This window comes from Collinsella sp. Sow4_E3 (genome assembly GCF_052116285.1).
Classification (GTDB): Bacteria; Actinomycetota; Coriobacteriia; order Coriobacteriales; family Coriobacteriaceae; genus Collinsella.
Genome location: NZ_JBQKLJ010000002.1, coordinates 1 through 115,343, shown reverse-complemented (window position 1 = coordinate 115,343; position 115,343 = coordinate 1). Strand labels below are relative to the sequence as shown.

General features: G+C 60.7%; 94 protein-coding genes, 2 tRNA genes and 1 pseudogene (1 of these 97 running past the window's edge). 67 read left to right on the top strand and 30 right to left on the bottom strand.

The genetic code is table 11. The features are described from left to right. The 4 genes from ACTQ48_RS02440 to ACTQ48_RS02425 form a co-directional block, all read left to right on the top strand. On the top strand, positions 1-853 hold the 3' portion of the coding sequence (locus ACTQ48_RS02440) for a 6-phospho-beta-glucosidase (RefSeq protein WP_441570043.1). It extends 578 nt beyond the left edge of the window; 853 of the gene's 1,431 nt are visible here — the last part of the coding sequence; the start codon falls outside the window, past its left edge; it ends in the stop codon at positions 851-853. Positions 854-995: 142 nt separating this feature from the next. Next, complete coding sequence (locus ACTQ48_RS02435; protein ID WP_441570042.1) at positions 996-2,879, top strand: histidine kinase N-terminal 7TM domain-containing protein; 1,884 nt, start codon at positions 996-998, stop codon at positions 2,877-2,879. Then, complete coding sequence (locus tag ACTQ48_RS02430; RefSeq protein WP_441570041.1) at positions 2,876-4,375, top strand: sensor histidine kinase; 1,500 nt, start codon at positions 2,876-2,878, stop codon at positions 4,373-4,375. Before ACTQ48_RS02435 ends, ACTQ48_RS02430 begins: the two co-directional genes overlap by 4 nt. After that, the gene (locus ACTQ48_RS02425) at positions 4,372-4,995 is read left to right on the top strand and encodes a response regulator transcription factor (RefSeq protein ID WP_427795575.1); all 624 of its coding nucleotides are present in this window, start codon (positions 4,372-4,374) and stop codon (positions 4,993-4,995) included. The genes ACTQ48_RS02430 and ACTQ48_RS02425 overlap by 4 nt, the downstream gene beginning before the upstream one ends. A gap of 192 nt (positions 4,996-5,187) precedes the next feature. On the opposite strand, the gene ACTQ48_RS02420 is transcribed toward ACTQ48_RS02425, so the two are convergent. The 4 genes from ACTQ48_RS02420 to ACTQ48_RS02405 form a co-directional block, all read right to left on the bottom strand. Then, positions 5,188-6,030 carry a hypothetical protein gene (locus ACTQ48_RS02420; RefSeq protein ID WP_441015338.1) on the bottom strand — a complete coding sequence of 281 codons (843 nt, stop codon included), beginning with the start codon at positions 6,028-6,030 and terminating at the stop codon, positions 5,188-5,190. 80 nt (positions 6,031-6,110) lie between these two features. Continuing rightward, positions 6,111-7,352 carry an SPFH domain-containing protein gene (locus tag ACTQ48_RS02415; protein WP_441570040.1) on the bottom strand — a complete coding sequence of 414 codons (1,242 nt, stop codon included), beginning with the start codon at positions 7,350-7,352 and terminating at the stop codon, positions 6,111-6,113. A gap of 48 nt (positions 7,353-7,400) precedes the next feature. After that, complete coding sequence (locus ACTQ48_RS02410; protein WP_441048954.1) at positions 7,401-8,723, bottom strand: hypothetical protein; 1,323 nt, start codon at positions 8,721-8,723, stop codon at positions 7,401-7,403. A gap of 24 nt (positions 8,724-8,747) precedes the next feature. Beyond that, on the bottom strand, positions 8,748-9,485 hold the full coding sequence (locus ACTQ48_RS02405) for a DUF4428 domain-containing protein (protein ID WP_441032084.1): 738 nt from the start codon (positions 9,483-9,485) through the stop codon (positions 8,748-8,750). Between the two features lie 153 nt (positions 9,486-9,638). Here ACTQ48_RS02405 and ACTQ48_RS02400 point away from each other — a divergent pair, with 153 nt between their 5' ends. From ACTQ48_RS02400 to ACTQ48_RS02380, 5 genes and pseudogenes are all read left to right on the top strand, one after another. Further along, positions 9,639-9,782: a LuxR C-terminal-related transcriptional regulator gene (locus ACTQ48_RS02400; protein ID WP_154518191.1), complete on the top strand. Its 144-nt coding sequence runs from the start codon at positions 9,639-9,641 to the stop codon at positions 9,780-9,782. Between the two features lie 121 nt (positions 9,783-9,903). Beyond that, a complete protein-coding gene (gene pyrE / locus ACTQ48_RS02395) occupies positions 9,904-10,587 on the top strand; it encodes an orotate phosphoribosyltransferase (protein WP_154518188.1) in 684 nt (227 codons plus the stop codon). 313 nt (positions 10,588-10,900) lie between these two features. Continuing rightward, positions 10,901-11,305 (top strand): annotated as a pseudogene (locus ACTQ48_RS02390) (family 1 glycosylhydrolase); the annotation flags it as partial. 263 nt (positions 11,306-11,568) lie between these two features. Beyond that, entirely contained in the window at positions 11,569-12,105 is a 537-nt protein-coding gene (locus tag ACTQ48_RS02385; RefSeq protein WP_427719835.1) for a PTS sugar transporter subunit IIA, read from the top strand. Between the two features lie 233 nt (positions 12,106-12,338). Beyond that, positions 12,339-12,896: a hypothetical protein gene (locus ACTQ48_RS02380; RefSeq protein WP_427727307.1), complete on the top strand. Its 558-nt coding sequence runs from the start codon at positions 12,339-12,341 to the stop codon at positions 12,894-12,896. Between the two features lie 147 nt (positions 12,897-13,043). Here the strand turns inward: ACTQ48_RS02380 and ACTQ48_RS02375 are convergent, their stop codons facing one another. The 8 genes from ACTQ48_RS02375 to trxA all read right to left on the bottom strand — a co-directional run bounded on the left by ACTQ48_RS02375 (position 13,044) and on the right by trxA (position 20,666). Then, positions 13,044-13,712: an HAD family hydrolase gene (locus ACTQ48_RS02375; protein ID WP_441570039.1), complete on the bottom strand. Its 669-nt coding sequence runs from the start codon at positions 13,710-13,712 to the stop codon at positions 13,044-13,046. Between the two features lie 124 nt (positions 13,713-13,836). Beyond that, positions 13,837-14,871: a hydrogenase expression/formation protein HypE gene (hypE, locus tag ACTQ48_RS02370; RefSeq protein WP_441570038.1), complete on the bottom strand. Its 1,035-nt coding sequence runs from the start codon at positions 14,869-14,871 to the stop codon at positions 13,837-13,839. 213 nt (positions 14,872-15,084) lie between these two features. Beyond that, positions 15,085-16,200 carry a hydrogenase formation protein HypD gene (gene hypD / locus ACTQ48_RS02365; protein ID WP_441570037.1) on the bottom strand — a complete coding sequence of 372 codons (1,116 nt, stop codon included), beginning with the start codon at positions 16,198-16,200 and terminating at the stop codon, positions 15,085-15,087. Then, positions 16,200-16,460, bottom strand: coding sequence for a HypC/HybG/HupF family hydrogenase formation chaperone (locus ACTQ48_RS02360; protein WP_154518167.1), 261 nt, complete (start codon positions 16,458-16,460; stop codon positions 16,200-16,202). The genes hypD and ACTQ48_RS02360 overlap by 1 nt, the downstream gene beginning before the upstream one ends. A gap of 134 nt (positions 16,461-16,594) precedes the next feature. Next, on the bottom strand, positions 16,595-19,252 hold the full coding sequence (hypF, locus tag ACTQ48_RS02355) for a carbamoyltransferase HypF (RefSeq protein ID WP_441570036.1): 2,658 nt from the start codon (positions 19,250-19,252) through the stop codon (positions 16,595-16,597). A 117-nt stretch (positions 19,253-19,369) separates the two neighbouring features. Next, positions 19,370-19,876 carry a nickel-responsive transcriptional regulator NikR gene (gene nikR, locus ACTQ48_RS02350; protein WP_441570035.1) on the bottom strand — a complete coding sequence of 169 codons (507 nt, stop codon included), beginning with the start codon at positions 19,874-19,876 and terminating at the stop codon, positions 19,370-19,372. Between the two features lies 1 nt (position 19,877). Further along, positions 19,878-20,126: a hypothetical protein gene (locus ACTQ48_RS02345; RefSeq protein WP_118098164.1), complete on the bottom strand. Its 249-nt coding sequence runs from the start codon at positions 20,124-20,126 to the stop codon at positions 19,878-19,880. Positions 20,127-20,345: 219 nt separating this feature from the next. Then, positions 20,346-20,666, bottom strand: a complete 321-nt coding sequence (gene trxA, locus ACTQ48_RS02340; RefSeq protein WP_441570034.1) for a thioredoxin — start codon at positions 20,664-20,666, stop codon at positions 20,346-20,348. A 136-nt stretch (positions 20,667-20,802) separates the two neighbouring features. Between trxA and ACTQ48_RS02335 the strand changes: the two genes are divergently transcribed. Next, a complete protein-coding gene (locus ACTQ48_RS02335; protein ID WP_441570033.1) occupies positions 20,803-21,378 on the top strand; it encodes a hypothetical protein in 576 nt (191 codons plus the stop codon). A 60-nt stretch (positions 21,379-21,438) separates the two neighbouring features. On the opposite strand, the gene ACTQ48_RS02330 is transcribed toward ACTQ48_RS02335, so the two are convergent. Together ACTQ48_RS02330 and ACTQ48_RS02325 are read right to left on the bottom strand one after the other, a co-directional pair. Continuing rightward, positions 21,439-22,716 (bottom strand): sensor histidine kinase, encoded by a 1,278-nt coding sequence (locus tag ACTQ48_RS02330; protein WP_441570032.1) that lies wholly within the window; start codon positions 22,714-22,716, stop codon positions 21,439-21,441. Continuing rightward, positions 22,716-23,438, bottom strand: a complete 723-nt coding sequence (locus ACTQ48_RS02325) for a LytR/AlgR family response regulator transcription factor (protein ID WP_441063863.1) — start codon at positions 23,436-23,438, stop codon at positions 22,716-22,718. The genes ACTQ48_RS02330 and ACTQ48_RS02325 overlap by 1 nt, the downstream gene beginning before the upstream one ends. Before the next feature lie 242 nt (positions 23,439-23,680). On the opposite strand from ACTQ48_RS02325, the gene ACTQ48_RS02320 reads away from it, so the two are divergent. The 5 genes from ACTQ48_RS02320 to ACTQ48_RS02300 all read left to right on the top strand — a co-directional run bounded on the left by ACTQ48_RS02320 (position 23,681) and on the right by ACTQ48_RS02300 (position 34,046). Beyond that, on the top strand, positions 23,681-29,914 hold the full coding sequence (locus tag ACTQ48_RS02320; protein ID WP_441570031.1) for an MBG domain-containing protein: 6,234 nt from the start codon (positions 23,681-23,683) through the stop codon (positions 29,912-29,914). 264 nt (positions 29,915-30,178) lie between these two features. Further along, a complete protein-coding gene (gene nadA / locus ACTQ48_RS02315) occupies positions 30,179-31,204 on the top strand; it encodes a quinolinate synthase NadA (protein ID WP_427747652.1) in 1,026 nt (341 codons plus the stop codon). A gap of 56 nt (positions 31,205-31,260) precedes the next feature. After that, positions 31,261-32,637 carry an L-aspartate oxidase gene (locus tag ACTQ48_RS02310; protein WP_441570030.1) on the top strand — a complete coding sequence of 459 codons (1,377 nt, stop codon included), beginning with the start codon at positions 31,261-31,263 and terminating at the stop codon, positions 32,635-32,637. A gap of 3 nt (positions 32,638-32,640) precedes the next feature. Continuing rightward, entirely contained in the window at positions 32,641-33,501 is an 861-nt protein-coding gene (gene nadC, locus ACTQ48_RS02305) for a carboxylating nicotinate-nucleotide diphosphorylase (RefSeq protein WP_427794080.1), read from the top strand. After that, on the top strand, positions 33,501-34,046 hold the full coding sequence (locus ACTQ48_RS02300) for a transcription repressor NadR (RefSeq protein WP_441570029.1): 546 nt from the start codon (positions 33,501-33,503) through the stop codon (positions 34,044-34,046). The genes nadC and ACTQ48_RS02300 overlap by 1 nt, the downstream gene beginning before the upstream one ends. A gap of 237 nt (positions 34,047-34,283) precedes the next feature. Here the strand turns inward: ACTQ48_RS02300 and ACTQ48_RS02295 are convergent, their stop codons facing one another. After that, positions 34,284-34,535 (bottom strand): indolepyruvate ferredoxin oxidoreductase subunit alpha, encoded by a 252-nt coding sequence (locus ACTQ48_RS02295; RefSeq protein WP_158564522.1) that lies wholly within the window; start codon positions 34,533-34,535, stop codon positions 34,284-34,286. A 590-nt stretch (positions 34,536-35,125) separates the two neighbouring features. Between ACTQ48_RS02295 and dnaK the strand changes: the two genes are divergently transcribed. From dnaK to ACTQ48_RS02260, 7 genes are all read left to right on the top strand, one after another. Continuing rightward, on the top strand, positions 35,126-37,018 hold the full coding sequence (gene dnaK, locus ACTQ48_RS02290) for a molecular chaperone DnaK (RefSeq protein ID WP_154518137.1): 1,893 nt from the start codon (positions 35,126-35,128) through the stop codon (positions 37,016-37,018). A gap of 2 nt (positions 37,019-37,020) precedes the next feature. Continuing rightward, on the top strand, positions 37,021-37,863 hold the full coding sequence (locus tag ACTQ48_RS02285; protein ID WP_441570028.1) for a nucleotide exchange factor GrpE: 843 nt from the start codon (positions 37,021-37,023) through the stop codon (positions 37,861-37,863). A 107-nt stretch (positions 37,864-37,970) separates the two neighbouring features. Then, the gene (locus ACTQ48_RS02280) at positions 37,971-38,936 is read left to right on the top strand and encodes a DnaJ C-terminal domain-containing protein (RefSeq protein WP_441560231.1); all 966 of its coding nucleotides are present in this window, start codon (positions 37,971-37,973) and stop codon (positions 38,934-38,936) included. 72 nt (positions 38,937-39,008) lie between these two features. After that, a complete protein-coding gene (locus tag ACTQ48_RS02275; RefSeq protein WP_427719306.1) occupies positions 39,009-39,425 on the top strand; it encodes a heat shock protein transcriptional repressor HspR in 417 nt (138 codons plus the stop codon). Positions 39,426-39,875: 450 nt separating this feature from the next. After that, positions 39,876-42,176 carry a hydratase gene (locus ACTQ48_RS02270; protein ID WP_441570027.1) on the top strand — a complete coding sequence of 767 codons (2,301 nt, stop codon included), beginning with the start codon at positions 39,876-39,878 and terminating at the stop codon, positions 42,174-42,176. Between the two features lie 624 nt (positions 42,177-42,800). After that, positions 42,801-45,428, top strand: a complete 2,628-nt coding sequence (gene clpB / locus ACTQ48_RS02265; protein ID WP_441570026.1) for an ATP-dependent chaperone ClpB — start codon at positions 42,801-42,803, stop codon at positions 45,426-45,428. A 143-nt stretch (positions 45,429-45,571) separates the two neighbouring features. Continuing rightward, entirely contained in the window at positions 45,572-45,766 is a 195-nt protein-coding gene (locus ACTQ48_RS02260; RefSeq protein ID WP_441570025.1) for a hypothetical protein, read from the top strand. Positions 45,767-45,898: 132 nt separating this feature from the next. Here the strand turns inward: ACTQ48_RS02260 and ACTQ48_RS02255 are convergent, their stop codons facing one another. The 3 genes from ACTQ48_RS02255 to ACTQ48_RS02245 form a co-directional block, all read right to left on the bottom strand. Beyond that, positions 45,899-47,386 (bottom strand): hypothetical protein, encoded by a 1,488-nt coding sequence (locus ACTQ48_RS02255; RefSeq protein ID WP_441569026.1) that lies wholly within the window; start codon positions 47,384-47,386, stop codon positions 45,899-45,901. A gap of 232 nt (positions 47,387-47,618) precedes the next feature. Next, entirely contained in the window at positions 47,619-48,626 is a 1,008-nt protein-coding gene (locus ACTQ48_RS02250) for a DUF5692 family protein (protein WP_154518417.1), read from the bottom strand. Between the two features lie 62 nt (positions 48,627-48,688). Further along, on the bottom strand, positions 48,689-49,351 hold the full coding sequence (locus ACTQ48_RS02245) for a TetR/AcrR family transcriptional regulator (RefSeq protein ID WP_427727359.1): 663 nt from the start codon (positions 49,349-49,351) through the stop codon (positions 48,689-48,691). A gap of 189 nt (positions 49,352-49,540) precedes the next feature. Between ACTQ48_RS02245 and ACTQ48_RS02240 the strand changes: the two genes are divergently transcribed. From ACTQ48_RS02240 to ACTQ48_RS02165, 16 genes are all read left to right on the top strand, one after another. Beyond that, positions 49,541-52,318, top strand: a complete 2,778-nt coding sequence (locus ACTQ48_RS02240; protein WP_441570024.1) for an FAD-dependent oxidoreductase — start codon at positions 49,541-49,543, stop codon at positions 52,316-52,318. A 197-nt stretch (positions 52,319-52,515) separates the two neighbouring features. Beyond that, positions 52,516-52,944 carry a hydrogenase maturation nickel metallochaperone HypA/HybF gene (locus ACTQ48_RS02235; protein WP_441570023.1) on the top strand — a complete coding sequence of 143 codons (429 nt, stop codon included), beginning with the start codon at positions 52,516-52,518 and terminating at the stop codon, positions 52,942-52,944. Between the two features lie 378 nt (positions 52,945-53,322). Next, positions 53,323-54,312 (top strand): PTS sugar transporter subunit IIB, encoded by a 990-nt coding sequence (locus ACTQ48_RS02230; protein ID WP_154518426.1) that lies wholly within the window; start codon positions 53,323-53,325, stop codon positions 54,310-54,312. 18 nt (positions 54,313-54,330) lie between these two features. After that, a complete protein-coding gene (locus tag ACTQ48_RS02225) occupies positions 54,331-55,149 on the top strand; it encodes a PTS mannose/fructose/sorbose transporter subunit IIC (RefSeq protein WP_055285302.1) in 819 nt (272 codons plus the stop codon). Between the two features lie 16 nt (positions 55,150-55,165). Beyond that, positions 55,166-56,086 carry a PTS system mannose/fructose/sorbose family transporter subunit IID gene (locus tag ACTQ48_RS02220; RefSeq protein WP_154518429.1) on the top strand — a complete coding sequence of 307 codons (921 nt, stop codon included), beginning with the start codon at positions 55,166-55,168 and terminating at the stop codon, positions 56,084-56,086. Positions 56,087-56,206: 120 nt separating this feature from the next. Beyond that, a complete protein-coding gene (locus ACTQ48_RS02215) occupies positions 56,207-56,605 on the top strand; it encodes a DUF956 family protein (protein WP_427719318.1) in 399 nt (132 codons plus the stop codon). A 331-nt stretch (positions 56,606-56,936) separates the two neighbouring features. Further along, positions 56,937-57,012, top strand: a tRNA-Arg gene (locus ACTQ48_RS02210). 310 nt (positions 57,013-57,322) lie between these two features. After that, complete coding sequence (locus ACTQ48_RS02205; RefSeq protein WP_441570022.1) at positions 57,323-58,189, top strand: GntR family transcriptional regulator; 867 nt, start codon at positions 57,323-57,325, stop codon at positions 58,187-58,189. Between the two features lie 216 nt (positions 58,190-58,405). Next, the gene (locus ACTQ48_RS02200) at positions 58,406-59,110 is read left to right on the top strand and encodes a triose-phosphate isomerase (RefSeq protein WP_427727367.1); all 705 of its coding nucleotides are present in this window, start codon (positions 58,406-58,408) and stop codon (positions 59,108-59,110) included. Positions 59,111-59,113: 3 nt separating this feature from the next. Beyond that, the gene (locus tag ACTQ48_RS02195) at positions 59,114-59,635 is read left to right on the top strand and encodes a YjbQ family protein (RefSeq protein ID WP_427727369.1); all 522 of its coding nucleotides are present in this window, start codon (positions 59,114-59,116) and stop codon (positions 59,633-59,635) included. A gap of 135 nt (positions 59,636-59,770) precedes the next feature. After that, complete coding sequence (locus ACTQ48_RS02190; RefSeq protein WP_427727371.1) at positions 59,771-60,055, top strand: PTS sugar transporter subunit IIB; 285 nt, start codon at positions 59,771-59,773, stop codon at positions 60,053-60,055. A 102-nt stretch (positions 60,056-60,157) separates the two neighbouring features. Next, positions 60,158-61,561 carry a PTS galactitol transporter subunit IIC gene (locus tag ACTQ48_RS02185; RefSeq protein WP_427727373.1) on the top strand — a complete coding sequence of 468 codons (1,404 nt, stop codon included), beginning with the start codon at positions 60,158-60,160 and terminating at the stop codon, positions 61,559-61,561. 98 nt (positions 61,562-61,659) lie between these two features. Further along, positions 61,660-62,208 carry a hypothetical protein gene (locus tag ACTQ48_RS02180; protein ID WP_427727375.1) on the top strand — a complete coding sequence of 183 codons (549 nt, stop codon included), beginning with the start codon at positions 61,660-61,662 and terminating at the stop codon, positions 62,206-62,208. 75 nt (positions 62,209-62,283) lie between these two features. Beyond that, entirely contained in the window at positions 62,284-62,943 is a 660-nt protein-coding gene (locus tag ACTQ48_RS02175) for a class II aldolase/adducin family protein (RefSeq protein ID WP_441570021.1), read from the top strand. A 54-nt stretch (positions 62,944-62,997) separates the two neighbouring features. Next, a complete protein-coding gene (locus tag ACTQ48_RS02170) occupies positions 62,998-63,891 on the top strand; it encodes a class II fructose-bisphosphate aldolase (protein WP_427727380.1) in 894 nt (297 codons plus the stop codon). A gap of 117 nt (positions 63,892-64,008) precedes the next feature. Further along, positions 64,009-64,482, top strand: coding sequence for a PTS sugar transporter subunit IIA (locus ACTQ48_RS02165; RefSeq protein ID WP_441570020.1), 474 nt, complete (start codon positions 64,009-64,011; stop codon positions 64,480-64,482). A 178-nt stretch (positions 64,483-64,660) separates the two neighbouring features. Here ACTQ48_RS02165 and pknB read toward each other — a convergent pair whose 3' ends face one another. The 7 genes from pknB to ACTQ48_RS02130 form a co-directional block, all read right to left on the bottom strand. After that, a complete protein-coding gene (pknB, locus tag ACTQ48_RS02160; protein WP_441570019.1) occupies positions 64,661-66,610 on the bottom strand; it encodes a Stk1 family PASTA domain-containing Ser/Thr kinase in 1,950 nt (649 codons plus the stop codon). 133 nt (positions 66,611-66,743) lie between these two features. Beyond that, a complete protein-coding gene (locus ACTQ48_RS02155) occupies positions 66,744-69,614 on the bottom strand; it encodes an FtsW/RodA/SpoVE family cell cycle protein (protein ID WP_441570018.1) in 2,871 nt (956 codons plus the stop codon). Positions 69,615-69,630: 16 nt separating this feature from the next. Next, on the bottom strand, positions 69,631-71,568 hold the full coding sequence (locus ACTQ48_RS02150) for a Stp1/IreP family PP2C-type Ser/Thr phosphatase (protein ID WP_441570017.1): 1,938 nt from the start codon (positions 71,566-71,568) through the stop codon (positions 69,631-69,633). Next, entirely contained in the window at positions 71,565-71,981 is a 417-nt protein-coding gene (locus ACTQ48_RS02145) for an FHA domain-containing protein (protein WP_055250779.1), read from the bottom strand. Before ACTQ48_RS02145 ends, ACTQ48_RS02150 begins: the two co-directional genes overlap by 4 nt. 6 nt (positions 71,982-71,987) lie before the next feature. Next, positions 71,988-72,995 (bottom strand): FhaA domain-containing protein, encoded by a 1,008-nt coding sequence (locus ACTQ48_RS02140; RefSeq protein ID WP_441570016.1) that lies wholly within the window; start codon positions 72,993-72,995, stop codon positions 71,988-71,990. Then, a complete protein-coding gene (locus ACTQ48_RS02135; RefSeq protein WP_441570015.1) occupies positions 72,992-74,845 on the bottom strand; it encodes a serine/threonine-protein kinase in 1,854 nt (617 codons plus the stop codon). The genes ACTQ48_RS02140 and ACTQ48_RS02135 overlap by 4 nt, the downstream gene beginning before the upstream one ends. Before the next feature lie 144 nt (positions 74,846-74,989). After that, the gene (locus ACTQ48_RS02130) at positions 74,990-75,715 is read right to left on the bottom strand and encodes a hypothetical protein (RefSeq protein WP_427719328.1); all 726 of its coding nucleotides are present in this window, start codon (positions 75,713-75,715) and stop codon (positions 74,990-74,992) included. A gap of 115 nt (positions 75,716-75,830) precedes the next feature. Here ACTQ48_RS02130 and dnaX point away from each other — a divergent pair, with 115 nt between their 5' ends. From dnaX to nifJ, 7 genes are all read left to right on the top strand, one after another. Continuing rightward, on the top strand, positions 75,831-78,320 hold the full coding sequence (gene dnaX, locus ACTQ48_RS02125) for a DNA polymerase III subunit gamma/tau (RefSeq protein WP_441570014.1): 2,490 nt from the start codon (positions 75,831-75,833) through the stop codon (positions 78,318-78,320). Positions 78,321-78,541: 221 nt separating this feature from the next. Beyond that, on the top strand, positions 78,542-78,862 hold the full coding sequence (locus ACTQ48_RS02120) for a YbaB/EbfC family nucleoid-associated protein (RefSeq protein WP_441570013.1): 321 nt from the start codon (positions 78,542-78,544) through the stop codon (positions 78,860-78,862). Between the two features lie 13 nt (positions 78,863-78,875). After that, positions 78,876-79,472 carry a recombination mediator RecR gene (gene recR, locus ACTQ48_RS02115; RefSeq protein WP_099432550.1) on the top strand — a complete coding sequence of 199 codons (597 nt, stop codon included), beginning with the start codon at positions 78,876-78,878 and terminating at the stop codon, positions 79,470-79,472. 243 nt (positions 79,473-79,715) lie between these two features. Beyond that, a complete protein-coding gene (locus ACTQ48_RS02110; RefSeq protein ID WP_441570012.1) occupies positions 79,716-80,618 on the top strand; it encodes a hypothetical protein in 903 nt (300 codons plus the stop codon). Continuing rightward, entirely contained in the window at positions 80,615-82,456 is a 1,842-nt protein-coding gene (locus ACTQ48_RS02105) for a serine/threonine protein kinase (protein WP_441570011.1), read from the top strand. Before ACTQ48_RS02110 ends, ACTQ48_RS02105 begins: the two co-directional genes overlap by 4 nt. A gap of 3 nt (positions 82,457-82,459) precedes the next feature. Beyond that, complete coding sequence (locus ACTQ48_RS02100; protein ID WP_154518466.1) at positions 82,460-83,398, top strand: FHA domain-containing protein; 939 nt, start codon at positions 82,460-82,462, stop codon at positions 83,396-83,398. A gap of 477 nt (positions 83,399-83,875) precedes the next feature. Beyond that, complete coding sequence (nifJ, locus tag ACTQ48_RS02095; protein WP_441570010.1) at positions 83,876-87,415, top strand: pyruvate:ferredoxin (flavodoxin) oxidoreductase; 3,540 nt, start codon at positions 83,876-83,878, stop codon at positions 87,413-87,415. A gap of 371 nt (positions 87,416-87,786) precedes the next feature. On the opposite strand, the gene ACTQ48_RS02090 is transcribed toward nifJ, so the two are convergent. From ACTQ48_RS02090 to ACTQ48_RS02080, 3 genes are all read right to left on the bottom strand, one after another. Next, a complete protein-coding gene (locus ACTQ48_RS02090; protein ID WP_441064199.1) occupies positions 87,787-89,148 on the bottom strand; it encodes an ATP-binding protein in 1,362 nt (453 codons plus the stop codon). A 242-nt stretch (positions 89,149-89,390) separates the two neighbouring features. Then, the gene (locus tag ACTQ48_RS02085) at positions 89,391-89,915 is read right to left on the bottom strand and encodes a hypothetical protein (RefSeq protein ID WP_368138240.1); all 525 of its coding nucleotides are present in this window, start codon (positions 89,913-89,915) and stop codon (positions 89,391-89,393) included. A 2-nt stretch (positions 89,916-89,917) separates the two neighbouring features. Then, positions 89,918-90,334: a DUF3830 family protein gene (locus ACTQ48_RS02080; RefSeq protein ID WP_154518619.1), complete on the bottom strand. Its 417-nt coding sequence runs from the start codon at positions 90,332-90,334 to the stop codon at positions 89,918-89,920. A 602-nt stretch (positions 90,335-90,936) separates the two neighbouring features. Between ACTQ48_RS02080 and arcC the strand changes: the two genes are divergently transcribed. Then, the gene (gene arcC / locus ACTQ48_RS02075; protein ID WP_006235166.1) at positions 90,937-91,899 is read left to right on the top strand and encodes a carbamate kinase; all 963 of its coding nucleotides are present in this window, start codon (positions 90,937-90,939) and stop codon (positions 91,897-91,899) included. Between the two features lie 311 nt (positions 91,900-92,210). On the opposite strand, the gene ACTQ48_RS02070 is transcribed toward arcC, so the two are convergent. Continuing rightward, complete coding sequence (locus ACTQ48_RS02070) at positions 92,211-92,843, bottom strand: C39 family peptidase (RefSeq protein WP_441548422.1); 633 nt, start codon at positions 92,841-92,843, stop codon at positions 92,211-92,213. A 723-nt stretch (positions 92,844-93,566) separates the two neighbouring features. Between ACTQ48_RS02070 and ACTQ48_RS02065 the strand changes: the two genes are divergently transcribed. From ACTQ48_RS02065 to rbr, 14 genes are all read left to right on the top strand, one after another. Continuing rightward, on the top strand, positions 93,567-95,018 hold the full coding sequence (locus ACTQ48_RS02065) for an APC family permease (protein WP_441570009.1): 1,452 nt from the start codon (positions 93,567-93,569) through the stop codon (positions 95,016-95,018). A gap of 131 nt (positions 95,019-95,149) precedes the next feature. Next, on the top strand, positions 95,150-96,427 hold the full coding sequence (locus tag ACTQ48_RS02060; RefSeq protein WP_154518625.1) for a metal-dependent hydrolase family protein: 1,278 nt from the start codon (positions 95,150-95,152) through the stop codon (positions 96,425-96,427). A gap of 117 nt (positions 96,428-96,544) precedes the next feature. Then, on the top strand, positions 96,545-97,930 hold the full coding sequence (locus ACTQ48_RS02055) for a sensor histidine kinase (protein WP_427728891.1): 1,386 nt from the start codon (positions 96,545-96,547) through the stop codon (positions 97,928-97,930). 39 nt (positions 97,931-97,969) lie between these two features. Further along, positions 97,970-98,704: a LytR/AlgR family response regulator transcription factor gene (locus tag ACTQ48_RS02050; protein ID WP_154518631.1), complete on the top strand. Its 735-nt coding sequence runs from the start codon at positions 97,970-97,972 to the stop codon at positions 98,702-98,704. Between the two features lie 92 nt (positions 98,705-98,796). Beyond that, positions 98,797-99,741, top strand: a complete 945-nt coding sequence (locus ACTQ48_RS02045) for a zinc dependent phospholipase C family protein (RefSeq protein ID WP_154518634.1) — start codon at positions 98,797-98,799, stop codon at positions 99,739-99,741. Positions 99,742-99,842: 101 nt separating this feature from the next. Then, complete coding sequence (locus tag ACTQ48_RS02040; RefSeq protein ID WP_441015550.1) at positions 99,843-101,102, top strand: MFS transporter; 1,260 nt, start codon at positions 99,843-99,845, stop codon at positions 101,100-101,102. A gap of 170 nt (positions 101,103-101,272) precedes the next feature. Next, a complete protein-coding gene (locus ACTQ48_RS02035; protein WP_441570008.1) occupies positions 101,273-102,460 on the top strand; it encodes a glycosyltransferase in 1,188 nt (395 codons plus the stop codon). Next, the gene (locus ACTQ48_RS02030) at positions 102,457-103,800 is read left to right on the top strand and encodes a histidine kinase (RefSeq protein ID WP_441570007.1); all 1,344 of its coding nucleotides are present in this window, start codon (positions 102,457-102,459) and stop codon (positions 103,798-103,800) included. Before ACTQ48_RS02035 ends, ACTQ48_RS02030 begins: the two co-directional genes overlap by 4 nt. A gap of 72 nt (positions 103,801-103,872) precedes the next feature. Next, positions 103,873-104,589, top strand: coding sequence for a LytR/AlgR family response regulator transcription factor (locus ACTQ48_RS02025; RefSeq protein WP_154518646.1), 717 nt, complete (start codon positions 103,873-103,875; stop codon positions 104,587-104,589). 94 nt (positions 104,590-104,683) lie between these two features. Continuing rightward, on the top strand, positions 104,684-105,151 hold the full coding sequence (locus ACTQ48_RS02020; RefSeq protein WP_154518649.1) for a YfcE family phosphodiesterase: 468 nt from the start codon (positions 104,684-104,686) through the stop codon (positions 105,149-105,151). 268 nt (positions 105,152-105,419) lie between these two features. Continuing rightward, positions 105,420-105,497, top strand: a tRNA-Asp gene (locus ACTQ48_RS02015). A 339-nt stretch (positions 105,498-105,836) separates the two neighbouring features. Further along, on the top strand, positions 105,837-106,322 hold the full coding sequence (locus ACTQ48_RS02010) for an RrF2 family transcriptional regulator (protein ID WP_154518481.1): 486 nt from the start codon (positions 105,837-105,839) through the stop codon (positions 106,320-106,322). A 21-nt stretch (positions 106,323-106,343) separates the two neighbouring features. Then, positions 106,344-107,249 (top strand): adenine glycosylase, encoded by a 906-nt coding sequence (locus ACTQ48_RS02005; RefSeq protein WP_441540418.1) that lies wholly within the window; start codon positions 106,344-106,346, stop codon positions 107,247-107,249. 113 nt (positions 107,250-107,362) lie between these two features. Beyond that, positions 107,363-107,902: a rubrerythrin gene (gene rbr / locus ACTQ48_RS02000; RefSeq protein WP_154518486.1), complete on the top strand. Its 540-nt coding sequence runs from the start codon at positions 107,363-107,365 to the stop codon at positions 107,900-107,902. Between the two features lie 239 nt (positions 107,903-108,141). Here rbr and ACTQ48_RS01995 read toward each other — a convergent pair whose 3' ends face one another. Further along, a complete protein-coding gene (locus ACTQ48_RS01995; protein ID WP_154518490.1) occupies positions 108,142-108,327 on the bottom strand; it encodes a hypothetical protein in 186 nt (61 codons plus the stop codon). A gap of 26 nt (positions 108,328-108,353) precedes the next feature. On the opposite strand from ACTQ48_RS01995, the gene ACTQ48_RS01990 reads away from it, so the two are divergent. The 7 genes from ACTQ48_RS01990 to ACTQ48_RS01960 form a co-directional block, all read left to right on the top strand. Then, positions 108,354-108,776 (top strand): hypothetical protein, encoded by a 423-nt coding sequence (locus ACTQ48_RS01990; protein ID WP_441570006.1) that lies wholly within the window; start codon positions 108,354-108,356, stop codon positions 108,774-108,776. 123 nt (positions 108,777-108,899) lie between these two features. Further along, positions 108,900-109,430, top strand: coding sequence for a DUF6036 family nucleotidyltransferase (locus tag ACTQ48_RS01985; protein ID WP_441540419.1), 531 nt, complete (start codon positions 108,900-108,902; stop codon positions 109,428-109,430). Then, a complete protein-coding gene (locus ACTQ48_RS01980) occupies positions 109,427-109,990 on the top strand; it encodes a transcriptional regulator (RefSeq protein WP_154518499.1) in 564 nt (187 codons plus the stop codon). The genes ACTQ48_RS01985 and ACTQ48_RS01980 overlap by 4 nt, the downstream gene beginning before the upstream one ends. Before the next feature lie 51 nt (positions 109,991-110,041). After that, positions 110,042-111,397: a DNA recombination protein RmuC gene (locus ACTQ48_RS01975; protein WP_441041721.1), complete on the top strand. Its 1,356-nt coding sequence runs from the start codon at positions 110,042-110,044 to the stop codon at positions 111,395-111,397. Positions 111,398-111,524: 127 nt separating this feature from the next. Continuing rightward, on the top strand, positions 111,525-113,327 hold the full coding sequence (locus tag ACTQ48_RS01970) for an ABC transporter ATP-binding protein (protein WP_441570005.1): 1,803 nt from the start codon (positions 111,525-111,527) through the stop codon (positions 113,325-113,327). A gap of 62 nt (positions 113,328-113,389) precedes the next feature. Further along, positions 113,390-114,052 (top strand): endonuclease III, encoded by a 663-nt coding sequence (nth, locus tag ACTQ48_RS01965; RefSeq protein WP_427796176.1) that lies wholly within the window; start codon positions 113,390-113,392, stop codon positions 114,050-114,052. Between the two features lie 159 nt (positions 114,053-114,211). Continuing rightward, positions 114,212-115,343: InlB B-repeat-containing protein (locus tag ACTQ48_RS01960; RefSeq protein WP_441570004.1), on the top strand; the 1,132-nt coding region annotated here is incomplete at its 3' end.

Below are 115,343 nucleotides of genomic sequence, written 5' to 3'. Positions count from 1 at the left end.
GGTCTTTGAGGAGGGCGAGAACAAGGAGGCCGTCGAGTACCTGGCCGCCCACAACGAGCTCGTCGCCAGCGCTTGGGCAACCAAGATCGCCCACGAGATCGACCCCGAGATCAAGATCGGCTGCATGCTCGCCGCGGGTAGCTACTACCCCTACAGCTGCCGTCCGGGCGACGTGCGCCAGGCGCAGCTCGATAACCAGGACAACTACTTCTTCGTCGACGTCCAGAGCCGCGGCTACTACCCGGCATATGCCGTCAAGAAGCTCGAGCGTCTAGGCATCGATGTGGGCATGACGGACGAGGACCGCGAGATCCTGGCCGCTAACACCGTCGACTTCATCAGCTTTAGCTATTACAGCACCCGCTGCTCTGCCGGTGCCGATAACCCCGATGTCGAGCGCACCCAGGGTAACGCCTTCGCCGGCGCCAAGAACCCCTACCTGCAGGAGAGCCAGTGGGGCTGGGCCATCGATCCACTGGGCTTCCGCATCACCCTCAACGACCTGTACGACCGTTATCAGAAGCCGCTGTTTGTGGTCGAGAACGGTCTGGGCGCCAAGGATGTTGTCGAGGAGGATGGCTCCATCAACGACGACTACCGTATCGACTACCTGCGCCAGCATATCGCCGCGATGCGCGATGCGGTGACCGAGGACGGCGTTGACCTGCTGGGCTACACCACCTGGGGCCCGATCGACCTGGTGTCTGCCGGCACGGGTGAGATGTCCAAGCGCTACGGCTTTATCTATGTGGACCGCGACGACGCCGGCAACGGTACCCTCAAGCGTTCCAAAAAGAAGAGCTTCGACTGGTACAAGAAGGTTATTGCTTCTAATGGTGAGGACCTGTCCTAAGGAAGCTGAGACACTCAACTTCATAGCCTTCTAACCAAGGCGCCCGGCGAGTAGTTATTGCTCGCCGGGCGTCTTGCCGTCTGCGGATTTTGGGACATGCGGCCCGCTTTTTGGGCCCGCCTGTCGGTACACTAAAGGGACTATGAGTACCCGCGAGCGACATATCGGCCACGCGGCCGCCCGGACCGCTCCGGTTGCGGATCCCAGGGGCGGCAGGCTCTTCGCCATGCCGCGATTCCTTGTTGGCATAACGCATCAGGTGTACCGTCACCGCGTCTTTGCTATCGCCGGCGCCATCACCGCGCTGTTCCTCATGCTTTTGGCGATCTTGCCGGTGCTGTTCGCCTTCGACCCCAAACTTTCTAACGCCGTGCCCGCCTATAGCGAGGTGTCCGAAGAGGTCGTGGATGCGCTCACCCATTCGAGCCCTCTCCCGCTGCTTGTCGCCGCAATTGTATTTTCAATTTGGGGCGTGTTGGTCTATCTGCGTTGTTTGGACTATGTGTTGCGCCGCCGCCTTGTTGCCATCGCCACCATCTGTGCCCTGTGGATGATCGAGGTCATTCTCAAGTACAAGTCGTACACGCCGTTCTATGCCACCTTGCTGTGGTACCTGTACTACGTGCCCATGACGCTCATTCCGCTGCTCTACCAGCTCTGCGGCCTGCGCCTTGCGGGCCTGGAGCAACGCCGCCTGGGTCGCCGCTACCGTGCTGCGCTGTGGATTGTGGCCATCCTGCTTATCGGATTTGTGCTCACCAACGATTTTCACCAGCAGGTCTTCCGCTTTGACCGTACAAGCGACACCTGGAGCAACGATTACACGTACGGCCGGGGTTATTTCGCCTTCCTCGTGTGGACGGCCTTTAACTTCGTGGCCTTTTTTGTCCTGGTTGGTCGGTCCTCGTCCTTTCGCATCCAACGTTTCTCGGGCACGGCGGCGCTCGTGCTGCTGGGCGGCGCATTCTTTGGCATCTCATATGCTCTGCGCGTGCCCTGGGCATGGAGGCTCAACTTTTCGCTCGTCTATTGCATCCTGTGCGTGGTGGCGATGGAAATCTGTCTCGATTGCGGTGTCATTCCGTCGTACCACGATATCGCCGGCATCTTCGACACCTTGCCGCTTGACCTCAAAGTTCTAACGCGCGACCTGCAGGAGGTCTATGCCACGCCGGTGTCAAAGCCAATGCCGGTAGGCGTGCGCGAGGAGTTGCGGACCCAGGAGCACGGCCGCGCCCATGCCTTTACCGTGGCGTCCGATCCCGATGTGATGTATCGTGCTTTTCCGCTGCTGGGGGGATCGGCCCTGCTGGCCCAAGATGTATCGGAGCTCAACGAGCTCAATCGCGAACTGGCACATCGTCGCATGGAGCTGCAACGCCAAAACGAGCTGCTTGCCGCCGACTACGACCTTAAGACACATTTGGCAGATCAAGAGGCCGAGACCTTGCTAGTCCAAGACGTGGACCAGGCGCTTGCCCGCGCGCTCGAAGAGATGTACGACTTGTTGAGCTCGCTGCCGCCGTTGACTGACGAGGAATCTTCGCGCGAGCGTTACCGCATGCTGCAGCGCGCCAAGATGCTCGTTGCCTATTGCAAACGGAAGGGGTCGCTCACGTTGGCACAGCACGGGGAGAGCGGTTTTGACCGCGACCGCATTCAGCTCATTGCCAACGAGCTCGCAAGCGACCTGCGCACGATCGATGTCGATTGCGCCTCGATTATTGCCATACGGCGCCCGATGCACGCCAGTACGGTAAGCGCGCTGTACGACTGCGTGTATGACTTTGCGTTTTTTGCCTACACCACCGATCATCCGGCACTTATGTATCACTTGGGCGACCATGACCGATGCAGCGTCGAGCTGCGCGCCACACTTTTTTCCAACGATGATGAAGATCTTTCGCAGACGCCCGCTGCGCAAGAGCTCGAAAGCGCTTTGCAAGGGCGCAACGTGGCATACCGCCTTGAGGGCGAGTCCGGTCAGCTGCGCATGATCGTCTTGATGCCGAGGGCGGGTGAGTGACGATGCAGATTTCGCTCATACTTCCCCAAATCGTTGCGCTCGATGTTGTCTTTGCCCTGGCTGCGTGTCTGCAGACGATCCACGTCCCGCTCATCGCATCGCGCCGCTCGTCCTATAACCGTAAGGTGATTTGCGCCTACGAGGCGAGTCTTGTGCTTCACCTGATGATTTCGGCGCTCATCTTGTTCACGTCGTCTGGCTCGTATCTGGTGGCGCCGCTTGACGTTTGCGCCAGGGCAATGGGCGGAGCGTTGTGGCTCAATGCCGCAATCTTTGCCTATGGCGTGGTACTTATGGTGCACTATCGTCGTCCCGTCATGCTGGTCGAGCTGCTGCTTGTTGTCGCCGTTACACCACCGGTGGTTTTTGCCATGGGCTCGGCGTGGACCGTTGTCCTTATCGCAGAGGGAGCGTTCTTCCTGTTCCGTTCCATCGCGGCGCTCTTGATGGACGTCCGTAACCGCCAAGAGGATATCACCATGTTCTCGACGATCGAGACCATCAACGTGATTCCCGTGGGCATCCTGTATCTAGACCCGAGGGGCCGTCCGCTGCTCATGAACCGCTGCATGCGCAAAAACCTCGTAGAGCTCCATATGCCCACTGACCTGGGCGACATGAGCAGCACATGGAACGACCTGCGCAAACTGAGCATGCAAATGCCCGAAAGCAGCGCCAATCGCGCCCATATCGACCTTGATCGCTTTGGTAGGGATCGCGCCGTGGTCGAGATCTCTCCTTCCGAGATTCGTCTGTTCGTGCGTGACTCCGTTACGGTCTCGAGCCGTCCGTTCGAGCGCGTCGTCGGCCTGGACGTGACGGAATACGCACACGCCTACGACCGTCTGGCGCAAGCCAACCACCTGCTTGAGCGTGCTGGCCAAGAGCTCCAGGCCCAGATCGAAGAAGCCAAAAAGGTTGCCGACAATGCGGCCTACCTACGTATGCGTGCCCGCGTTCACGATGTGATCGGCCAGCGCCTGTCCATTCTTCATCGCTATTTGGAGGAGGGACGTCTGGATGATGAGTCGCTCGAGCAGATTGACCCGTTGCTGCGCTCAATCGCCGCCGATTTGCGCAGTGGCGGTGCCAGCGAGCCTGCAGAGCAGCTGAGCGATATCGTCCACGCCTTTGGCTTGGTGAGTGTGCAGATCGATGTTGAGGGTGCGCTGCCTGAGGACGCGCGTGTCGCCGCCGCATTTTTGCAGATTATCCGCGAGGCCTCGACCAATGCCACCAGGCATGCGCAGGCGCATCGGGTCCACGTGCGCCTGTGGCAGGAGGGGACGAATGCTAGCGCCGTCGCGCGCATGACGATTTCTAACGACGGGTCCCCGGCCCCCGTATCGTATCGCGAGGGAACGGGTATCCCAGGTATGAGACGTGTCGCGCAAGATTTGGGCGGCGGTCTGGAAGTCCACGCCGCCCAGCCCTTTACGCTTGCGGTGTCCATCCCGCTGAGCTCCAACGCCACGGTCCAAAGGAGAAGTTCATGATCCGCGTGTTAATTGTCGAAGATCAGGCCATTCTGCGCGAAAGCCTGGCGCGCTCCGTTGGCGACCAGCCCGATATGACCGTCGTCGCCGCGATCGCCGATGCCTCCGAGGCCTTGGGTGTCGCGCTCAAGGAGCACCCGGACATGATACTGATGGACGTGTGCACCGAACACGATTCAAACGGCATCGTGGCGGCGGCGCGCATCAAGGAGCAGCTGCCCGAGTGCCGCGTCATCATCATGACAGGCATGCCCGAGATCACCTTTGTCGATCAGGCTCGCGAGGCGGGCGTCGATAGCTTTGTGTACAAGAACGTTGGTATCGACGAGCTGTTCGCCGTGATGCGCTCCACGCTGGCGGGCTATTGCACGTTTCCCAAGCCGCCCGAAAGCATTTTTTCGGGCACGGCGGCACTCGACGATGTCGAGCTGTCGATTTTGCGCCTTGCCTGCGAGGGCAAAAGCCGCCGCGAGATCGCGGCCGAGCTGTTTATGAGTGAGGGTACCATCAAGCGTCGCATCTCGGAGATCCTAAGCAAGACCGGCTACGACAACATCATGCGCCTGGCCGTGCGCGCGGTAACGGAGGGCAGCATCGTTCCCAACATGGAGCGCCCGTAATCGACGCGCTCGCCGTGTTCCGGCGCCGTAAAGATAGGCCGTCCGCCGTTTTGCATCAGAAAACGACGGGCGGCCTGCTTGTGCGGCTGTGCTGTCGGCATAAAAACGACGGGGCCGCAGGATCAACTCCTGCGGCCCCGCCTGGCAAGTGCGCGGATGCGTCCGCCAATCCGCGGCTGATGTTACGTGCCGCTACGCGATGGTTGCGGTGTAGGAGGCGACGTCCTCGTAGGAATCGGTCAGGTAGGCGTCGATGCCGATGGTCGTGTTGACCAGGTCGTCAAGGCTGTCAAGCTCGCCGCTCGAGAACGTGAATTCCTCGGTGGCGTTGGTGCCGGGCATCAGGTTAGCCGAGAACCAGGGTTCCTTCATGGTGCCGTTGACGTTGGTCTTGCCGGAGGGAGCGTAGAAGGTCAGGTCCTTGTCGCTCTTGTTGGTGATGTTGACGACAAAGCCGATGTCGCCCCATTCGTCCTTGAACTTCTCGGTGATGGTGATGGTGCACAGATCGTCATCGGCGACGGTGACGGCGGGGGAGATTTCGACGCTCTGGACGTCGTCGTCTTCGACGGCCTCATCGATCTCCTCTTCCTTCTCGGCCGCCTCGCGATCCTTTTTTACCGTACCGGACAGATCCTTGTCGGACTTCGTAAAGATAAGCTTGTCGCCTTCCACCTCGAGGACGAGCTTGCCGTCCTTGAGTTTCATGTCCTGCGAATCGCCGTCGGCGGTGATGGTTGCAGTGGTGGCGTCCTTGGCCTCCCATTTCAGGTCGGCGACCTCAAGGAACATGTCGAGGACGCCCGTGCCGTCTTCGTCGAGGATCAGGATACAGTTGAGGCCCCACTCCTTGAGCATATCCATGTACTCATCGGTGAGCTCTTCGCCCTCCAGGGTTCCACCCGAGAGTTCCCAGCTGCCGACGAAGTTGGCCTTGGGGTCCTTGCCGCCGCCGCTGCAGCCCGTCAGGGCAAAGGCGAGCGCCAGGACGCATGTCAGAAATGCGAGTACGGACTTTTTGAACGTTGTCTTCATGGTGTCCTCCTTTATCGAACGAAACCCATAGAAGCAAATGCGGGGGTGGCGGACCCCCCGCCAATTACCAGATAGAGGGGTTAGGGCCTAGGCGTTCCGCAGTTGCTGCAGAACTTGCCGCCGTTTTCGCTGCCGCAGTTGGGGCAGAACCACTTGGCCGGTGCCGGGGCGGGTGCGGGACTGCCGCATTCGGGGCAGAACTTGCCGGTGTTGGTGGCACCGCAGCTGCAGGTCCATGCGCCGGCCGCGGGGGCAGCGGCAGGAGCCGGTGCGGGGGCGGGTGCCGGAGCCGGCTGTGGGGCGGCCTGCTGCTGTGCCTGGCCGGCGGCGAACAGCTGGCTGGCGTTCATGCCGCCCATGCCGCCCGCCATGCCCATGCCCATAAAGCCGGCCATCGCGCCGTTGGGGTTGGCGGCTGCCGCGCGCATCGCATCGCTCTGGGCGCTGGCGATGTTGGCGGCTGCCATGGTGGGATCGCGCATGACTGCGGCCTTCTGCAGGTCCTTGATCATTTGCTCGTCTTCTTGCGAGGCGGCGATGGAGTTGACGCCAAAGCTCACGATCTCGACGCCGCGCAGATCGCGCCAGTCGGCGGAGAGAACCTCGTTGAGCGCGCGGGCGAGCTCGGTGGTGTGGCCGGGGATAGCGCTGTAGCGGATGCCCATCTCCGAGATCTTGGCAAAGGCGGGTTGCAGAGCGGTGAGCAGCTCGGACTTAAGCTGGCTGTCGATCTTATCGCGCGTGTAGCTATCGGTCACGTTGCCGCACACGTTGGTATAGAACAGCAGCGGGTTGGTGATGCGGTACGAATACTCGCCGTTGCAGCGAACGGAGATGTCGACATCCAGGCCAATGTTGTTATCGACCACGCGGAAGGGCACAGGCGAGGCGGTGCCGTACTTGTTGCCGACGATCTCCTTGGTGTTGATGAAGTAGACGCGCTGGTCTTTGCCCGCGTCGCCGCCAAAGGTAAAACGGCTGCCGATATTGGCGAACGTCTCCTTGATGGAGTCGCCCAGGTTGCCGCTAAAGACGCTCGGCTCGCTGCCGGTGTCAAAGACAAACTCGCCGGGCTCCAGCGCGACCTCGATGATCTTGCCGTTTTGCACCACGAGCATGCCCTGGCCGTCGTTGACGGCGATGACGGAGCCGTTGGAGATGACGTTGTCCTCGCCGCGCGTGTTGGAGCTGCGGCCGCCGGTGCGCTTGCTGCCCTTGCAGGCCAAGACGTCAGCGGGCATCGATTCGCAATAGATATATTCCTTCCACTGGTCGGCCATGACGCCGCCGGCAGCACCCAATCCAGCTTTCAAGAGTCCCATGGTGATCTTCCTTTCTCGTCAAAGGCCGGGTGGTATTGGCCAGAATGGCTAATCGTCCTTGTTGTCCTTCATGACAACGGTGGTCTCGGTGTGGCTGAAGGTGTCGTGCTTCTCGGTCAAGTCGAGCTCGCCGCAGTAGCAATCGGCGTGGGTGGCCTCGTTGGCCGTCTTGAGCTGGCCTACCAACAGCACGTCTCCGATGATTACGATGATCAGCGGTGCGACGATGTTGATGAGGATGCCCTCGATATCAAAGGTGAGGTAGTCCGGATCGAAGGCGTTCTCGCCCATAAAGAGAATCTGGGAGAGGACAAACCCGATCACAAAGAACAGCACCGAGGCGATGGCGAGCTTGGGCTTGGAGCAGGGAAGCTCGCCGACCATGCGGCCGGTTTGGCCGTTCATGGCAAACAGGTAGCTCTTGCCGTTCCACGAGGTGGAAAGCATCCACACGGGGAACAGGGCATAATCGTTTTCTTCCCAGGTGTAGTCGAGCTGCTTGCTTTCGACCGTGGCGTCGTCATATTCGTCGACGACGGTCTCGCGCAGGGCCGAAATCGTACTTTCTTCCATACGACGCTCGGCGCGCGCCTTGCAGGTCTCGCAATCCTCATCGTAGCGGTTGGCGATGTAGCCGGGCATATACGCGACCGAGAACGGGCGCAGCGCGTCGTAGTCAAACGGCTCGATGGCATCCATATGGCCGTCGGGCATCTTGGACGATCCGTCGACGGGCACGCGCTCAAACGAGATTTTGCCCTTACGGTAGGCGTCGTAGTGGTCGGTGGTCGTGACGGTGCGGTCGGATTCCTCGGTCACGGTCTCGTTGGTCGCATCGAAGTACACTTCGCCATCCACGCGGGCGCCGTAGAGCCAAAACGGCACGTAAACGCCTTGGACCTCGTCGATGTGGTTGCCGGTGACAAAGCTCTTGGGCAGCAGGATTTTGCCCTTGTAGTGCTCTTTGAGTGCTGCCATAACATCATCGCGCCCGAGCTTAAACGGAATCACCAGGTCGGGTGAGAAGTCGCCCGAGAGCTGGCCGGGCGCCACGGCGGAGTTGCCGCAGTATGGGCAGGTAGTAACGGCGACGGTGCCGTCCGAGACCAGCTCGGCGCCGCACGACGAGCAGATGTAGCCGGCGTTTTGGGCCAGATCCTGCACGGCATCGTCGACAGCAGGTTTGGGGGCCGCGGCTGCGGCATCGGCTTTGGCATCTGCCTTGTCCTGGCGCTCGCGATAGAGGGCCTCGACTTCCTCGACTTCAAAACGCGAATCGCAGTAGTCGCAGACAAGCTTTTGTTCGGCACTGGCAAAGTGAAGGGGGCCGCCACACGCGGGGCACTGATAGTTGACACTCTCGAAGGCCATGATCGGTCCTTTCCGTGCCGGAGGCTATGCGCCGATGGCGCCGCCGCAGTATTCGCAGCGTCCACTGGCATCGGGAATGGTGGTTGCACCGCAGAAGGGGCAGGTGACCGCGGTCTTGGGGGCCTTTGCGGCCACGACGCTGTCGCGCGTTTCCTGACGCAGCTGCACCAGCGCATCGCGGACCTCGGTTGCCTGGCGCTTGGCCTCGCGGTACTCGATGGACCCGCGCTGATCGATGGTGGAGTCGTTCACGCGCAGGTTGATCTCGGTAAAGTACGGCGTGTTGACGTGGATGGTCAGGTTAAAGTCGTAATCCAGGTCGTAGCGCGGCGGGTTGTAGCTCTCGCGCTCGCCGTCCTTGGTCTCGCGATAGATCTCGGTGCGATGCTCGTCGATATCCATATCGCAGCCGAGTACCTGTGAGAACTCGATGATGTCGGGATTGGCGTCGCGCCAGCGGCTCTGCGAAGTGATGATCAGCAGACCCGCGTCTTCGTCGAGCATGATGTTGGTGCGCCCGGCAGAGAGCGTTCGCGTGGGGTTGAACGAGGCCAGGCGCTCGGCGTTGGCCTCGCGGTAGGCGAGTTGCTCGCGGATATCGTCCGCGGTGCTGGAGCGCCAACCACTAAAGAAGGGGGAGAGCTTGCCTGCGCACTCTTTGCACAGGTAGCCTTCGTTGATTTTGGTCTTTCCCAAAAGCCCCAGTTCGGTACCGCAAATCGCGCACTCTTTCTTCTCGAACATCTTGTCAAAGAAGCCCATGGCTGCCTCCCATCAACAGGTAGCGTGTGTCACTTTTGATGATGGGTGAGCGCGCGATCTTTCACGATACCCAGACGGCTCAAGGAGTCTCCACAACTGGGACACATGGCCCATTTTCGGCCACTCATTGGGGACGTACTTAAATGAGTACAGTTGAGCGTTCAGGACATTGCCGCAACGCTTTTCCTTTCGCGCTCTACGCTCTACCGCCACATTTCCTCGATCAACAGAAAGACCGGTACCGCCTCGCGTGTGGCCCTTATCAACTTCTTCTGGTCCTGGGCACCCAAGGACTAGCGTATGAGGCGCCGTCCAGTTCCTTACTCTAACGGGGGGATGTGGCTCCAAAGCGCACCCGCATCGACGCTTCGCCTGCGCTAAACTGGAGGGCACGTACGCGATTACGAGAGGAGCCCGCATGGAGGCTTACAAGCAAGAGTTCATCAAGTTTATGGTTGAGTCCGACGTTCTTAAGTTCGGCAGCTTTACGCTCAAGAGTGGTCGTCAGTCCCCGTTTTTTATGAACGCCGGCGCTTACGTGACAGGCTATCAGCTCAAGAAGCTGGGTGAGTATTACGCCCAGGCCATCCACGATAACTTTGGCGATGACTTTGATGTGCTGTTTGGACCGGCCTACAAGGGTATTCCGCTGGCCGTCGTGACCGCAATTGCCTACCACGAGCTGTACGGCAAGGAGGTCAAGTACTGCTGCGACCGTAAGGAGGCCAAGGACCACGGTGCCGATAAGGGCAATCTGCTGGGTTATGAGCCCCAGGACGGCGACCGCGTGGTCATGGTCGAGGACGTTACCACCAGCGGCAAGTCCATCGACGAGACCTATCCCAAGGTTAAGGCTGCTGCCGACGTCGAAATCAAGGGCCTGATCGTGTCTCTCAACCGCATGGAGGTCGGCAAGGGTGGCGTGACCACCGCTCAGAAGGAGATCGAGGCAAAGTACGGTTTCCCCGTCGCGAGCATCGTCTCCATGGCCGAGGTCGTCGAGACCCTCTACAACCACGAGATCGATGGCAAGGTCGTCATCGATGACGAACTTAAGACCGCCATCGACGCCTACTACGAGCAGTACGGAGCACAGGAGTAGGTAGTTACGTGGGTTTACCAACCCTATCGGTTCCGCCGTTCTGCCGAACGACGGAACCGCCGACGCTGCGCGCTGCCAAGGGCGACAATTTGTCATTCAAAAGGCGAGGCATGACCAGAAGGTCAATGCCTCGCCTTTTTCATGCCAACTTGTTCGCCCTGGACGTCGCTCGCTGTCCGTCCTCTACTTGCGGCGTTGTCTTGCTCCGAATGCGGCCCGCTCGCTGCCGTTGCCAGATTAGTCATTGGGGACGTTCTTAAACGACTAGTCGTTGGGGACATTCTTGTTTGACTAGTCGTTTAAGAACGTCCCCACCGACTGGGGCTGGCAGATCGATCCGCTGGGCCTGCGCATCGCCCTCAACGAGATTTACGCCCGCTACGAGATTCCGCTGATGGTGGTCGAGAACGGCATGGGCGCCTACGACGAGGTCGAGGAGGACGGCTCCATCCATGACCCGTATCGCATCGCCTACCTGCAGAGCCACATCAAGGCCATGGGCGAGGCCATTGCCGATGGCGTTGACCTGATTGCCTACACCTGGTGGGGTCCCATCGACCTGGTTTCCGCCGGCACCGGCGAGATGCGCAAGCGCTACGGCTTCATCCACGTCGATAAGTACGACGACGGCACGGGCACCTATGAGCGCCGTCGCAAGGACAGCTTCTTCGCCTATCAGAAGATCATCAAGTCCAACGGCACCGAGGGCTTGGATTAATTGAGCTCCGGCGTTCCGCCGAACGCCGGACCGGCCGCCGACTACGTGACCACCGACGTCGATGACGACGGCATCTGGAACGCTTTTGTTCACCTGGGGCTTATCGAGGCTTAATCGACAATATGAGTCCCCATGGGAAAAGGTTTTGGAAGGGCTTGGAAGGGCTTGTGATTCGGGCCCTCGCCTTAGCATTTTGGCCATTTGGCACTATAATCACCATAGGTATGCGCATAACGTTGCGCTTAATCAAGAGGAGAAAACGTATGGGTCTGTTTGATATGTTCAAGAAGAAGGCTGAGCCCGTGGCTGCCGCTGCTCCGGCCTCCATTTCTGCTTCTGCCGGCGCCGACGTGCTGTGTTCGCCCGTCAAGGGCAAGGTCATCAAGATGGCCGACGTGCCCGATCCCGTCTTTGCTGGCGAGGTTTTGGGCAAGGGTTGCGCCGTGTGGCCCGAGGACGACCTGGTCTACGCTCCCTGCGACGGCAAGGTGACCGTCACCATGGGTCACGCCGTGGGCCTGCAGTCCGATAGCGGCATCGAGGTTCTGGTGCACGTTGGCGTCGATACCGTCAACATGAATGGCGACGGCTTCGAGGGCTTCGTCAAGGCCGACGACGTCGTGAAGGCCGGCCAGCCCTTGCTCAAGATCGACCGCGCCAAGATCGCTGCCGCCGGTTACAAGGACTGCGTCGTCGTGGCCGTGTCCAACACCGCCGAGTTTGCCGATGTCGAGCTCGCCGTCGAGGCCGAGTCTGCCGTCGCCGCCGGTGACGCCATCGTTAAGGTCGTCCGCAAGTAGTCTGCGGCATCCAGAAGATGCACAAGGGTGGTCGGGTTATCCGGCCACCCTTTTTTAGTAGGCCGAGTAGGCGCATTTTATTGCAGGGGGCTTGCTTTATGGGCCATTCACTCGTCAAATTGAGCCGCCTACGCTTTTGCGACGTAGGGGGTTGAACGGAGCCGCTAATATGGACCTACTGTTACGACGTGCGCTGCGCGGGAAACGCAGCGCCGCTTGTTTGGAGGAATGTCATGAAAAAGAAGCTGCTGCTTGCGCCCCTGATGGCTGCCCTGGTCGCGTGCGTGGTTTTGCTTTCCGGTTGCGGAGGGCCTTCGGTGGAGGAGCTCATCACCAACGATCTTACGAGTCAGTTTGACGAGATCAAGAACGGCGGCGATGATTTCCTCTCCGGCCTGGAAGAGGCTTCGGGCGACGAGTTTGAGCAGCTGGGCATCGATCCCAAGGAGTATGCCAAGAGCTATCTCGAGGGTTTTGATTACAAGATCGGTGATGTGACGGTCGATGAGGACAAGGGCACCGCGACCGCCGAGGTCACCATCACCTGCAAGTCCATGAACAAGATCGTCGAAGATTTCGCCACCCAGTATCAGGAGAAGATCGCCGCACTCGATACGATGCCTTCCGAGGACGAGCTGTACAAGATGGCCGGCCAGGTGATGGTCGACGTGACCAAGGCCGCTGAGACCAAGGACACCAAGGTCACCTTTAAGTATTCCGCCAACGAGGATAACGAGTGGTCTGCCGACGATTCCGCAACCACCGAGATGATGAATGCGATGATGAACTAGTTCGTTGCGGCGTTTTACCAAACGCCGCAACTGCTCGACGCTGCGTGGGCGCCAGAGCGACAACTTGTCATTCAAAGAGGACGGCATGACCAGAAGGTCTATGCCGTCCTCTTTTCATGCCAATTTGTTCGCTCTGGTGCCCGCTCGCTACTCGCCCAGCACCAGCGCCGCGAGCTCTGCCTGGCTGTCCACCACGTAGTCGGCGCCGGCGGCTTCCAGCTCTGCGCGGCCGCGGAAGCCCCAGCTGACGCCTGCGCTCTTAAGACCGGCGTTGTGGCCGGTCAGGATATCGACATTGGAATCGCCTACGTAGAGCGTGGTCGCCGGGTCGGCGCCCAGCTCTTCCATCACATGCAGCGTGACGGGTGCTTCGGGCTTGGGCGGAAACGCATCGACACGGCCCTGTACCAGCGCAAAGCGCTCGGAACCAAAATACTTCTCGATAAGCGGGGCCGCCGAGACGTGGTCCTTGTTAGTGAGCACGGCAAGCTGCACACCCGCGGCACGCAAGCGGTCGAGCATCTCGATCGTGCCGGCATAGGGGGCGGTGTGGTCCTCCTTGTGCTCGTCGTAATAAGCCCTAAACTCGGCAAGCGTCTGCTCAAACATACGGCCGTCGCCCGCGTACTCGGCGGGCATAAAGCGCTCAACCAGCTTGAGCATGCCGTTTCCCACCTTGTAGCGATACTCGTCAACGGCAAATGTGGGCCAGCCGTGCGCCTCGCAGGTATGGTTGCCGGCGGCTGCCAGGTCCTCGAGCGTGTTGAGGATGGTGCCGTCCAGATCAAAGATCACATGGGAAAAAGCTGCTGCCATGAAAGCTCCCGTCGTTGGGTTTCAAAACGCACCCCATAATACTGGGCTTCCGCGTTGGGCGTGCTTGGAATCTGAACATCTCCAGGGATATCAGGTGACATCGCGCCACTCATGAGATTCCGCCCTAGCAAATCCTTGGCAGCTGCTCTCCCACGAGCATGTCGAGGATGCGGGTCGAGCCCCAGCCGGTGCGAACGCGCACGGCGGGACGGGCGTCCGATCCAAGCGGCAGCACGCGGCCGATGATGGCGGCATTCTCGCCGTAGCGGGCGGCGCGCATGGCGCTCAGCGCGGCATCGGCTTGCTCGGCCGGCACCACGGCGACCATCTTGCCCTCGTTTGCCACCTGCAGCACATCGTAGCCGAGCATCTCACATGCGGCCTGCACGTCGGGGCGCACGGGCACGGCATCCTCGTCGATCTCCATGGCAACACCGCTGGCCTGGGCAAACTCGTTGAGTGTGGATGCCAGGCCGCCGCGCGTGGGGTCGCGAAAGCAACGCGTGCCGGGCGCTGCGGCCAAAACGTCGGCAATCAGGTGGTTGAGCGGCGCGGCATCGCTTTCGATCGTGCTCGAAAACGCCAGGCCCTCGCGCTGGCTCATGATGGCGATGCCGTGGTCGCCGAGTGTGCCCGACACCAGGATGACATCGCCAGGCTGGCAGTTTGCACCGCTGAGCGCCACATCCGCAGGCACTTCGCCCACGCCGGCGGTATTGATGTAGACGCCGTCGGCCCCGCCGCGCTCAACAACTTTGGTGTCGCCGGTGATGATCGCTACGCCCGCCTCGCGCGCCGTCTCGGCCATGGTCTGCACAATCTGGCGGAGCTTATCCATGGGATAGCCCTCTTCGAGGATAAAACCGCACGATAGGTAGCGCACGTTGGCGCCCGAGGTCGCGACATCGTTGACGGTTCCGCACACGGCGAGACGGCCGATGTTGCCACCGGGGAAGAACTGCGGCGAGACTACAAAGCTGTCGGTCGACATGGCGATGCGCCCGCTCGCGGGCAGCGCGGCGACGCCGGCGTCGTTGCCTTCGAGCAACTCGGGCGTCCCAAAGGCATCCAAAAAGACCTCATCGATGATGCGTTTCATCATCTGACCGCCGGAGCCATGGCCCAAAAGGACGGTGCTATCGGTGATGCTATGGGACATATCCAAAACTCCAATCGTGGGTGGAATTGATAAAAATCGGACATGGCAGAATCGATGTTAAGTAAAAGCCAGCGAGCGCCATTCAGACGAAGTGAGTTGCCTTGAAAGAGGAGGCTGCTGGGCTTTTGCCCGCAGCCGACGATTGAAAGGCAAATCGCTCGCCTGAATGGCACGCAGCGTCGACCAGTCCGCCGCTCGTTAGAACGGCGGAACCTAATAGTCGCGGTAGCGGTAGTACGCCGCGCAGCTGCCTTCGGAGCTCACCATGCACGGGCCGACGGGGTGTTCGGGCGTGCAGGTGCGGCCGAACAGAGAGCAGCTGCTCGGCGTAATGGCCCCGCGAAGTACGTCGCCGCAGCGGCACCCACGCGGCTCGACCGTCGCCTCAACGGGCACGTTAAAGCGGGTACGGGCATCAAAGCGCGAGAACTCGGGGCGGATGGAAAGGCCCGAGTTGGCAATTGGCCCCAGCCCGCGCCACGTGGTGTCGCATGGCTCAAACACCTGCTCGACCAGCTGTCGCGCCACGGGGTTGCCGCCTGCGTTGACGCCACGGCGGTAGGCGTTGTCGATCGTGGGCCTGTCCTCGGCAACCATCTGGACCAGCATGCAGATGCCTTGCAGGATATCGACCGGTTCAAATCCCGTGACTACGCCCGGGGTATCGAACTCGTCGACCAAAAAGCTAAAGGGCGCCAAGCCCGTGATGGTGGCGACGTGGCCCGGCAGGATAAAGCCGTCGATGGCGGTCTCGGGATCGTTGGCGATAGCGCGCAACGCCGGCGGCGTGGTCTTGTGGGCGCAATAGACCGAAAAGTTCAAAAGCCCGCGCGCCTCGGCCTCCAAGATGGCAGCGGCGATGGTGGGCGTCGTAGTCTCAAAGCCCACGCCCAAAAAAATGACCGGACGATCGGGGTTTTGCTCGGCAATGTCGAGTGCGTCGAGCGGAGAGTAGACGATGCGGATATCGCGCCCTGCCGCCTTTTGCGCTGCGAGCGAGGTGGACGATCCGGGCACGCGCATCATGTCGCCAAAGGTGGTGATGATGGCGCCGTCTATGTTGGCGAGCGCGATCGCGTGGTCGATGTCACGGTTGGCGGTAACGCAGACGGGGCAGCCCGGGCCGCTCAGCAGCTTGAGCCCGGCCGGCATAATGGAGCGAAAGCCATAGCGGCCGATGCTCACGGTGTGCGTGCCGCAGACTTCCATAAGGTTGATGGTACGGTCGCCGACAAGACCGCGAATGCGTTCGATGAGCTCGCGAGCCAGCTTGGGGTCGCGAAATGCCGAAAAGTCGATACCGGAGCGAGCCGGCTGTCCGGCCGCCACTAGTATGCCTCGGCCGGGTTGCTGGCCAGTTGGTCTTCTTCGGCCAGTTCGGTCATGGCATTAACGAGCTCGAGCGTTTCTTGCGCTTCCTGCTCGTCGACGATCTGGATGCCAAAGCCGGCGTGCACGAGAATATAGTCGCCAACCTGCGCCGTCGGCACGAGTCGCAGCGACACCGGACGCTCGATGCCCATCATGTCGACGGTGGCCTTGAGGCCATCGTCGCGTTTGACTACTTTACCGGGGACGGCAAGGCACATATTGTTCCCCTTTTATACGTTTTGCGCTGGATAGGCGCTCGATAATCCATCAGTTGATGGTAGCGCTCGCGGGGTTCGCGGGCAAACGCGTTACGCCTGTGAGACGGCTGGGCACAGCGGTGTGCGAGAGCGAGCTACTGCGATGCGATCTGCGCAAGACGAGCGCTTGCGACCGCCGCCTGACCGTAGGCGATGCAGCCGTCATTGACGGGCACGGTATGGGGGATAAGGACAGTAAGACCTGCGCTTTTGAGCTCGCGGGTGAGGAGCTGGAGCAGAAGTCGGTTCATGAACACGCCGCCCGAGAGCGCGACGGTGTCGATGCCCTCGCACGCGCAGATCTCGCTGGCGATGCGTGCCGAGGAGCGCGCGACGGCGACATGGAAGTCGAGTGCGAGCCTGTCGGCGGGCACACTGGCTCTGGTTCCCTCCAAAAGCGCCGCAAAAAGTGAGCTGGGGCTCAGGACGAGAGACGTGCTCGAGGTAGCTTGGACAGTTAGTTCAGATTTGTACTTTTTAGAGTGGTAATGGGTGGTATAGATCGTCTGCGAGGGCCCCGAATGGGTTGATTTGGGGTATCCGGCGGGTGAATTAACCGCAAATGAGGTGCCTGGAGAGCCCTCTTCGGGGTAATCTGAGCCAAAACCGTTGGTTAGAGGGTCCGTTTTTAATACAAATCTGAACAAACTGTCCAGTCGCAATGGGTCAGATGCGGAACAGCCGTCTTTATCGCCGGGAACATGGGTAATTTTGCTGCCGAGCGCGCGCCAGGCGGCGGCTTCGAGTTCGATGGCGGGCTCGCCTTCGTAGGTTGCCTGCCCGCAAATGCCCAAAACTGCAGCGGCGGCGTCAAAGAGACGCCCCATACTGCTCGTGCGTGGGCTGTTGATGTTCCGCTCGATCATCGTTGCCGTCACGCTGCGTGTTTGCTCGTCTAGGCCGTCCAAGAGCCGCTCGGCCCCCGGATGTTCAAGCAGGCCGAGCTCACTGAGCAGGGCAAAGGCGTTGCGGCGGGCGTCGCGCACGGAGGCCGCCCCGCCGGGGAGCGTCCAGGTGCGCAAATGCGCGGCGCGCTCAAAGCCGCCAAGGCTGGCAACAAGAAACTCGCCGCCCCAAATGGTCCCATCGGTGCCGGCGCCGGTGCCGTCAAAGGCGATGCCAAGGACGCGCGCGTCGGTTGTAAGCTGGCCCGCGGCAATCGCCTCTGCCATTACGCTCGCGATGTGCGCATGATGGTGCTGGACTTCGATAAGCGGCAGATTGTGCTCCCGTGCCTGCTCGCGCGCCCATTGGCTCGACAGATAGCTGGGGTGTAGATCGCAGGCCAAGGCGGCGGGCGCCAAGTCAAAGAGATCTTCCAAGCGTGCGCGCGCGGCGTTCCAGGCATCGAAGGTCCCGCCGTTTTCAACATCGCCGATATGCTGCGACACAAAACAGGTTGCCTCGCCGTTCGTCCCTTCACGCGTGAGCGCAATCGTGGCCTTGTGTTGTGGCCCGCAGGCGAGTACGCAGGACGGAGCGCCGTCGAGCGCCGGCAACGGCAGCGGCTGGGGTGCATATCCGCGAGCGCGGCGAACGGGCATGGCGACCCCACCGACCACGCGCACCACGGAATCATCGTAGCGCGAGAGAATCGCACGATCGTTGCCAAGTAGCGCGTCAGCGATGCCGGCGGCAACAAGGTGCTCCCATGCAAGGGTATCATCGGTCTCGATAGGTTCCTCGCTCAGGTTTCCGCTGGTCATGACGAGCGCGTGCATGCCGCGGGCTTCTGCCGCGGCAAGCAACAGATGCTGAAGCGGTGTATAGGGGAGCATAACGCCAAGCTCAGGAAGGTTGTGCGCGACGGACGGTGCGAGCGCGTTGGGGGAGCCGCCGCTCTCGCAAACGGCACGTCGGCGCAGCAGCACAATGGGGCGAATGCTGCCGGCCAGCAGGCCGCGCTCAACGTCGTTGACATGGCACAGGCGTTCAGTATCGGCAAGGCCGCGCACCATAACGGCAAGCGGTTTGTTGCTGCGGCGTTTGCGGCGGCGAAGCTCGGCTACCGTCTTCTCGTTGGAGGCGTCGCATACCAAGTGAAATCCGCCCAGACCCTTGATGGCGACGATACCGCCGTTGGCCAACAGCTCAACACAGCGGTCGATAATGGCGTCGCTGGTCTTGCGCGTGGTGCCGACGGTCAGCGACGCGGCGGCTTCGCCGGCCTCGCGCCACGTAATGTGCGGCCCGCAATCAAAGCAGGCATCGGGCTGCGCGTGAAACCGCCGGTCAAGCGGGTCGCCATACTCTGCGGCACAGGTGGGGCACATGGGAAAGCAATCCATCGAGGTGGCCGCTCGGTCATAGGGCAGCGACCGGATGATGGTAAAGCGCGGTCCGCAGTTGGTGCAGTTGATAAAGGGATAGTGAAAGCGTCGGTCGGCGGGGTCGAACAGCTCGTGCAGGCAGTCGTCGCACGTGGCGATGTCGGGCGAGACGAGCGTCGTGTGGGCGGTTTGATCCTGCGATGCCACAATGCGAAAGCCCCGCTCGTTGGCGGCGTCCCAGTCGCCGGGCGCTAGGTCCATAACCTCGACATGCTCCACACGAGCCGCCGCAGGCGTATGCTCGGAAAGCGCGGCGACAAATTCGTCGAGCGCCTCGCTTAGAGCGTGCGCCTCGATATGCACGCCATCGCCCGCGTTAAGCACCCAGCCGCAAATGCCATGCGCCATGGCCTCGCGATACACAAATGGCCGCATGCCAACGCCCTGCACAATGCCCGTTACATGGATATGCGCATGTCGCATGCGACCCTCCTTCATCGAGACCTGCCAAAAAGGGACAGGTTTATTTTGGTAGGTAAAACGTTAAACCTGCCAAAACAAACCTGTCCCTTTTTGGCAGGTGCGCCGCGCAAAGACCCGCTACAGCCCCAGGCTCTGCTCGGTGGCGGCGCAGGTGAGCTCGCCGTGTTTAACGCCGCGCAGGCCCAGCAGACGGTCAGCCAGCTCGTAGACACGCTCGCCGCGACCCTTAAGAGCCAGAATCTCCAAGCAGTTGTGGTGGTCCAGATGCACGTGCATGGTCGAGACAATCTCGTCGGTGTAGTCGTGCTGCACCTCGTCCAGACGGCGCGTCAGATCGCCGGTATGGTGGTCATAGATCATGGTGAGCGACCCGATGACCTGCTCGTCGGGCGTTCGCATCTGCTCCTTGGCAATGGAGGCGCGAATCAGATCGCGCACGGCCTCGGAGCGGTTGGCAACGTCGCCGCGGCGCGCGATTTGCTCGTCAAAGCGGCGCAACAGGTCGTCGGGAGCGGTGACAGAAAAACGGACCAGCTCGGAGGCGGAGCCGCTGAGGCGGCAGCCCACGACGCCGGTCGGCCCGTGCGGATGCTCGTGCTCGCAGGCGTGCTCGTGCTCGGCCACGCTACACCAGCTTTACGGAGCCAACGGAGTTATGGTCGGCCTCGATGGCCTCCTCGTAGCCCTCGAGTGCGTCGTGCGCCTCGTGGAGCGCCGCCATGGCGGCCTCGAGCTTGGTGCCAATGCGCTCCATGTCAAAGTTCTCGGTCGCATGCAGCAGCTGATGGCTCCACTCGTGGGCGAGCTCAATGGTGTCGTCGACCTGCTTGACGCTCATGGCAAGCTGGCTCATGTTCATTCCGACGTCATGCATGGGAATCTCCTTATGTTCGGGACAATCCAGTGGTTCAGATTCTACTACGCCCGCTTTACGCATCGCCGCATAAGAAAACGGGTGCGAGTCCGTCTGACCCGCACCCGTTCACTGGGGGCTGTTTGTGATTACCATACTATCCGTGGTCGCGGGTGCAACACCCGGCTCTCCGGCGAGCGGCACAAAACCACTCATGGACGGCAACACATGACCGGCGTATTACAGGTGCTTCTCAAGCAGCGCCTGCAGCCTGGCCTTGGGCAGCGCACCGACGGAGCGGTCGATTTCCTCGCCGTTCTTAAAGACAACCAGCGTGGGGATGCTCATAACGCCAAACTTCATGGCCAGGTCCTGATTGTCGTCGACGTTGCATTTGGCGACGGTAATCTTGCCGGCCAGCTCGTCGGCCATTTCGTCAACAATGGGCGAGAGCGAACGGCAGGGACCGCACCACGGTGCCCAAAAATCAACCAGCACGGGAAGGCTGCCGTTAACGACGGAATCGAAACTCTCGGGGGTAATCTGCTTAATGTCAGCCATGGTGACCTCCATAATGCGACGCGGCTCTGCCGCGTAAAACTCAGTACGACTGTGCTTATACCCAACGGCCCGCAATGCAACCACTCGCGGGCGGCTCTTTTATATAATGGTGGGCATGCAAACGATTGGAGAGCGCATGCCCACGTCACAAAGCCAGAAAAAAGAAGCCATCGCCCAGGCGACCGAGCAGGAGCTCGCATCGCTCGCGGGCCGCGGCGTGCGTATCGCGGGCAACGCGTGCTCGCCAATTGTGCTGGTAAAAGGTGATTTAGACGATGCCGAGCGCGCAGGTGGCGAGTTGGCTGCCGGTCCAGACGGCGCCGCGTTGCGTAAGGCGCTCGGCGCCATCGGTTACGCGCCCGAGGATTTCTGCGTGCTGGCAAGTGTTGCCGGCGCGGGCGACGGGGCGGTTGCGTCAGGCGAGGACCTGCCGTGCGAGCTGTTCCGCGAGGCGCTCGAGGCCTTGGACCCCGAGGCGGTCCTGCTGCTGGACGATCGCGCGGCCGATACCATGCGCGAGACCTACGCAGACATGCTCGTGGCGATCGACGACTTTGATACCGCCATGCTCAAGCCCGGCTTGGTCGCCCACGTGCAGGGTCGTCGCGTACTCGCGCTCGACGGCTTTGAGGCCGCGCTGACCGACAAGGCCGCCAAGCAGCGCATGTGGGCCTACATCAAGCAGCTGACCCCGGCCGCCGCGCCGCTGTAGCGGACTGGCGCCGGCAAGGCGGTCCTGATGGGTCGAGCGCGGCGCCGACTTGTCGCGCCCTTACATCACTGCGCGAAACTCAAACCGATCGCCGTGAATGCGAAACTGGCAGTTGCCGTTCATGCGCTCGACGGCAAGCTTAATGCTCCTGGTTCCAAAGCCGTGTCCGGTGTGCTCGGCCACGGGCATGCCGTCGACCATGCGCGGCGGGCGCCCAAACGTGTTGGAAACCAAAAGTAGCAGTTGTCCGTCCTCGCAACGCAGGTCCAGATCGACAAATCGCTTGCCCTGGGGAGCGGCGCTTGCGGCGACGATGGCGTTGTCCAGGGCGTTTGAGAGCACGCTAAACAGATCGACGTCGGCTACACGGACGCTCTCGGGCACGGCGGCGCGCAAATCGGCGCTGATGCCGTTTCGGTTGATATCGGAGCTAAATGACGAAAGCACGATATTGACCGTGTCGTTGGCGCAGTAGCGGCGCACAGCGGTGCGGTCGTTTGTCTCGCAGAGCTCGTCGATGCGCTCGAGCGCCTCGTCGATGTGGCCCTCCTCGATCAAAGCCGCAAGGCCGCGCAGGAAGTGCCGCATGTCGTGGCGGAGAACCGAAAGCTCACGTCCAGATTGGCGCCAGGCCTCGAGCTCCTTGATGGCTGCGCTGTCGCGGGTCGCGAGCATCCAGCGCTCGCGCTCGGCGATTTCCTTTGCCTCGTATTCGCGCAGATACACAGTAAGAAACATGAGGTAGAACGCGCAAAGCGCAAACGCCAAAAACTCAACCGTCACCACGGAGCCCGAGTGGAAGAGCGTGGTGTAGACGTTGGTGGCGTAGTCAAAGATGTAATAGACGAGCGGCAGGATGAGCAGAATCTCGAGCTCGGTGGGGGTTTTAACCGCCAGGCGCGGACCGATGTCGCTGGCCCAATGCAGCAGGATTGCAAAGACGACGGCCGTGGTGATAATGCGTGCCGCGTAGTACGCGATTTGCGAGTCGGTGGCGGCGAGCGCGGCGATGCCCATCCAGTTGCTGAACTGGCAGCTCAGATAAGCACTGGTGACGCCCAGCATAACGAGCAGCGGGTTCAGGCGATAGCGCGCGCACAGGTAGATGACGAGCGGCAGATGCACGACGAGCGGATATACCTGACGGGCGAAAAGCTCGCCGCCGACGGCATTGGCGAGGCCGAATGCGCATCCGGTTACGGCGCCGACCATCACCAGCTCAAGCGCATGACGCCGGTTGATCTCGATACCGCAGAGCGCCGCCGAGGCAAAAACGCCAAAAAGCAGGGTCGTTGCGTGGTGGATTGCCCAAAGTACCATCTCGGCCGCGGGGAGCATTAGCGCCTCCCGCTCTCGAACCGTGCCGCAAAGTAGGCATCCTGGAAACCCTGCTTGCAGCTGCGCGCCAGCGGGATGCAAGCGCCCGAGCGCATGACGATATCCGTACGGTTAAAGTGGTCGATATTGCGCAGGTTGACCTGGTAGCTACGGTGACATTTAAAGAAGTTCGCGTTTTTGGCCAGCTGGTCCTCGATGTTGCGGAACGGCTCGAGCGCCTCGATATCGCGCCCGTCGCGCAGGTGGAATACCACGTGCTTGTTGCGGGCCTCGGCGTATTCGATATCGGACAGGCGCAGGGCATGGTATCCAAAGGACGTTTTGGTCACGAGTTCATCGGTCGCGTCAGGTCGCATGCTCGAAAGCTCGTCGAGCAGTTGCGCCAGGCGTTCGTACGCTACAGGCTTGAGTAGGTAGTCGAAGGCACGGACCTCATAGGACTCCAGCGCGAACTCGGGCGATGAGGTGAGGAACACCAGACGCACGGCTGTATCGGATTGGCGCAACTCCCGCGCGGTGTCCATGCCGTTGACGAGCGGCATGATCATGTCGAGCAGAATGATGTCGGCGCGCGATGCGGCATGGCGGGCCAGCAGGTCCTCGCCGCGCGTGACGAGTGCAACGTCGACCGCCGTGCCCGTCTCGGTCGACCAGCGGTCGATCATCCGGTGCAGTCTATCTAGAAAAGCGACGTCGTCGTCGCAGGCGATGATCTTGAGCATTCGGGCCCCCTTAGTAATTCGATTTTGCCACATTGGGTGCGTGCCGCCCGCGGAGGAACACCCCGTTTGCGCCCCACGGTGCGCAACTCGCGCTGAGCGGCAGGGCGTCAGTTTTGACGGCCGCACAATACTCCATGGATACACATGTCAATCGATGCCGGCGGTCGGACGGGGAGTCAGGCCGCCCGCCGGCGCCAAGCGATAGCGAACATTGCGAAAGCATAGAGGTAAGGGGAGCTGTGATGAGGGGGAAGAAGATGGGGATGCGCAGACTTGCTGCTTGCGTGCTGGCTGCAGCGCTGGCGCTTGGGGGCGTGGCGACGACGCTCGCCACGCCTACGGTAGCCGAGGCGTATCCGTCCGCCGCGATCAAACCGAAACACCTGAAAAGCGAGCTTTCGTATGGCGAAAGTGATGTAATCCAACTTTCCGGCGGCAAAGACTATCGGTTTGCCGGCACGGTTGATATCGACCACTATGAGGTCGAGGGTGGCACCAAGGAGAACCCGACCCGCCTATATTTCACTGACAGCTCGTCTCTGGGCGGTCCGCTGACCGTCGAGCGTGACCTTACATATTCGCAACACCCGCTCTTTGTGCTCAAGGGCGGTTATGTCGAGTTTATCGGTGATTCGGGTGTCCCGACCGAGGTACGCTGCGATGGAAAAACGTTTTTGAGCGATAGCAATGATTACGAAGCGCGTGGAGGTGTCGATAAACCGAATACGGGCAAGAGCCTCAACCTTTCCGTGGAAAACCTCAAGCTTGTTTCAAGGACCGAGAACAAAGATACCGATCGGGCAATCACGCTCTATGGAACCATGGGTGCGGGGGAGACGGCCAGCTTCACGAACGTGAGTGTCAGCGGTTGGAAATGCTGCAAGAACAGCGCATTCAAGGTTGACAAGGGTAATGAAATTTACGAAGCCTCGCCGGCGCCTGTAACTATCAGAGGCAGCCAGGTCGCGGTGGATGCAACGTTTGTCAACTGTACGTTTAAGAATAATAGTGATGACTGCGTCGGCGCCTTGAGCGTGGTCGGGCGGTCGAAGACTCCAAAAGTTACGTTGAACGGCTGCACGTTCGAAAACAACAGTCAGGGAATGATTGCGTGCGACGAGATGAAGGTTGAGAGCGGTCATGTGCATGCGGGCAATATTGGCGTCAAAAATGCCATAGTCGCCCTGAATAACTGCAGTATCCGTTCAACAAATAACACGTCATGGAATGGACCCTGCTCTTATATGTTCAATGTGTGGGGTATTCAATATCAGATGCACATGACGAGTGCCATTGCGGTGGCAAAGGATGCGTCGTGCACCATAAACGGTACGGTTATCGACGATTCGTTCGTGTTCCCCTCTGATAGATTCAACGGTCGCGACATAAGCGGTCAGGACGAGAAGCGCTGCGCGGTTTACGCCCTTGGTTCTGTGACGCTCGCCGGCAACACGAAGGTCACTACGGCCAAGGCGAAGGGCGTCGATGCGTCCGATGTCGCGTCCGATGTCGGTAGCTACGGTAAGGTTCACGTCGATGAGTCTTTTACGGGCACAGCCGTCCTGTCTATCGACGATACCAAGTTCGATCCCGAGTCCAATAAGCAGTATTACTACTATGAGTATGTGGACCTTGTCACGAGCGATCTTTCGCAGGAGGATCTCGCGAGCAGGCTCAAGCTCGCCAACGAAAACCTTGCATACGACGTTACCGATGGCAAGGTCAAGGTTATCCATCGCAAGCACGAGCACGAGTGGACCTATTCCACCAACAAGGATGGGTACAGCATCGCGGCTACGTGCAACGGACAGTATGAGGCCTCGCACTGTGTCTACTCCAGGGACGGCGAGACGATCTCGCTGATGTCGTCCAAGAGCGGCGACCTGAGCTTTACCTACAACGGCAAGCAGCGCGACGCCGTGCTTGCTACGACCAAGCCGTCTCAAAAGGACAACGCTGTAGCCCAGGGCAAGGTAACGATTGTGAGCGCACGCTTTTACCGTTGCGCTGATGAGAATGACACCGTGGGCATCGAGATGGAAGGGTCGCAGCCGTGCGATGCGGGCACCTATCGCGTGGTGGCGACGGTTGCCATCGAGGGGCAGAGCGATGTTACGCTCGAGCGCGTGTTCAAGATTAACCCCGCCTCGCTTGCGGAGAAGGACTCCAACCGCAAGGATCTTTGTAAGGTCGAAATCATTGGCTACGACAAGTTGAAGGATAACGTCAGGTTCAGCAACGGTGACGTGCTCAACGACGTTCCGTCTTATGAGTGGACGGGTGAGGAGATAACGCCTCGCATTAAGGTGACGTATAAGCTTGGCGACGAATGGATTGTGCTTAAAGAGGGCGTCGATTTCGAACGCCTCGCTTGGGGCGAATCGGTTTCGGAGAAAGACCCCGGTGCGTACCGGAGCCAGCTCTGGGGCCTGGGAAACTTCGCATCCTACGAGCAAATTTACTCCTACAAGTTTTTCTACTGGAGCATCTACGGCACGCAGTTCGAGAATGTTCAGGCCAAGGGCTACTCGGGCACCTATGATGGCATGGCTCACTCGCCGTCGGTGACGGTCGACAATGCCCCCGAGGGCATGCAGATCAAATATAGCGTCGATGGTGGCTCGCTGTACGAAGACCAAATCCCCTCCTATACCAATGTCACGCGCGATATCTATTACAACGTGTGTGCTGAGACAATTAAGTACCGTATTACCGCACCCGACTACGTGCCGGTGGAGGGCGAGCTTGAGATCAAGATCGCTCCCGCCGATCAGGCCGCTCCCAAGGACGTCAAGACGACGGCCGCGACCGGGCATGCTTTGGCGGATGGCAGCATCGACGGGGTTGATAACACCTACGAGTGGAAAGCCGAGGCCGCCAGCGACTATCAGTGGATTGCCGAAGGCGAGACGTCGGTTAAGGGCCTCGCCGCCGGCAAATACAGCGTTCGCCTTAAGGCCGACCGTAACCATAACGCCTCCAAGGCCCTGACGGTTGAGGTCAAGGACGGCCCTAAGAAGGCCGACGGTAGCGGTTGGAAGCACGACGATACCGAGCACTGGAACACCTGCACCTGTCGCAAGGAGGACGTTGACCGCGCAAAGCATGACTTTGAGTGGGTTATCGACCAGGCCGCTACGGCTGATAAGCCCGGTTCCAAGCATGAGCACTGCAAGACGTGCGGCTACGAGTGCAAGTTTATCGAGATTCCGGCTTTCGGTATTACCGGCTACTCGGGTATCTACGATGGCGAAAAGCACGGCGTGACGGTTAACGCCGAGACCGTCGCATCTATCCAGTATCGCGAGAAGGGCGAGAAGAAGTGGAGCGACGAGTCTCCGCTCATCTGCGATACTGGCTCCAAGACCGTCGAGTTTAAGGCGGCGCTCACGTCTGGCGACACCTGCGAGGGCGAGGTCGAGCTTAAGGTCGATCCCCGTCCGGTAACGGTGAAGCCCAAGGATGCTTCGAAGGTGTACGGTTATGACGATCCGGACTTTGAGCTCGAGGCCGTCGAGGGCTCGATCATCAAGGGCCACCCGCTCTCTTGGTTCAAGATTCGCCGTGAGGCCGGCGAGAACGTGGGCACCTATACGCTGACGATCGAGGAGAGCGAGGTCGGCGACAAGTGGGACAAGATCCAGAGGGCGAACTATGCTCCGACGCTCCAGACCGGCACGTTCGAGATCACCAAGCGCAAACTTGGTGTTGGCTGGAAGATCGGAACGTATGTCTATGACGGCAAGCCTCAGGGCCCCGAGATTGTAATCAGCCATGTTGTCAAGGGTGACGAAGGCAAGGTTTATTATGCGACCGAGGGCGCAACGGCTGTCGATGCCGGTAACTATAAGGCGAAGGTGACGGGCCTCGCCGGCGACCCTGAGGTCATCAAGAATTATGTCCTTCCTGACAAATTCCTGGAGACGGGCTATACGATCTACAAGGCAGAGCAGGAGAAGCCCCAGGGGTTGAAGGCCACCGCCGAGACCATCCGTGGCAAGTGCGACGGCAAGATTGAGGGCGCGCGCGGTCACGTTGCCTATCGCCTGTTCCGCACCCAAGCTGGGGACGCCAATGGCGAGACCATGGTTTCCGAGGACGGCAAGATCGAGAATCTTGCCGCCGGCGACTACCAGGTCTGGTATGCCGAGACCGATAACTACAAGCCGTCCACGCCTGTGGAAGTGCACGTCGGTCAGGGTAAGTACTTGTCTGTTACCCCTTCTGATAAGAATGACACCTACTCGATAGCGTGGCATAGCCCGAACGAATATCTGCAGTGGCACGCAAGTGTGGAGTTCTCGGTAAAGATCTCCGATGGCTACTACGCGGGCGATGACTTTGCCGTCAAGGCAAACGGCGTGGTTCTTGAGAAGGGTGAGGATGGAAAGTACGTCTTGAGCAATGTCGAGGAGAAGACAATCATCACCGTCGAGGGCGTGCGCAAGCACGAGGCTGTGAGCGATACGTGGATCTCTAACGACAATACGCACTGGCACGAGTGCACTTGCGGCGGCAAGATCGACGAGGCTGCGCATACCTTTAAGTGGTTTGTCGACAAGAATCCCACGGCGACCGAGGCCGGCTCTAAGCATCAGCAGTGCACGGTCTGTGGACACGCGTTGCCCGCAGTCGAGATTCCGGCTGCCGCCATCGTTGGCTACTCCGGCGAGTACAACGGCGCGTATCACACGGTCGATGCGAAGAGTCTGCCCGAGGGCGCGACGGCCCAGTACAGCACCGATGGCAAGAACTGGTCCCCCGAGGCCCCCAAGATCCGCGACGCCGGCAAGTTGACCGTTTTCTACCAGGTGACGATTGATGGTGCGAAGGCCGAGGGCGAGGTTACGCTCGAGGTCAAACCACGCGCAATTACGATCGCGGCCGACGACTCCTCCAAGACGTATGGCGATGTCGACCCCGTGTTTACGTGGGCGATCACATCTGGCAAGCTCGTCGAGGGCGAGTCTCTCGAGGGCATCACTGTTAAGCGCGATGCCGGCGAGGACGTGCGCGAGGGCGGCTATGCCCTGAACGTGACGCAGGCCAAGGATGCCAACCCCAACTACGACGTTGCCTGCGAGGCCGGCGTGTTCACCATTAACCGGCGCCCGCTCACCGTGACGTGGGGCACCAGCGAGTTCGTCTACGACGGCGAGGAGCACTGCCCCGAGGCGAAACTCGGCAACGTGATCGGCAAAGACGAGCTTGGCGCGACCGTCGAGGGCTCCCAGACCGAGGCCGGCGCCTCGTACACGGCGACCCTCACCGTGCTGACGGGCAAGGCCGCTGGCAACTATGTGCTGCCGCCCGAGGGCCTGACGTGCGACTTCTCCATCAAGAACGCCGCCCAGGACGCGCCGAAGGTCCAGGCCGAGGCCGAGACCGTGAGCGGCAGGCGTGACGGTAAGATCGCGGGCGTCAACGCGACGATGGAGTGGCGCGCCAAGGGTGCCGCCGAGTACCAGGCCGTGGGCGAGGGCGTGACCGAGCTCAAGGATCTCGCCGCCGGTGTGTACGAGGTTCGCTACCAGGCTAAGGCTAACTACGATGTTTCCTCTGTTACCGAGATCACCGTGGCTGCCGGCCGCAAGCTGGTCGTGGCGCTGCCGACTAACCAGCAGGGCTACACGCTTACCGCGACGGCAACCGAGCTCGACTGGCACGGCTCCGCAACGCTTACCGTGAGCATCGACAGCGCGTACTTTGCGGGCAAGGGCTACGCCGTCAAGGTCGACGGTAAGGCCATCGAGCTCTCCGACAAGGGCACCTATGAGCTCAAGGATGTCGAGGGCGACGTGAATGTGACGGTCGAGGGTGTCCTCAAGCACGAGCCCGACGGCACGGGCTGGGCGCACGATGCCAAGAATCATTGGCATGTCTGCCGCTGCGGCGACATCATCGACAAGGCGGAGCACACCTTTGAGTGGGTCGTCGACTGGCCGGCGACTGTCGAGGCCAAGGGTGAGAAGCATCAGGAGTGCACCGTCTGCCACGAGAAGGGCAAGACTGAGGAGATCGCGATTCTGGTACCCGAGATCATCGACGGTAAGGGCCAGACGATGGTGGTTGACGCCGCCAAGGACCTGAGCTTCCGTTCGAGCGCACCGCTCGCGTTCTTCCAGAAGGTACTGGTCGACGATAAGGAGGTCGCGGCCGAGAACTACGTGCTCACCGAGGGCTCTACGATCGTGACGCTCAAGGCGAGCTTCCTGAATACGCTCGGCGTGGGCGAACACAGGCTGAGCGTGGTCTCGACCACGGGCACGGCCGAGACGACCTTTACCGTTGCCGAAGCCGCCAAGCCCGCTCCTGGCCAGACCACCACGACTACGACTTCCAAGCCTAAGAAGAGGGCTAGCAAGGAGGCGTTGCCTGAGTCTGGCGACAGCACTTATGTCGTCGCGGGCGCCGTACTCGCTGCCGGTGTGGCAGTCCTGCTCCTGGCGTGGGCCATCATGAAGCGCCGCGCTTAACCGCGCACCAGCTCCCAGCGGGTCCGGATCGAGCGATCCGGACCCGCTTTTATGCCCACCGCCTTCGGACCAAGATAAAACGGGCCGCTCGAACCGTGTGGCAGATCCATTTTCGACTGTCCTCAGCTTGCCAGTTCGAAAATGGACCCGCCCCAAGATTGAATCCTTATTCCAACTTTACACCTGGCTTTACAGCTGTCTTGTCAGCTGTAAAGCCAGGTGTCATACTAAAGCCCCAAGATTCGCCAAAAGAGAGGGGCCTTGATGGCACAGAGCGCGAACATGGATGCATCGGAGCTTGCACGCGATATCGCGGCCGGCCTGGCATCGGCAACGACGGCAACGGAGCGCGCGGCACTGGTGCCCGCAGAGCTCGTCGAGGCCATTCATCAGCTAAAAACCCAACGTGACGCAGTGATCCTGGCGCACTATTATGTGGCGCCCGAGGTTCAGGCTGTGGCCGATTACGTCGGCGACAGCTTCTACCTGGCAAAGCTTGCCAAGAGCCTGCCGCAGCAGACTATCGTGCTGTGCGGCGTGGAGTTTATGGGCGAGAGCGCCAAGCTGCTCAACCCCACCAAGACCGTGCTGCTGCCCGAGCCGGGCGCGGACTGTCCCATGGCGCACATGGTCAAGCACGAGACGGTCGACGCGGCGCGCGCCGAATATGGCGACGACCTGGCCGTGGTGTGTTACGTCAACTCGACGGTCGAGATCAAGAGCTGGAGTGACGTGTGCGTTACCAGCTCTAACGCCGTCAAGATCGTCTCCGAGCTGCCGCAGCAGCACATCTTGTTCATTCCCGACCAGAACCTGGGCCGCTTTGTGGCCGAGCAGGTGCCCCAAAAGCACGTCATCCTCAACAACGGCTACTGCCCGCGCCATCACATCATCACCGTCGAGCAGATCGTCGACGCACAGGAGGCGCACCCCGACGCGCTCGTGCTGGCGCACCCCGAGTGCAAGGCCGACGTCCTGGCCGAGGCCGACTACATCGGCTCCACTGCCGGCATCATCAAGTATGCCGAGGAGTCGGACGCGAGCGAGTTTATCATCGTGACGGTCCGCGGCGTGCTCTACGAGCTCGAGCGCCGCTGTCAGGGCACCGGCAAAAAGTTCTACTTCCCCGCGGTGCAGCCCACCTGCGTCAACATGGATCTCATCACGCTCGAAAAGCTCGTGCGCTGCCTGGAGACGGGCGAGGGCGAGGTGCAGATCGGCGTGTCGGATGAGGCCGCCGACCAGGCCAAGCTCACGCTCGACCGCATGCTCGAATACGCGGCTCGCTAGAACGATGTGACATGAGGGACCATCCCTTATGCCACATTACAAGGGAGAGGATTCCTGTGGAAACCAAACAATGCCCCGACATGGAGTGCGACGTCGTCATTGCCGGTTGCGGCGTGGCGGGCCTGTACGCGGCCCTTAATCTGCCGACGAGCACGCGCGTGATCATGCTCTCCAAGGGCACTGTCGACGAGTGCGATTCGATGCTCGCGCAGGGCGGTATCTGCGTGCTTCCCGAAGGCTCTGACTACGACGCCTTCTTTGAGGACACCATGCACGCCGGCCACTACGATAACCGCCGCGAGAGCGTCGACATTATGATCCGCTCGAGCCGCTCGGTCATCAACGACCTGCTGGCCATGGGCGTGGACTTTGAGCGCAAGGCCGACGGTAGCCTCGACTTTACCCGCGAGGGTGCGCACAGCCGCCCGCGCATTGCCTTCCATGCCGACATTACGGGCAAGGAAATCACGACCAAGCTCCTCCAGGCCGTTCGCAAGCTGGATAACGTGCAGATTTTGGAGCACGTGGCCATGACCGACATCCTGACGGGCGAGCGTGATGGCGCCACGGCGTGCCTCGGCGTCGTCGCCGTTCCCGTGGACGAGGACAACTCGGTTCGCCCCGCCGACGAGCTGGCAAATGCCGCCGAGGGCGTGCATGCCGGCGAGCCGTTTAAGATCCATGCCCGCCACACGCTGTGGGCGACAGGCGGTATCGGCGGCGTGTACGACCACTCGACCAACTACCCGCAGCTCACGGGCGATGCCTGCTACATTGCCCAGGAGCATGGCATTAAGATGGAGCACCTGGACTACGTGCAGATTCACCCCACGGGACTGTTCTCTCCGCAGCCGGGCCGCACCTTCCTGATCAGCGAGAGCTGCCGCGGCGAGGGCGCGATTTTGCTCAACGCCGCCGGCGAGCGTTTTACCGATGAGCTTCAGCCGCGCGATGTGGTCGCCGCCGCTATTCGCGAGCAGATGAAGCAGGATGGTACCGAGCACGAGTGGCTGAGCTTTGCCCCCGTTGAGCGCGACGTGGTGACCGGACACTTTGCCAACATTCGCGCACGCTGCCTGGAGGACGGCCGCGACATCTTGGACGAGCCCATCCCCGTCACACCCACGCAGCACTACTTTATGGGCGGCGTGTGGGTCGACAAGGACGGCCGCACCTCGATGCCCGAGCTCTACGCCGCCGGCGAGACGGCCTGCAACGGCGTTCACGGCAAGAACCGCCTTGCATCAAACAGCCTGCTCGAGGCGCTGGTCTGGGGTCGTCGCGCCGCGTGGCACATGCGTACCGGCCAGTCGCTCGCCGTGGAGCAGGCGGGCGAGCCCGCGCTCGACGGCCGTCATCGCGCCCTGAGCACCGACACCCTGGCAATCGATGATTTGGCCCGTGCCGCCGGCACGCAGGCCGTGGAGGAGTAGACCATGAACCCCATTACCATGAAGCTCGTCGTCGATGATCTGATTCTGCAGGCTCTGCGCGAGGACATTACGTTTGAGGACGTGAGCACGGCGAGCGTGTGCCCCACGGCGCGTCCCGCCACGGTGGAGCTCATCGCCAAGGCCGATGGCATCATCGCGGGCCTGGATGTGTTCGCTCGCACCTTTGAGCTGCTGGATTCGCAGAGCTCGGTGCTGTTTGATGTTGCCGATGGAGACGAGGTGCACGCCGGCGACCACGTGGGCCAGGTACGCGGCGATGCGCGCGTGCTGCTTTCGGGCGAGCGCGTGGCGCTCAACTACCTGCAGCGCATGAGCGGTATCGCTACCTATACGCACCAGATGGCTGCGGCGCTCGAGGGCACCAAGACCGTGCTCGTCGACACGCGCAAGACCACGCCGGGTATGCGCGTCTTCGAGAAGGCCGCGGTCGAGATCGGCGGCGGCAGCAACCACCGCTACAATCTGTCGACGGCCGTCATGCTCAAGGACAACCACATCGACGCCGCCGGTGGCGTGACGCGTGCGATCGAGATGGCGCGCGCCCATGCATCGTTTACCGCGACGGTCGAGATCGAGTGCGAGAACCTGGACATGGTGCGCGAGGCCGTGGAGGCCGGCGCCGACATCATCATGCTCGACAACATGACCCACGATGACATGGCCGCCGCGATTGAGCTTATTGCCGGCCGCGCCAAGACCGAGTGTTCGGGCAACGTGGATGCCGGCAATATCCGTGCGCTTGCCGACCTGGGCGTTGACTTTATTAGCTCGGGGGCGTTGACGCACTCTGCGCCGATTCTCGACCTCTCGCTTAAGCACCTGCGTCTGCTGGACGGTAAATAATGGACGCCCGCGAGCGTCGCCGTGCCATTATGGGCGTGCTCGAGCGAGCCAAAGACCCCGTCTCCGGCAGTACGCTTGCTCGCGAGGTGGGTGTGAGCCGCCAGGTTGTCGTGCAAGACATCGCCCTGCTGCGCGCCGATGGGCACGATATCGTGGCGACCAATCGCGGCTACGTGCTGCAGGAGGCCCCCAGCAGCCCCGCCGTGCCCACGCGCCTGGTCAAGGTTCGCCATAGCGTGGAGCAGACAGGCGATGAGCTCACGAGTATCGTCGACGCCGGAGGCGCCGTGCTCAACGTAATCGTCAACCACCGCGTGTACGGTAAGATCACGGCCGACCTGGACATCCGCAATCGTCGCGATGTTGAGCGCTACCTGCACGATATCGAGAGCGGCAAAAGCTTTCCACTACTAACGGTGACGAGCGGCTATCACTTCCATCGCATCGCGGCAGAGGATGAGCAAACCCTCGACGAGATCGAGGCTATGCTCAAGGAGATGGGCTATCTGGCAGACCTGATGCCCTACGAAGACGATCTATCGTAGCCGACGCTGCAAACGCCCCTAAGCGGCAATCTGACGTTCAATCGTCGGTCGCGTACAAAAGTACGCTTCCCTCCTCTTTCGCGTCACCTTGCTCGCTTGGGGGCGTTTTCGCTGACTTATGCTCAACCTGCGACGGTGCCAAATTAGCTATCCGCACAAAAAGGAGGCCTTCGCGGCGATGCGGAGACCTCCTTTTTTGTGCACGGTGTACTTGTGAGTGTGCAAGTGGGGGAGTTGTTACTCCTCGACGATCTCGGTGATCGCGCCGGCGGGGCAAGCGTCCTGGCAAGCGCCACAGGCGACGCAGGAGTCCTCGTCAGCAACGGTAGCGACGTCCTGGAGCTCCAGAACGCCAGCGGGGCAGGAGTCGACGCAAACGCCACAAGCGATGCACTCGTCGGCATCAATTACGGGATGAGCCATGGTAGTTTCCTCTCTGTTGACCGACGCTACAGGCGATGCGCGCCGGTTTGATTCGGGCAAAAACATACCACGTGAGCGACCGTTTGCAATACCCTCTGGCCGGCATCTTCATACCATTCGCCGAGTATGCCAAGGCTTACTAAGAAACGCACAGGTGAGGCTGGTGAGCTGTGCAGATGTTAGCTAAATGCGACTCGAATTATTGAGCAATTGAGTGGGCTTTCGGAAAGCGCATCCCGTTATCTGGTCGAAAAACGGGTCGCAGTTTCCGGTTGGGCCCGCTAGCGGAAACTACGACCCGGTATCAGCTCTCAAAACGGGATACGGTTTCCGGTTGAGCCTTCAGACGGAAACTACGACCCGGAATCCACGCTCAAACCGGGACGAGCTTTCCGTAAAGCAGCCCCAAGCACCCCCGGCCCAAACCTCAGCCATCTCTACATAGATCTCGATAGATTTGCCGAGAACTCAATCAGCGCATCTACCTGCGCATTCGAGAACCTAAACTCTAAGTGATAAGAAATCTTATATGAATTGACTTAGATTTTGTATATTCCGGTCCATAAGGGGATACACTACATCCTGAAAGACAAACCGAAAGACCGCTTGGCAGACCGCCGAGTCGGTGCAAACGCACAAGAGAGAGGGAATTTCTAATGGGCAAGATTCTTGGTATCGACCTTGGTACTACTAACTCCGCAATGGCCGTTCTCGAGGGCGGTTCTCCGACCATCATCGTGAACGCCGAGGGCGACCGCACCACCCCGTCTGTCGTGGGCTTCCGTGCCGACGGCGACCGCGTCGTGGGCAAGGCCGCTAAGAACCAGGCGGTCACCAACCCCAAGAACACCGTGTTCTCCATCAAGCGCTTCATGGGCCGCAAGTACTCCGAGTGCACCTCCGAGCTCAAGACCGTGCCGTATGAGGTCAAGGAGGGCCAGGGTGGCCGTGCCGTCGTCGACATCGAGGGCAAGGAATACACCGCCGAGCAGGTGAGCGCCATGACGCTCGCAAAGATGAAGGCCGACGCCGAGAAGTATCTGGGCGAGACCGTCACCGACGCCGTCATCACCGTCCCGGCCTACTTCAACGACGCCCAGCGTCAGGCCACCAAGGACGCCGGTAAGATCGCCGGCCTCAACGTTAAGCGTATCGTCAACGAGCCGACCGCTGCCGCTTTGGCCTATGGCCTGGACAAGCAGGGCTCCGACCAGCGCATCCTGGTCTTCGACCTGGGCGGCGGTACCTTCGACGTCTCCATCCTCGACCTCGCCGACGGCGTGTTTGAGGTTCTGTCCACCTCGGGCGACAACCACCTGGGCGGCGACGACTGGGATCAGCGCGTCATCGACTGGATGGCCGATAAGTTCCAGCAGGAGAACGGTGTCGACTTGCGTCAGGACCCCATGGCCCTGCAGCGTCTGAAGGAGGCCGCCGAGAACGCCAAGAAGGAGCTCTCCGCCGCCCAACAGTCCACTATCAACCTGCCGTTCATCACCATGAACCAGTCCGGCCCGCTGCACCTCAACTACACGCTGACCCGCGCCGAGTTCGAGAAGATCACCCGCGACCTGCTCGAGCGCTGCAAGCAGCCTGTCACCAACGCCCTGCGCGACGCTAACCTTAAGCTCTCCGATCTGACCGAGGTCATCCTCGTCGGCGGCTCCACCCGTATGCCCGCCGTCCAGGAGCTCGTCAAGACCATGACCGGCAAGCAGCCCAACATGTCCGTGAACCCCGACGAGGTCGTTGCCGACGGCGCTGCCGTCCAGGGCGGCGTGCTCACCGGCGACGTCGAGGGCATCCTGCTGCTCGACGTTACCCCGCTGTCGCTGGGCGTCGAGACCATGGGCGGCATCATGACCAAGATGATCGACCGCAACACCACGATTCCGACCTCCAAGACCGAGGTCTACTCCACCGCTGCCGACAACCAGACCAGCGTCGAGATCAACGTGCTCCAGGGCGAGCGCGAACTTGCCCGCGACAACAAGTCGCTCGGTAAGTTCCAGCTGACCGGTATCCCGGCTGCCCGCCGCGGCGTGCCGCAGATCGAGGTCACCTTCGACATCGACGCCAACGGCATCGTCAAGGTCTCCGCTAAGGACAAGGGCACCGGCAAGGAGCAGCAGATCACCATCTCCGGCTCCACCGCTCTGTCCGACGAAGAAGTCGATCGTATGGTCAAGGACGCCGAGGCTCATGCCGAGGAGGACAAGAAGCAGAAGGAAGAGGTCGAGGTCCGCAACCAGACCGACAGCCTGTGCTACTCCACCGAGCAGACCCTCAACGAGCTGGGCGACAAGGTTTCCGCCGACGTGAAGTCCAAGGCCGAGGCCGCTATCGCCGATGCCAAGAAGGCGCTCGAGGGCTCTGACGTCGAGGCCATCAAGGCCGCTGGCGAGTCCCTGCAGTCCGTGGCCTACGAGCTGGCTCAGGTTGTCTACGCCGACGCTCAGCAGCAGACCGACGGTGCCGCCGGCGCCCAGCCTGCCGACGATGACGTCGTCGACGCCGACTACGAGGTTGTGGACGACGAGGACAAGTAATCATGTCCGCCCGTAAAGCTCGCACGGAGGCGGCTGCCGTTGGAGCCGCCCCCGTTGACTCTGAGGAGAAGGACGTGAAGATTCCCGTAGAGGCCGTCGACGATACCGAGGCCAACGAGGCCGAGGCGGCCGAGGCTGTCGAGAACCAGGTAGAGGATTCCAACAAGGAGGCGACGATGACCGAGGACGAGATGGTGGAAGCCGCTATCCGCGCCGGTGAGGAAGCCGCCGAAAACGACTTTAAGCTCAAGTTCGAGCAGGCCCAGAAGGAGCTTGCCGACGTGCGCAGTGAGCTCGATGCTGCGGCAGAGGCTCAGAAGGCCGCCGAGGACAAGGCAAAGGACGCTACCGAGCGTACCGCCCGTCTACAGGCCGACTGGGAGAACTTCCGTCGCCGCACCGCCAACGAGCGCATCGCCGAGCGCGAGCGCGCGACCGAGAAGCTCGTCACTGCGCTGCTGCCGGTGGTCGACGATATCGAGCGTGCGATCGACCATGCCCGCAGCCAAGAGCTTGCCGACGACTTTAAGCAGTTCGTCGACGGCGTTGACGCGGTGCATGCCAAGCTACTCGATGTGTTTGCGCACGAGGGCGTTGAGCCCATCGACCCCAAGGGCGAGGCGTTCGATCCGCTCGAGCACCAGGCTGTGGGTCGTGTCGAGGACTCGTCGCAGTACGACGAGACCGTCAACGACGTGTACCAGAAGGGCTACCGCATGGCGGACCGCATCCTGCGTTCCGCGATGGTGACGGTGACCTACGGTGGCGAAAAGCGCCCCGCACCGGAGCCCGAAGCGGCGCCCGAGGATGCTGCGGCCGATACGGCCGAGAGCACCGAGGAGTAATTGAGAAGGGCCCCGGGGCAACACCCGGGGCCCTTTCTGGCCTAGTGCCATATGAAAGCATGAGCCGCCGCCCGCTGGGCGACGGATAAAACAGGAGAGGAGCTACGATGGCTGCAGGCAAAACCTTCTATGACATCCTGGGCGTATCCAAGAGCGCCTCCGACAAAGAGATCAAGAGCGCGTTTCGCAAGCTCGCGCAAAAATATCACCCTGACGCCGGCGGCGACGAGGCCAAGTTCAAGGAGATCAGCGAGGCCTACGAGACGCTTTCGGACGAGAAGAAGCGCAAAGAGTACGACCAGATGCTCATGTTTGGCGGCATGCCGGGCGCAGGCGGCGCGTATGGCGGCGGCTACGGTGCCGGCGCGGGTGCCAGCGGCTGGGGCGACATCTTCGACAGCATCTTTAGCGGCAACGGCGCCTGGGGCAGCGATTGGGGCTCGGGCTTTGCCGGGGCTGCGGGCGCTGCCGGTGCCGGCGCGGGTCGCAGCCGCGCTCGCAAGGGCGGCGACCTGTCGCTGACCGTCGATGTGACGGCCGAGGACGCGTTTCGCGGCGTGACGCACAAGGTCACCTATCGCATTCCCTCGACAGGCGAGCAGCAGACCATTACGGTCTCGGTGCCCGCGGGCGCGGTCGACGGCGGCAAGCTACGCTACAAGCGTCGCGGCGAGTATGGCGTCGCCGGTGGCGAGCGCGGCGACCTGGTCGTGACCACGCATGTGGAGGAGCACCCGCTGTTTAAGCGCAAAGGCGCCGACGTGACCATGGAGGTACCGGTCTCGGTCTACGAGGCGGCGCTCGGCTGCACGGTGGACGTTCCCACGCCCGGCGGTGCGACGGTCCGTTTGAAAGTGCCTGCGGGTACCCAGACGGGCAAGAAGTTCCGCTTTAAGGAGATGGGGGCGCCCGACGTTAAGCACCGTGGCCGTACGGGCGCGCTGCTCGTCGAGATCAAGGTGCAGGTCCCCACGAACCTATCCGATGACGAGCGCGATGCCATGACCGAGCTGCGCGAGGCCGACACGCGCGACTACCGCGAGAAAGTTAACCGTTACAAGGCGACGTTCTAGGGCGGTCGCGGTGCACGCCCACGCCCGCGGGCTTATGATGGACGATAACGAGACGGAAAGGGGTCAGGTAGCATGGCCGAGGACAATAGGAACAAACCGCTGTACATGATCAGCGTGGCGGCCGAGCTGACCGGCATGCATCCGCAGACTCTGCGCGTCTACGAGTCCAAGGGTCTGGTGAACCCCCAGCGCTCGGGCGGCAACACGCGCCTGTATTCGCGTGCCGATATCGAGCGCCTAGAGCTCATCAACCAGCTGACCGACGAGGGCATCAACCTTGCCGGCGTGGTGCGCATCCTCGATATGAAGGAGCGTGCCGAGGAACGCGAGCGCGAGAACGAAAAGCTCCGCGCCCGCATGCGCCAGCTCGAGGACGAGCTGCACGAGTACAAGATGCAGAAGAAGATCACCTCCCTGGCCCCGCGCGATGGCTCGGTTAATCCCGAACAGGTCATGCGCAAGCTACTGGGCGCCGGCGGGGATCTCTAGGTTCCGCCGTTCTAACGAACGGCGGACCGGTCGACGCTGCGCTCCGCCCAGAGCGACAATTTGTCATTCAAAAGGCAAGGCATGACCAGAAGGTCTATGCCTTGCCTTTTTCATGCCAACTTGTTCGCCCTGGACGTCGCTCGCTGTCCGTCCTCTACCTGCGGCGTTGCCTTGCTCCGGATGCGGTAGTCGTTGGTAGTCATTGGGGCCTGCTCGCTGTCGTTGCCAAAACATCGGTGTTGCCGGAGTAGTCATTGGGGACGTTCTTAAATGACTAGTCGAAAGGGACGCTCTTGCACCAAATCTGCTGACCCACATCGGGCTCGTCCTGTACTTTACCGAGATAAAGTGAACGTGCAGATTCGTAACCCATTCGCAACCGTTCTATGGCACGATATTGAACGAATGCATGCTATGCGCCCAAATCTTTTGGGCAGAGTGGGAGACAGTATGGTCAAGCTGTACGAAGACGGCATCTACCTGCGCGGCGGCAGCGAGGTTGTGCCTGCGGCCGAGGCTGCCGAGCGCGGTATTACGCAGACGCCCGAGGATGCCAAGCGCGGCACCATCGCGTATTCGATCCTCCAGGCACACAATACGTCCGGCGACCCCGAGGCGCTCAAGATTCGCTTCGATGCCATGGCGAGCCACGACATCACCTTCGTCGGCATCATCCAGACGGCGCGCGCCTCGGGCATGGAGCAGTTCCCGCTGCCCTACGTGCTCACCAACTGTCATAACTCGCTGTGCGCCGTGGGCGGCACCATCAACGAGGACGACCACGTCTTTGGCCTTTCCGCGGCCAAAAAGTACGGCGGCATCTTCGTTCCGCCGCACATCGCCGTCATCCACTCCTTTATGCGCGAGAACTTCGCCGGTTGCGGCAAGATGATCCTGGGCTCCGACTCGCACACCCGCTATGGCGCCCTGGGCACCATGGCCGTGGGCGAGGGCGGCGGCGAGCTGGCAAAGCAGTTGCTGCGCGACACCTACGACGTTGCCTATCCCGGCGTCGTCGCTATCTACCTCACGGGCGCCCCGCGTCCCGGCGTCGGCCCGCACGACGTGGCGCTCGCCATCATCCGTGCCGTTTTTGCCAAGGGCTATGTCAAGAACAAGGTCATGGAGTTTGTGGGCCCCGGCATCGCGAGCATGACGACCGATTACCGCAACGGCGTCGACGTCATGACCACCGAGACCACCTGCCTGTCGAGCATCTGGGCCACCGACGAGGACACGCACGCGTTTTTGGCCATGCACGGTCGCGGCGACGACTACCGCGAGCTCAAGCCCGCCGATGTCGCCTACTACGACGGTTGCGTCGAGGTCGATCTGTCGAGCATCAAGCCCATGATCGCGCTGCCATTCCATCCTTCCAACGGCTTTGAGATCGAGGAGCTCAACGAGAACCTCGAGGACATCCTGCATGAGGTGGAGCTCGAGGCCGCCAAGATCGGCGAGGGCAAGACGCACTTTAGCCTGCTCGACAAGATCGTCGACGGCAAGCTGCACGTGCAACAGGGCGTTATCGCCGGCTGCTCGGGCGGCAACTACGACTCCGTGGTCCAGGCTGCCCGCGTGCTCAAGGGCGCCAACACCGGCTGCGGCGAGTTCTCGCTGTCGGTCTATCCCACGAGCCAGCCCGTGGCGCTCGAACTTACGCGCCGTGGCTATATCTACGACCTTATGGAGGCCGGCGCGATCGTGCGCACGGCGTTCTGCGGTCCGTGCTTTGGCGCCGGCGACACGCCTGCCAACAACGGCCTGTCCATCCGCCACACCACGCGCAACTTCCCCAACCGCGAGGGTTCCAAGCCGGGCAATGGTCAGCTGAGCGCCGTGGCCCTGATGGACGCTCGCTCCATTGCGGCGACGGCCGCCAACGGAGGCGTCCTGACGCCGGCGACCGACCTGCCCGAGGAGACTTGGGACGAGGCCTGCGAGTACACCTTTGACGACGCGCCGTATAAAAAGCGCGTGTACTGGGGCTTTGGCAAGGCCGAGCCTGCCGACGAGCTGGTCGAAGGCCCCAACATCAAGCCGTGGCCCGCGATGGAGCCTCTCGGCGACGATATCCTGCTCAAGGTGTGCTCCAAGATCATGGACCCGGTCACCACGACCGACGAGCTCATTCCCTCGGGCGAGACGAGCTCCTTCCGCTCCAATCCGCTGGGCCTGGCAGAGTTTACGCTCAGCCGCCGCGATCCGGCCTACGTGGGTCGTTCCAAGGAGGTCGACGCCGTGGAGAAGCGCCGCGTTGCCGGCGAGGCGGCGGGCGACCTGGCGGCACTTGATGCCGAGCTTGCCGGCGTGTTTGAGGCACTGGCCGGCGCCGGCGTCGTGGCCGACGCCAAGGCGACCGAGTACGGCTCCATGCTCTATGCCAAGAAGCCCGGTGACGGTTCTGCCCGCGAGCAGGCCGCGAGCTGCCAGCGCGTGATTGGCGGTCTGGCCAACATCGTCCATGAGTACGCCACCAAGCGCTATCGCTCCAACGTGATGAACTGGGGCATGGTGCCCTTCCAGATGGAGGCCGAGCCCAACTTTGAGGTGGGCGACTACGTCTTTGTGCCGGGTATCCGCGCCGCGCTCGATGGCGACCTGCAGAACATCGCCGCCTACGTGGTGCGCGCCGACGGTGCGGTCGAGCAGATTGAGCTCTACATTGCCGATATGACGGCTGAGGAGCGTGCCATCGTCAAGGCCGGCTGCCTGATCAACTACAACAAGTTCAAGGCCGCTGCCGAGTAACGCACTTAATTGTCCGCCCGGGGCTTATCCTTTCCCGCCCGCTCACGCGCTTCGCGAGGGTCGCGTTCGGGAAAGGATAAGCCCCGGGCTACATTTCTGCGTTCTCGTTGGGTCTTGAGGGACGCTAATAAATAGACTTGCTTGATGCCGCCTCTGTTAATGGGGCGGCTTCTTTTTGTCGAGAACCGCCACAAAGGGGGACAGGCGCCTTTGTGGCGGTTCTCGGTTTGTCTCGTTCTGTAACAGGTAGACCTCTATTTGCCGAGTAGTTGTTACAGATTTAGATTTTCGATTCGGGTGTCTTCTGTTCGTCTCGATTTGTAACAGATAGAGCTCTATTTGCCGAGTAGATGTTACAGATTGAGACAAACGGGTGCCGCTGGTCATTTCATCTTGATTTGTAACATCTGGAGCCATAAACAGCCGCTAGATGTTACAGATTGAGATAGTAAGGGGACGAGGCCGCAGCGGGTGAGCGTGCCTGCTCCCTATCTCTTAATCACTCAGAAAATCTTATATATAGAGACTTAGATTTGTGTATAAGATTGTACAAAGCTGGCAACAATACTTCTCGGACAACGTGAAGCCGCCCCGTAGGGCGGCCGCCCCAAGAGAGGTGATTCCATGAGAATCGATAAGCTAGCAATGACGTCGCGCGAGGCGCTGCAGACCGCCATGAGCACAGCTGCCGACGCACAGGCCGGCGCGGTGGAGCCGATTCACCTGCTGTCCGCCCTGCTCGGTGCCGGCGAGCGCAATATCTCCGTGATTATCGAGCGCATCGGCGCCGACCCAGCCCAGCTTGCACACTCCACGCAAGATGCCATCGACCGCGCACCCAAGGTTTCGGGCGAGGGCCAGCAGATGGGCCTGTCCAACGAGCTCGTCCGCGTCATCGAGAAGGCCGAGAAAAAGGCCACCAAGATGGGCGACAGCTTTGTAGTGACCGAGCATCTGCTGATGGCGCTTGCCGAGGACAAAGGTGAGGCGGGCCGCGTGCTGCGCGACGCCGGCGTTACCAAGGAGCGTATCGAGCAGGTCTACGAGGAGTTGCGTGGCGATGACCGCGTGACGTCCGCCGAGGACAAGACCCAGTTTGAGGCACTGGAGCAGTACGGCCGCAACATCTGCGACCTGGCCCGTGCCGGCAAGCTCGATCCGGTTATCGGCCGTACCGACGAGATCCGTCGTACCATTCAGGTCCTGTCCCGTCGCACCAAGAACAACCCTGTGCTCATCGGTGAGCCGGGTGTCGGTAAAACGGCCATCGTCGAGGGCATCGCCCAGCGTATCGTGGCCGGCGACGTGCCGAGCACGCTGCGCGACCGCGACCTCATCGAGCTCGACATGAGCGCGCTGGTCGCCGGTGCCAAGTACCGCGGCGAGTTCGAGGACCGCTTGAAGGCCGTGCTCAAGGAAGTGCAGAAGTCCGAGGGCAAGGTCATCCTGTTCATCGATGAGCTCCACACCATTGTGGGCGCGGGCGCCACCGAGGGCTCCATGGACGCCGGCAACATCCTCAAGCCTGCGCTCGCCCGCGGCGACCTGCACGCGATCGGCGCGACCACGCTCGACGAATACCGCAAGTACATCGAGAAGGACGCGGCGCTCGCCCGTCGTTTCCAGACCGTTATGGTGAGCGAGCCTACCGTCGAGGACACCATCTCGATTCTGCGTGGCCTCAAGGAGAAGTACGAGATCTTCCACGGCGTGCACATTACCGATAGCGCGCTCGTGGCCGCCGCCGATCTTTCCGATCGTTACATCGCCGACCGCTTCCTGCCCGACAAGGCCATCGACCTGGTCGATGAGGCCGCAAGCCGCCTGCGCATGGAGCTCGACAGCATGCCGGTCGAGATCGACGCCACCACGCGTCAGCTCACCCAGCTGCAGATTGAGGAGCAGGCGCTCATGAAGGAGACCGACGACGCCTCCAAGGAGCGTCTGGAGACCCTGCGCCAGGAAATCGCCGAGGTCCAGGAAAAGCTCAATGTGCAAAAGGCCGGTTGGCTCAACCAAAAGAACGCCATCGACCACGTGCAGGAGCTCAAGGGCCAGCTCGATGAGGCCAAGAGCGAAGAGGAACGTGCGACGCGCAACGGAGACTTGGGCCGTGCGTCCGAGTTGCGTTACTCCGTGATTCCGGGTCTGCAGCAGCAGATTCTGGATTCCGAGGCCGCGCTCGAGGCACAAAAGCAGCAGGACGGTGAAGGCCTCAACGAGCAGGTGACCTCCGACGAGATCGCCGAGGTCGTGAGCGCCTGGACCGGTGTGCCCGTCTCCAAGATGATGCAGGGTGAGCTCGACAAGCTGAAGGGCTTGGAAGGCGAGCTGCATAAGCGCGTCATCGGTCAGGATGAGGCCGTCTCCGCCGTCGCCGCGGCCGTGCGCCGTAGCCGTGCGGGCCTCTCCGATCCGGACAAGCCCATCGGCAGCTTCTTCTTCCTGGGCCCCACCGGTGTGGGCAAGACCGAACTCGCCAAGGCGCTGGCCGAGTGCCTGTTCGATGACGAGCGCGCGCTCGTGCGTATCGACATGTCCGAGTACATGGAGAAGTTCAGCGTTCAGCGTCTGATCGGTGCGCCCCCGGGATACGTGGGCTACGACGAGGGTGGACAGCTCACCGAGGCCGTGCGCCGTCGTCCGTACTCCGTGATCTTGCTCGACGAGATGGAGAAGGCCCATCCGGATGTCTTTAACGTGCTGTTGCAGGTGCTCGACGACGGTCGTCTGACCGATGGCCAGGGTCGTCAGGTGTCCTTTAAGAACACGATCATCATCATGACGTCTAACGTGGGCTCCAAGGCCATCGCCGAGCTTTCGGGCAAGGACGAGGAGGAGATGCGCCATCAGGTCGACGCGGCCATGGCTCAGACCTTCCGCCCCGAGTTCCTCAACCGTATCGACGATATCGTGGTGTTCCATCCGCTCGGCATGGCGCAGATCGAAAAGATCGTCGACATCCAGCTCGCCGACGTCCGCGCGCGTCTGGCCAAGGAGCGCATGACGCTTGCCATCACCCCGGCGGCCAAGCAGATGCTCGCCGTGGGCGGCCTGGACCCGGTCTTTGGCGCCCGTCCGCTCAAGCGTCTGGTCCAGCGCGAGGTCGTGGATGCCATCGCGGCCGCTATCATCGACGGCACGGTGCGCGAGGGCGATCAGGTGACGGTCGATGTCGACAAGGACGGCGGCTTTACCGTCGTGTGCGACAACACGCCGGCGGCCACCTACGAGGTTCCCGACGCCGAGTAGATTTTGGGCCATGCCTTAAAATCTGCCAGTCGTCTCTAAACGTCTCTAAACGCCAAGGGCGGCGGATCCAATTGGGTCCGCCGCCCTTTTTCGTGCGACAATCGATGGTGTTGAACATGAGTACATGGCAAGGAGCTATGCAGATGAAAGACGAGAACGAGACGAACGCACCGGCGCTTGAGTCAGCGCCCGCCGCACCCAAGCCTGCGCCTAAGCCGGCACCCAAGCCGCGCGACCCCTACATCCGTGCCGAGAACGAGGACGACGACGGCTACGATCCCTACAGCGATCGCCGCCCCGAGCGCGAGCCGATGTTCGAAGCCGATCCGTGGCGCTAACTCCTGCAGGGTAGCTAATTTGGGACGGGGCTTTTTTAGCTGCCCCGGCTGGTAATGTGCCGGTTTAGTCGATTAACGGTCGGGGCAGCTAAAAAAGCCCCGTCCCAAATTAGCTACCCTCGCTGCGGCCGGCTAGTCCTGGGCCTTGATGCTTGGCATCAGAATCTGGGCGAGGTAGTCGGTCTCGAGTTTGGTGGCAGCGTCGGCCTTGCCGTCTTTGCCGACCAGTACGTTCTTGATCTGGCTATAGGTATAGCGGTTGCCGGTTGTAAGCTCGACAAGCTCAATGGCCGTGTCCATGGGGTAGGTCGACACGGGGTCTTGCGTGCGCCCGTTGATGGTCTGGGGCACCACATACGGATAGACGGGGCCGCTGGCGTAGACCGTGTAGCCGTTGCCAAGGCTTGCCGCACCTAAAACCGTATCGCCCTTATCGGGCGTAAAGCTCTCGCCGTCGCGCACTGCGACAAGCGTCGCGATCGGCGTATTGCTGTCACTGGCAAGATAGATGCACAGCGTATTGCCGTTTTGCCAAGTCGCGACTTTGCCGTACCACTCAACGGGAATATCGAGCTGATACAGGTTCGTTGCCTTATGCCGAGCATCGGCGTCGCGGGCCGCCTGCGCCTCGCGGGAACTCATGGCATTGACGGCGGCGTCACGGCGCGCGGTTGCCGCCTGCTGGAGCACCTTTGCGACCGCGGCAGAGCTCGCGCCGCCCTCCTCGGCGTACTTGGCCGCGGCATCGATCTGGTCGTCGGTCACCGTGTCTGCCGAAGGTACCTTAAGCTTAAAGGATGCCTGAGCGCTCAGGTCCTGCCCGTCGCTCTTTACGCTAACCTGCGCCTTGGTGGTTGGCACGGTGTAAATGGTACCGTCAGCTGCGATGGGAGACCCAGCAATGGAGAGCGTGTAGTCGCCAGGCAGCAGCTTAATACCGCGACCGTGCTCATCAACATAGAGCGTCTCGCTCACGGAGGAGCCGTCAGAGTCTTGCCCGCTCACCTGCACGGGAATCTTGGAGCCGGTGGAACAGTCGAGCCCTGCGGCATGTACGCCAATCTGCACCGACATCATGGTGTGGGCGTTGACGGCAGCGACGGCAGCCTGTTCTTGTTGGTATCCGTTCCAAGCGGCATAGCCCGCGCCGCCGGCAACGAGCGCGGCGGCAACGACGCCGGCAACCATCAAATTGCGTCGCTTGGGCGACATCTTGTGATGGCGAGCCTTGGCTTCGCGTGCCGAGGGAACGGACGGCAGGGGAATATCGCCCATGGCGATGGTCTCGTCGACGGCCGGCGCAGAACCCAGGCCAGGAAGCTCGCGGGTGAGCGAGTCATCGGCAGGCAAGCTGCCAAGCAGGGCGGTCTCTTCTCCCGAGGCGGATTCCGACTGGACGTCGTCCTTGCTATCGTCCTCTTCGGCTTCGGCCTCGTCAGAAGCGTCTTTGGCGTCGCTGCCTTCGTCCTCAGTGCCTTCGCGCACCTCGTCCTGCGCGTCGACGGCCAAATCGCTCAATGAGAGCTCGTCTAGCGCAATCCGGTCAAGGCTCTCCAGGGCCTCGGCACATGCTTCCGCATCCTGGGCCGCATCCTCGCGGCCACGTGTCTCATCGCTCATATATCCCCCAATGCAATATCGGCTCAACACTGTACCCAAAAATGGAGCCATATAAAGCGCATGCGAAATATAAGATCCGATTTAACCCGAGCGTATCGTTCGGCCGCATCCTCGCGGCAGCAAAAGGCCCCCGGAACGCGAACGAATCACGTTTCGGGGGCTCTGCAGTGCGTTGAGTTGCGCGGAGCCGGCTATGCCGCTTCGTGCTCAAGCGATGTTTGCGTCAGGCGCGTTACTCGGCGTGCGCGTAATCAACCTTGGCGCGACGGGCAGTGGCCTTCTCCCAATCGCTGGTGCCCTCAAAGACATCCTGCTTGTAGGGGTTGCGGCCGAGCTTCTTGGCACGGTAGGCGACGTAGATGATTGCGGCGATGTTGGCGACCAGCGCGACGATCGAGACCGCGGTGGCGGCGCCGGGGTCGAGCGTGGAGTGCGTCACAAAGATGGACTCCTCCTGGAAGTAGGGGAACACCTGGGCAAACATGCACCAAATGGCCAGCGTAAAGGCGCGGTTCTGGATCCAGCCGCCCTTGTTCCAGATAAAGGCGGCGACGGTGGGCGCCAGCAGCAGCGCAAAGCCGCAGAACCAGGAGTGGGTGGGCAGGCAGTTGTAGGTGTAGCAGAAGTTCCAGATATCGTAGGCGATGATGTAGACCCAGGTCATGTCGGGCCACAGCATGTCGGTCTTGTCCTCGGAGGCGTAGACGCTCCACCAACCGGTCATGCAGAAGATGTTGATGATGCCCGCGATGCCGTTGAACACGTTGTTCCAGCCGGCCAGCTGCGTAGCACCTTCGGAGGTGACCCAGGTGGACTCGCCCAGGACAAAGAAGTGATAGGCGCTCTCAAAGTCGGACACGACGGCGATCAAGATGTTGATGGCGACGATCACAAACGGCCATGCGCGGAACCAATGCGCCTTGCCGATCTTGCCCCACTGGTACTTAATGGCAATGAAGCCCCAGCAGCCGGCCAGCGCCGCGTATACCTTGGCGTAATGGAACCAGCTGTTCTGGTATACATGGGTGGGGTTGGTGAGCGCCCACTCGGCACCCTGCGAAACGCCGACGGCGATGGCGATGCAGTAGATGGTCATGGCCAGCGGAGCCACGCCAAAGATGATGGCCGCGCCGAGCTTGGTACGGCGGCCGACCTCGTTGAGTACGATCAAGCCGATAAAGACCATCGCCCAGCCGGCCCAGTGGATAAGGGTATCGCTACCCCAAACATCGAACAGCATGCTGCTCTCCTTTCATACGCCCGCGGCCCCTCTTCCGTCGCGGGCAGTTTGGCCAAATGTCATCAGTTCCTGGGCTTGCGCTCGGAATACTTGGCGGTGTAGCCCTCGATGTGGAGTGTCGAGGCGATAATCTCCTTAACCGTCTCGTCGGGCACATCGGGGTGCGTGCGGATGTACATCAACAGCCCCATGATGAGGGTGTAAAACGTCTCGTAGACATGGTCGATGCGCAGGTCATGATGGGCGACAAAGTCCACCACGGTGGTGTCGCAGATGTATTGCGCCACGCGCTGGACCACGTTGTGCAGAAAGCCGCCGTAGAGCGCGCCGCTGCTCGAGGTGAGCGTGCTCGGCAGCTCGTGGCCGCTCACAACCAGGCGCTTAAAGAGCGGGGCGACGGTGTCGAGTGCGCCCTCGATATCACCGACGATGCGGCTGGCATTCCACTGCTCGAGCTCGGAGATAAAACCGTCGATTGCCTCGTCCATGACGGCGGTGACGGCGGCGTCCATGTCGACGAAGTAGTGGTAGAACAGCGAGCGCGTGCAGCCGGCTCGCTTGGTCACGGCCGAGACGGATAGATGGGACACGCCCAGCTCGGAGCTCACGGCGCGCACGGCGGCGAGAATCTCGCGACGGCGCTCGTCACCTGTCAGGCGCTTTGCCGCGCTGTCGGGCGTGGGGACGGCGTCGGCCACAGGGGTGCTCGCTGCGTTATCGCTCATGCGCTTGCCGCCTTTCATCCGTTTGGGCCCGACCGTTCGCCTAATAGTCTTGAATATTGTTGACGGTTCGTCAATACTATTTTTGACATAATGTCAACAATGGCGGGTGAACGGCATGGGGGCATGTCCGGCCTGCAAAAAAGAGGGGCGCTGCGGCCTCGTCGGGCTGCGGCAAGAGAAGGGACAACCATGATTCTCAACGGACCGGGAATTAGCTACACCGAGCCCGACATCGGTTCGGAGTTCGTGCCGCCGCTGCCGGAGCATCCGCGCGAGGCCATTGTCAAGCTGTGCGAGCATTGCACCAACCGTCTGCTGCATCGCGACGTGCTGCTGGGCTACGAGTACTGGTCGTTTGCCGAGGCCGCAACCGACGAGCAGGCCGAAGTGCTCTGCAAGATGAAGATGCGCCGTCCCTATACGCTGCCCGAGATGGTCAAGCTCACCGGCATGCCCGAGGCCCAGATCGAGAAGATGCTCGACGACATGAGCTACACGGGTCTGCTCGAGTACAACTGGGAAAATCCCGAGCGCGCCAAGCAGTGGGTGCTGCCCATGCTGGTACCGGGTTCCGCCGAGTTCCTCAACATGCGCGTGAACCAGCTCGAGGAGCATCCGGTCTATGCCAAGTTCTTTGAGCAGGCGTCCAAGGGGCCGCTGTCCAAAGCCACGCCGATGGTGCCGCCCGGAGGCGCCGGCATCGGCATGCACGTCATTCCGGTCGAGAAGGCTATCGATGCTTCGAGCACCTCGGTGCCGATCGAGCATATCGAGCATTGGCTCGACAAATACGAGGGCAAATATGCCGCCAGCACCTGCAGCTGCCGCGCGAGCCGTCGTGTGATGGGCGAGGGCTGCGCCGACGACCCCGCCGACTGGTGCATTGCCGTGGGCGATATGGCCGACTATGTGGTTGAGACCGACCGCGGCCATTATGTGACGCGTGAGGAGGTCTATGACATCTTGCGCCAGGCCGAGGACAACGGCTTTGTGCACCAGATCACCAATATCGACGGCGAGAACAAGATCTTCGCCATCTGCAACTGCAACGTCAACGTGTGCTATGCCCTGCGCACCTCTCAGCTGTTCAACACGCCCAACCTGTCGCGCTCGGCCTATGTCGCCAAGGTCGAGAAGGACAAGTGCGTAGCCTGCGGTCGCTGCGTTGAGGTGTGCCCGGCCGGTGCCGTCAAGCTCGGCCAGAAGCTCTGCAGCAAAAAGGCCGGCGGACAGGTGCCCGAGTATCCGCGCCAGGAGCTGCCCGATGCCACCAAGTGGGACCACACCAAGTGGTCGCCCAACTACCGCAACGACAACCGCATCGAGACACACGATTCCGGCACCGCGCCCTGCAAGACGGCCTGCCCCGCGCACATTGCCGTTCAGGGCTATCTGAAGCTCGCGGCGCAGGGCCGCTATGACGAGGCGCTAGCGCTCATCAAGCGCGAGAACCCGCTGCCCGCTATCTGCGGCCGTGTGTGCAATCGCCGCTGCGAGGATGCCTGCACCCGCGGTCGCGTGGACGAGGCCGTGGCCATCGACGAGGTCAAGAAGTTTATCGCCCAGCGCGATCTGGATGCCGCGACCCGCTATGTCCCACCTGTGGTGACCCCGACGCGTGCCGGCGGCTTCGACCAGAAGATCGCCATCATCGGTGCCGGTCCGGCCGGCCTGTCCTGCGCTTTCTACCTGGCCGAGAAGGGCTACAAGCCCGTCGTGTTCGAGAAGAATGAGCGCCCGGGCGGCATGCTCACCTATGGCATTCCCAGCTTTAAGCTGCAGAAGGATGTTATCGAGGCCGAGGTCGAGGTCATTCGCCTGATGGGCGCCGAGTTCCGCTATGGCGTGGAGGTCGGTCGCGATGTGACGCTCGACGAGCTGCGCGAGCAGGGCTTTAAGGCCTTTTATGTTGCCATTGGCTGCCAGGGCGGCCGCCTCGCCGGTATTCCGGGCGAGGATGCCGAGGACGTGACCGTGGCCGTCGACTTTTTGCGCGAGGTCAACAGTGGCAAGATCGACGCGCTGTCCGGCCGCACCATCGTGGTGGGCGGCGGCAACGTGGCTATCGACGTCGCGCGCAACGCCTGCCGTCTGGGTTCCGAGCACGTTGAGATATTCTGCCTGGAGAGCGAGGCCCAGATGCCCGCCAGCGAGGAGGAGCGTCGCGAGGCCGTTGAGGACGGCGCCCACATCAGCTGCGGCTGGGGCCCCAAGGAGGTCCATCTGGACGAGGCCGGTCGTGTGTGCGGTATCACCTTCAAGCGCTGCACGCGTGTCTTTGACGACGAGGGCCGTTTTGCGCCCGAGTACGACGAGAACGACCTGCGTCGTGTCGACGCCGACCGCGTGGTCATGTCGATCGGTCAGTCCATCGTGTGGGGCGACCTGCTGGCTGGCTCCAAGGTGGAGCTTGGCCGCGGCCAGGGTGCCCTTGCCGATCCTCAGACCTACCAGACCGCCGAGCCCGACATCTTTGTGGGCGGCGACGTCTACACCGGTCCGAGCTTTGCCATCAACGCCATCGCTGCCGGTCACGAGGCCGCCGTGTCCATCCACCGCTTTGTGCAACCGGGCTCCACGCTCACCATCGGCCGCAACCAGCGCCGCTACATCGCGCTCGATCGCGACGATGTCGTGATCGAGAGCTATGACAACGCGAGCCGCGAGGTTGCCCACGTGGACCGCGAGCGCGAGAAGGCCGCGCCGTTTAGCGAGTACGTCGAGACCTTTACCGAGGAGCAGGTACGCGCCGAGACCGCCCGCTGCCTGGGTTGCGGTGCCTCGATCGTCGACCCCAACAAGTGTATCGGCTGCGGTCTGTGCACTACCAAGTGCGCGTTCGACGCCATCCATCTGAATCGCGACCGCCCCGAGTGCTCCACGATGGTCAAATACGAGCAAAAGCTCCCCAGCTTGGGCAAGTACGCGCTCAAGCGTGCCATCAAGATTAAATTCGGGAAGAAGTAATGAGGTGCCGCCGTTCTAACGAACGGCGGCACTGCCGACGCTGCGCGGCGCCCAGATACCCCATCTTGCCCCTCAACTGCGGCGCCGCGGGCAAAAGCCCAGCGGACGCCTTGTTTCGGAGCAACCTGGGGCACCTGGATCGCCGCTCGCTGACGTTTGGCTGACATCGCATCAACCGTTGCTGAAAGGTTTCTAGCTTGCATGAATTGGGAATCGTCTATCACATTATTCGCGATGTCGAGAACGTGGCGCGCGCCAATGGCGTGAGTCGCGTTTCGAGCGTCACGCTGCTGCTGGGCGAGGTCTCGGGCGTCGTTCCCGACTTGCTGCTCGACGCTTGGCGCTGGGCGGCAGATAAAAAGCCTATCACCGGGGGCACGGAGCTTATTGTGGAGCCTGTCGAGGCCGTGACGCATTGCGAGGCGTGCGGCCGCGACTATGCGACGGTCGAGCATGGCAAGATCTGCCCCCATTGCGGTAGCGGCGAGACATACCTGCTGCAGGGCCAGGAGGTCATGATCAAGCAGATTGAGACCCCCGACGAGGACCCGCCAGATGCTGCTCCCGACGGCCTCTCCGACGCCCCCGATGCCGTCGACGCTGCCAACCCCCTCCACATCGTCTAGCCCCTAGTCGTTGGGGACGTTCTTGTTTGACTAGTCGTTTAAGAACGTCCCCAATGACTACTTACGTTAGTGCATAAGTCACGCTAATAGTCAAGTTATGTCTGTTTAAACAAAATAACTGCAGTACAAGCGCATTCGCGCTTGCCTAAAATCGATATTAATGACCAGCCTGCTTGTATCTGTAAAATGAATGGCTTGATAAGTGACGCCTTGGCGTGTAATCCGTCAAAAAGCAGTAACGTAATCAACTTGTAACAAACCTAGACGTTTAAACAAATTATCCAATCATTCGCATTTTTCTCTATAATTTTACAGGACGAACAGGTATACTCCTTTCATGTCGTGTAGGAAATACGTAGACAAAGAGGAGGTTATGTGATGGTAAGTATTGTTCTTGCTAGCCACGGGGACTTGGCAGCCGGAATCAAGCAGACGGGCTCGATGGTCTTTGGCGATCAGCCGTCTGTGGCCGTGGTCTCGCTCGAGCCGAGCATGGGCCCCGACGACTTCCGTGCCAAGGTCGAGGAAGCAATCGCTTCCTTCGAGGACCAGGAGCAGGTGCTCTTCCTCGTTGATCTGTGGGGCGGCACGCCGTTCAACCAGATCAGCGGTCTCATCGAGGGCCACGATTCCTGGGCTATCGTCACCGGTGTCAACCTGCCTATGCTCATCGAGGCATATTCGCAGCGCTTTGACGCAAAGAACACTGCACATGCGATCGCAAAACATCTCGTGACTGAGGCTAAGGCTGGCGTGCGCGTCAAGCCCGAGTCTCTGGAGCCCGAGGAGAAGAAGCCGGCCACGGCCGCCGCTGCTCCTGCAGGCGCCATCCCTCCGGGAACGGTCATCGGCGATGGGCACATCAAGATCGCCCACGTCCGTATCGACACCCGTCTGCTGCATGGTCAGGTGGCCACCACGTGGACCAAGCAAATCAACCCCAACCGCATCATCGTGGTTTCCGACGGCGTTGCTCACGACGAGCTCCGCAAGACCATGATCGAGCAGGCTGCCCCTCCGGGAGTCCATGCCAACGTCGTGCCCATCAAGAAGATGGCCGAGGTTGTCAAGGACACGCGCTTTGGTGACACCAAGGCCATGCTGCTCTTTGAGAACCCGCAGGATCTGCTCAAGGCTATCGAGGCCGGCGTCGACATCAAGGAAGTCAACATCGGTTCCATGGCTCACTCCAAGGGCAAGGTCGTCGTCACCAACGCCGTCGCTATGGGCGATGACGACGTTAAGACTCTCGAGGCCCTCAAGGCCAAGGGCGTCAAGTTCGAGGTCCGCAAGGTTCCTTCGGATTCCTCCGAGGATCTCGACGCCATGTTGAAGAAAGCTAAGGCCGAACTGGCCGCTCAAGCATAGTAAAGGAGGGTCCGATACATGTCTGCAATCACTATTCTGCTTGTTGCGATTGTCGCGTTGCTTGCCGGTATGGAAGGCATTCTGGATGAGTTCCAGTTCCATCAGCCGCTCGTGGCATGCACGCTTATCGGTCTCGTAACCGGTCACCTTCAGGAGGGCATCCTCCTGGGCGGTTCGCTCCAGATGATGGCCCTTGGCTGGGCTAACGTCGGCGCTGCCGTCGCGCCTGACGCCGCTCTGGCCTCGGTCGCTTCTTCGATTATCATGGTGCTCGCCCTCAACGGTGGCGCCACCGATTCGGCCAAGGCCGTTACCGCCGCCATCGCCGTCGCAGTCCCGCTGTCGGTCGCTGGTCTGTTCCTGACCATGATCTGCCGTACCCTGGCTACCGCTATCGCTCACGCCATGGACGGTTGCGCCGAGAAGGGTGACTTCTCCGGCATCGAGCGCTGGCAGTACGCCGCCATCCTCATGCAGGGCCTTCGTATCGCCATCCCGGCAGTACTTCTGTGCATCATCCCGGCCGAGGCGGTTACCAACGCGCTTAACGCTATGCCCGACTGGCTGTCCGGCGGTATGGCTGTCGGCGGCGGCATGGTCGCTTCCGTCGGTTACGCCATGGTCATCAACATGATGGCCACCAAGGAGACCTGGCCGTTCTTCATCCTCGGCTTTGTCCTTGCTGCCATCCCTCAGCTCACGCTGATCGCTCTTGGCCTCATCGGCATCTCCCTTGCCCTCATCTACCTTGGCCTCAAGGATCTGGCCAAGCAGGGTGGCGGCATGGGCGGTGGCTCCGGTGACCCGCTCGGCGACATTCTGAACGATTACGAGTAGGAGGGGAGTGATACATATGGCAGAGAACAAGATTCAGCTCACCAAGGCTGACCGCAAGAAGGTTTGCTTCCGTCATCAGTTCCTTCAGGGCTCGTGGAACTACGAGCGTATGCAGAATGGCGGCTGGTGCTTCGCAATGATCCCTGCGATCAAGAAGCTCTACACCAGCAAGGACGACCAGATTTCCGCGCTTAAGCGCCACCTGGAGTTCTATAACACCCATCCCTATGTTTCCGCCCCCGTCATTGGCGTTACCCTCGCTCTCGAGGAGGAGCGCGCCAACGGTGCACCGATCGATGACGTTGCCATTCAGGGCGTCAAGGTCGGTATGATGGGCCCGCTCGCCGGCGTCGGCGACCCCGCCTTCTGGTTCACCCTTCGCCCGATCCTGGGCGCTCTGGGCGCTTCCCTGGCCCTGTCCGGCAGCATCGCCGGTCCGCTGCTGTTCTTCTTCGCGTGGAACATCATCCGTTACGCCTTCCTGTGGTACACGCAGGAGTTTGGCTATAAGGTCGGCTCCTCCATCGCCAAGGACCTCTCCGGCGGTCTGATGGGCAAGGTCACCGAGGGTGCTTCCATCCTGGGTATGTTCATCATCGGCGCCCTGGTCGAGCGCTGGGTGTCCATCTCCTTCACCCCGGTCGTCTCCAAGGTCACGCAGTCTGCCGGCGCCTTCATTGACTGGGCTAACCTGCCTTCCGGTGCCGAGGGCATCAAGGAAGCGCTGACGATGTACAACTCCGTCGGTGCTACCGCCCTTGATCAGGTGAAGGTCACCACGCTTCAGGCTAACCTCGATCAGCTCATCCCCGGCCTTGCTGCCGTGTGCCTGACGCTGTTCGTCTGCAAGCTGCTCAAGAAGAAGGTCAGCCCGATCGTCATCATCCTGGCTCTCTTCGCCGTCGGTATCATCGGTCGCGTTTGCGGCTTCATGTAAGCACGCTTCGGCTTAAGACCGAGAGTTGCTAGGCAAGGGCTTTTGAGCCATTGAAACGGACCGCACCCGGTGGGTACACTGGATGCGGTCCGATTGTTTTATTTGGAGGGCGAGGCGCGCATGGCGCAATCTCAGAACAGCACGGTCGATCTGGCAACACCGGCAACCTGCCTGATGGGGCTTACCAGCCACGGTAACGTGATGGTGGGCAATAAGGCGTTCGAGTATTACAACGAGCGCAATCCCGAGGATTTTATTCAAATTCCGTGGGACGAGGTCGACTATATTGCCGCCGAGGTTTTGCGCGGCACTAAGAAGATCACGCGTTTTGCTATCTTTACCAAGGATAACGGCCACTTTACGTTTTCGACGCGCGACGACAAAGAGACGCTTCGTGCAGTTCGCAAGTACGTCGACGAGGATAAGCTTGTGCGTTCGCCTGACTTTATCGATGTGACGGCCAAGGGCGCCAAGAGCATCCCCTCCGTTATCAAAGGCCTTTTCCACAAAGGCAACTAGTCGCCTGCGACGTTCTCAAACGACTAGTCATTAAAGAACGTCCCCAATGACTACCTGTAGCTCTTCGCGGGATTCGCTGGGGAAATATCATCCCAGTTTGAGCGCCTATTCTGGGATGCAGTTTCTGGAACAGGCTCATTTGGGAAACCATATCCCGTTTCGAGCTCAAATTTCGGGTCGTAGTTTCCTAGAGAGGCCCCATCCGGAAAGCCCGTCCCAGAATTCGTCTGGATAGTGGGACACGCTTTCCGGAAGGCTGTCCCACCGTAACTTCGAAGAGTGGCTATGCGCTGCATGGCAGTGGCGCAAATCTGCTACACTAGTACAACATGCCTCCGTAGCTCAGGGGATAGAGCACCGCTCTCCTAAAGCGGGTGTCGACGGTTCGAATCCGCCCGGGGGCACCAGAGCAATATCGAGCCCGGTACCACCACGGTGCCGGGCTCTTCTGGTCTAAGGGCCGGATTCGGGCCGTCGACACCCGCGTCACCGATTTTCCCGCGGGGGGAGTTTTCGAATCCGCCCGGGGGCACCAGAGCAATATCGAGCCCGGTACCACCACGGTACCGGGCTCTTCTGGTTTAAAGGCCGGATTCGGGCCGTCGACACCCGCGTCACCATCTAACAAGCCATTCTTACCCACTCTTTGCCCGCTAAAATAACGGTGGGCGAACGGTTTCGTCCGTTCTTCGATTTCTCGGCACGTTATGCAACGCCATGCGTTATGTTGTACAAGAAGTAGACAACTGGGAGGCGATCGAACTGGCTGCAAATTTTGACGTTCATGAAACCGTTGCAAGCGGTCCTGCGCTGGTTCATGCGCAGCACGGAGCACCGAGAAATTCGATTGACCTTGCCATACTCAAGTCGAAAGATCCTATCTATTTGCAGCTTGCCGAGATTATGCGAGAGCGGATATTTACCAAGCAGTGGACCGCCGGAAGCAAGATTCCTTCGGAACACGAGCTTATGAGTGTGTTTGGGGTTGCGCGCGGTACGGTGCGCAAGGCGCTGAAATCGCTTGTCGAGGAAGGTCTGCTGGTCCAGGTGCGTGGCAGCGGAACGTATGTTGCCGAACCAGGCATTTCGCATCCGGCCGGTGTTCGCCCGCTCTCGTTTGCCGATTCGCTACACGAGCAGGGCAAGGAGTTCGAGACGCATGTTCTCGAGCAGCGCGTGACCCCGGCAAGTGCCGAAGTGGCGGCGGAGCTGGGTATCGAGCCCGGCGTTGAGTCCATGTTTATGCGCCGCGTGCGCACGGTGGACGGCGAGCCCATCATGTGCCAAGAGAGCTGGCTGAATCTACCGGAGTGCCCGGGACTGTTGGATATCGACTACACCCAGGAATCGCTCTTCAACGCCGTTCAGCAGTGTTCAGGGCGCAAAATCAAAATCTCGCACATGCGTTACAGCGCGCGAACTGCCGGCATCGAATACGGCGAGCTACTTGGCTGCAGCGAGTCGGCCGCGCTGCTGTTGCTAGAACAAAACATCTGCCTGGAAGACGGGGTCTGCATCGAATGGACCTATACGTGGTTTAAGCCGGGGCAGCATATCGTAGGAACGGCCGAACAGGCCGACTAGCCGGTCTAAGGCAAGATGCTCCCATGCTGCCTGTATTTACTGACTCCGCCGTTCATGGGAAATAATCGACCGTTCAAAGAGCGCAACTCCATATCAGGTACATAAAGCTGTTCATTCTGGTATACAACTAGATGTACACAGTGAAGTGTACAACTAGTCTATTAGTTGTCCATCGCTACGGGGCTGCGAGGACAGAGAGTAGAGAGGCTTGATGCTATGGAGAAAACTCAGCTCAGGACGCCGTTTTTTGTGGTGAATCCTAAGTCGTACCTGTACGGCGAGGATATCTATGCGCTCGCAAAAAAGACCGATGAGCTGGCGGCCAAGTACGACTTTGACGTGCTGTTCACCGCGCAGCTGATCGACCTTCCGCACATCATCGAGACCTGCCCGCACTTGATTCCGTGTGCGCAGCACATGGAGAGCCTCAAGCCCGGTCGCGGCATGGGCCATGTGCTTCCCGAGGCCCTTGCTGCCGCAGGCGTCAAGGCGACGTTCCTCAACCATGCAGAGAACCCCTGCACCGTTCACGAGCTCGCTTCCACCATTGCGCGTGCCAACGAGGTGGGCATCCTTACCGTCGTGTGCGCCGACTCCGTGGAGGAGGGCGAGTGGATCGCCGGCCTGCACCCCGATGTCATGGTGTGCGAGCTGACGAGCCTTATCGGCACCGGTCAGGTCGCAGGTGAGGACTACATGCGCGAGTCGACCGAGGCCGTCAAGGCGGTTTCCCCTCAGACCAAGGTACTTCAGGCAGCTGGTATTTCCACTGGCCAGAACGTTTACGACGCCATCAAGTACGGCGCCGACGCAACGGGTGGCACCTCTGGCATCGTTGCCGCCGAGGATCCGTTTGCAACGCTTGACGAGATGTTCGAGGCACTCGATCGTGCTCGTACCGATTTTTGCAAGGAGGCGTAAAACATGGCTGTCTACAAAGAGACCCTAAAGACGGACACGCTCGCTGGCAAGCCGACGTATGTCGATATTACCGACGGCGTTGCCGCTGCCGTCGAGAACTCCGGCATCAAGGAGGGCACCGTCACGGTGATTTCCTGCCACACCACCTGCGCGGTCTTCTCCGAGGAGTTCGATCACGACTACACGCCCGCGGGCGACACGTATCTCCAGGCCGACCTGAATGCCGGCCTCGAGCGTATTTTCCCGGAGCAGCACGACTGGAACACCTACCGCTATCCCGGCCTGCGCCACTTTGAGGAGGTTGAGTCCTGGCCCAACCTGGAGGCTTGGCTGCCGGGCGGTGACCGCACCATGCTGTGGAACGGCGACGCGCACCTGCGTTCCACGCTGGTCGGCAGCAACCAGACGTTCGAGGTTGCCGAGGGCAAACTCGAGATGAACGGTCTGGCGAGCATCTACCTCGTTGATTATGACCGCACCCGCGAGCGCACGCGCAAGGTGAAGGTCGTGGTGATGGGCGATTAGCCTTCCACCATCCGGTGACGGATAAACTGGTAGCCGTGGAGCCGGAGCCAGCGAACCGCCATATATAAATTGACGGGCAGTTCCGGTTCTAGTGGGTTACTTTTAGTAATACGTTAATTCCGAAAGGAGAAAGATATGAAGAAGATTCTGTTGGCCTGTGGTTCTGGTATCTGCACTTCTACTGCCGTTCACAAGAAGGTCGAGGAGATGCTCATCTCCAAGGGCTATGCCGGACAGTTCGAGATCACCCAGTGCAAGGTTTCCGAGGCCCCTTCAAAGTCCCCCAACTTTGACTTCCTGATCGCCACGACCATGGCCCCTGCTGGTCTTCAGTGCCCCTACGTCAACGGCATTCCCTATCTTACCGGTGTTGGCACTGCCGCTGCTGAGGAGCAGATCCTGGCCCTGATGGCTGAGTAGTCCCTGCCGAAAAGGGATCACCCGGCTAAAAACTAGCGTTGTATTGGAAGGGACATACGTCCCCAGGATAACTGTGTCTATTTTGAAAGGGGATAGAACGCGATGGACGCAATTCTTGGCTTTTTCTCGTTCATTAACTCGCTGGGCGTATCTGTGGTTATGCCCATCGTCATTACGATTCTCGGCTGCGTGCTCGGTGCGGGCTTTGGTAAGAGCTTGCGCGCCGGCCTGACGGTCGGTATTGGCTTTATTGGCCTCAACCTCGTCATCAATAGCCTGCTTGGCACGACGCTCGCTCCTGCCGTTCAGGAAATGATCGAGCGCTTTGGTTTCAGTCTGTCCGTTATCGATGTCGGTTGGCCTGCTGCCGCCGCCATCGCGATGGGCTCGGTCGTCGGTACCATCATCATTCCGCTCGGCCTCATCGTTAACATCGTCATGCTCTTGACGAACACCACTCAGACCGTCGACGTTGACATCTGGGACTATTGGCACTTCGCCTTTACGGGCGCCCTCGTCGCGATTGTTACGGACAACATCGCCATGGGTGTTATCGCTGCTGTCCTGAACATGATTATCATCATGGTTCTGGGCGACTACACTGCTCCGCAGGTCGAGAAGTCTCTGGGTATGCCCGGTGTCTCCCTGCCGCATGGTTTCACTACCGCCTATGCACCGATCGCCATGCTCTTTAACTGGATTATCGATCACATCCCTGGCCTCAGGGACATCGACATCAACGTTGACGATCTTCAGCAGAAGTTCGGCATCTTCGGTGAGCCCATGATTATCGGTTCCGTTATCGGTCTCGTTATCGGCTCTCTTGCATACTGGAACGGCGCAGACATCCAGACCTCTCTGGCCAGCGTGCTCACCACCGGCGTTTCCCTCGGCGCTGTTCTGGTTCTCATCCCGAAGATGGCAGCCCTGCTCATGGAGGGCCTGATCCCCATCAGCGATTCCGCTTCCGAGTTCGTTCAGAAGCGTTTTAAGAACCGTGGCAAGATTTACATCGGTCTCGATTCTGCCGTGGGCGTCGGTCATCCGACCACCCTCACCATCGCTTATATTCTGGTTCCCCTGATGATCGTTCTGGCCGTCGTGCTGCCGGGCAACAAGGTTCTGCCCTTTGCTGACCTTGCAGTTGTGCCTTGGATGTTCGTTCTCATCACCCCGATCGTTGAGAACAACGGCTTCCGTGGCATCCTGATCGGTATCATTGTCCTCGCCGTTGGCCTGTACATCGCTACTGACCTTGCTCCGCTCATCACCACGGCTGCCAACAACGTTGGATTTGACATCGCCGGTGCTACCGGTGCTGCTGACACCATGATTTCCTCCATTTGCGACGGCGCTAACCCGCTCACTTGGGTCATCACTCGCCTGAATGGCTGGCTCGGCTACATCGGTGCCGCTATCGTCGCCGTGGTCGCTATCGGTATGGCTGTCTGGAACCGCGCTCGCATCCTCAAGGAGGCCAAGGCCATGCATGAGGTCGAGGCGTAAGTTATCCTACTAAGCTGGTTTAATGCAGGGCTGATTTAATCGGATAGGACCTGGCGTGTACGGTGTGTGTGCGCCAGGTCTTTTTGAAACGGGGCACTATGAAGACGACCTACAGCTATCTCAAACGCTATTTCTTTATCGAGGTTACTCTAACGGGGATAGTGTGCCTGGCGGCCCTCCTCGTGTGTCCCTATCTCGCCTATAAGGGTATTGTCCCCGGCATCATGATCGTCTTGATGGTTCCGGCCGCTTATCAGGTATGGAACACGTTCGTGGCAATTGCCAACCCGCAGACGGTTGAGATTGACGATGAGGCGATCGCTTTTTCTGCGTGGGGTAGGACCGACCGATATCTGTGGAATGACGTGACGTCCTTCCGCGTTAGAGAGTTCCCCTCCGCTGGAAAGATTTATATCAGAGTTAACAACAGTGGGCTTTTGAGGGGTCGTTATTGGCTCCAAACGCGTGTCATGACTGACGGTCGTGAGCTGTTCCAGAGGATTTGTGACCTGGAGTACAAGATTCATCCGGATACGCTTAAGGCGCGCGCCCGCAGGGTCAACTCCGAGTACCTGGAAGCAGAGAAAGCTTCCGATGATGAAAAACCAAAAAGCCGCCGTCATGACCGTAAGGGCAAAAAGCACTAATAAAGAAATCAATGCAGCGATTTTGCCTTTTCGATTTGGCGGGGCCGAAGGATTCGAGAACCGCGAGGTAAAGAAATGTTTGATACACAGAAGCAGGAAGTTCTGAACGCTGCTCTCAAACTCGATCGCTACGGCCTTATTGCGTTGTCGGGCGGTAACGTAAGTTGCCGAATGGACTCTGGTGAGGTTCTTGTCACGCCTTCGGGCATGATTTACGACGACATGGTCCCCGAGGACATTCTTGTTGTTGATCTCGATGGAAATATCATCGAGGGAGAGCGCAAAGCGTCTGTGGATACCGAGGCGCTGCTGTACATCTATAAGAACATGCCGCAAGTTAACGCCGTAATCCATACGCATCAGCCATATGCGACTGGTCTGGGACTTGTCATGGACGAGCTTCCCTGCAATTTGTCCACGATGGCAAATGCGACTGAAGGACCGGTTGCCGTGGCGGAATACGGTGATCCGGGCAGTCTGTCTATGGGCGTTGAGGCCGTTAAGGCGATTGGCGATCGACTTGCGGTCGTTTTGAAGCATCACGGCGTCATTGCGGTGGGTCGCGATCTTCGTCAGGCACTCTTCTCTTGCGTCTATCTCGAGGAGGCGGCAAAAACTGTTTCCGTGGCTCTGTCGACGGGGATGCCTATGGCGACCATGACTCAAGAGCAGATAGATGAGGCCGTTGCGGTATTCCACCGTTACGGGCAAAAGCCCATCGACCAAGACGCGTAAAGCTTCATTTGGCAACTCCATCTCAAATTACTAACTTGATAGGAAGGAACTACCATGCTTGTCAATCTTCGTGATATCTGTGGTATCGCCGAGCAGAACAACATGGCTATCGCGGCGTTTAACACGCCGAGCCTCGAGGCCGTCCGCGCTGCGATCGACGCCGCCGAGGCAACGGGGTATCCCGTGATCATCCAGCACGCCGAGTGCCACGACGACATTACGCCGCTCGATGTCATGGGCCCTGCAATGGTCGCGCTTGCCGAGCGTTCTACCGCGCAGGTGTGCGTACATCTCGATCATTGCGAGAACCTGTCCTACATGCGTCGCGCGCTCGAGATGGGCTTCAACGGCGCGATGTTCGATGGATCTGCGCTTCCTTACGAGCAGAATATCGCTAACTCCAGCCGCGCCGCCGCCATGTGCGCAAGCTTCGATTGCGGCCTTGAGTGCGAGCTGGGCAGCCTGGGAGCTCGTGAGGGCGATATTCTCGAGGACGGCTCCGCTGCTCCCGAGGGCGGTTCCGGTGCAACCTACACCGATCCCGACCAGGCGCTCGATTTTGTCGCCTCCACCGGCCTCGATATCCTTGCCTGCTCCTTCGGAACCGTGCACGGCCTGTATCGCGGCGAGCCCCAGCTTTCCTTTGAGGTGCTCGACCAGATTCGCAATCGCGTCGAGATTCCGCTGGTCATGCATGGCGGCTCCGGCGTATCCGATGAGGATTACCACAAGGCCATCGACGCCGGCATCCGTAAGATCAACTACTACACCTACGGCGTAAAGTATGCCGGCGAGACAGTCTGCGACCTTGTCCAGTCGCGTCGCGCCAACGACAGCAATGCCGTAGTGTACTGGCATGATATGACCACTGCTGCCTACGAGCGCCTGCTCGAGGATTTCACGCAGGTCATTCGCGTCTTTGCCAACGGCGCCGAGCCGCTCGCCTAGTAGCCCCCTGGGATCGCGGGGGCGGAAGGTCCGTCTCCGCGATCTGTTTTAATTCTTCATTGAGCTATATGTGCCCTCGTTGTTTTCAAAGGGTGCGATGTATCTGAAAGGAACGCCATGTCTGCTGTTGACACCGATCTTTTTAAGCCGGAGCTCGTTTTCTTTGATTTTGAGGCCACTGACCGTGTGGACTTCTTTAAAAAGCTTGGCGAGGAGCTCAGCTCTCGTGGTTACGTTAAGGACTCGTGGTTCGATGCCATTATGGAGCGCGAGACCAATTACCCCACCGGTCTTGGTTGCCAGGCCATCAACGTCGCGATTCCGCACGTCGACCCCGAGCATCTCGTAAAGCCCTACATTGCCATCATCAAGCCCAAGACTCCCATTGAGTTTGAGGCTATGGGCGGTATGGGCGATCCCGTCCCCGCCGAGTTTATTGTGAACCTGGGCCTGCTTGCCCACGCCGAGGGCCAGGTGTTTATTCTCCAGGCGCTGATGGGCATCTTTATGGATGATAACTCCTGTGCCGAGATCCTGGCTCAGGATACTCCTGAGTCCATGGTCGAGACCATGGTGAAGTTCTGCGGCTAGCAATTACTGCATCACATATCTGTTGTCACCTGGGAGGCTCGCTTCGGCGGGCCTCTTTGCGTTGCTATGGAGCCTTGGTCTGTCGATAAAGAAAGCGCCCGCTTGCTGGGGGAGCAAGCGGGCGCCTGTGAGCGAATATGTTTGCGGCATCAGCCGCTGTGGGCAATGGTCTCGATGGCTAGTTGGTCGTGCCGGAATCGTCGCCTGAATCGGTGCCAGAGCCAGAAATCGAAACCGTCAGCGTGATCGTGCTGTCGGTGGACTGCTTGCCAGTGGGGGAGACGCCCGTCACGGTGGCGTTTTCGTTACCACTCACGGGGTTGCCGTTCTGATCGCAGAATGCGATGTTGTAGAATCCGGCGTTGTTGAGCGCGGTGACGGCGGAGGAGATACTCTTGCCGTACAGGTTGCCCGGAACGTTTGCCTTGCCGGACTTCTTGGCGATGACGACGGTAATCGTGGCGCCGGGCTTTTGCTTACCGCTGGGGTTCCAGCTAATGACGGTGCCCTCGGTGACGGAATCGTTCTCCTGATAGGTCACATCGACGCCGAAGCCGGCCATATCGAGGGCGTTGCGTGCCTGAGCCTCGGTCATGTCGGTCAGATCGGGAACGGAGGTGGTGTCGGGTCCACTCGAGACTTTGTACGAAATGGTCGTGCCCTTCTCGACTTCCTTGCCCGCATCGGTGCCCTGTTCAAAGACTTCGCCCTTTTCGGCCTCGTTGGCTTCCTCGGTGGCATTGCCCTTAAGGCCGACGCTTGCCAGCGCCGCCTCTGCCTGGTCCTTGGTCAGACCAACGAGCTGCGGGACATCAACCTTCTCGGAGGGCTTGGGACCCTTGGAGATTACCAGATTCACCTTGGTGCCCTTGGGCTTCTTGGTGTGACCGTTAGGAGTCTGCTCGACAACCTTTCCCTCGTCGACGTCGTCGTTGTAGCTCTGGTCAATGGTTCCGACGTCAAGGCCGGCATCCTTAATCAGTTCGACGGCGGTCTCCTGGTCCTTACCCAACACATCGGGAACCGGGACCTGCTCGCCGCCAAAGAGTCCGGTGGCAAAGGCCACGATGACGCCGATTACGGCTACCGCAGCAACTACGGCGGCGATGATCTTGTTCTTGTTGGATTTGGGCTGCTCGGTGGCGTAAGAGCCGGTTGAACTCGAGACGGAGCTGCGAGCGTTATTTTGTCCGCTCACGCCCGAAACGGGGCGTACCATGGCGCGCGTCTGGTCGGATAGCTCTCGGGTCTTGGTGGCACCCAGGTCGCCAACGGCGCCGATAACGCGCGTAGGCTCCGGCACGTTGACGGCGCGACCAGACAGGTAGCTGTTGAGCACCTGACGCAGCTCGTCGGCCGTCTGGAAACGGTTAGCCGGATCTTTTTCCATGCACTTGAGGATAATGCGCTCAAGATCGGCATCGACACCGGAGTTGATCTGGCTCGGCGGCACGGGCAGCTCGTTGACCTGCTTGAGTGCGACCGAGATGGCATCGTCGCCGTCGAAAGGCACGCGGCCGGTGGCGCACTCGTACATCACGACGCCCAGCGAGTAAATGTCCGAGGTGGGGCCTAGATCCTGCCCGCGGGTCTGCTCGGGACTTACGTAGTGGGCGGTGCCCAAAACGTTGTTGTCCTGCGTAAGGTGGCTGTTCTTGGCGCGCGCGATGCCAAAGTCCATGACCTTGATGTTGCCGTCGGGCAGCACCATGATGTTCTGCGGCTTAATATCGCGGTGGATGATCTCGTGCTTGTGGGCGACCGAAAGTGCGGAGCTGATCTGCGAGCCGATCTGAGCGACCTTTTTGGGGTCAAGGGCGCCGTGGCTCTTGATGCCGCTCTTAAGGTCGGTGCCGCGCAGGTATTCCATGACGATGTAATAGGTGTCGCCGTCCTTGCCCCAATCGTAGACGCCGACGATATAGGGGGAGGAGAGGCCGGCGGCTGCCTGGGCCTCCTGCTTAAAGCGTGCGGCAAAGGTGGCGTCGCCGGCATATTGCGGCAGCATGATTTTGATAGCTACCGTGCGGTCGAGGACCTGGTCCTGTGCACGGTAGACGGTCGCCATGCCGCCTGTCCCTACCTTATCCTTGAGGAGGTATCTTCCCCCGAGGACCCTCTGTTCCATTCCTGCTCCTAACATGACTATTCGCTCAACGATGTGTGTAGTACCAAATTTGAGGCCGCTGGGGCCGTGTGGCGCATTGCCGCTAGCGTTATCGGCCGCGGCACGCCCCATGCTTGCGCATCAATCACGGGCATCACGCTCCCTGGGCGGCAAGCGCCGCGGTCAGGACGATGCCGGCGATCTTTGCCGCCTCGACGTCGTGCTTGTCGTAATCCTCCAAGGCTACCGAGATGGCGACCGTGGGTGAATCGTAAGGCGCAAAACCGACGAACATCGAGTTGACGTTGGTACCGACGGTCTCGGCAGAGCCGGTCTTGCCGGCAACCTTGACGCCCGGAATCTGGGCATCGGTGCCGGTGCCGGATTGAACGACGTCGAGCATGGCCTGTTTGACCTGTTCGGCCGTGGTGGCGCTGACGGCCTGGCCCAGTGAGCGGGACTGCGTGGTCTTGACCACGGTTCCGTCTGGGGCGAGCACCTGGGCAACGAAGAACGGGTCCATGACGACGCCGCTGTTGGCGATGGCCGCCGCAATAACGGCGTTCTGCATGACGGTGGTCTGCGGACCCGGCGTGTGGTCCATGCCGACGGGCTGGCCGGCGCCGGCCCAGGCGGTTTCCCACTCGGTCATGAGCGAGGGGTCGGCCATGATGGACGCCGTGGCGGTTAGGTCCTGACCGAGCTTTTGGCCATAGCCAAAGGCGTTGGCGAACTGTACGAGTGAGCTGGCGCCGACCTCGTTTGCCACCTGACCAAAGACGACGTTGGACGACACGGCAAAGGCCTGCTGCAGGCTAATCGTGCCGTAGCTCTCATTGGCGGAGTTGGTGACCGGTGCATTGCCGATATCCATGGAACCGGGCGCCTGATAAGTGCTCGAAAGGCTTGCGGTGCCGGTCTCGAGTGCCGCCGAAAGCGTGACGACCTTAAACGTGGAGCCCGGAGTATAGAGGGCGTCCATGGCGCGGTCGTACATAGAACTGTCCTCACCGCCGCCCGATTGCAGCAGGGCGTCGATGTTGGTGTTGTCGTAGGTGGGCGAGCTGGCGCATGCGAGCACCGCGCCAGTGCGCGGGTCCATGACCACAATGGCGCCCTTAAAGCCCTTGAGAGCCTGTTCGGCGGCCGTCTGGATGCGGGAGTCGATGGTGAGTTTGGCGGTGTTGCCCGGCTGGTTTTGGCCCGCGAGCGACGCGATGGCGTTGTTCCAGCTGGAGTAATCCTTGGAACCGGTGAGCGTGTCGTTCATCACGCTCTCGATGCCGGCGGTACCGTACTGCTGGCTCACATAGCCAACCACATGGGCGGCCAGGTTGCCGTTAGGGTAGGAGCGTACGTAGGTGCCGTCCTCCTGTTGCAGCGATTCGGCCAGCGTCACGCCGTCGGACGTGATGATGGAGCCGCGCTGGATGTACTTGGAACGGGCGATGGTGTGATTGTTAGTCGGCATATCCTGGTAATCCTTGGCCTTGATGACCTGGACATAGGTGAGGTTGCCGATGAGGATGGCGAACAGGGCCGTAAAGGCAAACACCGCGCGGGTTAGGCGGTTGGCGAGCGCCACGCGGCCGAGCACGCCAGATTCGGGCGTATCGAGCAGGCGACGACGCATGCGCGAGCCGGTGGAGTGGCTGCCACGGCCGTAGGAAGACGAAGAAGCGAAGCGCGTGCCGGCATGCGCCGCGGCAGAAGCGACCTGGTCGTCAGTGATGGCGGCCATGGTACCGGTGCCGGTGAGCTCGGCTTCGCGACCGGTGGCCTCATCGCCGGCGCGCAGCAAAAGCGCGACAATGATAAAGCTCGCCAGCAGCGAGGAGCCGCCCTGGCTCATAAAGGGCAGGGTGACGCCGGTCAGCGGAATCAGGCGGGTAACGCCGCCAACGATCAAGAAGGCCTGGAAGCTAATGGCGGCCGTGAGGCCCGTGGCGCTAAATGCGGCAAGGTCGGACTTAGCGCGGGCGGCCGTGGTCAGGCCTCGCACGGCAAAGAGCATAAACAGGACGAGTACGGCGCCGCCGCCCAAAAGGCCCATTTCCTCGCCGATGGCCGAGAAAATGAAGTCGGACTCGACGACGGGGATGTTATTGGCCATGCCATTACCGATGCCAACGCCGATAAGACCGCCGTCAGCCAACGAGAAAAGGGATTGCACAATCTGGTAGCCCTGGCCCTGGGCATCCTTAAAGGGGTCGGCCCAGATCTGGAAACGTACCTGGACATGCGACAGGAACTTGTAGGCGCCCACGGCACCCACTGCCAAAAGCGCAAGGCCGATGACGACATACGAGAAACGTCCCGTGGCGACGTAGAGCATCAGCAAGAAGATGGTGTAGAACAGCACGGCGGAGCCCAAGTCGCGCTCGAAGACAACGACCAGAAGGCATACACCCCACACAGCGAACAGCGGTAGCAGCAGGCGCAGGCGCGGGACCTTGAGGCCCAAGATCTTGCGATTGGAGATGGAGAGTAGCTCGCGGTTTTCGGCTAGGTATCCGGCCAAGAACAATACGATAAAAATCTTGGCGAACTCGCCGGGCTGGATGGTGAAGCCGGCGATGCGAATCCACAGCTTGGAGCCCGAGATGGTGGTGCCGATAAAGATGGGCAGCATCAGCAAGATGATGCCGATGATGCCAAAGGTGTACTTGTAGCGCATGACCACATCGAGATTCTTGATCATCGCGAGCGTGCCCACCATCAGTGCCACCGAGACAAACAGAATGACGAGCTGCGAGATGGCGAGGGCGGGTGCCAGACGCGTTACGAACGTGATGCCGATACCCGAAAGCACAAAGACGATGGGCAGGATGGCCGGATCGGCACCGGGCGCCAGGATGCGCACGGCGATATGCGCCGCGGCGAAGGCGGCAAAGAGACCGATCGGCACGGCGAGCGTTTCAAACGAGATGGAAGCGCCTGCGGTGAGCACGTACATCGCATACAGCAGGATGACGGGGAACGCCGAGGCGATGAGCAAGAGCATTTCGGTGTTGCGGCGACTCATAAGCGGCACCCCCTTTCTAATTCTTATCGGAGGCTTCGGCCTCGGCGGACTGTTCGGCGGTTTTTTCGGAATTCGATTTGGAAGTCGATTCCTGGTCGGTGTTGTCGCGAATCGTTTGCGCGTCGATCACCTGGCGGGTCTGTTCCTCATCGATTTGATGACGGTACTTGGAGATAGTGTCCTGCGCGTCGTCGACACTCGTTTGCGGAATGCCTGCTTTCAGGCGATTCTGCGTGTCTTCGGGTAGGTCGGATAGCTTGATGGCGGTCGTGCTCTCGAGCCAGTGCAGCTTAAGGCCGAGCGGCTTGCCGGGAATGCCCCGGTAGACCGCGACGGTGTCCTTGTAGGTGCCCAGGTAATACGAGCCGGTGACGCCCGCGTAGGCCCAGATGGCTGCCGCCAGCACAAAAGCGATGCCCAGGATGGCGGCAATGGTGACGTTGCGGCGGCGAACGCGCTTCGCCTCGCGCATGACGCCGTCGTCGACCAGGTCCACAACGACTACCGTCACGTTGTCGTGGCCGCCGGCAGCGAGCGCGGCGTCCACCAGGTTGTCGACGCAAATCTGCGCCGTAGACGATTGCGTGGCGATGTTTTCGATTTCGCTATCGGGAATCATGCTCGAAAGGCCGTCCGAGCACAGGATCAGGCGGTCGCCCTCTTCGATGTGCAGGGTAAAGTGGTCGGCATACATGGCGGGGTCCGAACCCAGCGCACGCGTGATAACCGAGCGGTTGGGATGGACGCGCGCCTCATCGGCCGTAATTTCGCCAGCGTCCACGAGCTCCTCCACATAGGAGTGGTCGCGGGTCACGCGGATGAGCGTGCCCTCGTGGAGCAGGTAGGCGCGCGAGTCGCCCACGTGGGCGATGGCGAGCATGTCGTTTTCGATATAGGCGCAGGTCGCCGTGCAGCCCATACCGGGCTTGCCCAGGCCGTTGAGTGCGGCCTCGATGACGGCGGCGTTGGCAGCTTCGACGGCTGCGGCTAGGCGCGCGGCGTCGGCAGCCTGTGGCGCCGTCTTGGCGATGGTCTCGACCGCGATGGAGGAGGCTACCTCGCCGGCGGCGTGACCACCCATGCCGTCGCACACGCAAAAGAGCGGCGACTGTACCAGGTAGGAGTCCTCGTTGTGCGGACGTACGCAGCCAACATCGGAGCGGGCGCCCCACATGAGTTGCGTGGTGGTGCCGGCATCGTAGGTCGAATCGGTCTCGATGCGCTCGTCGGTCAGCGGCTCAAAACTCATGGTCGAACCAGGGTCCTTGAGCTTGGCCTCCACGGCGGCGACATCAATCTCGGCCGTGTCGCCGGGCGAGACGGCGTTGGCCTCGTTGCTCGGTTCGTCGACTTTAGACGTGGCGGGCACTTCGGTTGTGTGGTCGGCAGACTCTTCGTCTTGCGGGGCGACGGCTGCGGGCTCGGGTGCCGCAAAGTGTGCGGGCGCGGGCGTGCTGTGGGGCTGAGAGGCGTCCTCCGTCGCTGCGACGGGCATCTCTTCGGCCGTAGGCTGCACGGCCTCGGGCGCCGATGCGGCCGCGGGGGAGGATGCCGCCGCGGGTGCCGGTGTAGATGCGGGCTCGGGCGCTGCGGTGGGTGCTGGAACTACGGGAAACACCGGTGCCGTGGGCTCGGGGGCCAAAAACACCGCGGCGCTCTCATCGATTGCCGCGGCGACAGACTCGGCAAAGTGGGCCGGCGCAGGTGTAGTTTCCGGTGCCGAAGGTTGATCGGCAACGGCGTGCGCGCCGATGGGGGCATCGGTGGAATTATCTTCATCCTGGCCATCGATGGGCATCGGATGGTCTTGCGTTACATGCGAAAGAGGCAGGGAGAACACGGTGTCCTCGGGCTCCACGGGCGCAGGGCCCGCCGGGGCGGCATGAGCCGGCACGGCCGCGGGGGCAGCCAGCGCCTCGGACATGGTTGCGGACTTGTTCTCCTCGTCGATCATCGACGGTTCACCTTCATGACCACGTCGCCAATCTGGACTTCGTCGCCCTCGCGCAGCGTTGCGGGCTCCACCAGCTGGCGGCCGTTAACAAGGGTGCCGTTGAGTGAGTTGAGGTCCTCGATAATAAGTGCCGGGCCCTGCAGCGAAAAACGCGCATGCGAGGCAGAGACAAACGGCTCGTTGATGCAGATGTCAGATGACGGCGAACGACCGACGATGACGGGGCCAAGCATATCCACGTGAATACCGCGGATGCCGCGCGGGCCCTTGTCCACATCGATCGTCCAGATGGCAGAGTCGCGGCGCTGGCCGCGCACGAGCCCCACGCCGGTCTTCATGACGGCGAACAAGAAGATATAAAGCAGGACGACCAGTACGATGCGGCCTGCAAAAAGGACGATATCGATGTTCATAAGCGATTAACCCCTAAATTCAAAGGTGCTCAGGCCAAACGTTAGCAGATCGCCGTTGCGCAGCGGGCAGCGCGTGATGCGGCGGTTGTTGACGAGCGTGCCGTTGGTGGAGTTGAGGTCCTCGATCGACCAGTCAGAGCCGGTAAAGGTGAGCTGGGCATGACGGCGCGACACGTTGGGGTCGCGCAGGGCGATGTCGGATACCGAGCGCTCACGACCGATGGTCACCTGCGCGGAGGTGATGTTGTGGCTCTCGCCGCTCACGACGTCGACGAGTTGGGCGAGCGGACGCTGTGGGGCGCGGGGGCTTGCCATGTTGGAGGCGATGCTGGTCGCAGCGCCAAGGCCCACGGCGGCGCCAGTGGCAGCCGCTCCGCCCATACCGGCAAGTGCGTCGCGCGAGACGGTTTGCGGCACAGGGATGGGGGCTGCGGGATCGGGGACATTGGGTGCAAAGGGGTCGGCCACAGCGAGCGGGTCGGGAGTGGCAGCGCGGGGTGTCGGCTGCTGCTGGGGCATGGCGGCCGGGTATTGCTGCGGCGATGCAAACTGCTGCTGACCGGCGCGGGGGGCGCTTGCGGCACGGCTTGTGGCCGAGCTGTTCTGTCCCAGGCCATTTTGATAGGCGCGCTCTTCCTCGTACAGACGGCCGAGCGTGGGAGCGTCGACGTTCTCGGCAAAGACCGAGAACTTGCCGGCGCGCAGCTGAGGGTCGATCATAAAGCGAACAAGGGGCTCGCCGACAAAGACGTAGCGGCGTTTTTCGGCCTGCGCCTTCACAAACTCGCGCACCTCGCGCGAAAGCTCGGGATAGAACGGGGCAAGCATGGGATCGTCATCGGTGGCGATCAGGATGGTATAGAGCGCCGGCGCGGTGTTGACGCCGTTGATCACCAGAGTTTGATCCTCCATGTCGCGAGCAGCCTGCTTGGCAAGCTTCTTAAAGGAGAACGGGGCACGGGTGGCACCGAAGATGCCGGCCACGTGGTCCTCGAAGATGTTCAGGAAGTTCACGAAAGATCACTCTCCGTATAGGTTCTTTGGTATCCGAGCAAATACAGGCATATCCCAACGATTATAGAGGATAGGATTCCCGCAACCGCCGCCTTGGCGACGACCGTGCCCGCAAGGCTGGCAATTTCCATATGGTGTGCAAGACAAAACGATACGGCCGAGCCGATACCGGCGACGGCAATTGCGACGATGGCGGCGAGGTTTGACCCCTGCTCGGCGCGCTTGGCATGGGCATTGAGCAGCAGCGACGTTGTCGCGGCTGCTGCTGCAATCAGTGCGAAGGCGGCCCAGAGGAACGCGTCGCCCAGCGCTGCGGCGACATTGCCAAGCCCCAGCACGCCTCCCGTAGGGAGGGCAGCTGCGGCCAGGCGGGCAAAAAGCGCGCCTATACCCGTGGCGGCAGCGGCGCTTGCCGGGCCGAGCCAAAACGCCGCGAAGCCCGCGGCGGCCCCGGCGGCAAGGATGGCGTCGCCGGTTAGACAACCTAGCGCAAGCGCGCAGGTGAGTGCCGCGCTCGCGGCCGCTTCGGTGCGTCCCCAGGCAATCCACCATCCGGACATGGCGGCGGCAAAAATGACCGCGACCGGCAGCATCGACAGGATGCCCTGCTCCTGCATGGTGGCGTTGGCCATGAGCACCAAAAAGCCCACGGCCGAGATAGCCGAGCCGATCTGCGGTGCCAAGCCTGCCGCCGCGCCAATAGCGATGGCCGCGGCGACCAGCCCGGGAAGCGCCGCGACGCCCGCTGTCTGCATAAGCAAAAAGCTGAAGGTTGCACACGTTAGTGCCGAGATACCGCGCATGGTGTAATCGCGCGCGCAGCTCCAGCGCGTGCCCGCCCAACCAAGCGCGGGGTCGACTTCGATGGCGTTATCCTCGTAAGGTAGCGACTCCATATCGTCTGCCGCGTGCTCGTCGTCCGAAAGCTCGCTTACCATCTGCTCCAAGCTGCGACGGCCTTCGCGCACGCTCCCCAAGCCGGCAAGGAGTTGGTCGCAGAATGCCTCGATGCTATCGGGGCGGTCTTGCGGCATAGGGGAGAGGGCGCTCATGAGCGCTGCCTCGGCTCCCGGGGGAAAGTGCGGGATCGGCTCGCTGGGGTAGGTGGCGCCGCCGATGATGCGGTCGAGCGAGTCGGCAGGCGTTGCCGCAATAAAGGGGGCGCTGCCGCACAGGCCCTCGTAGATCACGCAGGCAAGGGCAAAGACATCGGCGCGCTCGTCGACCGTGCCGGTCTCGATATCGAGCTGTTCGGGCGGCATGTAGCCGATGGTGCCGCCGCGCGATCCGCCAAAGCCGCCGGCAGATGACAGCCGCGCCATGCCAAAGTCGGTGAGCTTTACATTGCCCGAGTGGTCAATGAGCACATTGGCGGGCTTTATATCCAGATGAAGCACGCCGTTTGCATGGGCAAAGGTGAGCGCCTGACCCAACGCGTCGGCAATGGTCGCTGCCTCGTCAAAGGTGAGCGAGTGGCCGTCCACACGATGCAAAAACTCGGCCAGCGACATGCCGTCGACATACTCCATGACCAGGTAGGCATAGGCGGTGTCATGCGTAAAGTCGATAACCTGCACGATATTGGGATGTTGAAGCATGGCGGCGGTATGTGCCTCGCGCAGTACATCCATGATGTCGCTGGCGGGCATGCCGGAGCCGTTGATAAGAGGGATGCGCTTAATGGCCACGCGACGACGCAGGTGCGTGTCGCGGCAAATCTCGATGGAGCCAAAACCACCGGTCGCAAGCGTCTCGAGCGGCTGGTACCGCTTGAGCAGCTCGCGAGAGCTGGTGCCCTCCAAAGGGACGTCCGGCGAGAACCGGGCGGTATGTTGCGAGAAAAGCGGCATGGCCAACCCTCGTGCGTTTAAAGTTCGTTTGCGAGCGGCGGGCGCGGGGCCGAGCCATTCGCGGTGGCATAGATGCTGCTAGTGTAGCACGCTCTGGTGCATGGGGAGGATAGCGGGATGCGAGGCTGCCTGTCTGACTTGGCCTTAGCGCTTCTTCTTGCCCTTCTTCTGCTTGCACTGCTTGCCCTTGTTGTCCTGGGGCTTGTCTGCCTTGTCTCCCTGCTTGGCCTCGGCTGCAGCCTTCTCGGCCTTCATTTTCTTCTTCTTGGTCTCGATGCGGAGCTTTTTGTTGATGCGCGCCTTAAGGAAGGAGCCAAACTGCTCGGCGTCGCCGCGAACAAAGGTGTCCTTGGGGATCGTCACGCCCTGGTCTGCGAACATGGCAACAAAGATGCGCTCGCCGTCGAGTACGTGGTCGAGCTTCTCAAACGGGAAGAACTGCGACTTGCCGCTCTTGCCCCATACCATCAAGCCGTCCTCGTTGGCGGCGACGCGGCGATAGCGGCCACCCATGGACTTGTCGGCCTCGACGGCGTCGATAAAGTCGCGGGCGAGCGTGTGGTGCAGGTTTTTGCTCCACCAGGCCAAAAAGGCGCCGAACACGATCAGGACGACGCCAAACTTGATCCAGTTGCCGCCGGCCACCAACATGCCGATGCCGAGCAGCGCGGCAATTGCCGCGGCGACATACAGCGAGCCGCGACGCCTGGGCGAGGCGACCAAGCGGGCGAAGTCGGTGACGAGGTCGTTTTCGTACTGATACTCGTTGAGGTACAGGATGCCGTCGTCGGCTGCTGCCTGTTTCTCGAGCGCGACCTCGACCTGGTCGGCTGCTTCGGAGGGAACGAGGTTGCTCTCTGCGTCTGCCATGCTCTTTGGACTCCTATCGCGGCGGGCTCGCCGTACGGGTTATTATGAGTGCAGTATGCCGTGCGACCGCATGGCCGTCGCGGCAACAAAACTCAGTATACCCGGGGGAGCACCCATGGAATCGTTGTACCGAAAGTATCGCCCGCTCACCTTCGACTCCGTGGTGGGCCAGCAGCATATCGTCTCGACGCTCGAGCACGCCATCACCGAGGGACGCCTGTCCCACGCGTACCTGTTCTGCGGACCGCGCGGCACGGGCAAGACCACCATGGCGCGCATTCTGGCCAAGGCGCTGCTATGCCGCAATGCCGAGGCGGCGCGCGCCGAGGGCGCAAGCGGCTGCATGCCCGACGGCACTTGCGAAGAGTGCGAGCTCATCGCCGAGGGCAACCACCCCGATGTCTACGAGCTCGATGCCGCAAGCCGTACGGGCGTGGACAATGTGCGCGAGGAGATCATCAACTCCGTTAACTTTGCCCCGGTGCGTGGCAAGTACAAGATCTATATCATCGACGAGGTCCATATGCTCACGACGGCGGCGTTTAACGCGCTGCTCAAGACGCTCGAGGAGCCGCCGGCGCACGTGATCTTTGTGTTGTGCACCACCGATCCGCAAAAGATTCTGGAGACCATCCTCTCGCGCTGCCAGCGCTTCGATTTCCACCGCATCGGCAACGAGGATATCGAGCATCGCCTGTCCTACGTGTGCGAGCAGGAGGGCTTCGATTACGACGACGAGGCGCTGGCCATCGTGGCGCGCCATGCCAAGGGCGGCATGCGCGACGCGCTTTCCACGCTGGAGCAGCTGAGCGTTTTTGGCAACGGCGCCGTGCATGCGGACGATGCCCGCTCGCTTTTGGGCGAGGTTTCGGACCAGATCCTGGGCGAGTTTGCCCGCGCCATCGCCGAGCGTGATATTGCTGAACTCTATGGGCTCATTCGCGCACAGGTCGAGGAGGGCAATGACTTGCTTGAGCTGACGCGCGACCTGGTGGCGCACGTGCGCGACGTGTATGTGGCCTGCGTTGCCGGTACCCGTGGCGAGCTGTTTGAGGGCGGGGCCGAGCAGGCTGAGGCGCTTGCTGCCGAGGCCGCTGCCTTTGGCGGGCATCCGGCCGACCGTCTGGCCCGCGTGCTGACAGTGCTCGACGATGCCGCGTTGGAGATGAGGGGTGCGAGCGACGTGCGCCTGGTGCTCGAGATCGCCTGCACGCGCCTGGCACGTCCCGAGGCCGATCTGACCATTGAGGCCCTGGCCGAGCGCGTGGCACGCTTGGAGGCCATGGTCGCCAACGCCGCGGTGCCGGCGAGCGTGGCTGCTGCTGGTGCTGCGCCCGCGGCTGTCGCGGCTGCACCTGTGGCGACACAACAACCGACGCTGATCTCGGGTGCCCGAGCTGCCGCTCCGACGGCATCTGCCGCTCCCGCCGCTGCGTCTGCGCACCAGGGCGGCATGCCCTGGGACCGCGGCGCTGCCGCTCCGGCGGCCCAGCCCGCGCCGGCCCCCAAGCCCGCTGCGCCTGCGCCTCAGCCTGCCCCGGCTCCGATGCCCCAGCCCGTTGCGGCCCCCGCGCCTATCACCGCTCCGGCGCCTAAGCCCCAGCCCAACACTGCCGCTCAGGTTGCTGCCGCCGGCGCCGCCGAGACCCCTGCGGTCGAGGATGCCGGCGAGCTCCAGCGCAAATGGGTCGAGGTCGTCGAGCGCGTCAAGGCCCAACAACCTTCTTATGCGGCACTCCTGTTGAACGCTCGCGCTACGGCAGACGATGGTTCTAAGCTTACGGTCTCGTTCCCTACGGCATTTGCTATCAAGATGCTCGGGCGTGCTGATACACAGGCGGTGTTTTTGCCGACAGTCAGTGCGGTCTTCGGTCGTCGCACCGTCGACTATGTCCTGGATGGGGGTGTCAGGCCGGCTCCTCAACATGAGGAGCTTTCTCCATCTGCACGGGCTGCGGCATCTGCGGACCCGCAACCCGTGTCCTCGGCGGCCCCTGCATCCTTGAGCGCCAGCGCGACGCAGCCAAAAGCGGCACCGGTAGCGGCACCGATCCCGTCGGTGACTGAACCCGCCGTGTCCAAACCGGCTGCTCCGATCCCCGCGTCCAAGCCCGCTGCCGCGCCTGCACCCAAGTCATCCGACCTGGCCAAGGCCCCCTGGCTGCGCTCCGACAACCCTGCCGGTGCTCCTGCCACGGGCAAGCTCCCGACCGAGCCCGCGCCCCGAGCGCCCGAGCGCGCGTCTGCTCCCAAGATTCAGCCGTCTGCGCAGGCTGCGCCATGGGAATCCGAGCAGGTACCCTACGACGACGCCATGGTCGGCGGCTTCGCCGGCGATGCGAACGGGGAAGATCTTGCTCCGTTCGACATGCCTGCCGCGGCGCCTGCGCCCAGCCCTGCCGCTTCGGCCGCAGCTCCCGCGGCTGCGACGTCCGCTCCTGCAAGTGACGACGCCCTCGCTGCCCCTTGGGAGTCCAACCCCGGTGCTGGCAGTCCTTTCGGTCACCAGGGCGCAGCCCCGGGCATCCCGCAGACCGAGGACGAGGCCAAAGCCCTCATACGTAGTGTCTTTGGCCAGTCCACCATCTTCAAGCCGGTGGAGTAACTATGCGGGCGGGTATATACGCCGAGTTGTGAGACCTTGCATAATTCGACCTTGCATAGTCTTGGGCGGCGCGTCACGCTAGAGGACATGTACATCGACTGAGTTAGCGCGACCGCCCCGCTCGTTTGCCCCGCGCCGTGGTACGATTTTTGAGTTTGAAAGTCCCGCCGTGCCCGGCTGCCCTTGCAGCTTGTCGCGCGACCACACGTAAAGGAGCCATCATGGCCGGTATGAACATGCAGCAGATGATGAAGCGGGCCCGCAAGATGCAGGAGCAGCTTGCCGCCGCGCAGGAGAACCTCAAGTCCCAGACCGTCGACGCTTCTGCCGGCGGCGGCATGGTCAAGGTGACCGTTAACGGCGAGATGGAGCTCGTCAACCTCACCATCGACCCCGATGCGCTCGATCCCGAGGACGTCGATATGCTGCAGGACATGATTATGGCTGCCGTCAACGAGGCCGTCCGCGGCGTCAACGAGCTCGCCAACAAGCAGATGGGCGCCATCGCCGGCGGCCTCAACATCCCGGGCATGCCGTTCTAAGACGCGCACATATATGAGTGCCAACCATAGTCTGCAAAAACTGCTCGATGAGCTGGGCCGTCTGCCGGGCATTGGCCCCAAATCGGCCCAGCGCATCGCCTACTACCTGCTCGAGGCCGACGCCGAGGAGGCGCGCCGCCTGGCCGAGGCCATTCTAGAGGTTAAGCAGGAAGTGCATTTTTGCAGCCGCTGCTTTAATTACGCCACCGCTGACGAGTGCTCCATCTGCCAAGACTCGATGCGCGACACCACCCGCATCTGCGTGGTGGGTGAGCCGCGCGATGTCCAGGCGATTGAGCGCACGGGCAGCTACCACGGCCTCTACCACGTGCTGGGCGGCGTGATCAGCCCCATGGACAAGATCGGCCCCGAGCAGCTGCACATCCGCGAGTTGCTGGCGCGCTTGGGCCACGAGGACATCCACGAGGTCATTATCGCCACCAACCCCAACATTGAGGGCGAGACCACGGCGAGCTACCTTGCCCGCACCATCAAGCCTCTGGGCGTCGAGGTGTCGCGTCTGGCGAGCGGCCTGCCCGTGGGAGGCGACCTGGAGTATGCTGACGAGCTTACGCTCGGCCGTGCTATCGAGGCCCGTCGTGCGATCTAGGCGGCGTCAGCTCCGCGGCATGTCCCGTCGGCCTGCCGCACGGGGCGCTCATAATTGGGCACGCGTTCATGCATTTGTTGTACAACAAACCTGCTTTTCATCCGCTTATCGCGTGGATGGGTCCACTCGCACCTCGTATTTGCCCATTCGTTGCACAACCTTTTGGGTTCGCTGATACACTCAAATGTGGATATGAAAGAATGCGCCGCTTTTAAGCGGCGTGTTTTTGTTGGAGGAGAACGCATGCGGCCCGCTAGCACTCAGACAAAGCATGGCGCCGCGGTGCGCATGCGACGCCGGCTGGGCCTGGCGCCTCGGGCGTACGTGCTGCTGTCTTGCTCGCTTGTACTGGTCATAGCCGGTGTTTCGGCTTATGGCATGACGGTGCCGTCCATGGTACAGGCGCATGCTGCGCGCGAGCTGCATATTGGGCGCAAGGCCAAAAGCGACTTGGGAACGACAACCGGATATGCGTGGGCGAGCGTGTTCTCGCATGTTGTGTTCGGTGGCGACGATGCGGACAGTCCAGAAACATCGGACAACGAGGTTACGCTGGCAAACGGCAAGACCATCGTGCTCACCAACACCAAGGTCATTACGAAGCTTTCCAACAACAGTGTGGCTTCTGTCGTCAATAAGGCCGAGCAGCAGAAGGGGCAGGACGCCCAACAGACAGGCCAGCCCGGCGGTTCGGGTTCGTCTGGCTCCAGCTCCGATTCGTCGGGCGGCGGTTCCGGTTCGGGCTCCGCCTCTGGCGGTGGATCTTCGAGTGATGGCTCGACGGACGGCGGTGCCGGCGGCGACACGGGCTCGGGTGGTCTCTCGGCTGCCGAGGAGGAGAGTATTCACAGCTGGCTCGTGACCAAATACAACATGCTCGATGGCTATGTCGCCCGCGCCAACAGCGTGGTTTCGACCTATAACGCTACGGGCGATACCGGACCGTGCGATAGCCTGACCAACGATATGTTTGTCATCCGTGCCGAGTTTGGCCGGCAAACGTTTTCTCCCAAGTCAAAGTGGTATCAGCAATACGCCAACCTATGGGGTTGCTACACCAATCTGTGCCAATGGGTGGGGCATTATGGCGATGACGACGTCGCGCTCAACAACTTCAATACCAAAGTGGCGGCGATCGCCCTATGACGAATAGCCTTGCTTCTGTGGCAACCCAGTCGCTCAGCCGTGACCCTATGGTGGGCCTGCGCCTGGCGCGCGTTGGAGGGTTTGAGCCCGCCATTGCGCTGGGCCCGGACGAGCTTCCCGCCTACCTGCGCCGTTTTACGATGCTGTTTGCCGATGACGCCACCATGCGCCGCGGCGGTATCGGCCGTGTGACGCGTGCCGTCAACGCGCAGGGCGAGGCCGTGGCACTCAAGCAGCTCATCTTGCCAACGCGCGACGAATTTGATGACGATGTCGCCCACGAGGCGCTGGTCACCAAGTTCAAGGCGGCGTTTCGCGAAGAATACGAATGCCATCGCGCCCTTTCGGGCCTTAGAGGCTTTCCCCGCCTGTATGGATGGGGCGAGGTTGACGGCGTGCCCGCGATTGTCATGGAGTGGGTCGAGGGCGAGACGCTCGCTCGCCTGCGCTCGCGCCTTGCCGTGGACGATGCCGGGCGTCTGTCGCCGCTCCTGGCGGCGCGCCTGGGACGCGACCTGTTCGATCTGCTCTGCCGCATGAGCTTGGTAGGCGAGGGGTTCGTCCATCGCGATATCTCGCCCGCTAATATTATGGTGCGCACGGCGCGCCTGCCGCTCGACCGACAGCTTGCCGAAGGCACCTTCGACCTGTGCTTGATCGACTTTGGCTCTTCGCTGGCGCTCGAACCCGCCTCTGCGGTGGCCGGCACCGGCGGCAAGGCGTCGTTTACCGAGCGCTATGCCACGTTGCGCCGCGCGACGGTGGCCTACGCCCCGCCCGAGATGCTCACCGATGATATCCCCGACCTGCGCATGCTTCGCATGTCGCCGGCAATCGATGTGTATGCAGCGGCGAGTACGGTCTACGAGCTCATCGCCGGTGTCGCGCCGTACGAAGTAGCGCCGGGTGCGTCGGGTACTTCGGGCTCGCGCAAAAAGACGTGCGATATCGCCAGCCCTTATCGCCTCAAGATGGATACGCTGCCCGATTATCCCGTTGGCGCCCACGCGCCCGGCTGCGACTTGACGCAACTGCTGCGACGCGAGCCCGATGTGGCACTTGCCGCGGCCGAACAGGCTCAGCAGCTGGGACTCGATCCAAATTCCGAGGATCTGCGCGATGCGCTGGCGTTTGTCGATGCCCAGTTGTTCGACGTGGTCATGGCCTGCCTGTCCTGCCATCAGGAAGATCGTCCCGAGCCGGCTGCGGTGGAGGCGGCGCTCTCGGCATTTTGCGACCACTATGCGCAAAATGTCGCCCGCTCGCTTCGCGCCGAGCCGCTCATGCCGTGCCCGATGGAGGTATCGGGGCACACGGCCCGGCGTGCGGCGATGGTTGGTGCGACGGCGGTATGCGGCGTGCTTTGGGCTGTGGTCGTGGTATCAGCTGCGCTGTTGGCGTCGGGCGCCCATGTGACGCTCGTCGTAGGACCGCTTATGTGGTCCGGGAAGCTGCCGGCCATTATCGCCGCACTGGCGTTGGCACCGCCGGGCATGGTGGGCATCGCTGCCGGCGCCATGGCACACGATCGTCGCACGGGGTTCCTGCATGGCGTACTGGCGCTTTCTGCCTGCGAGGTTCCGGTGCTGATCGCGGTTGCATGCACCGTGTTTTCCCAGCGCGCCGTAGCGAGCGGCTTCATTGCCGCCTTAATTGCAACCTATGCGCTCACGTGGTTTTTGCTGGCGATGGGGTTTGCCTTTGAGCTTCCCGTCGTGTCAGCGCGACGTGCGAAAATTTCCATGGCGACGCCGCTTGCCGGCGGAGCCGCGGCTGCTCGCGCCTTTGGCGGGCCGGTCGAAGTATCCGACACTATCTCTGCGACCAAGGAGGGCTAAGCCATGGCTTCTCAAGCTGAGCTCACCCCGTGCGGGGCAATGTTTGACATCTTTAAGCGCGCAGCGCACCTGAGCCATATCGAACTGTGCGGCCTGGTGCTCTCGAGCCGCCCGCTCGTCGACGGCCGTAGTCCGCAGAGCCGTGCTGCCGATCGCTCTTGGGTTTCGCGCTTTATCGTGCGCGCGCCGGTCGGCACGCTGCAAGAACGTTATTTTGCCGATTACGGCACCTCGGCCGCGCGCATTATGTCGCAGCTGGCCCTGCGCCGCCGCAATCCCATGGACGCCACGGCCGTGACCAACATGGTGTGCGGCCCCGCTGGCGAGCCCATGGTGCGGGCACTCGAGGAATGCCATCAGGACACGAATCTCTATCGCAATGCGCTCGAGCGCCTGTCGCAGGCGGCTGAGCTCATGCCCGCCGAGCGCGCCGAGGCCATCCTGGTGCTGTTTGTCGCCGTGGGCTGCTCGGCAGATGTCCGCTCGTCGGTGACCTATGCCCTCGACTACGCTCATGCGACCTGTGGCGGCGCCACGTCGACGCCGCGCTCGCTGAGCACCTCGACGGTCACGGGCGAGCACGAGGCGGCGCCTGCGCACCCGTTGGGACTGCTGCGCGTGCAAAACGGCTACGTGGTGAGCGCCCCGCGCTGGATTCAGCCGAGTGAGGAGGGCGTCGAGATCGGCGCGCTGGCGACGGGGGAGGGCGATATCACCGATGTGGGCGATGACGTTTCGGCTCGCCATGCCCACGTGTGGTGCGATGACCAAAATGTCTGGTACGTCGAGGACCTGTCGTCCACCAACGGAACTGTGGTGGTAAACGGCGCGACGAACGTCTGCACCCAGGTCGAGCCCGGCCGCTCCGCTCAGCTCAACCCCGGTGACGAGCTCAGGCTCGGAGAATCCACAACCTACGCCATCCTCCTCGGCGCCCTCTGACTCATCTCCTAAATAAGTTGCGGTGAAATAGGGACTGTTTAAGGCTACGGCCGGCAAAAACAGTCCCTATTTCACCGCAGCTGCCATTTGGTCCCTCGGTGACGGAAGGATTATTTTTGCCCTTGATGGTCGCTCGGGGTAAACCTTTACCGCCCGCCTATATTTGTCGAAATTACACTTGACGGCGGGGTACAATAAACCCGCATGCGGATTTCCGTTGCGGGCGCTTCCCATCACCGGGGCGTGCCCGGGAGCATCCGGCATGCGGCCTTTGCGGCGCTCGATCATGTGCAAGACGGGTAGCTGGGCCTGTGGAGCGCGTACAGCCCTCCTCGCCTCGGCATGCCTTCTCTCCACGCCATGTACCTGCTGCTGAGTCCGCCTGTCAGATGACTGGAAGCAACAGCGAAAATCCCATCACGCCAACATCCCGGTAATCGCCGGGGCCTGTATACCTATATGAGAGGAGAGGGGTATATGGCGCGTAAGTTTAAGTCTATGGACGGCAACGAGGCGGCCGCATATGTTTCGTATGCGTACACCGAGGTAGCGGGAATTTATCCCATTACGCCGTCCAGCCCGATGGCCGACCATGTCGACCAGTGGGCGGCCCAGGGTCGCAAGAACATCTTTGGCACCCCGGTCAAGGTCGTCGAGATGGAGTCCGAGGCGGGTGCAGCCGGTACCGTTCACGGTTCGCTGGGCGCCGGTGCTCTGACCACCACCTACACGGCTTCTCAGGGCCTGCTCCTGATGATCCCGAACATGTACAAGATCGCGGGCGAGCAGCTCCCGGGCGTCTTCCACGTCTCCGCGCGTTGCGTCGCTTCCCACGCCCTGAACATCTTTGGCGATCACTCCGACGTCATGGCCTGCCGCCAGACCGGTTTCGCCATGCTCGCCGAGGGCAACGTCCAGGAGGTCATGGACCTCTCGCCGGTGGCTCACCTTGCCGCCATCGAGGGTAAGACCCCGTTCCTCAACTTCTTCGACGGCTTCCGCACCAGCCACGAGATCCAGAAGGTCGCCATGTGGGACTACAAGGATCTTGCCGAGATGTGCGACATGGACGCCGTCCAGGCTTTCCGCGACCACGCGCTCAACCCTGAGCACCCGCACACCCGCGGCAGCCATGAGAACGGCGACATCTTCTTCCAGAACCGCGAGGCCTGCAACAAGGTCTACGACGAGCTCCCTGCCGTCGTCGAGGGCTACATGAAGAAGATCAACGAGAAGCTCGGCACCGATTACGGCCTGTTCAACTACTACGGCGCTCCCGATGCCGATCGCGTCGTCGTGTGCATGGGCTCCTTCTGCGACGTGCTCGAGGAAGTCATCGACTACCTCAACGCTCACGGTGAGAAGGTCGGCCTGGTCAAGGTTCGCCTGTTCCGTCCGTTCTCCATCAAGCACTTCGTGGACGTTCTCCCCGAGACCGTCCAGAAGATCGCCGTCATGGACCGCACCAAGGAGCCGGGTTCCATCGGCGAGCCGCTCTACCAGGATGTCGTCTCCGCTCTCTACGAGGCCGGCAAGACGGGTATCAAGGTCGTCGGCGGCCGTTACGGCCTGGGCAGCAAGGACACGCCTCCCGCGTCCGCGTTTGCCGTCTTCGAGGAGCTCAAGAAGGACGAGCCCAAGCGCGAGTTCACCATCGGCATTGTCGATGACGTGACCAACCTGAGCCTGCCCGAGGCCGAGGATGCGCCCAACACCGCAGCTCCCGGCACCATCGAGTGCAAGTTCTGGGGCCTGGGTGGCGACGGTACCGTCGGCGCCAACAAGAACTCGATCAAGATCATCGGCGACCACACCGACAAGTACGTTCAGGCCTACTTCCAGTACGACTCCAAGAAGACCGGCGGCGTTACCGTCTCGCACCTGCGCTTTGGTGATTCCCCGATCCGCTCGCCGTACTACGTGACCAAGGCCGACTTTGTCGCTTGCCACAACCCCAGCTACATCGTCAAGGGCTTCAAGATGGTCCGCGACGTCAAGCCTGGCGGCACCTTCCTGGTCAACTGCCAGTGGAGCGACGAGGAGTTCGCCGAGCACATGCCCGCCGTGGCCAAGCGCTACATCGCGAACAACAACGTCAACGTCTACCTGATCGACGCTATCGACCTGGCCGCCAAGGTTGGCATGGGCAAGCGCACCAACACGGTGCTCCAGTCCGCCTTCTTCGCGCTGGCCAAGGTCCTGCCCGCCGAGGACGCCCTGCAGTACATGAAGGACGCGGCTACCAAGTCCTACATGAAGAAGGGCCAGGCCATCGTCGACGCCAACCACAAGGCCATCGATGCCGGCGCTACCGCCTTCCGTAAGTTCGAGGTTCCGGCCGACTGGGCTACCGCCGAGGACGCCGCTCCTGTCGAGCTTTCCGAGGAGACCAAGTCCGCTATCGCCCAGCAGGTCAAGAACCTGCTCGAGCCCATCGATCGCATGGATGGCGACAGCCTGCCCGTTTCTGCCTTTATCGATTGTGCCGACGGTCAGTTTGAGCTGGGCGCCTCCGCATACGAGAAGCGCGGCGTCGCCGTGGTCGTTCCTCACTGGGACGAGACCAAGTGCATCCAGTGCAACCAGTGCGCCTATGTGTGCCCGCATGCCACCATCCGTCCGTTCGCGATGACCGAGGACGAGGCTGCCGCCGCGCCCGAGGCTACCCGTACGCTCGACGCCATGGGTCCCAAGGCCAAGGGCATGAAGTTCACCATGGCCGTGTCCCCGCTCGACTGCATGGGCTGCACCAACTGCGTCAAGGTCTGCCCCAAGGGCGCCCTCGAGATGGCTCCCGCCGAGCAGGAGATGGATCAGCAGCCCGTTTGGGACTACATGGTCAAGAACGTCTCCGAGAAGAAGGAGCTCATCGCGGCCAACGTCAAGGGCAGCCAGTTTAAGCAGCCCTACCTGGAGTTCTCCGGCTCCTGCGCCGGCTGCGCCGAGACCGCTTATGCACGTCTGGTGACCCAGGTCGCCGGCGACCGCATGTTCATCTCCAACGCCACCGGCTGCTCCTCCATTTGGGGCAACCCCGCTGCCACCGCTCCTTACTGCAAGGACAAGGACGGTCACGGCCCGGCGTGGAACAACTCCCTGTTCGAGGACAATGCTGAGCACGGTCTGGGCATGGCCATCGGTTACGAGGCCGTCCAGAATAAGCTGATCGCCGCCACCCAGGAGCTCATCGCTGCCGATGGTCCGTCCGACGAGCTCAAGGCCGCCGGTCAGGCTTGGATCGACTCCGTCAACGACGCCGAGGCCTCCAAGACTGCTGCTGCCGCCTACGTTGCCGAGCTCGAGAAGTGCGGCTGCGACGCTTCCAAGGCGATCCTCGCCGACAAGGCTTACCTCACCAAGAAGTCCTTCTGGATCTTCGGTGGCGACGGTTGGGCCTACGACATCGGCTTCGGTGGTCTGGACCACGTCCTGGCTTCTGGCCACAACGTCAACGTCTTCGTCTTCGACACCGAGGTCTACTCCAACACCGGCGGACAGGCCTCCAAGGCTTCGAACCTGGGCCAGGTTGCTCAGTTCGCCGCTGCCGGCAAGGTGACCAAGAAGAAGTCTCTGGCCGAGATCGCTATGAGCTATGGTTACGTCTACGTGGCGCAGGTCGCCATGGGCGCCAACCCGGCTCAGACTCTCAAGGCCATCCACGAGGCCGAGGCCTACGACGGCCCGTCCCTCATCATCGGCTACAGCCCCTGCGAGATGCACTCCATCAAGAAGGGCGGCATGCAGAACTGCCAGGCCGAGATGAAGAAGGCTGTCGAGTGCGGTTACTGGAACCTCTTCCGCTTCAACCCCGAGGCTGCTGCCGGCAAGAAGTTCTCGCTCGATTCCAAGGAGCCCGCGGGCGGCTATCAGGAGTTCCTGATGAACGAGGCCCGTTACGCTTCGCTGACGCGTTCCTTCCCCGAGCGCGCCGAGGAGCTCTTCAAGGAGAACGAGCAGGCCGCTATGGACCGCTACGCTCACCTGCTGAAGCTCAAGACGGTGTACAACGAGGCCTAGGTCTCCCACCGCAGGATCTGAGGGCTAACCTTCGCGGACGTCCTCGGACATGAAAGAACCCCCGCTGCGCACTACGTGCGGCGGGGGTTCTTTCGTCCTGCGGAATGTCCGCGAAGGTTAGCCCTCAGATCCTGCTACGACTACGTCCTCGGATTGTGGGGCTGAATGAAGGACGTGGCTGAGGGGGTCTTTTGTCCCCTTCGCTGTTTCGCGGCTTTGCCGCGAAACCTCGCGCCACTTTGGGGATGGATGGGGGACTTGGCTGTTGCCGCTTCTTATCCCTTTGCTTTTTCGCGGCTTTGCCGCGAAACGCGCAGCACCTTGGGAAATGCATTGATGCGTGGGCGGGGCTGGATTGCGGATTCAAATGGCTAGAGAGATATGGGTGCGAAAGAGAAATCGTTATTGGGGTCATCCTTTTCCATAAACTCATCGAGACAAAACGTCATGTAGATTGGAACGTACAGAACCTTGCCCTCTTTGCTGAGATTCTCGTGGCTCAGTACAACGGCCTCGGGAATTTTGTACTCGCCTACACTCATCAGACGATCGAGGGCCGCATGCGCTCGAACTTTCTTGCCCGATTTGACCTCGATTGGGACAACATGCCCGTGGGCGCCTTCGATCACAAAGTCAACTTCACCGACCTCACGCGTTTGGTAGTACCATGCATCCGCCCCGAGGGCAACGAGTTCCTGCGCGACCACGTTCTCATAGAGACCACCAAGGTTGGGAGTTTTCATATCAAGATAGACAGCGCGTGCAGTGCTACCGGGGTATCGCGATGCGAGCATGCCTGTATCAGACTCGTATAGTTTGAAGGCTGTCGTTTTCTCCGTCCTCTTGAGAGGACTCCGTGGCTCCGTCACCCTGGCGACCATCAATCCAACACCTGCGTTAACAAGCCACAGGAAATCCTGCTCATATTTTTTAAGGCGAGCTCCCTCACCCAGAGACGAAACAACAAAGCGATGAGACTCCGCCTCAAGCTGAACGGGAATTTGCTCAAAAATCGACCGAACGTTAAACGCTCGAGTCGATGCATATTTTGAGATATCGCTTTTGTACTGATCGACCAACTGAGTTTGAAGCTCACGTGTGCTCACGAGCGAATAACCCGAATCAATATAATTCTGAACGACCTCCGGCATGCCGCCGCAAACGATATAAGCTCTATAGTTCTTGAGCATCGCCTCATGAATATAGTTTTCGACAGGATGTTTCTCGACAAGGCAGCTGCGAATGCCTGCAAGCACATTCTCGCTAACGCTGTTTGCCCAACAAAACTCTTCAAAATCCATCGGGCGCATAACAATGTGCTCTACATACCCCACCGGAAAAGAAGAGATCCCCTTAAACTCAGTCCCAAGCATAGACCCCGAGAAGACATAGCTAAAGCGCCCATCCTCGACCAACGCCTTCATGAGTGTAACGATCTGCGGATACTCCTGAATCTCATCGACAAAGACAAGCGTATCGCCCTCAACAAGCGGCGCATCCGCAAGAAGGGCTACGCGGTTGATAAAGTCAACGGAGTTCTTTGCGCCAACAAGTGCATTCCTTGCTTCGATATCGAGTAGTAAATTGACCTCAAAATACGAAGCGTAGTTGCTTTTTCCAAACGCGCGAATCGCATAGCTCTTGCCGATCTGACGCGCACCAGTAACAAGTAATGCCTTATTGGAGTTATTCTTCCAGCTCAAAAGCCTATCAGTGACCTTACGGCGTAGCATTAAACCCCCAAATGACAAAAATTGACAGATAGAATCGCCTAAAATCATACAAAAATTGGCAGATAATAACGTCGTAAATATACAAAAATTGGAAGATAGCAAAGGTCCGATAAGGTCTCAAAGCCACTGAAACAGCGCTCTACTTTGCGAAGGGGCTGGGGACGCTGTTGCGTGCGTCTCCAGCCCTCTGATTCTTACTTTGGGTCCCGTGGTGGGACTATGTTGGTGCTACCTGGCTGTTTTTACCTTGTCTCGCCGCTCTCTGTGCGTAGGCGGTAGCCGTGGACGAGGTCGCTAATAGCCGGCCAGGGAATCTGGCGGTCGACCCAAAATTGGAGCTGGACCAGATAGCGCTCAGTGGCACGGGTGAGGGCCGCGAACTGTTCGTGAGTCTCTACCTGGGCGTAGAGGTCGCGGCTGTGGGCGAGGATTGCCGTAGTGTCATCCATTTTGCCGGTGACGTCAAAGGCGCCCGAGAACCAGTCGCACAGGCGCGCGGCGCTGTTGTTGATCGTTGCGAGGTCGGCGGTGCCGTCGTTGGCGTTTTCGTTGGCCTGGGCTCGCAGGAGGGAGAGAGCGTCGGCGGCGTTCATACAGTAGCCGACGGTGAAGTTCCAGACGGCGAATTCGCGGCCGGTGTCGAGCTTGCGGCGGCGCATGTAGTCGATGTCACGGGGTTCTTCGAGCATCATTTGGTCAGCGAGGGCCTCAAGTGCAGTGGTGTACTCGGCAAGGTCGAGTGCGAGCAGGGTGTTGATATCCATCATCTTTAGGCCTCCGTTTCGATCTCGACGATTTCGTTTTTAATGTACATGCCCTGGTTGTCCCAGACATTGCGGCAGGCGGCGGCAAAGCGCTCGCGGTCGGCTTCGCAGATGCGGGCGAACATGTTGCAGGTGCCAAAGGGCTCGCACACGTCAAAGAAGATGCAAATTGACGACCAGCCGCCATACCAGCTCACGGCGCCCGCTGGCTCGTGAAAGACGGGGTTCTCGATGTGCTCGTAATTGGCGATGGGGCCCGATACGGGATAGGTTACCTCGGCATCGCAGATCTTGGCCGAAAAGATACGTGACTCGACCGGACAGGACGATTCGAACAGCTTGCACGCCTCGGGAGCCTTGTCCCAGAGCATGTCGGCGAGAAACGTCTCGCCATTCAGCGTGATCTTGAGCATTTTTGTCATAGTAAGGACCTCCTCAATCCGTCGCTCAAGGGGTTCGCTGGCGGATAAGGAGAAGACAGCAGCGGGGTCGCCGAACCCAAACTTCACGACAGATCTCTGTCGCCCCAGCCCGCGCTGTTCTTCGCTAAAGTACCATGCCGTAATTGCGCGCGCAATATCAGTTTTTGAATTTCTGGAAGCGGCAATCGACGAGACGGCTCGCCGGCTGCCGGCCGACGCGCGGTAAAGGTGCTCGTCTATTCCCTAAGTTGGATGAAAAACGCTATGTTATTGCAGGGCTGCATACTCGTCTTATAAATGTATAGAATCTCGTATAGTGCAAGTAAGATATTGCGCTGTCTGTTTTGTGTTTAGCAAAGATATAGTTTGCATAATCTGGTCTAATCCCTGCTCTATCAAAATAAAGTCGCACGTAAATAGCTTAGATATGCTTGAGCTGGGCATCTTTACGCTGAACGGGTAAAAACGACCGTTCACCGTTCAACTGTTTTCAAAATGAATAAAATGAGCGATAAAGAGAATATAAACCTTAATAAACTCGCGTATTGCACGGACGTGGGTTATTAATGGGATGTAGGCCTTTTACAGAAAGGATTCCAGCAATGTCTAAGCCTCTTGGCAAGCCCGATCGTATTGTCGTCGCCCTTGGCGGCAACGCCCTCGGCAACAACCCCGTCGAGCAGATCGAGGCCGTGAGCAACACCGCCCACGCACTCCTTGGTCTCATCGAGCAGGGTAACGAGATCATCATCACCCACGGCAACGGCCCGCAGGTCGGCATGATCCAGAATGCCTTCGCCGCCGCCCACGACGCCATCGGTACCCCCGAGATGCCGCTGCCCGAGTGCGGCGCCATGTCCCAGGGCTACATTGGTTATCACCTGCAGCAGGGCATCGGCCGCGAGATGCACAAGCGCTATAAGCGTTGGCACGCCGCCACCGTCGTCACCCAGATCGAGTGCGATCCGGATGATCCCGCGTTCAAGAACCCGACCAAGCCGATCGGCCCCTTCTACACCGAGGAGCAGGCCAAGGAGTTCATGGCCGAGGATCCCTCCAAGGTCTTCGTCGAGGATTCCGGCCGCGGCTGGCGCCGCGTCGTCGCCTCCCCCGATCCCAAGAAGATCGTCGAGGCCGACTCCATCCTCAACCTGCTCGACAACGAGTTCATCGTCATCGCCTGCGGTGGCGGCGGCATTCCCGTCGTCCGCGACTACGAGAACAAGGGTTGCTACAAAGGCGTTCCCGCCGTCATCGACAAGGACTTGGGCGGCGAGCTGCTGGCCGAGGACTGCGACGCCGACGTTCTGTTCCTGCTGACCGCCGTTGAGCATGTCGCCATCAACTTTGGCAAGCCCAACCAGGAGGAGCTCGAGGACCTCACCGCCGACGAGGCCGAGCGCCTGGCCGACGAGGGCCAGTTCGGTAAGGGTTCCATGGAGCCCAAGGTCCGTGCTGCCATCAAGTTCGCCCGTTCCCGCAAGGGCCGCACCTGCATTATCGGCGCCCTGGACAAGGCCGCCGAGACCATGGCCGGCCTCTCCGGTACCCGCATCCACGAGTAGTCTCTACTCTGTTGCCTCTCTTGTGGGCGCCAGGCAAAGCGCCCACAAACTAGCCTCTCTTCATGAGCCCCGCAGTCCGCTCCGACTGCGGGGCTTTTGCTATTGAGGTGGCTGTTCATGAGAAGCGCTGAAGACCGCAGAAACCCGGCACTTGGGGACGTTCCTTTTCTGCCGGCATCTTGGGACAGTCCTTTTCGGCAGCGCGAGCGGTCGTCTGCAAAGACCGTCCCCAGTGGCTAGTCATTTAATGGCTGGTCATTTAAGTCTGTCCCCAATGACTAGTATTGGCCATTTAAGTCTGTCCCCAATGACTAGTAGTAGGCCCACATGGTTTCGATTTCGTTGAGGACTTCTACGACGCCCCAACGGCGGGCGCTACGGCTGGGCGAATTGGGATCGTAGACACCGATTTGGTCGGCGTCGTCAATGCCGTAAAGCACGATGTAATGACCCACGTTGGTAAACGTGCCGGGACGCACGACGGCGATTACGGGAGCACCCGAGCGCAAGGCCTGGGCCATCGAGTCTCGGTCGTTGTAGAGCTGCGTCCCGTTAAGCCCCAGCTGCGCGGCGCCGCTCGTCATAAACGACCACTCGGTGGCACCGGTGGGGGCATAGTTGCCCGCCTCGGAAAGGGCGCACATATCGACCGGCGTCATATCGGTGCGCCCCGTTTTAAAGATGTAGATCATGGTGAGGCAGGTGGGTCCGCAGCCGTTTTGGCGGATAGTTCCGCCGGCGTAGGGCAGCTCCGACCATGCGGGGTCGATCTGGTAAATATGCGGCATGGTGCCGGCACTCCACTGCGAACGTGGGGTCGAAAAAGCAAACGAGTAGCCGGGTGCGACTGGGGCTTTGAGGAGCTTTTCCTCGGCGGTGGGCTCTAGGCCGGCAGAGCCATGCGAGGCACACGACCCCAGATACACAAATGCCAGACATGCCATGATGGAGCACAGGGCAAGACAGAGACGATGAATCTGCGGATTGGCGGCCCGGCCGCGTCCCAGCGGCCGTGGCTGCTTTGCGCCGCGTCCGCCGCGGGGCTTCGAAAAGAAACGGCTGATGTGATTGTCAGACTTTCGCCGATCGATTTTCTGCCGCCGAGGCACTTCGGCCCGGCGTTGACGGGTGCCCGAGCATGGGCGACCCGCCTGACGCGTGCTGGTATTCTGCAGCATAGACGACGAGGGGCGATCCTGCGGACGCTGCGGCCCGTCGTTGTCAAAAACACTCCTGGATGCTGGCGTGGTACGCCCGGCAAGGCGAACGTTTCGCTGTCGTTCGCCGCCGTTGTATTCGTATGCCATTTGCACCGCCTCGTCTCATGTATAACCCGTCCATCCTACAAAAAAGACGTGCAGCAAATGAGGACATACACCAAAACCTCGGTAAGCGGCATGGACGGGAGCGAGCCTGGCGTCATAAAGCGACGCCCTCCGCGAGCGATTGAGTCGCGTCATCAAAACGGACGCCCGCACCGAGTGGCGCCCCTCGCCGTTCGTCCCAAAAACGGCGCCGCTCGTTTTGCAGTTCTGCCTTCGGTCGAGCTACGAGTGGCGTTGCTGTGCCAAGGCCGTATCTTAAAGCCATGAAATAAAAAGTGCACGGCAAAACAGGCCGTGCAAGGGGTGACGCCAAGGGGCGTCAAAAAGGAAAGGAGGGGAACAATGGCGGACAAGAACGCAGAAGTTGCAGTCGAGGATACCGGCGGCATGAAGAAAACGCTTTCGCTCTGGAACTTCTTCACCATCGGTTTCGGTGCCATCATCGGTACCGGTTGGGTTCTGCAGGTCGGCGACTGGATGGTCGTGGGCGGCGGTCCCGTTCCCGCTATGATCGCATTCCTCTTGGGTGCAATCTTCCTCGTGCCCGTCGGAGCTGTTTTCGGTGAGCTTACGGCTGCTATCCCCATCTCGGGCGGCATCGTCGAGTATGTCGATCGTAGCTTTGGCCGTACACTGAGCTACATTACCGGTTGGCTCCTGGCCCTGGGCAACGGCATCCTGTGCCCGTGGGAGGCCATTGCCATTTCGACTCTCGTGTCCGAGATGTTCGGTAGCCTGCCCGGTCTTGAGTGGCTGCGCGCCATCAAGCTCTACACCATCCTGGGCGCCGACGTTTACCTGTTCCCGACGCTGATCGCGCTCGGCTTTGCAGTCTACGTCATCTTCCTCAATTTCCGCGGTGCCAGCTCGGCCGCCAAGCTCCAAGCCTTCCTGACCAAGGCCCTGCTCTGCGGCATGCTACTCGCCATGGGCGTCTCGCTGTTCACCGGCTCGCCGAACAACGCCATGCCTGTGTTCTCCCAGGTCGCCGGTGCTGGCGGCGGTAAGGCCGCCACCGAGGGCACCAGCCTGTTCGCCGGCATCGTGTCGGTCCTGGTTCTGACCCCGTTCTTCTACGCCGGTTTCGACACCATTCCTCAGCAGGCTGAGGAAGCAGCCGAGGGCCTTAACTGGAACAAGTTCGGCAAGATCATCTCCCTGGCCCTGCTGGCCGCCGGCGGCTTCTACATGGTCTGCATTTACTCGTTCGGCACTATCCTTGACTGGCATGAGTTTGTTAAGAGCCCCGTTCCCGCGCTTGCCTGTCTTAAGGGCATCAACATGCTCCTGTACCTGGCCATGCTCGTCATCGCCACGCTTGGACCCATGGGCCCGATGAACTCCTTCTACGGCGCCACGAGCCGCATTATGCTCGCCATGGGCCGCAAGGGCCAGCTGCCCGAGAAGTTTGCCGAGGTCGATTCCAATTCCGGCGCTCCCAAGCTCGCCTGCGTCGTTCTGGCCATCATCACCGTCGTCGGTCCGTTCCTGGGCAAGAACATGCTCATCCCTCTGACCAATGTGTCGGCTCTCGCCTTCATCTTCTCTTGCGGCATGGTCGCTCTTGCCTGCCTGCGCATGCGCTTCACCGAGCCCGACCTACCTCGTCCCTACGAGGTGCCCGGCGGCAAGTTTGGCATCTGCCTCGCCATCGCTGCCTGCGCCATCATCATCGGCCTGCTCGTGATTCCGTTCTCTCCCGCCTCCCTCAACATGGTGGAGTGGAGCATCGTGATCGGCTGGTTGGCTATTGGCCTGGCTCTCATGGCTTTCACCAATTCCCGTAAAAAGTAACGCCTAACCGGGGCGGATTGGGTGCGCGGTGCCCTCTCTCCCGCGTACCGAACCCGGCATCACTTGGGTAGCTTTGTGAGGCCTTAACCCGACACGGCCTCACCCACTATATGGATCCATAAGGAGGAACCATGTCCACTAAGTATGCAATCGTTGGCGGCAAGCTTATCGACGGTACCGGTGCCGAGCCGGTCGAGAACTCCCTCGTTCTCGTCGACGACAACGGCAAGATCGAGTACGCCGGTGTTATGCAGGACCTTCCCGAGGGCGTTGAGGTTATCGACGCCGCCGGCAAGACTGTCCTTCCCGGCCTGATCGACACCCACCTGCACTTCTCGGGCAACCTGACCGACGATGACACCGATTGGGTCATGCAGCCGCTTCTCGAGAAGCAGGCCGTCGCCGTCAAGCAGGCCTACGACTGCCTCACCCACGGCCTCACCACCGTCTGCGAGATCGGCCGCTTTGGTATCCAGATTCGCGACTGCATCGACAAGGGCGTCTTTAAGGGTCCGCGCGTTCTGGCCACCGGCCTCGGCTTCTGCCGTGTTGCCGGTCACGGTGACTCCCACCACTGCACCCAGGAGCTCAACAAGGAATCCCATCCCTGGGGCGACCAGGTCGACGGTCCTTGGGATCTGCGCAAGGCCGTCCGTCGTCGCCTGCGCGAGAACCCCGATGCCATCAAGATCTGGGCTACCGGTGGCGGCATCTGGCGCTGGGACTCCGGTCGCGACCAGCACTATTGCTCCGAGGAGATCCAGGCCGTGGTCGAAGAGGCCAAGATGGTCGGTATCCCCGTGTGGAGCCACTGCTACAACAACCACGCCGCCGCCTACGATTCCGTTCGCTTTGGCTGCGAGCAGCTGATTCACGGCTTCGATATCGATGAGCGCACCATGGACCTCATGGCCGAGCAGGGCACCTTCTTCACCCCGACGATCGCCTTCCTGCCCACCTGGTACGCCACCTATCCTCCCGTCTACGTCCCCGAGCTGCACGACAAGTACGAGGGTACCCTGGTCGAGAAGGAGCTGCAGCGCAACTATGACTGTCTGCGCGAGGCCAAGAAGCGCGGCGTCGTCATGACGATCGGCTCTGACTCCTTCTCCTTCGTCACCCCGTACGGCACCTGCTCCATCGAGGAGATGTACGAGTTCGTCGACAAGATCGGCTTCACCCCGGTCGAGACCATCACCTGCGCCACCCTCAACGGTGCCAAGATGTGCCACATCGAGGACGAGACCGGTTCCATCGAGGCCGGCAAGTGCGCCGACCTGCTGGTCGTCAACGGTGACGTCGCCGCCGACATTCACGTGCTCAACACCGACAACATGGACGTCATCATGAAGGACGGCTGGATTGTCGAGGCCGGCACCTTCGGCGAGCCAAACAAGTACAGCGCCTAAGCTACCGTTAGTCGATGGCTGGATGTAAAACACAGTTTTTGATTGCATAATGCAATGGAGAGGGTCGCTTGCGGCCCTCTTTATTGCTATCGGTGCTACGGACAAGAGGGGATGACGGTGGATCTCAATAGGCTGATTCTGGGCAAGAGTTACAACTCTACCAAGGTCTTTCGTACGGCCCAGCATGTGGTTCAGGCCATCCTACTCGGTGTTGTCGTTCCGGCGCTTATCTTGCTGCTTATCTGGGATTTAACCGATAATCCCAATCCCGTTCCAGGCGTTGTCGTTATTGCCGGCCTGGTCATGCTGTGCTTCTTCTTCTCGTATGTCTTTGTGGTCCCCGATGACCTCACATCGAGCGCAACCGACCGCACGCTCGCCATCGCATCAAAAATATTTGCCTACACGTCGCGCGGCCTTACGCCCGAAGCGGCCCTGGGTGCCTCTAAAATCATCCTGTCCGAGACCATCGCTTCTGCCATCTGCTTTACTGACGGCAGGCAGGTGCTGGCAAGCTGGGGCGAGGACTCGGCAAAGTGCCCTGCCGGAACCCCGGTAGTGCTCAAGACCACGCTCAACGTGATTGAGACGGGCGAGCAGAGCGTGTTTTCGCGTGATGCGTCCAATGAGACGGGCGGCTATTTTCCCCGTCTGCGTGCCGGTATTGTCGCGCCGCTTAGCGTGCGTGGTCATTGCGTGGGCACACTCGAGCTGTATTACCCTCGCCTGAGCAGCATCGATATGCGCCAGACGGCGCTTGCCTCGGGTTTCGCCGATCTCATTTCCACGCAGCTCGCCAGCTTTGAGCTCGAGCGCCAGGATGAGCTCACGGCCCGCGTTGAGCTCCGCGCTCTGCAGTCGCAGGTCGATCCGCATTTTCTATTCAATACCATTAGCACGATCGTTTCGCTCGTTCGAACCGAGCCCGACAAGGCGCGATCGCTGCTGATCGACTTTTCCAACTACTATCGTCAGACGCTTTCTGACTCCGATACGCTCACCACGCTCGAGCACGAGGTGGAGCAGGGCACCCGTTATATCAATCTTATGCAGGCCCGGTATGGCGACGGCCGTCTGCGCGTTTCGGTCGACATCGACTTTGAGGTGCGCGACAGCCTGGTGCCGCCGTTTATCTTGCAGCCGCTGCTCGAAAACTGCATCAAGCATGCGCAGCGCGAGACCGAGCCGCTTTCCATTCGTGTTAGGGCTTTTGAGACCGATGACGGCTTGGAGATCATCGTCGAAGATGACGGCATCGGTATGAGCGAAGAAGTCTGCGCGCATCTGTTTGAGCAGCATCGCCGAGAGGAGCCCGAAAGCATTACCGCCGACGGCTCCGTCAAGCGAGGCTGCGGCCTGGCGCTCTTCAACGTGCTTCAGCGCATCCATTTCTTTTACGGAGAAGATTCTGGCATGCGCGTGAAGTCCCAGGAGGGCGTGGGAACGCAGGTCATCGTTGAGTTGAACGGCGAGCCGCATGAGCCGGCGCCGCTAACGGTGTAGCACGCGGTTGGATTGAGAGAAAAAAGAGGGGAAGCGCATATGTCCGAAGGCTGGAACATCTTGGTGGTTGATGACGAGCCTCCAATTAGGGCTGAGCTACGTTATCTGTTGGAAAAGGATGCGCGTGTGGGCCAGATTGCCGAGGCGGGCAATGTCACCGAAGCCGTGGAATCGATTCTGTCGAACAAGCCCGACGTGCTGTTTTTAGACATTACCATGCCCGGTCGCTCGGGAATTGAGCTTGCCGAGACGCTTCAGAACCTAAAGACACCGCCGGTCGTGGTGTTTGTGACGGCATTTGCCGAGTATGCGGCCGATGCCTATAACCTCGATGCCGTCGATTACATCGTAAAGCCGGTCGAGGATGCTCGCCTGTCAAAGGCACTCGATAAGATCGAGACCGCCCTGGGCGCACGCCGTGTCGTCCATGCTCCGCGCCAGCCTTTGCGCCTGACGGTGGATCGTGGGGGTAAAAAGGTGTTCATTCCCGTGGCGGATGTCTGCTACTTTGAGGCGCGCGCCGATTTTTGCAACGCCGTCTGCGCCGAGGGAACATATCTGATCAATGAGTCGATTTCATCGCTCGAGCGGCGCCTGGCCTCCGAGGGCTTTATCCGTGTCCACCGCAGCTATCTGGTCAATTTGGAAGACGTGCACAATGTCGAGATCGGTTCTACGGGTCTTATGGAACTCAGGCTCGATCGCGTAACCTCGACGGTGCCCGTGTCCCGTCGTCGCGCTGCCGAGGTTAAGGCGCGCCTGGGGCTTGTGTAGACGGTCCGCATGCCATCGTTTGCCGACGCGGGTTTGGCATGGCCGCGCGGTGGGCATAATGGGTGACATCGAATGAAATCGAAAGGATCATTATGCCTGCGCTTATTACGCATCATCTGTTTGGCGAGGAAAGCATCGATCGTCTGCCGCAGGGCGTCATTACGTCCGACGAGGAACGCATTGCCTTTATCCTGGGCAACCAGGGTCCCGACCCGTTTTTCTTCCACATCCTGACGCCGCGCGTTTCCGACTGCACGCTGCTGGCACAGGCCATGCATCGCTCGCGCATGTCGCGCCAGTTCTCGTGCCTGCGCGACGGCGTGTCCCATTTGCTCCCGCGCGATGCCAACTTGGGCCGCGCCTTTGCGCTGGGCCTGCTGTCGCACTACGTGCTCGACCGTAATGCCCACCCCTTTGTCTACGAGCAGCAGTTTGGCATTGTCGAGTCCGATCCCGAGCTGGGGGATTCGGGCAGCCAGGTCCATGCGGTGCTCGAAAGTGACCTGGACGTGTTGATGCTGCAGCTCAAGCGCGACGGGGCCACGGTCGAGGACTATCCGCCGGCGGGCGAGATCGTCACCACCGACCGCATCAATCGCGTGGCCGGCGTGCTGATGAGCTATGTTGCCGGGCGTGTGTACGGTATCGATATCCCAGCGGGGGAGTACGGTGCCGCCGTTGCCGACATGCAGCTGCTCTATCGCGCCATTGAACCGGCGGGCTCGGCCAAGACGCGTGCAATTGCCCTGGTCGAGGGCCTAGTACACGACTACTCCCTGCTCGATGGCCTTGCTCACCGCGTGACGACCGAGCCGCCCGAGCGCACCGGCAATCTGGGCCATCTGACGTGGAAGAATCCCTTTACCGATGAGGTCTCGAACGAGAGCTTCCCCGAGGTCTTTGACCGCGCGCTGGTCGATTACGAGTGCACGGTCACCCGCTTTATCGAGACCGGCGATATGGAGGCCGTGACCAACCACGTCAATTACAGCGGTCGCGTGCTCGGCGCTGACGAAGAGTTCGACCGCGAGGAGTAGGGCTCGTGCGTGTCCCTTTGCCGAATCCTTACCGGTGCCTCTGTGCAATTGGGGTACGATGAACTGACTGCATATCGGGCGAATACGAAGGGTCCCTGTCCATGAAATACACCAAGCTCGAGCGTAACTGGGTTATGTACGATGTGGGCAATTCGGCCCTCGTGCTGCTCAACACCTCGGTGGTGCCCATCTACTTTAACGCCATCAATACCGGTGCTTCCTCGGCCGACCTGGTGGTCGCTTGGGGTAGCGCGCAGACGATTGCCTCGCTGGTCATTGCCATGCTCATGCCCATTCTGGGCGCGCTTGCCGATTACGCCGGCAACAAGATCAAGTTTTTCTTGGGCTTCTTCCTCACGGGCTTGGTGCTTTGCCTAGCGCAGGCTATCCCAATGTCCGCCATGGCATTTTTGACCGTGTACGTGCTGTGCACCATCGGCCTTAACTCTTCTATGACGTTCTATGACGCCATGCTGCCCGACATTACCACCGACGAGCGTATGGACGCCGTGTCCAGCTCGGGCTATGCCTGGGGCTACATCGGTTCCACCGTGCCGTTCATCATCTGCCTGGCGCTTATCATGGGTGGTCCCGCTCTTGGCGTCCCCACCATGCTGGCAACGCGTCTGTCGTTTGTCATCACTGGTGCCTGGTGGCTCATCTTTACCCTGCCGCTCATTCGCACCTATAAGCAAAAGTACGGTCGTGAGCGCGGTCCCGAGGACACCATCGGCCACATCGTGGGCGGCGTGTTCTCCGAGGTCGTACACACCATGCGCGAGATCGCCCACAACAAGACCGTGCTGGTCTACATGATCGCGTTCTTCTTCTACATCGACGGTGTGCACACGGTCATTTCCATGGCAACCAGCTACGGTTCGGCTCTGGGCATCGACTCGACCCAGCTGGTACTGGCCCTGCTCGTTACACAGTTCGTGGCCTTTCCGTCCGCTATCATCTACGGCAAGCTCGCCGGACGCGTGGGCACGCTCAACATGATCCTGGTGGCGGTCGCCGCCTACATGGGCATTGTGCTGTTCGCCGCGTTTTTCCTCAAGACCGCCTTTGAATTCTGGGTGCTTGCCATTATGGTCGGCCTGTTCCAGGGTGGCGTGCAGGCACTCAGCCGTAGCTACTTTGGCCGCATCATCCCCAAGGAAAAGTCCAACGAGTACTACGGCTTCTTTGACATCTTTGGGCGCTATGCAAGCGTTATGGGCACCTTTCTGGTGTCGGTCGTCACCTCGCTGACTGGCAACCCGTCGCTGGGCGTTCTTTCCATTGCTGTGCTGCTGATCGTTGGCTTTATGCTGCTGGCCCGCCTGTCTCGCATGACTCGAGCGGCAGAGCATGCCGCATAGGAGCGAGCGGCTATTGTGCCTGTCCGCGGTACTCTTTTGGGGTTATCCGCAATAAACATTGCGACTTGCGAGCAATGATTTGCCCAAGTGGGTATGATGGAATCAGCTAGGTCGCGGGGCGTCGCCTGTGTTTGGCGGCGCCTCGTTTTTGTGTTGCAGGGAGGGAAGGCATGAACGCCACAGTTGTGATTCCAACATATTGGGCGGGCGATGATGCCCATGCAAACGCTCCCGGTGTCTATGACCACTCGACGAAGCTCAACGCCGCCAATCCCGAGCTCGATCGCTGTCTTGCTTCGCTCGAGCAGGTACGCGATATTCCGCGAATCATCCTTTTGGTGGTCTGTCCCATCTCGGCCACGGCGGATGTGTCGAAGCGCGTACGCGAAATCGTCGACGCGCACCCTACGCTCAAAGTTACCGTAGTCACCAATACCCAGGCATCGCGTATCGCCGACCGCGTAGCGCAGATTGCGCCCAAGGGTTCGGGAGAATGCGTGAGCCTGCGCGGCTATGGCGCCATCCGCAATATGGGACTTGCCTGTGCCGCCGTGCTGGGTCACGATGCCGTCATCTTTTTGGATGACGACGAGACTGTCATCGATGCCGACTTTATGAAACGCGCGACTTACGCGTTGGGGCAGCAGACGCGTCAGGGCCTGCCGATCTTGGTTAAGAGCGGCTACTTTTACGATCGAGACGGATCGCCGCTGGCCCCCACGGACAAGGTGGGCATCTGCCACCGTTGGTGGACCAAGCGTATCGAGTTCAATCGCTGGATGAAAAAGGCGCTCTCGGGTACCCGTATTTCGCGTTCAAACTATGTGTGCGGCGGCCTTATGGCCCTCCATGCCCGCGCCTTTACCCGCGTGGCATTTGACCCGTTTATCACTCGTGGCGAGGACCTGGACTACCTCTTTAATATGCGCATATTTGGCTACGACGTATGGTTTGATAACGAGTGGACCGTGCGCCATCTACCGCCCGAGTCCGAGAAACGCTCGCCGCGCTTTATGCAGGACGTGTACCGTTGGTACTACGAACGTGCCAAGCTAACGTTTGCCGCGCATCAGAAAGAGCTCATTCCCGTTACAGCCGCGTCTCTCATGCCCTATCCGGGTCCGTGGATTTCGCGCGAGCTTGACGATCGCGTGCGTAAGACTGCCATGGTCCGCAGCATGTTTACCCGCGAGCACGAGGGATACCTACGCATTTGGCGCCACGGTATTGACGAGGCCAGGACCTACGCACGCCAAAACGCCGCAAGCTACCTGCGTTTCCAGAGCTTCTGGCCCAAGATTATGGATGGGCTCTGGCGTGACGCCCAGCTGACCAGCATCCTGGAGGGGACTGAATGATCGACCGCCGCGCCCAGCGCGATAGTTCAATGTCAATCTTTCGCATCATTGCCGTATCCTGCGCCATTTGTGTGCTGGTGTACTTTGTTTTTGCCCTGGCGACTGGAATCGATCCAATCGCGACCGTGGTCGCCTGTACGCTGCTATGCATCTTCCTGTGTATCTTTTTCTTTTTGACGCTCAATCCCGATTCGGTTCGCTCGCAGTACACCGAGGAGACGCTCTCGGTGGCCTCGGCCATGCTCGAGGACATTAAAGGCGGTCTGACGCAGGAGTCAGCACGTCTGGTGTGCCAGCGCATTTTGCCCGAGACACGCGCCATGACAGTTGCCGTTACCGACGAGAGCAACGTACTGGCCTGCGCGGGCGAGTTTGAGGAAAAGCTGCTGCCCAATTCTCCCATTCGTACGCTCGTCACGCGCTACGTCATCGAACACGGTATCGTCCAGTCGTTCAACCGTGTGGTGGACGTGGTGGGTTCGGATGGCTCACACAACCAGGTCCCCGCTGGCATCATCGCACCCATCAAGGTGGGCGACCGCACCGTCGGCACGCTCAAGTTCTATTACAAGACCCCGCGTGCCGTCGACCGTACCCAGTATGCGCTCGCCTCGGGTTTTGCCGAAATCCTGTCCACGCAGCTCGCCATTCACGAGCTCGAGGTGCAAAAGGAGCTCACGGCCCGTGCCGAGGTGCGTGCCCTGCAGGCGCAGATTAACCCGCACTTCCTGTTCAACACGCTCAACACCATCGCATCGTTTACGCGTACCGACCCGCTGCGCGCCCGCGAGCTGCTGCGCGAGTTCTCCTCGTTCTATCGCGCAACGCTCGACAATTCGGGCTCGCTCATTCCCGTGTCGCGCGAGGTCGCACAGACCAAGCGCTACCTGACGTTTGAGAAGGCGCGCTTTGGCGAGGATCGCGTGCTGGCGACCTTTGACGTGTCCGAGGACGTCGAGGACACGCTGGTTCCGGCATTTGTGATCCAACCGATTGTCGAGAACGCCGTGCGTCACGGCATGGGTGATGCCAGTGCGCTGAAGATTGACGTGACGGTGCGCAGGGATGGTGACGATGCGATTTTGATTTCGGTGGCCGATGACGGTGTGGGCATGGACGAGGGCATTGCTGCCAGACTGTTTGACGAGCGCTCTGCCCGTCCCGACGCCAGCTCCCCGCAGGGTGGCGGCGCCGGCGTTGCCATGCACAATATTTCGGAGCGCATTCATCGCTTTTATGGGCCGCACTCCTATACGCGCGTCGAATCGGCGCCGGGTAAGGGCGCTAAAGTGCTCCTACATCTCGATTTGTCGGAGAGCATCTTCGACATTCAAGAGTAGAATAATTGGTCACGGGCTTAACGCCGGTTGGCGTATGCCCGATGTAGTTTGTTGACGAAAGGTTTTATCCCCATGCTGCGTGCGATGATTGTGGATGATGAGGCCCCGGCCCGTTCGGAACTTCGCTTCTTGCTCGAGCAGACGGGCAAGATCGGCACGATCACAGAAGCGTCGAGCGTTCGCTCCGCCATCGAGATGCTTATGGAGAGTCGCGTTGATGTCGTGTTCCTCGATATTTCGATGCCTGGCGCTTCGGGTCTGCAACTTGCCGAGGCGCTGCATAAGCTTAAGAATCCGCCGGCGATCGTGTTTGTGACCGCGTACAGCGATCATGCGGTTGAGGCGTTTGATGTGGATGCCGTCGACTATCTGATGAAGCCGGTAGAGGAAGCCCGCCTGGATCGTGCAATCGAGAAGGTCATGCAGCGCACGAAGCCCGTTGCGGACAGCAAGGTGACCATCGAGCGCATCCCGGTGGAGAAGGGCGGCCGCAAGGTGCTCATCCCCGTGGACGACATTCGCTTCATTATGGCCAAGGACGATTACTCCTGTATCTATACCGTCGACGACCGTTTTTTGTCGACGACCTCGCTGGCACAGTTCGAGGCCAAGCTCTGTGATTTTGGCTTCTTCCGCGTTCACCGCCGCTATATCGTTAACCTGGCGTGTGTTACCGACGTCGAGACGGTTCCCTCGGGCGCTATCCAGCTGGGCATTACGGGCGTCGACGAACGCGTACCGGTTTCGCGCCGTCGCGTCGTACCGCTCAAGAAGGCCCTGAGCCTCTAGCACACCGGCCCCGCAGCCCTGTAGACCAAAATCGTCTGCGGAGCCGCGGGGCTTTTTGTATGAACGCACCAAATCGTTTAGCGGAAGGGATCCCATGAACAGTGCAAGCGCCAAGCGTATCGACATCATCTCGGACACCCACGGTTATCTGTCGCCCGCGCTTTTAGATGAGTTGAGCGGCGCGGACCTGATTATCCATGCCGGCGATCTTACGTCGGAGATGGACTACGAACATCTGCGAACCATTGCCCCCGTGCGAGCGGTTCTGGGCAATAACGACTACTACCGTGATTACGGCCCCGAAGTGGACCGTCTGGCGCTCTTTAGCTACGAGGGCCTTAAGTTTGCCGTAGCCCACTACCGCGAAGACCTCCCGGTGGGATCCGTGGACGTAGCCATCAACGGTCACACTCACGTAACCAAAGAGGCCCAGGTGGGCCGCTGCTTGGTCCTCAACCCAGGCAGCGCCAGCTACCCCAGGGGCACCCGGGGCCCCACCATGGCCAGAATGCTCGTCAAAGACGGCAAGGTCTTAAGCGTCAAGTTTATTGACTTAGATTAACCGCAACAAAAACGGGGGATGCACAATGCATCCCCCGTTTCCATTTGAGCCAAAGGCCGAGCTTCAACAAGAACAATCAGACCAACCCCGCCGAGGAGCACGCGGGCTAGCCGCGCAGCGGCGCACGCCCGCAAAACTGGTTGAACATAGTGACGGCAGGGAGGGTCTCAAAAAATATTTTCAAAAAAGTTGTTGCGCGGCGAACAGACTTCTGTGTATACTAATCCCCGCAGCGCACGCGAGCGGAAACAAACGCGAACGACTGCCTGGGGAGTTAGCTCAGTTTGGTTAGAGCGCCGGCCTGTCACGTCGGAGGTCGCGGGTTCGAGCCCCGTACTTCCCGCCAACGCAATTAAAGCCACGTCTTCGGACGTGGCTTTTTGCGTTTAATAGGACAACCGCTCGGCCGTCCCTTTCATTCTGCTCCTTGTTTCCGAGATGCGGAAATGAATTAAGTATATCGGTTTAAACAGGGGGGTTTGTTGCGCAACACTCGTTCAATGAAACAGGGGGTTAGGTTATACTAAATTCCACTGCAGGCCTAATCTGATGCAATTTGCTTTGGATTCGACCTTCAGCGGACATCTAATTCACTATTTGGTTGTCCCGGCGGTTATTTAGCGTCTCGACGTAAGCTCGGCCCCGGAGCCCGTTCGAGCTGTTCGTATTCCTTGAAAGGGGAAACATGGACATATCGAGGAAGACTGATTATGCCCTCCGCATGCTTGCGATGCTTGCCGAGGAGCCGGAGCGGTTGCTTTCTGTTCGCACTGCTGCCGAAGAGGTCAATGTTCCGTATTCGTTTGCCCGTTCGATCCAACACGGTTTGGTTCAGGCCGGTATTGTGGAGAGCCTGCGTGGCGTCCACGGCGGTATGCGTCTTAAGGTCAACCCGAGCGAGGTCACTATCCGTCAGGTCGTCGAGGCCGTTCAGGGCCCTATGGTTATGAATGATTGCACGGCACTCGATGGCGACTGTGCACGCAGGGGCACGTGCTGCTATCATCCCCTGTGGGCTGGGGCCCAGGCGCTGATGCGTGACTACCTCGATTCCGTTTCGCTGGACGATGTCGTCGCTCGCCGCCAGTTCCCCGCCGTCGATCCCAAGTTCGCCGACCGCGACGCCTTTCCCGAGTATGCCGTTTGCGCGTGTGCTTGCCGGGAGGAGTAGCGCCGCATAAGGAGCATAGCTATGATTCAGGACCCCTTTCGTTCGATGATTCGTTCGGAAGGGGTTCTGCGTTATCGCGACCTTCCGTGGCGCCGCACACGCGACCCGTACATCATCTGGCTTTCCGAGGTCATGCTGCAGCAGACGCAGGTTCCACGCGTAGAGATGCGCATGCCGGCATGGCTCGACCGCTTTCCGACCGTGCATTCTCTCGCCCAGGCCGCTCCTTCTGATGTTTTGGACGCTTGGCAGGGTATGGGCTACAACCGTCGTGCTTTGGCGCTCCATAAGGCCGCGCAGCGACTCGTGGAGGACTGGGATGGGGAGTTTCCGCGTGATACATGCGACCTGGTCGCGCTGCCCGGTATTGGGCCCGCAACGGCGCAGGGCATTCGGTCGTTTGCGTTTGATCTTCCGGGAGTGTACCTGGAGACCAATGTGCGCACGGTCTTTCTGCATCACTTTTTTCCTGACGTTCCGTCTGTTCCCGATCGCGAGCTGGTGCCGTTGATCCAGGCGGCCTGCCCGGCGGCGCCCGGTACGGCGGCGGATGAGGCCGCTCCCTTTGCCGTGCCGCTCGACGATGCCGATACGCCGCGCGCGTGGTATTACGCGCTGCTGGATTACGGCGCGTATCTCAAAAAGACGCTGCCCAATCCGTCTAGGCGCTCGGCGGGCTATAGCCGCCAGTCCAAGTTTGAGGGCTCGCGTCGGCAAAAGCGTGCCCATATCGTGCGCATGCTGCTTGCAGCTCGCGACGGACAGCCGGCGGGCATAACGCTTGTTGAAGCTGTTGCAGGCGTTAACAAGATGGAGGCCGCAGCGGGTCGCGAACCGGTTGGTTGCGATTTTATTGCGGGCATTCTTGCCGACCTGGAGCGCGAAGGCTTTTGTCGTGCCGAAGGCGAGCGCTGGCTGAGTGTGTGATGACGCAAATTTGCAGGACAGGATAGTAAGGTTTAGATTCTCGGCATGAGGGTATCCTAAAGACTATGCCGCTCAAAGTCTGTGGGCGGCGCGTATTGAAGGGAAGTACACCTATGGATTTTGAGAATTCTCAAACCAAGAAGAACCTCGAGACCGCTTTTGCCGGTGAGTCCCAGGCGCACACCAAGTATCGTTACTATGCATCCAAGGCCAAAAAGGACGGCTACGTTCAGATTTCGAATATCTTTGCCGAGACGGCGGGCAACGAGTCCGAGCATGCCAAGCTGTGGTTTAAGTACCTGCACGACGGTGCTGTTCCGGATACGCTGGACAACCTGCGCGATGCCGCCGCGGGCGAGAACTACGAGTGGACCACGATGTATGACGAGTTCGCCAAGACCGCCGAAGAGGAGGGTTTTGCCGAGATTGCCGCGAAGTTCCGTGGCGTTGGCGCTGTCGAGAAGGCTCACGAGGAGCGCTATAACAAGCTCGTCGAGCGCATTGAATCGGGCGAGGTGTTTGAGCGCGAGGGCGTAAAGGTGTGGAAGTGCCTGAACTGCGGGCACCTGCATGTTGGTGCCAAGGCGCCCGAGGTGTGCCCGGTTTGCAACCATCCCAAGGCGTACTTTGAGGAGCAGGTGGTGAACTACTAGCGCTTGGCGCTGGCTGCTGCGGAGCGCGGGGCGGGAGGCCGGATTGCCTTCCCTCCCCGCTCACGGCTTCGCAGGGTCGCGTTGAGGGAAGGCAATCCGGCCTCCCTCCCCGCGCCCCGGCGTTGGGTCGTTGCGTGCTCGCTACAGAAAAGCTGATTAGAAGTTTGCGTGCCGCCCCTTTTGGGGCGGCACGTTTTTGTTTGGGGTCCCTGTCTTCACAATTTCCGTCAAGCTTTTGGTTAGGTTTTGGTCGGATGGCGCAAGGGCGAGAGGGCAAAAGATTGCTGGCGAAAAAAGCTCAAAGAAAGTGCTGGTAGGGGAGTTGTTGAACTTTTCGACAGTTTTCTGACAAAAGAATCTTTGCGGCTATTGCCGCGGATTTCGTTGCCGCGGCCGCGATGGTGCGGGATGCTGGGCGCAAGCATCGAATGCTCCTATTGAGGAGGCCAACATGGATCTGTTTCTTGAGACCCCGCAGCAACAAACCGAGCGCATGCTGCGCCAACAGCAGCGGCTTATGGAGATGCAAATGCAAGGGGCAGCCGTCCAGCCTCCTGCGCAAAACGCCGCGCCCGCGGTATCGTCTGCGGGTGAGGTGGACCCAGGAGCCTATTCCGTACAACAAGATTCATATGCGCAGGAGCTTGCGTTCGACAAGCGTCGTGCGCGTCGCCGTCGCTGGGCCCAGCGCCTGCGTACGCTGGCGATGATCGTGCTGATCCCGTTGGGACTCGCGGCAATCTTCTTGGCCTCATATGCCCTTACGTGCATTCTCAACGGCGCTTCGCCCAGCGAAGTGCTCCAACATTTAACAGCTCTCGGCCAGCGCCTGGGCGATGTCGTAACAACCATCCGCGCCGGCTGGGAGAGTTAGCGTTTGTCACATTAGGACTTCTAGGGTGCAGGGATTATCGCCACGAGTAGAATTCTTGCATCCTGTGGGTCCTGTCGTGCGACTGAATAGTATTATTGATGATAATTAATAATAGGATTTGCTATGCATAAGCAGGATTTAGAACAGACTCTTTTGGGTATTGACGAAGAGGCGGAGCTGGAAATAGGTCCAAGAGACGATAGACCGAGCGTTGTATTGGTGGGAGGGAGCGCCTTCATGCTTAACGATGTGACGAATCGGTCGGTTACACATGACATTGATGTGTTTGAGGCAGACAGGTGCCTCCGCGAGATCATAGCTCGATATCCCGAGGTGAATGGTATGGCGGTGGCATATTGTAATCAGATGCCATTCAATTACGAAGCTCGTTTGATTCCCTTGGATATTGGGGCGCGTTTTATCAGGTACTTTACGCCATCCTTGGAAGACCTAGCGGTAATGAAGCTCTATGCCTACCGTCCGAACGACATCGTCGATCTTCATAGCCAGGCATTCGTCGACCGACTTGATTGGGGACTGCTCGAACGGCTTATATTCGACGAGGGCGAGGCGCTGGCGTCGTCGCCTTCGGAGCGGAGTTATCAAGAGATGGTCTGCGCATACAGGCAATACAAAAAGGAGGTGCTCGGTTGAATCTGACCTTTGAGGGATTCTTAAAAGGCTATTGCCGAGAGCTATCCGGACAGCAGTCGCTCAGCTTTAGAAAACTGGTTAAGCAGGCGACGACGGTTGCGCCGCGCGTGGCGGAGCCCCTGTTTTTGCTCGCTTTGGCGCAGGGTAAAGCCGAATACGTTCTGGGCTTATCCGAGGGTTCGTGGATGGAAGAGGATTACCGAGGAGTTTTGTCCTTGTACGCCCAAACGGGTAGCCTGGCATCTCTATGCGCCGAGGACAAACTCCCTAATCGTTATGCCAACGTTTGGCGTGCGTATAGAGCGGTGAAGGAAAAGCCAGTGGCGGACAGAAGGATCAACGCTCTGATGCGAAAAAGAACGTTGGGAGCGCTAGGGGAATCGGGCGTAACGCGCTACGGTCTCTGCCGCGATTTGAATCTGAATAAGGGAAACGTGTACGCATACTTAGCCGGCGATGACTCAAAGGTGAGCAGGGAGACGGCGCGCCGCATTATGGAATATGCTGAGGAGAGGGGCGCCCAAGAAGGGGCCGGGCGCCCGGTGCGTGTGGCGGGGTAAGATTGATCGCGGTTTTGATTGATGTTCGATTGGGTTTGTTGGGCGGAGTCTATGTCTGCTGTTGATATTGTGCTGGTCGTGATCGCCTTGGTAGCGGTAGGAGTGGCTGTGGCTTGCGCCCTGCAGCTCAAGGGCCTTCGCGCCGAGCTGCGAGAGCGCAGCGATGGCGGTGCGGAGGCGCTGGCGGCACTCGAGCAGGCTAACAACGCGCTCGATGCCCTGAACGTTGCGCTGGCAGAAACCCGCCGCACGGCCAATGCCATCGCGCAGCAGCAGACGACAGATGCGGCCGTGGAGCAGCAACGCTACCTGAACATCGCACGCGAGTTTTCGCAAGCTGGTGACCGGATGGATGACCTGCGCCGCGAGACGGCCCAACAACTCGGTGCCAACCGCGAGGGCATCGAGCACCGCCTGGACAAGGTGCGCGAGACGGTCGATGCCCAGCTGGGTGCTATCCGCAAAGACAACAACGTGCAACTCGATCAGATGCGCGCGACGGTGGACGAGAAGCTCTCCCGCACGCTCAACGATCGCCTGTCGGCATCGTTTAAGCAGGTGAGCGACCAGCTCGAGGCCGTGTACAAGGGCCTGGGCGACATGCAGTCCATCGCCACCGGCGTGGGCGACCTTAAGCGCGTGCTGGGCAACGTAAAGGCGCGCGGCATTTTGGGCGAGGTGCAGCTGGGTGCAATCCTGGCGGACATCCTCACGCCCGACCAGTATCTGGAAAACGTCGCCACCAAGCCCGGCGCCTCGGAGCGTGTTGAGTTTGCCGTCAAGCTGCCGGTAGACGAGGACGATCCCGTGCTGCTGCCGATCGACTCCAAATTCCCGGGCGACGCATATGAGCATCTGCTCGACGCCCAGGAGTCGGGTGACGCTGAGGCCGTCGCCGCTGCGCGTAAGACGCTCGACGCCATGGTCAAGCGCGAGGCCAAGGACATCTGCGAAAAGTACCTGAGTGTGCCGGCAACGACCAACTTTGGCATTATGTTCGTGCCGTTTGAGGGGCTGTACGCCGAGGTTGTCAGTCGTCCGGGACTTATCGAGACCCTGGGTCGCGACTATCACGTCAACGTTGCCGGCCCTAGCACCATGGCGGCTATCCTTAACAGTCTACAGATGAGCTACCAGACGTTTAGGCTGCAAAAACGCACCGATGACGTGCTGCGCGTGCTTTCTGCCGTCAAGGCCGAGCTGCCGCGCTATCAGGCGGCGCTGCGCCGCGCCCAGCAGCAAATCGAGACCGCGGGAAAGACGGTCGAGGGCATCATCACCACGCGCACCAACGTCATGGAGCGCAAGCTCAAGGACATCGACGCGCTGGAAGACGCCGACCAAGCTGATGAGATCTTGGGACTCACGCCCGCGGGCCTTCTCACAGATCAAGAAGACGAGGAATAATTACAACAAGACGGTGGGGCGCCGGCGCAAACGCGGGCACCCCGCTGCTTTTCGCATCGTGCCTGCCTGAAGTGCGCTTTAGTATGCAACAATGACGTTTAGCCCCGCCAGATGTGAAAGGAAGCCCATGTCACAGAGAAGCACCAGTCCGCTCAAACGCTCAACCGTGCGCCGCACGCTACAGCGTTTTTGGGACGTCACGCGCACGCAGCCGCTGATCGTCTTTCTCTCGGTGCTCTCGTCGGCGGGCTACATCTTTTTGCTCACGTTTGCCAACACCTACGTGATGGCGCTTATCGTCGACCGCGTCCAGGCCGGCCCCGTGGCGGGCGACCGGGTGTTTGAGGTCTTTGGCCCCTACATTCTGGCGCTTGTGCTCGTTAACCTAGTGGGCCAAATCCTCTCCAAGCTGCAGGACTACACCGTCTACAAGCTCGAGATTGCGGGCAACTATCACTTGGCGCGCCTGTGCTTCGACACGCTCTCCAATCAATCCATGACATTCCACACCAGCCGTTTTGGTGGATCGCTTGTGAGCCAGACGAGCCGTTTTATGAGCGGCTACACGGGGTTGGTGGACGTGACGGTGTATTCGCTCATTCCCACTATCACCTCGGTTGTCTGCACGGTAGCGGCGCTCGCTCCGGTGGTGCCGACGTTTACCGTGATCCTGGTGGGCATTATGGTCGTCTACATCTCGTTTGTCTGGCTCATGTATAAGCGCATCATGCCGCTTTCGGCCGCGACGTCCGCCGCGCAGAACAAGCTGTCGGGCGTGTTGTCCGACGCGGTCACGAACATCCTGGCCGTCAAGACCTGCGGGCGCGAAGACTTTGAGCGCGACCTGTTCGATGCTGCCGACCGCGCCGCGCGCGACGCCGAAACGGTTTCGATGCACGCCATGATGCAGCGCAACTTTACGACCTCGGGCCTTATCGTCATTACCATGGCCGTGGTGAGTGTGTTTGTGGCGGGCGGCAACGCGTGGTTTGGCATCTCGGCCGGCGCGCTCGTCATGATCTTTACCTATACGTACAACCTCACCATGCGTCTGAACTACGTAAGCTCCATGATGCAGCGCATCAACCGCGCGCTGGGCGATGCGGCCGAGATGACGCGCGTGCTGGACGAGCCGCGTCTGGTGGCAGACGACGAGAACGCTCCCGAGCTCAAGGTGGGCGAGGGAGCGATTGATTTTGAGCACCTGAGCTTTGCATACCGCGACGCCGCGGCGGGCGAGAGCGTGTTCGACGACCTGACGCTCCATGTGGCGGCGGGTCAGCGCGTGGGCCTGGTGGGCAAATCGGGCTCGGGCAAGACGACGCTCACCAAGTTGCTGCTGCGCCTGGACGACGTACAGGGCGGTCGCGTACTCGTGGACGGTCAGGATGTCTCGCGCTGCACGCAGCAGAGCCTGCGCCGCCAGGTTGCCTACGTGCCGCAGGAGGCACTGCTGTTTCACCGCTCCATTCGCGAGAACATCGCCTACGGCCGCCCCGATGCCACCGACGAACAGATTCGCGAGGCGGCCCGCTTGGCCAATGCCCTGGAGTTTATCGACCGCCTGCCCCGGGGCTTTGACACCATGGTGGGCGAGCGCGGCGTTAAGCTTTCGGGCGGCCAACGCCAGCGCGTGGCCATCGCCCGTGCCATCCTCACCGACGCGCCGATTCTGGTGCTCGACGAGGCGACCTCTGCCCTGGATAGCGAGTCCGAGGCGCTGGTGCAGGAGGCGCTTGAGAACCTGATGCGTGGCCGCACCTCTATTGTGGTGGCACATCGCCTGTCCACCGTGGCGGCGCTCGACCGCATCGTGGTGCTGGCGGACGGCGAGATTGTCGAGGACGGTACGCATGCGCAGCTTGTCGAGGCAGGCGGCGAGTACGCAAGCTTGTGGGGCCGCCAGACCGGCGCATTTTTGGAGGCGTAAAGACCCCATACGTGGGACAATCGTGCCCATAGGTAATTATGCCGCCAATCCGAGGAGTCGTTATGCCACGCGAGACCAATGCCGCCAAGCGCGAGCGCGCCGTTGAGGTGTGCGAGCGCCTTAACCGTCGCTATGGCCCGGTTGAGTGTTTTTTGGACCACGAGAATCCCTATAGGCTGCTCATAGCGGTGTTGCTCTCGGCGCAGACGACCGACGCGCAGGTCAACAAGGTGACGCCGAAGCTGTTTGCCCAGTGGCCCACGCCCGAGGCCATGGCGGGGGCGAGCGTTGCCGATGTGGCAGATACCATTAAGTCGCTCGGCTTCTATAAGAGCAAAGCCAAGCACGCCGTGGAGGCCGCACAGATGATTGTCGCCGATTACGGCGGCGAGGTGCCGGCCGACATGAAGGAGCTTGTCAAGCTGCCGGGCGTTGGGCGCAAGACGGCGAACATCGTGCTCAACGTGGGGTTTGGCATTGTCGAGGGCATCGCGGTCGATACGCACGTCAACCGCATCGCGCACCGTCTGATGCTGAGTCCCAAGACGCACGCCAAAGAGCCGCTCAAGACCGAGCAGGATCTGCTCAAGATCTTGCCGCACGAGTATTGGGAGTCGGTCAACCACCAGTGGATCACCTTTGGCCGCGAGATCTGCGATGCCCGCAAACCTAAGTGCGACGAGTGCCCGCTGGCAGATCTTTGCCCCAGCGTACGGATGGTGTAATAGCTTTTTGCAAACTTTTTTGCAAAAAAGTCTCAAACCTTAGATATAGCTTGGTTGCGCAACCTTTTGAGTTTTTTCTCGGCTTGAATTAACCATGCAATTCAGATGTCTTCTTTCGCGAAGTGGTCGCGGAGAAGCAAGTCGGGAAAGGACGACCACATGAATAGGAAGCTTAACGCTGCTATCACAGCCGGTCTGAGCTTGAGTATGGTGCTTGGCTCTACGCCGGTTGCTGCTATCGCGGCGGAGACTACTCAGGACACAAGCGGGGAGGCGGCGGCTGCGGCTGCCACTGGCGTCAAGGATGTCCTCTACTTCGCCAACGGCGGTGTGTTCGTCGACGGTAATGTGACGCTCCAGGGCGTTACTGATTCCGACGGCGTCGCCCGCCAGCCCCTGGCCCCGACCCGCGAGGGCTACACCTTCGCCGGCTGGACCTACGACCGCGAGGGCACCGACCCGGTCGACTTCAGCAAGCCGCTGGTCGGCGGCGGCGACCGCGCTACCCTGTTCGCTCAGTGGACCGAGGATAAGGGAGCTGACGTTGACGAGAACAAGAACGTCAAGGATGTCCTCTACTTCGCCAACGGCGGTGTATTCGTCGACGGTAATGTGACGCTCCAGGGCGTTACTGATTCCGACGGCGTCGCCCGCCAGCCCCTGGCCCCGACCCGCGAGGGCTACACCTTCGCCGGCTGGACCTACGACCGCGAGGGCACCGACCCGGTCGACTTCAGCAAGCCGCTGGTCGGCGGCGGCGACCGCGCTACCCTGTTCGCTCAGTGGACCGAGGATAAGGGAGCTGACGTTGACGAGAACAAGAACGTCAAGGATGTCCTCTACTTCGCCAACGGCGGTGTATTCGTCGACGGTAATGTGACGCTCCAGGGCGTTACTGATTCCGACGGCGTCGCCCGCCAGCCCCTGGCCCCGACCCGCGAGGGCTACACCTTCGCCGGCTGGACCTACGACCGCGAGGGCACCGACCCGGTCGACTTCAGCAAGCCGCTGGTCGGCGGCGGCGACCACGCTACCCTGTTCGCTCAGTGGACCGAGGACAAGGGAGCTGACGTTGACGAGGACAAGAACGTCAAGGATGTCCTCTACTTCGCCAACGGCGGTGTATTCGTCGACGGTAATGTGACGCTCCAGGGCGTTACTGATTCCGACGGCGTCGCCCGCCAGCCCCTGGCCCCGACCCGCGAGGGCTACACCTTCGCCGGCTGGACCTACGACCGCGAGGGCACCGACCCGGTCGACTTCAGCAAGCCGCTGGTCGGCGGCGGCGACC

What these genes read in the sequence shown, in the direction of transcription:
- ACTQ48_RS02040 (WP_441015550.1), top strand. Translation starts at nt 99,843, where the DNA reads ATGAAATACACCAAGCTCGAGCGTAACTGGGTTATGTACGATGTGGGC.
- ACTQ48_RS02150 (WP_441570017.1), bottom strand. Translation starts at nt 71,568, where the DNA reads ATGATCGACGAGGAGAACAAGTCCGCAACCATGTCCGAGGCGCTGGCT.
- ACTQ48_RS02010 (WP_154518481.1), top strand. Translation starts at nt 105,837, where the DNA reads ATGGACATATCGAGGAAGACTGATTATGCCCTCCGCATGCTTGCGATG.
- ACTQ48_RS02135 (WP_441570015.1), bottom strand. Translation starts at nt 74,845, where the DNA reads ATGCCGCTTTTCTCGCAACATACCGCCCGGTTCTCGCCGGACGTCCCT.
- ACTQ48_RS02375 (WP_441570039.1), bottom strand. Translation starts at nt 13,712, where the DNA reads ATGGCAGCAGCTTTTTCCCATGTGATCTTTGATCTGGACGGCACCATC.
- ACTQ48_RS02020 (WP_154518649.1), top strand. Translation starts at nt 104,684, where the DNA reads ATGAACAGTGCAAGCGCCAAGCGTATCGACATCATCTCGGACACCCAC.
- rbr (WP_154518486.1), top strand. Translation starts at nt 107,363, where the DNA reads ATGGATTTTGAGAATTCTCAAACCAAGAAGAACCTCGAGACCGCTTTT.
- ACTQ48_RS02320 (WP_441570031.1), top strand. Translation starts at nt 23,681, where the DNA reads ATGAGGGGGAAGAAGATGGGGATGCGCAGACTTGCTGCTTGCGTGCTG.
- ACTQ48_RS02070 (WP_441548422.1), bottom strand. Translation starts at nt 92,843, where the DNA reads ATGGCATGTCTGGCATTTGTGTATCTGGGGTCGTGTGCCTCGCATGGC.
- ACTQ48_RS02295 (WP_158564522.1), bottom strand. Translation starts at nt 34,535, where the DNA reads ATGTTTTTGCCCGAATCAAACCGGCGCGCATCGCCTGTAGCGTCGGTC.
- ACTQ48_RS02345 (WP_118098164.1), bottom strand. Translation starts at nt 20,126, where the DNA reads ATGCATGACGTCGGAATGAACATGAGCCAGCTTGCCATGAGCGTCAAG.
- pyrE (WP_154518188.1), top strand. Translation starts at nt 9,904, where the DNA reads ATGGAGGCTTACAAGCAAGAGTTCATCAAGTTTATGGTTGAGTCCGAC.
- ACTQ48_RS02330 (WP_441570032.1), bottom strand. Translation starts at nt 22,716, where the DNA reads ATGCTCCCCGCGGCCGAGATGGTACTTTGGGCAATCCACCACGCAACG.
- ACTQ48_RS02420 (WP_441015338.1), bottom strand. Translation starts at nt 6,030, where the DNA reads ATGAAGACAACGTTCAAAAAGTCCGTACTCGCATTTCTGACATGCGTC.
- ACTQ48_RS02005 (WP_441540418.1), top strand. Translation starts at nt 106,344, where the DNA reads ATGATTCAGGACCCCTTTCGTTCGATGATTCGTTCGGAAGGGGTTCTG.
- ACTQ48_RS02360 (WP_154518167.1), bottom strand. Translation starts at nt 16,460, where the DNA reads ATGTGCCTTGCCGTCCCCGGTAAAGTAGTCAAACGCGACGATGGCCTC.
- ACTQ48_RS02085 (WP_368138240.1), bottom strand. Translation starts at nt 89,915, where the DNA reads ATGATGGATATCAACACCCTGCTCGCACTCGACCTTGCCGAGTACACC.
- ACTQ48_RS02270 (WP_441570027.1), top strand. Translation starts at nt 39,876, where the DNA reads ATGGTCAAGCTGTACGAAGACGGCATCTACCTGCGCGGCGGCAGCGAG.
- nifJ (WP_441570010.1), top strand. Translation starts at nt 83,876, where the DNA reads ATGGCGCGTAAGTTTAAGTCTATGGACGGCAACGAGGCGGCCGCATAT.
- ACTQ48_RS02225 (WP_055285302.1), top strand. Translation starts at nt 54,331, where the DNA reads ATGTCTGCAATCACTATTCTGCTTGTTGCGATTGTCGCGTTGCTTGCC.
- ACTQ48_RS02060 (WP_154518625.1), top strand. Translation starts at nt 95,150, where the DNA reads ATGTCCACTAAGTATGCAATCGTTGGCGGCAAGCTTATCGACGGTACC.
- ACTQ48_RS02285 (WP_441570028.1), top strand. Translation starts at nt 37,021, where the DNA reads ATGTCCGCCCGTAAAGCTCGCACGGAGGCGGCTGCCGTTGGAGCCGCC.
- ACTQ48_RS02030 (WP_441570007.1), top strand. Translation starts at nt 102,457, where the DNA reads ATGATCGACCGCCGCGCCCAGCGCGATAGTTCAATGTCAATCTTTCGC.
- dnaX (WP_441570014.1), top strand. Translation starts at nt 75,831, where the DNA reads ATGGAATCGTTGTACCGAAAGTATCGCCCGCTCACCTTCGACTCCGTG.
- ACTQ48_RS02335 (WP_441570033.1), top strand. Translation starts at nt 20,803, where the DNA reads ATGCCCACGTCACAAAGCCAGAAAAAAGAAGCCATCGCCCAGGCGACC.
- recR (WP_099432550.1), top strand. Translation starts at nt 78,876, where the DNA reads ATGAGTGCCAACCATAGTCTGCAAAAACTGCTCGATGAGCTGGGCCGT.
- ACTQ48_RS02190 (WP_427727371.1), top strand. Translation starts at nt 59,771, where the DNA reads ATGAAGAAGATTCTGTTGGCCTGTGGTTCTGGTATCTGCACTTCTACT.
- ACTQ48_RS02065 (WP_441570009.1), top strand. Translation starts at nt 93,567, where the DNA reads ATGGCGGACAAGAACGCAGAAGTTGCAGTCGAGGATACCGGCGGCATG.
- ACTQ48_RS02090 (WP_441064199.1), bottom strand. Translation starts at nt 89,148, where the DNA reads ATGCTACGCCGTAAGGTCACTGATAGGCTTTTGAGCTGGAAGAATAAC.
- ACTQ48_RS02380 (WP_427727307.1), top strand. Translation starts at nt 12,339, where the DNA reads ATGAAAAAGAAGCTGCTGCTTGCGCCCCTGATGGCTGCCCTGGTCGCG.
- trxA (WP_441570034.1), bottom strand. Translation starts at nt 20,666, where the DNA reads ATGGCTGACATTAAGCAGATTACCCCCGAGAGTTTCGATTCCGTCGTT.
- ACTQ48_RS02110 (WP_441570012.1), top strand. Translation starts at nt 79,716, where the DNA reads ATGCGGCCCGCTAGCACTCAGACAAAGCATGGCGCCGCGGTGCGCATG.
- ACTQ48_RS02105 (WP_441570011.1), top strand. Translation starts at nt 80,615, where the DNA reads ATGACGAATAGCCTTGCTTCTGTGGCAACCCAGTCGCTCAGCCGTGAC.
- hypF (WP_441570036.1), bottom strand. Translation starts at nt 19,252, where the DNA reads ATGCGACATGCGCATATCCATGTAACGGGCATTGTGCAGGGCGTTGGC.
- ACTQ48_RS01995 (WP_154518490.1), bottom strand. Translation starts at nt 108,327, where the DNA reads ATGCTTGCGCCCAGCATCCCGCACCATCGCGGCCGCGGCAACGAAATC.
- ACTQ48_RS02025 (WP_154518646.1), top strand. Translation starts at nt 103,873, where the DNA reads ATGCTGCGTGCGATGATTGTGGATGATGAGGCCCCGGCCCGTTCGGAA.
- ACTQ48_RS02145 (WP_055250779.1), bottom strand. Translation starts at nt 71,981, where the DNA reads ATGAACATCGATATCGTCCTTTTTGCAGGCCGCATCGTACTGGTCGTC.
- ACTQ48_RS02180 (WP_427727375.1), top strand. Translation starts at nt 61,660, where the DNA reads ATGAAGACGACCTACAGCTATCTCAAACGCTATTTCTTTATCGAGGTT.
- ACTQ48_RS02200 (WP_427727367.1), top strand. Translation starts at nt 58,406, where the DNA reads ATGGAGAAAACTCAGCTCAGGACGCCGTTTTTTGTGGTGAATCCTAAG.
- nadA (WP_427747652.1), top strand. Translation starts at nt 30,179, where the DNA reads ATGGCACAGAGCGCGAACATGGATGCATCGGAGCTTGCACGCGATATC.
- ACTQ48_RS02435 (WP_441570042.1), top strand. Translation starts at nt 996, where the DNA reads ATGAGTACCCGCGAGCGACATATCGGCCACGCGGCCGCCCGGACCGCT.
- nadC (WP_427794080.1), top strand. Translation starts at nt 32,641, where the DNA reads ATGAACCCCATTACCATGAAGCTCGTCGTCGATGATCTGATTCTGCAG.
- ACTQ48_RS02255 (WP_441569026.1), bottom strand. Translation starts at nt 47,386, where the DNA reads ATGAGCGATGAGACACGTGGCCGCGAGGATGCGGCCCAGGATGCGGAA.
- ACTQ48_RS02230 (WP_154518426.1), top strand. Translation starts at nt 53,323, where the DNA reads ATGGTAAGTATTGTTCTTGCTAGCCACGGGGACTTGGCAGCCGGAATC.
- ACTQ48_RS02260 (WP_441570025.1), top strand. Translation starts at nt 45,572, where the DNA reads ATGAAAGACGAGAACGAGACGAACGCACCGGCGCTTGAGTCAGCGCCC.
- ACTQ48_RS02120 (WP_441570013.1), top strand. Translation starts at nt 78,542, where the DNA reads ATGGCCGGTATGAACATGCAGCAGATGATGAAGCGGGCCCGCAAGATG.
- ACTQ48_RS02220 (WP_154518429.1), top strand. Translation starts at nt 55,166, where the DNA reads ATGGCAGAGAACAAGATTCAGCTCACCAAGGCTGACCGCAAGAAGGTT.
- ACTQ48_RS02405 (WP_441032084.1), bottom strand. Translation starts at nt 9,485, where the DNA reads ATGGGCTTCTTTGACAAGATGTTCGAGAAGAAAGAGTGCGCGATTTGC.
- ACTQ48_RS02245 (WP_427727359.1), bottom strand. Translation starts at nt 49,351, where the DNA reads ATGAGCGATAACGCAGCGAGCACCCCTGTGGCCGACGCCGTCCCCACG.
- ACTQ48_RS01990 (WP_441570006.1), top strand. Translation starts at nt 108,354, where the DNA reads ATGGATCTGTTTCTTGAGACCCCGCAGCAACAAACCGAGCGCATGCTG.
- ACTQ48_RS02415 (WP_441570040.1), bottom strand. Translation starts at nt 7,352, where the DNA reads ATGGGACTCTTGAAAGCTGGATTGGGTGCTGCCGGCGGCGTCATGGCC.
- ACTQ48_RS02165 (WP_441570020.1), top strand. Translation starts at nt 64,009, where the DNA reads ATGTCTGCTGTTGACACCGATCTTTTTAAGCCGGAGCTCGTTTTCTTT.
- ACTQ48_RS02280 (WP_441560231.1), top strand. Translation starts at nt 37,971, where the DNA reads ATGGCTGCAGGCAAAACCTTCTATGACATCCTGGGCGTATCCAAGAGC.
- ACTQ48_RS02410 (WP_441048954.1), bottom strand. Translation starts at nt 8,723, where the DNA reads ATGGCCTTCGAGAGTGTCAACTATCAGTGCCCCGCGTGTGGCGGCCCC.
- ACTQ48_RS02215 (WP_427719318.1), top strand. Translation starts at nt 56,207, where the DNA reads ATGGCGCAATCTCAGAACAGCACGGTCGATCTGGCAACACCGGCAACC.
- clpB (WP_441570026.1), top strand. Translation starts at nt 42,801, where the DNA reads ATGAGAATCGATAAGCTAGCAATGACGTCGCGCGAGGCGCTGCAGACC.
- ACTQ48_RS02175 (WP_441570021.1), top strand. Translation starts at nt 62,284, where the DNA reads ATGTTTGATACACAGAAGCAGGAAGTTCTGAACGCTGCTCTCAAACTC.
- ACTQ48_RS01975 (WP_441041721.1), top strand. Translation starts at nt 110,042, where the DNA reads ATGTCTGCTGTTGATATTGTGCTGGTCGTGATCGCCTTGGTAGCGGTA.
- ACTQ48_RS02275 (WP_427719306.1), top strand. Translation starts at nt 39,009, where the DNA reads ATGGCCGAGGACAATAGGAACAAACCGCTGTACATGATCAGCGTGGCG.
- ACTQ48_RS02385 (WP_427719835.1), top strand. Translation starts at nt 11,569, where the DNA reads ATGGGTCTGTTTGATATGTTCAAGAAGAAGGCTGAGCCCGTGGCTGCC.
- ACTQ48_RS02130 (WP_427719328.1), bottom strand. Translation starts at nt 75,715, where the DNA reads ATGGCAGACGCAGAGAGCAACCTCGTTCCCTCCGAAGCAGCCGACCAG.
- dnaK (WP_154518137.1), top strand. Translation starts at nt 35,126, where the DNA reads ATGGGCAAGATTCTTGGTATCGACCTTGGTACTACTAACTCCGCAATG.
- ACTQ48_RS02250 (WP_154518417.1), bottom strand. Translation starts at nt 48,626, where the DNA reads ATGCTGTTCGATGTTTGGGGTAGCGATACCCTTATCCACTGGGCCGGC.
- ACTQ48_RS02100 (WP_154518466.1), top strand. Translation starts at nt 82,460, where the DNA reads ATGGCTTCTCAAGCTGAGCTCACCCCGTGCGGGGCAATGTTTGACATC.
- ACTQ48_RS02300 (WP_441570029.1), top strand. Translation starts at nt 33,501, where the DNA reads ATGGACGCCCGCGAGCGTCGCCGTGCCATTATGGGCGTGCTCGAGCGA.
- ACTQ48_RS01970 (WP_441570005.1), top strand. Translation starts at nt 111,525, where the DNA reads ATGTCACAGAGAAGCACCAGTCCGCTCAAACGCTCAACCGTGCGCCGC.
- ACTQ48_RS01985 (WP_441540419.1), top strand. Translation starts at nt 108,900, where the DNA reads ATGCATAAGCAGGATTTAGAACAGACTCTTTTGGGTATTGACGAAGAG.
- hypE (WP_441570038.1), bottom strand. Translation starts at nt 14,871, where the DNA reads ATGTCCCATAGCATCACCGATAGCACCGTCCTTTTGGGCCATGGCTCC.
- ACTQ48_RS02170 (WP_427727380.1), top strand. Translation starts at nt 62,998, where the DNA reads ATGCTTGTCAATCTTCGTGATATCTGTGGTATCGCCGAGCAGAACAAC.
- ACTQ48_RS02080 (WP_154518619.1), bottom strand. Translation starts at nt 90,334, where the DNA reads ATGACAAAAATGCTCAAGATCACGCTGAATGGCGAGACGTTTCTCGCC.
- ACTQ48_RS02195 (WP_427727369.1), top strand. Translation starts at nt 59,114, where the DNA reads ATGGCTGTCTACAAAGAGACCCTAAAGACGGACACGCTCGCTGGCAAG.
- ACTQ48_RS02045 (WP_154518634.1), top strand. Translation starts at nt 98,797, where the DNA reads ATGCCTGCGCTTATTACGCATCATCTGTTTGGCGAGGAAAGCATCGAT.
- ACTQ48_RS02240 (WP_441570024.1), top strand. Translation starts at nt 49,541, where the DNA reads ATGATTCTCAACGGACCGGGAATTAGCTACACCGAGCCCGACATCGGT.
- ACTQ48_RS02325 (WP_441063863.1), bottom strand. Translation starts at nt 23,438, where the DNA reads ATGCTCAAGATCATCGCCTGCGACGACGACGTCGCTTTTCTAGATAGA.
- nth (WP_427796176.1), top strand. Translation starts at nt 113,390, where the DNA reads ATGCCACGCGAGACCAATGCCGCCAAGCGCGAGCGCGCCGTTGAGGTG.
- ACTQ48_RS02035 (WP_441570008.1), top strand. Translation starts at nt 101,273, where the DNA reads ATGAACGCCACAGTTGTGATTCCAACATATTGGGCGGGCGATGATGCC.
- ACTQ48_RS02155 (WP_441570018.1), bottom strand. Translation starts at nt 69,614, where the DNA reads ATGAGTCGCCGCAACACCGAAATGCTCTTGCTCATCGCCTCGGCGTTC.
- arcC (WP_006235166.1), top strand. Translation starts at nt 90,937, where the DNA reads ATGTCTAAGCCTCTTGGCAAGCCCGATCGTATTGTCGTCGCCCTTGGC.
- ACTQ48_RS02185 (WP_427727373.1), top strand. Translation starts at nt 60,158, where the DNA reads ATGGACGCAATTCTTGGCTTTTTCTCGTTCATTAACTCGCTGGGCGTA.
- pknB (WP_441570019.1), bottom strand. Translation starts at nt 66,610, where the DNA reads ATGGAACAGAGGGTCCTCGGGGGAAGATACCTCCTCAAGGATAAGGTA.
- ACTQ48_RS02050 (WP_154518631.1), top strand. Translation starts at nt 97,970, where the DNA reads ATGTCCGAAGGCTGGAACATCTTGGTGGTTGATGACGAGCCTCCAATT.
- ACTQ48_RS02205 (WP_441570022.1), top strand. Translation starts at nt 57,323, where the DNA reads ATGCGTTATGTTGTACAAGAAGTAGACAACTGGGAGGCGATCGAACTG.
- ACTQ48_RS02425 (WP_427795575.1), top strand. Translation starts at nt 4,372, where the DNA reads ATGATCCGCGTGTTAATTGTCGAAGATCAGGCCATTCTGCGCGAAAGC.